General features: G+C 63.5%; 103 protein-coding genes, 3 tRNA genes and 1 pseudogene (1 of these 107 only partly in view). 43 read left to right on the top strand and 64 right to left on the bottom strand.

Going from position 1 to position 115343, the window contains the following annotated elements:
- The 13 genes from SKA58_RS06785 to SKA58_RS06725 form a co-directional block, all read right to left on the bottom strand.
- Window positions 1–50, bottom strand: the 5' end (the start) of a protein-coding gene (locus tag SKA58_RS06785; protein WP_009821648.1) for a tetratricopeptide repeat protein. It extends 481 nt beyond the left edge of the window; only the first 50 of its 531 coding nucleotides appear in the window; the start codon lies at window positions 48–50; the stop codon falls past the left edge of the window.
- Between the two features lie 107 nt (window positions 51–157).
- Complete coding sequence (gene mazG / locus SKA58_RS06780) at window positions 158–910, bottom strand: nucleoside triphosphate pyrophosphohydrolase (protein WP_009821647.1); 753 nt, start codon at window positions 908–910, stop codon at window positions 158–160.
- 198 nt (window positions 911–1108) lie between these two features.
- Entirely contained in the window at window positions 1109–2404 is a 1296-nt protein-coding gene (locus tag SKA58_RS06775) for an MFS transporter (RefSeq protein WP_009821646.1), read from the bottom strand.
- A complete protein-coding gene (locus SKA58_RS20295) occupies window positions 2401–2790 on the bottom strand; it encodes a retropepsin-like aspartic protease family protein (RefSeq protein ID WP_009821645.1) in 390 nt (129 codons plus the stop codon). The genes SKA58_RS06775 and SKA58_RS20295 overlap by 4 nt, the downstream gene beginning before the upstream one ends.
- 26 nt (window positions 2791–2816) lie before the next feature.
- Window positions 2817–3029, bottom strand: a complete 213-nt coding sequence (locus SKA58_RS20290; protein ID WP_009821644.1) for a hypothetical protein — start codon at window positions 3027–3029, stop codon at window positions 2817–2819.
- The gene (locus SKA58_RS06760; protein WP_009821643.1) at window positions 3029–3820 is read right to left on the bottom strand and encodes an MBL fold metallo-hydrolase; all 792 of its coding nucleotides are present in this window, start codon (window positions 3818–3820) and stop codon (window positions 3029–3031) included. Before SKA58_RS06760 ends, SKA58_RS20290 begins: the two co-directional genes overlap by 1 nt.
- Window positions 3817–4590, bottom strand: a complete 774-nt coding sequence (locus tag SKA58_RS06755) for a TatD family hydrolase (RefSeq protein ID WP_009821642.1) — start codon at window positions 4588–4590, stop codon at window positions 3817–3819. Before SKA58_RS06755 ends, SKA58_RS06760 begins: the two co-directional genes overlap by 4 nt.
- A gap of 3 nt (window positions 4591–4593) precedes the next feature.
- Complete coding sequence (metG, locus tag SKA58_RS06750) at window positions 4594–6156, bottom strand: methionine--tRNA ligase (protein ID WP_009821641.1); 1563 nt, start codon at window positions 6154–6156, stop codon at window positions 4594–4596.
- Between the two features lie 43 nt (window positions 6157–6199).
- Complete coding sequence (locus SKA58_RS06745) at window positions 6200–7168, bottom strand: AAA family ATPase (protein WP_009821640.1); 969 nt, start codon at window positions 7166–7168, stop codon at window positions 6200–6202.
- Window positions 7165–7791, bottom strand: a complete 627-nt coding sequence (gene tmk, locus SKA58_RS06740) for a dTMP kinase (protein ID WP_009821639.1) — start codon at window positions 7789–7791, stop codon at window positions 7165–7167. Before tmk ends, SKA58_RS06745 begins: the two co-directional genes overlap by 4 nt.
- Window positions 7788–8951, bottom strand: a complete 1164-nt coding sequence (locus SKA58_RS06735; protein WP_009821638.1) for a D-alanyl-D-alanine carboxypeptidase family protein — start codon at window positions 8949–8951, stop codon at window positions 7788–7790. Before SKA58_RS06735 ends, tmk begins: the two co-directional genes overlap by 4 nt.
- A gap of 48 nt (window positions 8952–8999) precedes the next feature.
- Complete coding sequence (locus SKA58_RS06730) at window positions 9000–9926, bottom strand: SPOR domain-containing protein (protein WP_009821637.1); 927 nt, start codon at window positions 9924–9926, stop codon at window positions 9000–9002.
- Window positions 9910–10959: a lytic murein transglycosylase gene (locus SKA58_RS06725; protein ID WP_037542695.1), complete on the bottom strand. Its 1050-nt coding sequence runs from the start codon at window positions 10957–10959 to the stop codon at window positions 9910–9912. The genes SKA58_RS06730 and SKA58_RS06725 overlap by 17 nt, the downstream gene beginning before the upstream one ends.
- Before the next feature lie 131 nt (window positions 10960–11090).
- Here SKA58_RS06725 and SKA58_RS06720 point away from each other — a divergent pair.
- Window positions 11091–11180 (top strand) — tRNA-Ser (locus SKA58_RS06720).
- A gap of 23 nt (window positions 11181–11203) precedes the next feature.
- Here SKA58_RS06720 and SKA58_RS06715 read toward each other — a convergent pair.
- The 3 genes from SKA58_RS06715 to SKA58_RS06705 form a co-directional block, all read right to left on the bottom strand.
- Window positions 11204–11563, bottom strand: a complete 360-nt coding sequence (locus SKA58_RS06715; protein WP_037542219.1) for a PilZ domain-containing protein — start codon at window positions 11561–11563, stop codon at window positions 11204–11206.
- A 112-nt stretch (window positions 11564–11675) separates the two neighbouring features.
- Window positions 11676–14411, bottom strand: a complete 2736-nt coding sequence (gene secA, locus SKA58_RS06710) for a preprotein translocase subunit SecA (RefSeq protein ID WP_009821634.1) — start codon at window positions 14409–14411, stop codon at window positions 11676–11678.
- A gap of 124 nt (window positions 14412–14535) precedes the next feature.
- Window positions 14536–15597, bottom strand: coding sequence for a hypothetical protein (locus tag SKA58_RS06705; RefSeq protein WP_009821633.1), 1062 nt, complete (start codon window positions 15595–15597; stop codon window positions 14536–14538).
- A 131-nt stretch (window positions 15598–15728) separates the two neighbouring features.
- Here SKA58_RS06705 and argJ point away from each other — a divergent pair, with 131 nt between their 5' ends.
- Both argJ and SKA58_RS06695 read left to right on the top strand, forming a co-directional pair.
- On the top strand, window positions 15729–16952 hold the full coding sequence (gene argJ, locus SKA58_RS06700; RefSeq protein ID WP_009821632.1) for a bifunctional glutamate N-acetyltransferase/amino-acid acetyltransferase ArgJ: 1224 nt from the start codon (window positions 15729–15731) through the stop codon (window positions 16950–16952).
- Window positions 16952–17749, top strand: a complete 798-nt coding sequence (locus SKA58_RS06695; RefSeq protein ID WP_009821631.1) for an inositol monophosphatase family protein — start codon at window positions 16952–16954, stop codon at window positions 17747–17749. Before argJ ends, SKA58_RS06695 begins: the two co-directional genes overlap by 1 nt.
- Before the next feature lie 168 nt (window positions 17750–17917).
- Here SKA58_RS06695 and trxA read toward each other — a convergent pair whose 3' ends face one another.
- From trxA to SKA58_RS06650, 9 genes and pseudogenes are all read right to left on the bottom strand, one after another.
- Window positions 17918–18238 (bottom strand): thioredoxin TrxA, encoded by a 321-nt coding sequence (gene trxA / locus SKA58_RS06690; RefSeq protein WP_009821630.1) that lies wholly within the window; start codon window positions 18236–18238, stop codon window positions 17918–17920.
- A 29-nt stretch (window positions 18239–18267) separates the two neighbouring features.
- Window positions 18268–21702: a double-strand break repair helicase AddA gene (gene addA / locus SKA58_RS06685; RefSeq protein WP_009821629.1), complete on the bottom strand. Its 3435-nt coding sequence runs from the start codon at window positions 21700–21702 to the stop codon at window positions 18268–18270.
- Window positions 21683–24652 carry a double-strand break repair protein AddB gene (addB, locus tag SKA58_RS06680; protein WP_009821628.1) on the bottom strand — a complete coding sequence of 990 codons (2970 nt, stop codon included), beginning with the start codon at window positions 24650–24652 and terminating at the stop codon, window positions 21683–21685. Before addB ends, addA begins: the two co-directional genes overlap by 20 nt.
- Window positions 24645–25355: a nucleotidyltransferase family protein gene (locus tag SKA58_RS06675; RefSeq protein WP_037542216.1), complete on the bottom strand. Its 711-nt coding sequence runs from the start codon at window positions 25353–25355 to the stop codon at window positions 24645–24647. Before SKA58_RS06675 ends, addB begins: the two co-directional genes overlap by 8 nt.
- Before the next feature lie 10 nt (window positions 25356–25365).
- Window positions 25366–26352, bottom strand: a complete 987-nt coding sequence (locus SKA58_RS06670) for an aminoglycoside phosphotransferase family protein (protein WP_198005949.1) — start codon at window positions 26350–26352, stop codon at window positions 25366–25368.
- On the bottom strand, window positions 26349–26807 hold the full coding sequence (gene tsaE / locus SKA58_RS06665) for a tRNA (adenosine(37)-N6)-threonylcarbamoyltransferase complex ATPase subunit type 1 TsaE (RefSeq protein WP_009821625.1): 459 nt from the start codon (window positions 26805–26807) through the stop codon (window positions 26349–26351). Before tsaE ends, SKA58_RS06670 begins: the two co-directional genes overlap by 4 nt.
- A complete protein-coding gene (locus tag SKA58_RS06660) occupies window positions 26800–29148 on the bottom strand; it encodes a sensor histidine kinase (protein WP_009821624.1) in 2349 nt (782 codons plus the stop codon). Before SKA58_RS06660 ends, tsaE begins: the two co-directional genes overlap by 8 nt.
- A gap of 171 nt (window positions 29149–29319) precedes the next feature.
- Window positions 29320–30731, bottom strand: a pseudogene (ahcY, locus tag SKA58_RS06655) (adenosylhomocysteinase).
- 139 nt (window positions 30732–30870) lie between these two features.
- Window positions 30871–31431 carry a YqgE/AlgH family protein gene (locus SKA58_RS06650; protein ID WP_009821620.1) on the bottom strand — a complete coding sequence of 187 codons (561 nt, stop codon included), beginning with the start codon at window positions 31429–31431 and terminating at the stop codon, window positions 30871–30873.
- Between the two features lie 144 nt (window positions 31432–31575).
- Between SKA58_RS06650 and SKA58_RS06645 the strand changes: the two genes are divergently transcribed.
- Together SKA58_RS06645 and SKA58_RS06640 are read left to right on the top strand one after the other, a co-directional pair.
- Window positions 31576–32058 carry a peroxiredoxin gene (locus SKA58_RS06645; protein WP_009821619.1) on the top strand — a complete coding sequence of 161 codons (483 nt, stop codon included), beginning with the start codon at window positions 31576–31578 and terminating at the stop codon, window positions 32056–32058.
- Between the two features lie 79 nt (window positions 32059–32137).
- A complete protein-coding gene (locus SKA58_RS06640) occupies window positions 32138–33592 on the top strand; it encodes an AMP nucleosidase (protein ID WP_009821618.1) in 1455 nt (484 codons plus the stop codon).
- Window positions 33593–33600: 8 nt separating this feature from the next.
- On the opposite strand, the gene SKA58_RS06635 is transcribed toward SKA58_RS06640, so the two are convergent.
- The 5 genes from SKA58_RS06635 to SKA58_RS06615 are packed head-to-tail and all read right to left on the bottom strand — an operon-like array spanning window position 33601 to window position 39128.
- Window positions 33601–34746 carry a GGDEF domain-containing protein gene (locus SKA58_RS06635; RefSeq protein ID WP_037542213.1) on the bottom strand — a complete coding sequence of 382 codons (1146 nt, stop codon included), beginning with the start codon at window positions 34744–34746 and terminating at the stop codon, window positions 33601–33603.
- 31 nt (window positions 34747–34777) lie between these two features.
- Entirely contained in the window at window positions 34778–36598 is a 1821-nt protein-coding gene (locus tag SKA58_RS06630; RefSeq protein ID WP_009821616.1) for a M2 family metallopeptidase, read from the bottom strand.
- 52 nt (window positions 36599–36650) lie between these two features.
- Window positions 36651–37412, bottom strand: a complete 762-nt coding sequence (locus SKA58_RS06625; RefSeq protein ID WP_037542693.1) for an alpha/beta fold hydrolase — start codon at window positions 37410–37412, stop codon at window positions 36651–36653.
- On the bottom strand, window positions 37412–38095 hold the full coding sequence (locus SKA58_RS06620) for a DUF2238 domain-containing protein (RefSeq protein WP_037542211.1): 684 nt from the start codon (window positions 38093–38095) through the stop codon (window positions 37412–37414). The genes SKA58_RS06625 and SKA58_RS06620 overlap by 1 nt, the downstream gene beginning before the upstream one ends.
- 7 nt (window positions 38096–38102) lie before the next feature.
- The gene (locus SKA58_RS06615) at window positions 38103–39128 is read right to left on the bottom strand and encodes an aspartate-semialdehyde dehydrogenase (RefSeq protein WP_009821613.1); all 1026 of its coding nucleotides are present in this window, start codon (window positions 39126–39128) and stop codon (window positions 38103–38105) included.
- A gap of 157 nt (window positions 39129–39285) precedes the next feature.
- Here SKA58_RS06615 and SKA58_RS06610 point away from each other — a divergent pair, with 157 nt between their 5' ends.
- A complete protein-coding gene (locus SKA58_RS06610; protein WP_009821612.1) occupies window positions 39286–39996 on the top strand; it encodes a class I SAM-dependent methyltransferase in 711 nt (236 codons plus the stop codon).
- Between the two features lie 9 nt (window positions 39997–40005).
- On the opposite strand, the gene SKA58_RS06605 is transcribed toward SKA58_RS06610, so the two are convergent.
- From SKA58_RS06605 to SKA58_RS06595, 3 genes are all read right to left on the bottom strand, one after another.
- Window positions 40006–42234: a S9 family peptidase gene (locus SKA58_RS06605; RefSeq protein ID WP_009821611.1), complete on the bottom strand. Its 2229-nt coding sequence runs from the start codon at window positions 42232–42234 to the stop codon at window positions 40006–40008.
- 116 nt (window positions 42235–42350) lie between these two features.
- Window positions 42351–42425: transfer RNA gene (locus SKA58_RS06600), tRNA-Val, on the bottom strand.
- Window positions 42426–42587: 162 nt separating this feature from the next.
- Window positions 42588–42776, bottom strand: coding sequence for a hypothetical protein (locus tag SKA58_RS06595; RefSeq protein ID WP_037542210.1), 189 nt, complete (start codon window positions 42774–42776; stop codon window positions 42588–42590).
- Window positions 42777–42950: 174 nt separating this feature from the next.
- Between SKA58_RS06595 and hslV the strand changes: the two genes are divergently transcribed.
- Both hslV and hslU read left to right on the top strand, forming a co-directional pair.
- A complete protein-coding gene (hslV, locus tag SKA58_RS06590; RefSeq protein ID WP_037542208.1) occupies window positions 42951–43520 on the top strand; it encodes an ATP-dependent protease subunit HslV in 570 nt (189 codons plus the stop codon).
- Window positions 43521–43724: 204 nt separating this feature from the next.
- Window positions 43725–44843, top strand: a complete 1119-nt coding sequence (gene hslU / locus SKA58_RS06585) for an ATP-dependent protease ATPase subunit HslU (protein ID WP_009821607.1) — start codon at window positions 43725–43727, stop codon at window positions 44841–44843.
- A 60-nt stretch (window positions 44844–44903) separates the two neighbouring features.
- Here the strand turns inward: hslU and proS are convergent, their stop codons facing one another.
- Both proS and phaR read right to left on the bottom strand, forming a co-directional pair.
- The gene (gene proS / locus SKA58_RS06580) at window positions 44904–46430 is read right to left on the bottom strand and encodes a proline--tRNA ligase (RefSeq protein ID WP_009821606.1); all 1527 of its coding nucleotides are present in this window, start codon (window positions 46428–46430) and stop codon (window positions 44904–44906) included.
- 84 nt (window positions 46431–46514) lie between these two features.
- Window positions 46515–47102, bottom strand: coding sequence for a polyhydroxyalkanoate synthesis repressor PhaR (gene phaR / locus SKA58_RS06575; RefSeq protein ID WP_009821605.1), 588 nt, complete (start codon window positions 47100–47102; stop codon window positions 46515–46517).
- On the opposite strand from phaR, the gene SKA58_RS06570 reads away from it, so the two are divergent.
- Both SKA58_RS06570 and SKA58_RS06565 read left to right on the top strand, forming a co-directional pair.
- Complete coding sequence (locus SKA58_RS06570; RefSeq protein ID WP_156784146.1) at window positions 47101–48189, top strand: alpha/beta hydrolase; 1089 nt, start codon at window positions 47101–47103, stop codon at window positions 48187–48189. The genes phaR and SKA58_RS06570 overlap by 2 nt on opposite strands.
- 49 nt (window positions 48190–48238) lie before the next feature.
- A complete protein-coding gene (locus SKA58_RS06565) occupies window positions 48239–49411 on the top strand; it encodes an acetyl-CoA C-acetyltransferase (protein ID WP_037542203.1) in 1173 nt (390 codons plus the stop codon).
- 55 nt (window positions 49412–49466) lie between these two features.
- Here the strand turns inward: SKA58_RS06565 and SKA58_RS19385 are convergent, their stop codons facing one another.
- From SKA58_RS19385 to SKA58_RS06530, 8 genes are all read right to left on the bottom strand, one after another.
- Window positions 49467–49613 (bottom strand): DUF2256 domain-containing protein, encoded by a 147-nt coding sequence (locus SKA58_RS19385; RefSeq protein WP_009821602.1) that lies wholly within the window; start codon window positions 49611–49613, stop codon window positions 49467–49469.
- On the bottom strand, window positions 49613–50659 hold the full coding sequence (alr, locus tag SKA58_RS06560; protein WP_009821601.1) for an alanine racemase: 1047 nt from the start codon (window positions 50657–50659) through the stop codon (window positions 49613–49615). Before alr ends, SKA58_RS19385 begins: the two co-directional genes overlap by 1 nt.
- A gap of 103 nt (window positions 50660–50762) precedes the next feature.
- Window positions 50763–52763, bottom strand: a complete 2001-nt coding sequence (locus SKA58_RS06555) for an acetyl-CoA carboxylase biotin carboxylase subunit (RefSeq protein WP_009821600.1) — start codon at window positions 52761–52763, stop codon at window positions 50763–50765.
- 357 nt (window positions 52764–53120) lie between these two features.
- Entirely contained in the window at window positions 53121–54209 is a 1089-nt protein-coding gene (bioB, locus tag SKA58_RS06550) for a biotin synthase BioB (RefSeq protein WP_232209374.1), read from the bottom strand.
- The gene (gene scpA, locus SKA58_RS06545) at window positions 54209–56356 is read right to left on the bottom strand and encodes a methylmalonyl-CoA mutase (protein WP_009821598.1); all 2148 of its coding nucleotides are present in this window, start codon (window positions 56354–56356) and stop codon (window positions 54209–54211) included. The genes bioB and scpA overlap by 1 nt, the downstream gene beginning before the upstream one ends.
- Window positions 56357–56470: 114 nt before the next feature.
- Window positions 56471–56908 (bottom strand): methylmalonyl-CoA epimerase, encoded by a 438-nt coding sequence (gene mce, locus SKA58_RS06540; RefSeq protein WP_009821597.1) that lies wholly within the window; start codon window positions 56906–56908, stop codon window positions 56471–56473.
- A complete protein-coding gene (locus SKA58_RS06535; RefSeq protein WP_009821596.1) occupies window positions 56905–58095 on the bottom strand; it encodes an acetyl-CoA C-acyltransferase family protein in 1191 nt (396 codons plus the stop codon). Before SKA58_RS06535 ends, mce begins: the two co-directional genes overlap by 4 nt.
- Before the next feature lie 29 nt (window positions 58096–58124).
- A complete protein-coding gene (locus SKA58_RS06530) occupies window positions 58125–59657 on the bottom strand; it encodes an acyl-CoA carboxylase subunit beta (RefSeq protein WP_037542684.1) in 1533 nt (510 codons plus the stop codon).
- Window positions 59658–59780: 123 nt separating this feature from the next.
- Here SKA58_RS06530 and SKA58_RS06525 point away from each other — a divergent pair, with 123 nt between their 5' ends.
- Window positions 59781–61196 (top strand): helix-turn-helix domain-containing protein, encoded by a 1416-nt coding sequence (locus SKA58_RS06525; protein WP_009821594.1) that lies wholly within the window; start codon window positions 59781–59783, stop codon window positions 61194–61196.
- A gap of 10 nt (window positions 61197–61206) precedes the next feature.
- On the opposite strand, the gene SKA58_RS06520 is transcribed toward SKA58_RS06525, so the two are convergent.
- On the bottom strand, window positions 61207–61662 hold the full coding sequence (locus tag SKA58_RS06520; protein ID WP_050763015.1) for a DUF983 domain-containing protein: 456 nt from the start codon (window positions 61660–61662) through the stop codon (window positions 61207–61209).
- 118 nt (window positions 61663–61780) lie between these two features.
- Between SKA58_RS06520 and ychF the strand changes: the two genes are divergently transcribed.
- The 5 genes from ychF (at window position 61781) to SKA58_RS06495 (ending at window position 66891) form a co-directional block, all read left to right on the top strand.
- Entirely contained in the window at window positions 61781–62881 is a 1101-nt protein-coding gene (gene ychF / locus SKA58_RS06515; RefSeq protein ID WP_009821592.1) for a redox-regulated ATPase YchF, read from the top strand.
- A 61-nt stretch (window positions 62882–62942) separates the two neighbouring features.
- Window positions 62943–63437 (top strand): DNA-deoxyinosine glycosylase, encoded by a 495-nt coding sequence (locus SKA58_RS06510; RefSeq protein ID WP_009821591.1) that lies wholly within the window; start codon window positions 62943–62945, stop codon window positions 63435–63437.
- A 103-nt stretch (window positions 63438–63540) separates the two neighbouring features.
- Window positions 63541–64806: an alkaline phosphatase family protein gene (locus SKA58_RS06505; RefSeq protein WP_037542200.1), complete on the top strand. Its 1266-nt coding sequence runs from the start codon at window positions 63541–63543 to the stop codon at window positions 64804–64806.
- A 10-nt stretch (window positions 64807–64816) separates the two neighbouring features.
- Window positions 64817–66370 carry an alkaline phosphatase D family protein gene (locus tag SKA58_RS06500; protein WP_009821589.1) on the top strand — a complete coding sequence of 518 codons (1554 nt, stop codon included), beginning with the start codon at window positions 64817–64819 and terminating at the stop codon, window positions 66368–66370.
- 53 nt (window positions 66371–66423) lie between these two features.
- Entirely contained in the window at window positions 66424–66891 is a 468-nt protein-coding gene (locus SKA58_RS06495) for a MaoC family dehydratase (protein ID WP_009821588.1), read from the top strand.
- 8 nt (window positions 66892–66899) lie between these two features.
- Here the strand turns inward: SKA58_RS06495 and mutL are convergent, their stop codons facing one another.
- Window positions 66900–68684: a DNA mismatch repair endonuclease MutL gene (gene mutL, locus SKA58_RS06490; protein ID WP_009821587.1), complete on the bottom strand. Its 1785-nt coding sequence runs from the start codon at window positions 68682–68684 to the stop codon at window positions 66900–66902.
- A 156-nt stretch (window positions 68685–68840) separates the two neighbouring features.
- Between mutL and SKA58_RS06485 the strand changes: the two genes are divergently transcribed.
- The 6 genes from SKA58_RS06485 to SKA58_RS06460 all read left to right on the top strand — a co-directional run bounded on the left by SKA58_RS06485 (window position 68841) and on the right by SKA58_RS06460 (window position 74673).
- Window positions 68841–69887: a rod shape-determining protein gene (locus tag SKA58_RS06485; RefSeq protein ID WP_009821586.1), complete on the top strand. Its 1047-nt coding sequence runs from the start codon at window positions 68841–68843 to the stop codon at window positions 69885–69887.
- Window positions 69888–69903: 16 nt separating this feature from the next.
- Entirely contained in the window at window positions 69904–70815 is a 912-nt protein-coding gene (gene mreC, locus SKA58_RS06480; protein ID WP_009821585.1) for a rod shape-determining protein MreC, read from the top strand.
- Window positions 70812–71339 (top strand): rod shape-determining protein MreD, encoded by a 528-nt coding sequence (gene mreD / locus SKA58_RS06475; RefSeq protein WP_009821584.1) that lies wholly within the window; start codon window positions 70812–70814, stop codon window positions 71337–71339. The genes mreC and mreD overlap by 4 nt, the downstream gene beginning before the upstream one ends.
- Entirely contained in the window at window positions 71336–73375 is a 2040-nt protein-coding gene (mrdA, locus tag SKA58_RS06470; protein ID WP_037542680.1) for a penicillin-binding protein 2, read from the top strand. The genes mreD and mrdA overlap by 4 nt, the downstream gene beginning before the upstream one ends.
- The gene (gene rodA, locus SKA58_RS06465) at window positions 73372–74484 is read left to right on the top strand and encodes a rod shape-determining protein RodA (protein WP_009821582.1); all 1113 of its coding nucleotides are present in this window, start codon (window positions 73372–73374) and stop codon (window positions 74482–74484) included. The genes mrdA and rodA overlap by 4 nt, the downstream gene beginning before the upstream one ends.
- 113 nt (window positions 74485–74597) lie before the next feature.
- Window positions 74598–74673: transfer RNA gene (locus tag SKA58_RS06460), tRNA-Lys, on the top strand.
- A 164-nt stretch (window positions 74674–74837) separates the two neighbouring features.
- Here the strand turns inward: SKA58_RS06460 and uvrC are convergent.
- The 3 genes from uvrC to epsC form a co-directional block, all read right to left on the bottom strand.
- The gene (gene uvrC / locus SKA58_RS06455; RefSeq protein WP_009821581.1) at window positions 74838–76751 is read right to left on the bottom strand and encodes an excinuclease ABC subunit UvrC; all 1914 of its coding nucleotides are present in this window, start codon (window positions 76749–76751) and stop codon (window positions 74838–74840) included.
- Window positions 76752–76823: 72 nt separating this feature from the next.
- Window positions 76824–77162, bottom strand: coding sequence for a DUF2794 domain-containing protein (locus SKA58_RS06450; RefSeq protein WP_009821580.1), 339 nt, complete (start codon window positions 77160–77162; stop codon window positions 76824–76826).
- The gene (gene epsC / locus SKA58_RS06445) at window positions 77162–77875 is read right to left on the bottom strand and encodes a serine O-acetyltransferase EpsC (protein ID WP_009821579.1); all 714 of its coding nucleotides are present in this window, start codon (window positions 77873–77875) and stop codon (window positions 77162–77164) included. The genes SKA58_RS06450 and epsC overlap by 1 nt, the downstream gene beginning before the upstream one ends.
- A 166-nt stretch (window positions 77876–78041) precedes the next feature.
- Between epsC and SKA58_RS06440 the strand changes: the two genes are divergently transcribed.
- The 3 genes from SKA58_RS06440 (at window position 78042) to SKA58_RS20285 (ending at window position 80326) form a co-directional block, all read left to right on the top strand.
- Window positions 78042–78815 carry a sulfite exporter TauE/SafE family protein gene (locus SKA58_RS06440; RefSeq protein WP_009821578.1) on the top strand — a complete coding sequence of 258 codons (774 nt, stop codon included), beginning with the start codon at window positions 78042–78044 and terminating at the stop codon, window positions 78813–78815.
- A gap of 39 nt (window positions 78816–78854) precedes the next feature.
- On the top strand, window positions 78855–79784 hold the full coding sequence (locus SKA58_RS06435) for a hydrogen peroxide-inducible genes activator (protein ID WP_009821577.1): 930 nt from the start codon (window positions 78855–78857) through the stop codon (window positions 79782–79784).
- Window positions 79785–79936: 152 nt separating this feature from the next.
- A complete protein-coding gene (locus SKA58_RS20285; RefSeq protein ID WP_037542199.1) occupies window positions 79937–80326 on the top strand; it encodes a hypothetical protein in 390 nt (129 codons plus the stop codon).
- A gap of 153 nt (window positions 80327–80479) precedes the next feature.
- Here the strand turns inward: SKA58_RS20285 and SKA58_RS06425 are convergent, their stop codons facing one another.
- Genes SKA58_RS06425 through pgsA form a run of 3 tightly spaced genes read right to left on the bottom strand, consistent with a single transcriptional unit; the run spans window position 80480 to window position 81749 of the window.
- On the bottom strand, window positions 80480–80923 hold the full coding sequence (locus SKA58_RS06425; RefSeq protein ID WP_009821575.1) for a molybdenum cofactor biosynthesis protein MoaE: 444 nt from the start codon (window positions 80921–80923) through the stop codon (window positions 80480–80482).
- The gene (gene moaD / locus SKA58_RS06420) at window positions 80920–81180 is read right to left on the bottom strand and encodes a molybdopterin converting factor subunit 1 (RefSeq protein ID WP_037542678.1); all 261 of its coding nucleotides are present in this window, start codon (window positions 81178–81180) and stop codon (window positions 80920–80922) included. Before moaD ends, SKA58_RS06425 begins: the two co-directional genes overlap by 4 nt.
- Before the next feature lie 5 nt (window positions 81181–81185).
- Window positions 81186–81749 (bottom strand): CDP-diacylglycerol--glycerol-3-phosphate 3-phosphatidyltransferase, encoded by a 564-nt coding sequence (gene pgsA / locus SKA58_RS06415; RefSeq protein ID WP_037542676.1) that lies wholly within the window; start codon window positions 81747–81749, stop codon window positions 81186–81188.
- Between the two features lie 156 nt (window positions 81750–81905).
- On the opposite strand from pgsA, the gene SKA58_RS06410 reads away from it, so the two are divergent.
- Window positions 81906–83216, top strand: coding sequence for an MFS transporter (locus SKA58_RS06410; protein WP_009821572.1), 1311 nt, complete (start codon window positions 81906–81908; stop codon window positions 83214–83216).
- A 26-nt stretch (window positions 83217–83242) separates the two neighbouring features.
- On the opposite strand, the gene SKA58_RS06405 is transcribed toward SKA58_RS06410, so the two are convergent.
- Entirely contained in the window at window positions 83243–83440 is a 198-nt protein-coding gene (locus SKA58_RS06405) for a hypothetical protein (protein ID WP_037542674.1), read from the bottom strand.
- Between the two features lie 108 nt (window positions 83441–83548).
- Here SKA58_RS06405 and SKA58_RS06400 point away from each other — a divergent pair, with 108 nt between their 5' ends.
- Window positions 83549–85603 carry a transglycosylase domain-containing protein gene (locus SKA58_RS06400; protein WP_009821570.1) on the top strand — a complete coding sequence of 685 codons (2055 nt, stop codon included), beginning with the start codon at window positions 83549–83551 and terminating at the stop codon, window positions 85601–85603.
- 137 nt (window positions 85604–85740) lie between these two features.
- The gene (locus SKA58_RS06395) at window positions 85741–87438 is read left to right on the top strand and encodes a GAF domain-containing hybrid sensor histidine kinase/response regulator (protein WP_009821569.1); all 1698 of its coding nucleotides are present in this window, start codon (window positions 85741–85743) and stop codon (window positions 87436–87438) included.
- Between the two features lie 20 nt (window positions 87439–87458).
- Here the strand turns inward: SKA58_RS06395 and SKA58_RS06390 are convergent, their stop codons facing one another.
- Window positions 87459–88646: an NAD(P)/FAD-dependent oxidoreductase gene (locus SKA58_RS06390; RefSeq protein ID WP_009821568.1), complete on the bottom strand. Its 1188-nt coding sequence runs from the start codon at window positions 88644–88646 to the stop codon at window positions 87459–87461.
- Entirely contained in the window at window positions 88646–89101 is a 456-nt protein-coding gene (locus tag SKA58_RS06385) for a YaiI/YqxD family protein (protein WP_009821567.1), read from the bottom strand. Before SKA58_RS06385 ends, SKA58_RS06390 begins: the two co-directional genes overlap by 1 nt.
- A 109-nt stretch (window positions 89102–89210) precedes the next feature.
- Here SKA58_RS06385 and SKA58_RS06380 point away from each other — a divergent pair, with 109 nt between their 5' ends.
- The 6 genes from SKA58_RS06380 to SKA58_RS06355 all read left to right on the top strand — a co-directional run bounded on the left by SKA58_RS06380 (window position 89211) and on the right by SKA58_RS06355 (window position 95821).
- Window positions 89211–89633 carry an iron-sulfur cluster assembly scaffold protein gene (locus SKA58_RS06380; RefSeq protein ID WP_037542672.1) on the top strand — a complete coding sequence of 141 codons (423 nt, stop codon included), beginning with the start codon at window positions 89211–89213 and terminating at the stop codon, window positions 89631–89633.
- Window positions 89633–91423 (top strand): cation:proton antiporter domain-containing protein, encoded by a 1791-nt coding sequence (locus SKA58_RS06375; RefSeq protein ID WP_009821565.1) that lies wholly within the window; start codon window positions 89633–89635, stop codon window positions 91421–91423. Before SKA58_RS06380 ends, SKA58_RS06375 begins: the two co-directional genes overlap by 1 nt.
- The gene (locus SKA58_RS06370) at window positions 91420–91746 is read left to right on the top strand and encodes a DUF423 domain-containing protein (RefSeq protein ID WP_009821564.1); all 327 of its coding nucleotides are present in this window, start codon (window positions 91420–91422) and stop codon (window positions 91744–91746) included. Before SKA58_RS06375 ends, SKA58_RS06370 begins: the two co-directional genes overlap by 4 nt.
- A 46-nt stretch (window positions 91747–91792) precedes the next feature.
- Window positions 91793–92257 (top strand): Fur family transcriptional regulator, encoded by a 465-nt coding sequence (locus SKA58_RS06365; protein ID WP_009821563.1) that lies wholly within the window; start codon window positions 91793–91795, stop codon window positions 92255–92257.
- Window positions 92258–92317: 60 nt separating this feature from the next.
- Window positions 92318–94237 (top strand): 1-deoxy-D-xylulose-5-phosphate synthase, encoded by a 1920-nt coding sequence (gene dxs, locus SKA58_RS06360; RefSeq protein WP_009821562.1) that lies wholly within the window; start codon window positions 92318–92320, stop codon window positions 94235–94237.
- 96 nt (window positions 94238–94333) lie between these two features.
- A complete protein-coding gene (locus SKA58_RS06355; RefSeq protein WP_009821561.1) occupies window positions 94334–95821 on the top strand; it encodes a DUF4403 family protein in 1488 nt (495 codons plus the stop codon).
- A 3-nt stretch (window positions 95822–95824) separates the two neighbouring features.
- Here the strand turns inward: SKA58_RS06355 and SKA58_RS06350 are convergent, their stop codons facing one another.
- The 8 genes from SKA58_RS06350 to gpmA form a co-directional block, all read right to left on the bottom strand.
- A complete protein-coding gene (locus SKA58_RS06350) occupies window positions 95825–96238 on the bottom strand; it encodes a DUF3035 domain-containing protein (protein WP_009821560.1) in 414 nt (137 codons plus the stop codon).
- Entirely contained in the window at window positions 96235–96747 is a 513-nt protein-coding gene (gene lspA, locus SKA58_RS06345) for a signal peptidase II (protein WP_009821559.1), read from the bottom strand. The genes SKA58_RS06350 and lspA overlap by 4 nt, the downstream gene beginning before the upstream one ends.
- Complete coding sequence (ileS, locus tag SKA58_RS06340; RefSeq protein WP_009821558.1) at window positions 96744–99710, bottom strand: isoleucine--tRNA ligase; 2967 nt, start codon at window positions 99708–99710, stop codon at window positions 96744–96746. The genes lspA and ileS overlap by 4 nt, the downstream gene beginning before the upstream one ends.
- A gap of 121 nt (window positions 99711–99831) precedes the next feature.
- The gene (gene ribF / locus SKA58_RS06335; RefSeq protein WP_009821557.1) at window positions 99832–100758 is read right to left on the bottom strand and encodes a riboflavin biosynthesis protein RibF; all 927 of its coding nucleotides are present in this window, start codon (window positions 100756–100758) and stop codon (window positions 99832–99834) included.
- Window positions 100759–100828: 70 nt separating this feature from the next.
- Complete coding sequence (locus tag SKA58_RS06330) at window positions 100829–101317, bottom strand: dihydrofolate reductase (protein WP_009821556.1); 489 nt, start codon at window positions 101315–101317, stop codon at window positions 100829–100831.
- Window positions 101314–102384, bottom strand: coding sequence for a 5-(carboxyamino)imidazole ribonucleotide synthase (locus SKA58_RS06325; RefSeq protein WP_009821555.1), 1071 nt, complete (start codon window positions 102382–102384; stop codon window positions 101314–101316). The genes SKA58_RS06330 and SKA58_RS06325 overlap by 4 nt, the downstream gene beginning before the upstream one ends.
- Before the next feature lie 22 nt (window positions 102385–102406).
- A complete protein-coding gene (gene purE, locus SKA58_RS06320; protein ID WP_009821554.1) occupies window positions 102407–102892 on the bottom strand; it encodes a 5-(carboxyamino)imidazole ribonucleotide mutase in 486 nt (161 codons plus the stop codon).
- 90 nt (window positions 102893–102982) lie between these two features.
- Window positions 102983–103669: a 2,3-diphosphoglycerate-dependent phosphoglycerate mutase gene (gene gpmA / locus SKA58_RS06315; RefSeq protein WP_037542670.1), complete on the bottom strand. Its 687-nt coding sequence runs from the start codon at window positions 103667–103669 to the stop codon at window positions 102983–102985.
- A 168-nt stretch (window positions 103670–103837) separates the two neighbouring features.
- Here gpmA and sppA point away from each other — a divergent pair, with 168 nt between their 5' ends.
- The 6 genes from sppA (at window position 103838) to purQ (ending at window position 111116) form a co-directional block, all read left to right on the top strand.
- On the top strand, window positions 103838–105721 hold the full coding sequence (gene sppA, locus SKA58_RS06310; protein WP_037542196.1) for a signal peptide peptidase SppA: 1884 nt from the start codon (window positions 103838–103840) through the stop codon (window positions 105719–105721).
- 109 nt (window positions 105722–105830) lie between these two features.
- Entirely contained in the window at window positions 105831–107126 is a 1296-nt protein-coding gene (gene wecC, locus SKA58_RS06305; protein ID WP_009821551.1) for a UDP-N-acetyl-D-mannosamine dehydrogenase, read from the top strand.
- Window positions 107127–107252: 126 nt separating this feature from the next.
- A complete protein-coding gene (locus tag SKA58_RS06300; protein WP_009821550.1) occupies window positions 107253–107954 on the top strand; it encodes a polysaccharide biosynthesis/export family protein in 702 nt (233 codons plus the stop codon).
- A 2-nt stretch (window positions 107955–107956) separates the two neighbouring features.
- Window positions 107957–110080, top strand: a complete 2124-nt coding sequence (locus tag SKA58_RS06295; protein WP_009821549.1) for a GumC family protein — start codon at window positions 107957–107959, stop codon at window positions 110078–110080.
- Window positions 110081–110204: 124 nt separating this feature from the next.
- Entirely contained in the window at window positions 110205–110438 is a 234-nt protein-coding gene (purS, locus tag SKA58_RS06290) for a phosphoribosylformylglycinamidine synthase subunit PurS (RefSeq protein WP_009821548.1), read from the top strand.
- Between the two features lie 3 nt (window positions 110439–110441).
- Window positions 110442–111116, top strand: coding sequence for a phosphoribosylformylglycinamidine synthase subunit PurQ (purQ, locus tag SKA58_RS06285; protein WP_009821547.1), 675 nt, complete (start codon window positions 110442–110444; stop codon window positions 111114–111116).
- Between the two features lie 38 nt (window positions 111117–111154).
- Here the strand turns inward: purQ and wecB are convergent, their stop codons facing one another.
- Window positions 111155–112267: a non-hydrolyzing UDP-N-acetylglucosamine 2-epimerase gene (gene wecB / locus SKA58_RS06280; RefSeq protein ID WP_009821546.1), complete on the bottom strand. Its 1113-nt coding sequence runs from the start codon at window positions 112265–112267 to the stop codon at window positions 111155–111157.
- Between the two features lie 168 nt (window positions 112268–112435).
- Here wecB and SKA58_RS06275 point away from each other — a divergent pair, with 168 nt between their 5' ends.
- The gene (locus tag SKA58_RS06275) at window positions 112436–113755 is read left to right on the top strand and encodes a UDP-glucose dehydrogenase family protein (RefSeq protein ID WP_009821545.1); all 1320 of its coding nucleotides are present in this window, start codon (window positions 112436–112438) and stop codon (window positions 113753–113755) included.
- Window positions 113755–113877 (top strand): hypothetical protein, encoded by a 123-nt coding sequence (locus SKA58_RS20480; protein WP_009821544.1) that lies wholly within the window; start codon window positions 113755–113757, stop codon window positions 113875–113877. The genes SKA58_RS06275 and SKA58_RS20480 overlap by 1 nt, the downstream gene beginning before the upstream one ends.
- A gap of 3 nt (window positions 113878–113880) precedes the next feature.
- On the opposite strand, the gene SKA58_RS06270 is transcribed toward SKA58_RS20480, so the two are convergent.
- Window positions 113881–114729, bottom strand: a complete 849-nt coding sequence (locus SKA58_RS06270; protein ID WP_009821543.1) for an ABC transporter permease — start codon at window positions 114727–114729, stop codon at window positions 113881–113883.
- Window positions 114730–114847: 118 nt separating this feature from the next.
- Between SKA58_RS06270 and SKA58_RS06265 the strand changes: the two genes are divergently transcribed.
- On the top strand, window positions 114848–115343 hold a 496-nt coding region (locus SKA58_RS06265), incomplete at its 3' end, for a GcrA family cell cycle regulator (protein WP_009821542.1).

Here is a 115343-nt window from a genome sequence, read left to right as displayed (position 1 = left end):
CCGGTGACGGCATGTCCTCCTTGCGCGAAGGCAGGAACGGAAACAGCCATACAGAGCGGCAGAAGGAGTCGTAAGCGCATAGCATTCTCCTTTGATCTGAATAGCTAAGATATGCCTGCCATGGGCGCTCGTCAATATCCGTTGCAACTTACAATGGTTAATCCGTGCGCTCCTGTGATTTGGCGCTTTGCCAAAGCGCTTCCTTGTCTTCAAGCGGCATGGCTGCAAAAGACAATCCGCCTTCTGCTTCCATTGTCCGGAAACGGCGCTCGAACTTGCTATTTGCGCGGCGCAGCGCCGTTTCAGGATCGACCTTCAGGTGACGCGCCAAATTCACGACGGCGAACAGCAGGTCGCCAACTTCTTCCTCATACTCGGCACTAGTCCGCGCTGCGGCAACTTCCTTCAGTTCCTCCTCGATCTTTGCGACCACGCCGTCCGTGTCTGGCCAATCGAACCCCGTGCGCGCCGCGCGTTTCTGGAGCTTTTCCGCGCGCGACAGTGCGGGCAGGGCGGTTGCCACACCCGATAGCGCGCTGGGATCGGGCTCCTTTTCCGCGCGTTCGGCCGCCTTGATCGCCTCCCATTGCGCATGGCCATCCTCGCGCCTGACGCCGTCACCAAAGACGTGCGGATGCCGGCGGATCATCTTGCGGGTTATCCCGTCGATGACATCCTGCATGGAAAAATGGCCAGCTTGCTCGGCCATGCGGCTGTGGAAGGCCACTTGAAGCAACAGGTCACCCAGTTCATCGCGCAATGCCGCCATGTCGTCGCGCTCGATCGCATCTACCACCTCATAGGCTTCTTCGATCGTATAGGGGGCGATCGAGGCAAAATCCTGAGCAATGTCCCAAGGACAGCCGACTTCGGGATCGCGCAGCCGTGCCATGACGGTGGCCAGCGGCATGATATCGGCTGGACTTGGGCTTTGGCTTGGTCGTGTCATACAACGTCCCGCATCATGTTCAGTGTCGTCGATCGGCGCAGATAGGTGAGGTTCACTCCAGCCGCCAGATGATATTCGTGTTCGATAATATATATTATGTAAAGTTTCATAGCGAGGGATGCGTGTGTCGAGCTGTCCCTTTCGGCGTCCGCATACGCACTAATCCTCTAATATTTGGCTGTGCTTTGCCGTGTCGCGCATGCACACATAGACGGCCAGCGATATGGCGATCATGATGCTGACATAGAAGTAGAATGCCTCCTCCATGCCAGCCTGTTTGAACCACAAGGCGACGAATTCGGCCGTGCCGCCGAACAGCGTATTGGCCAAGGCATAAGGCAGCGCCACCCCCAGCGCGCGGATATGCGCGGGAAACAGCTCAGCCTTCACCACGGCGTTAATCGACGTATAGCCGGTAACGATCAGCAGCCCCGCCATGACCAGCAATCCGGCAACCATCGGATCGGTCGTTTGCGCAAGCGTGGAAAAAATCGGATAGGTGCATATCACACCAAGCACGCCAAAGCTGATCATCAGCGGCTTGCGACCGATGCGGTCCGACACTGCCCCCGCGACCGGCTGAAGCAACATGAATAGGAACAACGTCACTGCATTGATCTGAGACGCGGCCTCGCGGGTCAGGCCGCTGGTGTTCACCAGAAATTTCTGCATGTAGATGCTGTAGGCATAAAAGGCGATCGTCCCGCCAGCCGTCAGCATCATCACCGTCATCGTCTCGCGCGGATGGCGTGTGATCAATTCGACGAAGCCAGACTTGGGCGCGCCCTCGGCCTTGGCATTGGCAAAGCTTTGCGTTTCCGACAGGCCCCGTCGCAGCCAGAACACGATAATCGCCAGTGCGCCACCGATGAAAAAGGGTATCCGCCAGCCCCAGGAATCGAGTTGCTCCACCGTCAGGCTGGCCTGTAGGATCAGCAGCACGCAAATCGCCACCAGCTGCCCGGCAATCAACGTCACATATTGGAAGCTGGAAAAGAAACCCCGGCGATTTCGACCGGCCATTTCGGACAGATAGGTCGCGCTTGCGCCATATTCGCCACCGATCGAAAGCCCCTGCATCAACCGGGCAAGCACCAGCAGCATCGGCGCGGCAACGCCGATCGTCTCATAACCTGGCGTCACGCCGATCAGCAGAGACCCGGCGCACATCAGCGCCACGGACAAGGTCAAGCCGCTTTTGCGGCCATGGCGGTCGGCATAGACGCCCATCAGCCAGGCGCCGATCGGCCGCATCAGAAATCCGACCGCGAAAATGCCCGCCGCACTCAGCAATTGCGCCGTGCGATCCTCACTGGGGAAGAAATGCGGCGCGAAATAGAGCGTGAAGGCGGAATAGGCATACCAATCATACCATTCGACCAGATTGCCGGTGGATCCGCCGATAATCGCCTTCAGCCTCTGGCGCTGACTGGGTGCTGCATGGCTCTCCATCATGGCGTCAGCACCATTTCGCCATCCTGCACACCCCAACTTTTGAGGCGCGAAAGCATGTTCATCCCGATGACATTGACATCACCAAATGCGGGCGAGACCACGACTGGCAGATCGCTCGCGTGAACTGGCCCGATAGCAAGGGTCGCGACATTGGATCGCCGCGCCTCCACCCGACCATTGGCGGTCGTCATGATAACGCCCGGCGCGCCTACGTCATAATTCAGCCCGGACGCCTGCGCACTGGATTCCGATAAGGCCGTGATGGTCGCGCCACTGTCGATAAGAAAGCGCGCCGGCGCGCCGTTTATCCGGCCTTCGACCCAATAATGCCCGTCTGGCGCAACCGGGATCCGCAGTCTCTGGCCCTCCGTCAGCGCCTGCGGCATGGCGGCAGGCGCATCGGCTGGAGTAGCTACCCCCCCTCCTCCGCCCAGCGGCCGGTGAGATACCCGCTATCCTGCGCAAATTTGAACAGGCCGAGCAATGCCGCAAAGATTGCGACCCACAGCAACGCCATGCGCCACAAGCTGCTCCACGCGAGCCGCCGTCCAACCAGCGCCGAGCCGACGAGCACCAGCGCCAGCAGATACCAGATGCTCGAAGCCGCCTGACCCGTCCCGTCCATCAGTTCTCCCGCACATTTTTGCCCAAATCTGCCACCAGCCCGTCGTAACCGGGTTCCACGCCCCGGGGCAGTGTATGGCAAAGCGTGGCATAGTCCATGCTTTGGTCCATATGCGTCAGGATCGCCCGTCCCGGCCGCGCCGCCGCGATGCCTTCCAGCGTCATGGCCAGGTGCGGGTGGGTAGGATGCGGCTTTTCGCGCAGCGCATCCACAACCCAGATGTCCACTTGATCATATAAAGCCAGCATTTCGGGTGTTATGACATGAAAATCCGTCGCATAGCCGATGGACTTTCCATCATGACTGAACCGAAAGCCGGTTGAATAGATAGCACCATGGGGCTGATCGACGCAGGAGATGTCGATGTCGCCGATCTGCAATGAATCATGCAGCGGGCACGCGGCGATGGTCGGGTGATAGCCTTGCCGCCCCTCGAACGCATAGGCGAACCGCTGCTTCAGTAATTTCAGCGTCTGCGCGCGGGCATAGCCGGGCACCGGCGTTCCACGATGATGATAAAGCTGCCGCACATCGTCCAGCCCGTGGCAATGATCGGCATGATCATGCGTCCACAGGATCGCGTCGATATGCGCGACATCCGCGCTCAGCAATTGCGCCCGCATGTCAGGCGATGTGTCCACCAGAATGCGCGTCGTCGCGCTTTCCACCAGGATGGATACCCGAGTGCGCCGGTTTTTCGGCTCGCTGGGGTCACAAATGCCCCAGTCATTGCCGATACGCGGCACGCCTGAAGAGGTGCCGCTACCCAGCATGGTCAGCTTCAGGCTCATGCCACCTTCGAGAACAGCGTGCGAAAATTGGCGGACGTCGCCGCCGCCAGTTGCTCCACGCTCTCGCCTCGCAACGCCGCCAGAAAGCGGGCAGTGTCAGCCACATAGGCCGGCTCGCACGGCTTTCCCCGATGTGGCACCGGAGCAAGAAAGGGCGAGTCGGTTTCCACCAGCAATCGGTCTAGCGGCAATCGCGCCGCCGTTTCCTGCAAATCCCTGGCGCTCTTGAACGTCACGATACCCGATATGCTGATATAGAAGCCCAATGCCATCGCGGCGTCGGCAAAGGCCCCGCTCGCCGTGAAACAGTGGATGACGCCGCTATAAGGACCCTGCTCCATTTCGTCTCGCATGATGCGGATCGTATCGTCTTCAGCGTCACGGGTATGAACAATCAACGGCAGGCCGGTCTCGCGACAGGCGGCAATGTGCGCGCGGAAACTATGTTGCTGCCGCTCCCGGTCGCTATGGTCATAATAATAATCGAGTCCCGTTTCCCCAATGCCTACCACGCGCGGGTGCGAAGCGCGCGCCACCAGCTTGGCGGTGTCGACATGGGGATGTTCATCGGCTTCATGCGGGTGAATGCCGACCGTCGCCCAAACGTCGGGTTCGCGCACCGCCGTGCCCAAAACCGCGTCCCATTCGCTCTCGCGGGTCGCGATGTTGAGCATCAGGTCCACGCCGGCCGCCCGCGAACGTTCCAGCACATTCTTCTGATCCTCTATCAAGCCCTTGTAATTGAGATGACAATGGCTGTCGATCAGCACCGCTCAGCCCTCCGTTTCTACAAGCTCAAGGCGCGGGAACAGCGGCTTGGGCGGGCTTAATGCGAAGCCTGAGGCGCGCAGCGCGGCATAGAAATCGGAGCCGATCAGCTCATAGCTGCGCGCATCGGCGTCAATGCCCATCTGGTCCAGCAAAGCGGCCGCGCTTGCAGGAATGACCGGCTGAATCATCACGGCAAGGCTTGCGATGGCCTCATAAAGGGTGGCAAGCACCGCCTCCATCCGGGCCGGATCGGTCTTGCGCAGCGCCCATGGCGCCTGGGCGTCGATATAGGCGTTGCAGGCAAAAACGGCGCGCATCCACGCTTCGATCGCCACCGAGGGCGCCAGATCGTTCATCGCATTCTGGAATATCCGGCAGGCATCGGCAATACCGCTCAACAGCGCGCTATCCACCTCCATAGCCGCTGGTTCAGGCAAGCGCCCGTCCAGATTTTTCGCGATGAAGCTCAACGTGCGCTGCGCCAGATTGCCGAAGCTGTTGGCCAGATCGCTGTTGGACCGGGCAATGATCGCCTCCGCACTATAGCTGCCATCATTGCCGAACGTCACTTCGGAAAGCAGGAAATAGCGAAGCTGGTCCACGCCGAACCGGTCCGCCAATTCCATGGGATCTGCGACATTGCCGAGCGACTTCGACATCTTCTCTCCACGATTGAGGAGGAAGCCATGGCCGAATATCTGCTTCGGCAAGGGCAGCTTCGCGCTCATAAGGAAAGCTGGCCAATAAACGGCATGAAAACGCACGATATCTTTGCCGATGACATGGGTGATATCGCCGCCTTCGGCCCAATAGCGCGCCATTCGTTCGGCGTCGTCGGGATAACCGCAGCCGGTCAGATAATTGGTCAGTGCGTCGACCCAGACATACATGACATGCCCGTCGGCATCGGGCACGCGCACGCCCCAATCGAAACTGGTGCGCGAAATGCTGAGGTCGGACAGCCCGCCTTCGACAAAGCGCATGATCTCGTTGCGGCGGCTTTCGGGCTGGATGAAATCGGGCTGGCTTTCGTACAGCGCCAACAGCTTGTCCTGATAAGCGGACAGGCGGAAGAACCAGCTTTCCTCAACGGTCCATTCGACCGGAGTGTTCTGCGGCGACAGCTTCGCGCCACCCTCCCCCTCGATCAATTCCTTCTCATCGTAAAAGGCTTCGTCCCGAACCGAATACCAGCCTTCGTAACGTCCAAGATACAGGTCGCCATTCGCCTCCATCGCTCGCCAGATCGCCTGGCTGGCGCGATGATGATCGGGTTCGCTCGTGCGAATGAACCGATCATGGCTGATATTCAGCGCCTCGTTCATCACCTTGAAATAGCCCGCCATTTCATCAGCGAGTGCACGCGGTTCAATGCCACGGGCGCGCGCTGTCTGCGCCATTTTCAGCCCATGCTCGTCCGTGCCGGTCTGAAAGAAGACATCGCGTCCCATCATTCGCTGGAACCGCGCGATCGCGTCGGTGGCGATCACTTCATAAGCATGGCCGATATGCGGGCGGCCATTGGGATAGGAAATGGCGGTGGTAATGGTGAAGGGTTTCGACATGGCGCTTCCCTAACCGCTGATCGCGCCCGCGCAAAGCCGCTTTTCAGCGCCGGGGCGCGAGCGCCGCGACATGACCGGCCAGTTCGAACACCACGGCGGCGGGATCGAGAGACAGGATCACCGCGCCCCCGGCCAGATGCCGCGCCTGCTCCCAATGATCGAGCGCTTCCCCCAAGGCCGGTCCCTGCCGCTGGCGCGCAGCCTGCGCGATGAAGGCAGGCGCGCGCTCCAGAAAGGCTTCATAGCGCGCTTTGGCCGATTTGGCCGAAAGCGCCTTGACCAGCGCCAGCCTCTTGCTGTTGCCTTCGTCTGCCCCGGTCGCAAGCTCACCGAGCGCCGTTTCGATTTCAGCAAGATTGAGGCCGGCAAAGCGCATCGCCTGACCTGGCGACCCTTCGCCAGCGTGGACCAGGGCCGTCATTTCAACGTCAGACAGGCCCGGCTGCGCTTCGATCAGCACCCGTCGCATCGCCGCATCGTTCAGCGCGTCGAACCGCAAGGTCCGGCAGCGCGACCGGATCGTCGGCAGCAAGCGCCCCGGCGCATGGCTGACCAACAGGAAAAGCATGTCCGAAGGGGGCTCCTCCAGCGTCTTGAGCAACGCATTGGCCGCCCCGCGCTCCAGGTCGTCAGCGCTGTCGACAACCACGATCCGTCGCGGCGACAGCGACGGTGCCGACTGGATCAACCGTTGCAAACCCCGCACCTGATCGACGCTGATGTTGCGGGCGGTGACGCCATCCTTTTCGATCGGGGCCAACTCGGCATAATCGGGATGCGCCGTCGCTTCGATCAGCCGGCGGATCGGGTGATCCTCCGGCACCGCCAGCCCGTCACCGTCGATAGCAGGGCCAGCCGCGCCCGCAAGCAGCCGCAACGCCAGAGCGCGCGCGAAGCTCGCCTTGCCGATGCCTTTGGGGCCGGCGAAAATCCAGCCATGGTGCATTCGTCCGCTTTGGGCCTGCGCCAACAGCATGCGCGCCTGCGCTTCATGGCCGATGGGCAGAATCACGGTAGCAGGTCGGCCAGAGCGTCTACCAGACGCTGCGTCACTGCCTCCGTCGTGCCGCTTGCGTCGATAGCGCGGACCCGCTCGCTCTCCTGGGCGGCAAAGCGCGCAAAGGCATCCGCAACGGCATGATGAAAGCGGCTGTCGCGACCGCCGATCCGATCGACATGATCGCCATCGCGCGCCCTCGCGCGATCGGCCGCTACGGCATCGGGCAGGGTCAGCACCAACGTGCGGTCCGGCAGAAAATCGGCGCTGCCGATACGATGCAGCGCCACTATGTCGCTGTCGCTCAACTCCCCCTGCCCCTGATAGGCGCGGCTTGAATCCAGGAAGCGGTCGGATAATACCCACGCGCCGCGCGCGAGTGCCGGGCGGATCGTCTTTTCGATATGATCCGCCCGCGCCGCCGCGAACAGCAACGCTTCGGCGCGCGGGCTCCATCGGTCCGCGCCACCGGTCAGCAACAAGGTGCGGATGGCCTCCGCCCCGTCGCTGCCGCCTGGCTCGCGGGTTTCGAGCACATCAAGTCCTCGCTCTCGCAAGGTCCGGGCCAGCGCACGCAGTTGCGTCGACTTGCCCGCGCCCTCCCCGCCTTCCAGCGAAATAAACCGGCCGGTCGTCACCCGAACAGCGACTTCAGGCCGTTCCAGAGCCGACCGAAAACGCCTGCTTCGGCAACGTCCTCGCCTGCGACCAGCGGCATGACCTGCGGCGCGGTATCGTGGGTCTGGACGATAAGCTGCGCTATCTGCTGTCCCTTGGCGATCGGCGCCTTGATCGGACCGGTGTAGACGACCTTGACCTTCACGTCCGCCGACGCGGTGCGCGGCAGCGTGACCGCCAGATTCTGAGGCGCGACCAGGGGAACGCTGGTGGCGCTTCCCAACTGCACTTCGGCGGTTTCGACGGTCTGCCCCTTCTTGAACAGCGGCTGGGCCTTCCACGCCTTGAAGCCCCAATCCATGAAGCGGACGGATTCCTTGATGCGGCCGTTGAAGCTGTTGAGGCCTGCGACCACCATCACCAGTCGGCGGCCATCCTGCTCGGCCGACCCGGTGAAGCCATAGCCGGCTTCTTCGGTATGACCGGTTTTCAGGCCATCGGCGCCCGCGATCTTGCCCAATATGGGATTGCGGTTGGCCTGCTCGATCGCCGAACCGCCCATCGTCTGGCCCCAGGTGAAGGACTTGGTGGCATAGAAACGCTTATAAAGGTCGGGCGTCTCCTCGATCGTCGCCTGGGCGAGCGTGGCCAGATCCTCGGCCGTGACATAGGTCACGCCTTCGTCCGGCCAGCCATTGCTGGTGCCGAAATGGCTGTTCTTGAGGCCCAGGCGCTTGCCCTCCTCATTCATCAGCGCAACGAAGGCCTGCTCGGTCCCGGCAATACCCTCTGCCAGCACGACGCAGGCGTCATTGCCAGACAGGGTGACGATGCCATGCAGCAGATTTTCGACCGACACCTGCTCGCCTGCGGACAGGAACATGGTCGATCCCGCTTTCGGGCCATGCCATTGCTGCCAGGTTTCGGGCCGCACGGTGAATTTCGTGTCGAGCTTGAGGTCGCCTTTCTGGATCAGGCGAAAGGCGACATGCGCGGTCATCATCTTCGCCATCGACGCGGGCGGAATACGCGTCTCCCCGCCCTTGTCGTACAACACCGCGCCCGACGACAGGTCCTTCATATAGGCAATCGGCGCCTCGGTCGTGTAGGGCGGCGCGGCCGCGATCACCGGCTGGGCGACCAAGCCTGCGGCCAGGAGCATTGCGAGGGATTTCTTCATCGGAACAATTGCCTTCGACTGGATGGATTCGCTTGAAGCGGCCTGAAACTATGGCTCGTCCTTAGCCATGATGGGCATATTCGCAAAGCCCTGCGCGGCGGCAGCGCGAACACCGGCCTGCGCCGCCTGCCGGGTGGTGTAGGGACCATAGCGCACGCGCCATAGTCCACCCCCCTGCTCCACCTGCGCGCCGATCCGCTTCGCCAGCCTTTGGGCATTGGCGCGCGAGGAAAAGGCGCCGACCTGTACATAGTAGCGGCCCGGCGCCTTTTCCGGCTTCGTGGCCGCCGGCGTCACCGGGGGGGCGGCCGGCTTGAGATCAGCGGGCGCGGGGTCGAACGTCGCGCCGGGTCTCCCGGGCGCTACAGATTTGGACGCCAGTACCTCTTTTTCCGATTGGGTTACAGGCGAGCGGGACGGCTGTAATTTTTCGCGCAGCACCTTGAGCAATGCTGGCGGACTTTCCAACCGTTCGGCTGCGCGCTGATGGGAGCGCAGCGCGACCTGATCCTGACCGGGTGGATTGACGCGCCGCACGCGGACCGCAGCGGACGGACCGGCAAGCCCCAATTGCGCCATCGCGCCTAGAGACAGGCCAATCAGGCGATCATTGCGCATCGGCCCGCGATCATTCACGCGCGCCAGGATCGTGCGCCCGCTGTCCAGCGCCGTCACTTCGACATAGCTGGGCAGCGGAAGCGTCTTGTGCGCGGCCGTGATCGCGTCAGCCGCGAAGGCCTCGCCATTGGCCGTCTTCGCGCCCTGGCTGCCCTCCGCCATCGCGGCGGCATAGCCTACCTCATCATAGGCGGCAGGATCGGCAGGACGGTAAAGCACACCCGCCACATTATAGGCTTCGCCCAGCAGGACAGGTTGATCCTCGACCATGGCGGCAGGCTGCGCTTCAGCAATGGCGGCCATCGCGCTGAATGCCGCCGCGATCAGGGCGGCCAGCGCCTTATTGTTTGACCGCATCCGCCAGCAATCCCACCGACAAGGCGTAAAAATTCGAACAATTATAATCCAGGATCGCCCGGTAGTTGCTGGTCAACAAATAGGCAGTCTTGCCGGGGCCATCGGGTTCCAGCAAGGTCGCCATCATCGTGTCGGCCGGCCAGCGCCCGCTTTCCGGCACCAGTCCGAGCCGCCGCCACTCACCCATGGTCATCCAGCGACTGTGGCGGTTGAACACGCGGGGACAACGCGGCGGGTTGGTGCGCGCGGCGAGCGACCCGCGATTAAGCCCGAATGGCACGGATACCGCGACGCCCCATGGCTCGCCACGTCGCCAGCCGGACTGCACGAAATAGTTGGCGATCGATGCCAGGGCGTCGGCCTCGCTGGTCCAGATGTCGGCCTTGCCGTCGCCGTCGCCATCCTTGGCCAGCCGCAGATAGACGCTGGGCAGGAATTGCGGATATCCGGTCGCCCCGGCCCAACTGCCCACTAGTCGGCTGCGCGGCACGCCATTGTCCAGCATTTTGAGCGTAGCGAGCAGTTCGGGTTCGAACAGCGTCCGCCTGCGCCCCTCCCAGGCCAGCGTCGCCAGCGACCGGATCAGATCAAAGTCGCCGGTGTAGGAGCCATAATTGGTCTCATGCCCGAAAATGGCGACCATGATTTCCTCGGGCACGCCCGTTTCCGCTTCGATGCGCGCCAGCCGGGCGCGATTGGCCTGATAGGCGGTGCGGCCGCGGCTGATCCGCGCGGCATCGACATGCTTGACGCGATAGGGCTGAAAATTCGGGATCGGCGCATAGGCGCCCCCACCCGGTTGGTTCTGATCGAGTTCAATGACGCGTGGGTTGGGCGTCAGGTCTGAAAAGACGCCGTTGAGCGTCGCGTCGCTGATCCCCATTGCCCGCGCCTGCGGCCGCAGGCTTTCCAGATAGGAACGAAAGTCGCCACTGGTTTGCGCGACCGCGGGTACGGGCGTTGCAGCGCCGACCGAAGCGGTCGCAACCGCGACCCACAATGCCGAAAGAGTTGAGCGCAAAGAATCTCGCATGTGGCTGTTGTTGCACAGGCCATGGCGGCCGCGAAACCCCCTATCGAACCATCGCAGCCAGAAGACGATGAACCGAGCACCATGATTTTTACGCTTGGCAACCGCGCATTCCGCGCTAGGAAGCGCGCCAGGGACAGGTGGCCGAGTGGTTTAAGGCAGCGGTCTTGAAAACCGCCGTGGGTTCACGCCCACCGTGGGTTCGAATCCCACCCTGTCCGCCAGTTTTCAGTCGGCTGCCGTCTTTTCAGGCATAATGGCCGGGTGACACTTCTTGCAAAATGAGGGCCGAGCTTCCCACTGATACTTGGTGGTCGGCTTGGCAGACGATGGCCTGCGGATCGACTGCGTGACTCAAAAGCAGGCCGCACCGATCCGGGCCGTTCCAGATTACCGTGCCGCATACTTCCAGATGATCGGCGATCAATGTCACGCGCTCGCCTACCACTGGCAGCCACGCGCCGCTCACCAGCGCCCCATAAATGGAAATATTCCGGATCTGGACGGGCTGGCTCGTGCCCTCCCAATTGAGCGTAGCCGACACTTCGGTGGCAAAACGCTGCTCACGCCTCCGTTCTGCTCGGGCTCGACACACGGCCTGTTCCATATTCTTCTCCCGGTTCGCCCCCCGGGATAGGCACAGATTCGCTCTCGATCCTTTATGAACGCTTACGCCACGTGGTTAACGGCGCAGCAAATGTGCGCCGTTGTGGAGAATATCAGGCGAGCGCACCGTGACAATGCTTGTATTTCTGCCCCGAACCACAGGGGCAGGGCGCATTGCGGCTGATGTCCATATTGGTGAAGTCTTCGCCCGCCACCGGCGGCGCAGGCGCGCGCGGGATCGTCGTCGTTATGCTGCCCGTCTGCCCAGCATCGATATCGGCGCTATTATCCTCGCCCGAAAACGGGTCGATATGCGTCGTGATGAAATCCGGCAGTACGGGAAGCGCATAATCCTCCATCGGCGGCTGCTCCATCCGGAACTGCACGCGGGCGATCGACCCGGTCACATCCTCGCGGATATTTTCCAGCATCCGCTCAAACAGCGCGAAGGCTTCCTGCTTATATTCGTTGATCGGCGTCTTTTGCGCATAGGCGCGCAAATGGACGACCTGACGCAGCGCATCGAGCGTGGAAAGATGCTCCTTCCAATGATGATCGAGACTTTGGAGCAGGATTGATTTTTCGATCATGTGCCAATCGGCCGCGTCGATCTCCTTGACCTTCTCGGCAACCGCGGCGTCCGCCATCGCGACCAGCCGCTCCTCGATCATTTCGGGATCGACCGCGTCCTCGGCGAGCCACGCGTCAAAGTCTGGCTCCAGCCCCAAAATCTCCGCAGTGCGGGCCTTCAGTCGCTCCATGTCCCATTGTTCGGGATAGGTGCCGGGCGGGCAGGATGCGCCGACCAGGTCGTTGACCGTTTCGTGCCGCATATCAGTGACGACATCGTCCACCGTATCGGCATCCATGATGTCGCTGCGCTGTTCGTAGATGACCTTGCGCTGGTCGTTCATCACGTCATCATATTCGACGACCTGCTTGCGGATGTCGTAATTGCGCGCCTCGACCTTCTTCTGCGCGGTCTCGATCGCCTTGCTGAGCCATTTGGATGGCGGCAGCGCCTCCCCGTCCTCCAGATTGGAACGGATCATCTTGGCGAACATCGTGTCCGGGCCAAAAATGCGCATCAGGTCATCGTCAAGGCTGAGATAGAAGCGCGACAGGCCGGGGTCGCCCTGACGACCCGAACGGCCACGCAGCTGATTGTCGATGCGCCGGCTTTCGTGCCGCTCGGTCGCCAGCACGAACAAGCCGCCAGCATCCAGCACCTCCTGCTTCTCGACTTCGATCTCCGCTTCAATCCGGGCGATGGCCGCGTCGCGGTCTGGACCTTCGGGCATGTCGCGCAGTTCGTCCTCGACGCGCATCTCGAGATTGCCGCCCAGCTTGATGTCGGTGCCACGACCCGCCATGTTGGTCGCAATCGTCACGGCGCCCTTGCGGCCCGCCTGGGCAACGATATGCGCTTCGCTTTCATGGAATCTGGCGTTGAGCACCGCATGCTTGACGCCTTCCTGATTGAGGAATTCGGATAGCATTTCCGATTTCTCGATCGACACGGTGCCGACCAGCACGGGCTGACCCTTTTCGGCATGGACCTTGATGGTCCGGGCGATGCCGCGAAACTTGTCTTCCAGATTCTTGTAGAACGTATCTTCTTCATCCACCCGCTGCACCGGCCGATTGGTCGGGATGGTGACGACGTTCATCTTGTAGATTTCATAAAATTCCGTCGCTTCGGTCGCAGCGGTGCCCGTCATGCCCGAAAGCTTGGGATACATGCGGAAATAATTCTGGAAGGTGATGGAAGCGAGCGTCTGGTTTTCCGGCTCGATATTGACGCCTTCCTTCGCCTCCACCGCCTGGTGCAGGCCATCGGACCAGCGGCGCCCATCCATCATGCGACCGGTGAATTCGTCGATGATGACGACCTTGCCGTCCTTGACGATATAATCGATGTCGCGGCGGAACATGACGTTCGCGCGCAGCGCCTGGTTCACATGATGGACGACGGCGGTATTTTCGAAATCATAGAGGTTGGCGCCCTGCAACAGCCCGGCCTGCTCCAGCAACCGCTCGATCTTTTCCGTGCCGTCTTCGGTCAGCGTGACGCTACGCTGCTTCTCGTCCTTTTCATAATCAGCGTCCGTGACCTGCTTCACGATCGCATCGACCGCGACATAGAGCTCGGACTTGTCGTCCGTCGGCCCGGAGATGATAAGCGGCGTGCGCGCTTCGTCGATCAGGATCGAATCCACCTCGTCGACGATCGCGTAATTGAACGGGCGCTGGACCATCGACCCGCGGTCGAACTTCATGTTGTCGCGCAGATAATCGAAGCCGAGTTCATTATTGGTCGCATAGGTGATGTCGGCCTCATAGGCCGCGCGCCGCTGGTCCTCGGACAGGTTGGGCACGATAACCCCCGTGGTCAACCCAAGGAAGCGATAGACCTGGCCCATCCAATCGCAGTCGCGGCTGGCAAGATAGTCGTTCACCGTGACGACGTGGACGCCCTTGCCCTCCAACGCATTGAGATAGGTGGCCAGCGTTGCCACCAACGTCTTGCCCTCGCCCGTGCGCATTTCGGCGATCTCGCCGCGATGCAGGACGATGCCGCCCACCATCTGCACATCGAAATGCCGCATGCCAAGAACGCGCTTCGACGCTTCGCGCACGGTGGCGAAGGCTTCGGGCAGCAGGTCGTCCAGCGTCTCGCCCGCCGCCAGCCGTTCGCGGAAACGGACCGTTTGCGCAACCAGATCTTCATCGCTCAGCGCTTCGATTGATGGCTCGAAGGAAGCGATCCGCTCGACGATCTTGCCCAGCGACTTGACATAGCGTTCGTTGGACGATCCGAAAATGGATTTGGCGAGTGCGCCGAACATGAGCTCTCCCTGAGCGAAAAGACAAAAGGGCGCAACAAGCCACGCCGCAAACAATTGAGCGGCAAATAGGCATCGGCCGGGCGCGCGTCAATTCGGCGTGGGCCTACGGGATACTAAATGCCTGTCAGCCCTGCATGTTTCGACGCGCTTCAGCCTCGCGCAATACCTCTGCCCAGCGCTGGGCGATCTGCGTCCGCCCATAGTGCGCGTTGAGGTGCGCCTGCCCGGCCGCCAGACGGTCCCGTTCGCCTGCCCAGTCAAGCGCATAGCGGGCAAGCCCCGCCTGCCAGTCGTCCAACACGATGAAAGGCCGCAATTCCTCGTAGGATCCGATCGAATCCGCGATGACGCCGAGCCCCGCCATCATCGCCGTCGCCGGCCGGTTAATGGATTTGCCCGCGGTATAATCATTTTGCGGCACTGGGATGACGGCGACACGATGGCGGCGCAGGGCATGCGGGAAGCTTGCCAGCGCCCATGGGATATAATGATGCGGAATGCCCCAGTGCATCGATGCCCTGCGGTATAGGGCAGGCTTGTTGCTGATGATCGTGAGTGTCACGGGATGCCGCGTCGCGAAGCGCTCAAGCTCCGCAATCCGATCGTGCAATTGGCATAAACCCGCGATCCCGGGCATATTGTTGCCAAACCACACGCAATGCAGCGCATCGCCATGCCGGGCGAGAAAGTCGTCGAGCTGCCCGAGCCGCCACCTGTCGATCACCGACAACCGCACCGCATGCCCGGACATGTCGTCCAGCATGTCCGGGACGATCCGCACGCGATCGCTGATTTCAGGGACCGACTGGATCAGTAGACGCCCCATCCGCTCTGTCGGAACCGTCACCAGGTCCGCGCAGCCCAACAGATGGTTGGTGCGCAGGCTATGGCGCGCGGATTCCTTGCAGCGATTATTGGCGAAACGATTGTCGCAAATGTCGAATACCAGGCTGGATCGCGCGGCAGCCGCTGCCTTCGCGACCTTCATCGCGCCTCGGCCGAAAGCTTTGGAAATGACGACGACGTCATAACCGATCGGTCGACGAAGCAGGGGATAGCGCGCGACGCCCAGACCTGCTTCGCGCAGCGCAGCCAGGGGCTCCAGAACCCGCAGCCTGATACTGGCCTTGCGCGGCGAAAAGCGCTTGGCATAAAAGGCGAACCGGCCCCCGCCGACATGCGTCATATCCAGTGCGACCCTATCATCTATCAACTCTGACAAGCATGACGCCGCCGTTGACGCAAGTCCGCAGTCGCATCGCCATTTAGCGACGGCACGGGCTGGCTTTCGGTCGGTACGCATTCTATGGCGACGCCATGGACAGATCGCCCCTCGCCCCAGCCACCTTTCCCTCCCTTCCAGCCATTACCGGGGTCACGCTGCGCACCGCTCGTGCTGGCTATAAGGCATGGGAGCGCGCTGACCTGACCTATGTCGAACTGGAGGCAGGTACGGCGGTTGCCGGTGTCACGACTCAAAGCAAATGCCCATCGCCGGAAGTCGAATGGTGCCGCGACGCCATCCCATTGGGGGCCGCGCGCGCGCTGGTGGTCAACGCCGGCAACGCCAACGCCTTTACCGGTAGCCGCGGCCGCGCAGCCGTGGAAGCGATCGCCGCCAAGGTCGCCAATCATCTGGATTGCCTGCCGTCGGACGTGTTCATTTCCTCGACGGGCGTCATCGGTGTCCCTCTGCCCGTGGAAAAGGCAGAAGCCGGTCTTGAAGCCGCCTTCGCCGCAGCGCCGTGTGGCTGGGAGCAGGCCGCGATCACCATCGGAACCACGGATACCTATCCAAAGGGCGCGAACACCAGCGCAATGATCGGCGACAGGCGGGTGACTTTGGTCGGGATTATCAAGGGATCGGGCATGATCGCGCCGGACATGGCGACCATGCTGGGCTACATCTTCACCGACGCCGCCATTGAACCGGCGCTGTTGCAGCAAATGCTGACGGCCGCGAACACACGCACATTTTCCTGCATCACGGTCGACAGCGACACCTCGACCAGCGACACGGTGCTGGCCTTCGCCACAGGGAAGGCCGGCCACCCCCCGCTGCGTTCAATGGACGATCCGGGCGCGGATGCCTTTGCCGCGGCGCTGGCCGACCTCTGCCGACAATTGGCGCACCTTGTCGTGCGCGACGGCGAGGGCGCGACCAAATTTATCGAAATCCGCGTCGAAGGCGCCACCAGTGACGACAGCGCCCATCGCATCGGCCTGTCGATCGCCAACTCGCCCCTCGTCAAAACCGCGATTGCGGGCGAGGATGCCAATTGGGGGCGCGTGGTCGCCGCCATCGGCAAGGCCGGCGAACCCGCCGATCGGGACCGGCTTTCCATCCGCTTCGGCGCCACGCAGGTCGCCACCAACGGTTTAGCCGTCGAGGGCTATGACGAAGCACCGGTCGCCGCGCATCTGAAAGGGCAGGAGATCGAAATCGGCGTCGATCTGGGGCTGGGCGAAGGCCGCGCGACCATCTGGACCTGCGATCTGACGCACGGCTATATCTCCATCAACGCGGACTATCGCAGCTGATGCTTTTCGATCTGCACGAACCCGTCGTCGCGCTGATGCGGCAAGTTGCCCGCGACGTGGTCATGCCACGTTTCCGCAACCTGGCTGCCGATGAGATCGCCGAAAAGGCGGCGGATGATTTCGTCACCATCGCCGACAAGGAGAGCGAATTGCGGCTGTCCGAGGGATTGAGCGCGATCCTGCCGGAGGCTGGCATCATCGGTGAGGAAGCCTGCGCGACCGATCCCGCCATATTGGACCGCGCGGGCGAAGGCTTGAACTGGATCATCGATCCGATCGACGGCACCGGCAATTTCGCAGCTGGCAATCCGCCTTTCGGGATCATGGTTGCACTCGCCGACGCGGGCACGACGCTGGCGGGTTGGATCTTAGATCCCCTGACCGGTCGGCTATGCCACGCACTGTTGGGCGGCGGCAGTCATATTGACGGGCAAGCCGTTCGCGCGAAAGAGAGCGGCGGTGACCTGCCGATCGCAGCGCTCGCAGTCTATTTCATGACGGCTGAGGAGCGGGCGGACATTCAAAGACGCGCCGAGGGTGCCTTTGCCGTGGTAGACATTCCCCGCTGCGCCGCCGAACAATATCCCCGGCTGGTGCTTGGCCAGAATGACGTCTCCGTTTTCGCGCGCACCCTGCCCTGGGATCATGCCGCCGGCACATTGTTCGTCAATGAAGCGGGCGGCTGCTGCCAGCGGCTGGACGGCACGCCCTATGTCGTAGGCGATCTGCGCCGGGGCCTGCTGGGTGCATCCTCTCCTCGCCTCTGGGATCAGGCGGCGCGCCAATTGTTCGGCTGAATCACGACAGCAAATGCGACAGCTGCAGCGGCTAGCCGAACAGTTGGCAGTCCGCGCGCAACTGTCGCACTCGCTGTCCACGCCCATGAAAAAAGCCGCGCCGTCAAAGCGTTGACGGCGCGGCTTTCTACTCAGCCGACACGCGGCGGAGCGCCGCGTATCAGAGCATCACAGGACGCTTTCGATCCAGCCCTTGAGCGCGCTCTTGGGGGCAGCGCCAACCTTGGTCGCGCTGACCTCACCATTTTTGAACAGGATCATGGTCGGAATCCCGCGCACGCCATATTTGCCCGGAGCGTCGGGATTTTCGTCGATATTAATCTTGGCGATGGTGACCTTGTCGCCCAGTTCCTCGGAGATTTCCTCCAGGGCCGGGCCGATCATCTTGCACGGGCCGCACCATTCCGCCCAGAAATCGACCAGCACCGGCTTGTCGGCGGCGATCACGTCCTGCTGGAAGCTGACATCGGTAACTGCCTTGGTGGCCATGGGTAAATCTCCTTTGCTTGGCGCAATATCTAGGATGACGGAGCCGCCGGCTCAACGGGCGGGAGCGGCAAAATTCCCTGCGCACCGACAAAGCCCGGCTTGTGCGCTGCGAGCAGCGCTGGCGGCAGGGTGATGAGCCGCGGAACGCTGGTGTAAAGCAATCCGGCCTCGATTTGGCGGCCGGGAAAGATCACGCCAAGCGCGGCGGCATAGGCCGCCATCTGGCAAAGGTGGGAGGTCGGCACGTCCGCCAGCGTCGATGGCGCGACGCGCCCCGTCTTGAAATCGACGAACTGCACCCGATCCGCCCCGACGCACAGGCGGTCCACCGTACCGGCGATGACCGCCTCCCCCACCACCGCCGCAATCGGCGCTTCGGCGAGCGCGCCAGGGCCAAATAGATTAGCGAAGTCCGGCGCGTCGATCACCCGCAATGCCTGGTCGATCAACTGCTGGCGCTCATATGCGTCGATGAGCCCCTGTTGCGCCAGCCAGCGGTCGGCGGCAGATGCACGCTGATTGGCACCAAGGCCAGGCAGTCGTTCGAACAAGGCATGCAACAACCGGCCTTTCTCGGCCGCCGCGCGCATCGCGGGAGTAGGCGGAGGATAGGGAACATCATCCTCCACCTGAGCCGATGGCGCCAGCGGCCGCGGGGGCCTGGCCTCGGCGGGCGCGGCCTGCCGCAGCCAGGACGGCGTGTCGGTAGCCAGATCGGCAGGCGCGTCCTCGACAGCCGCGTCCTTGGAGGGCAATTGCTCCGCCCCGCGCCAGCGCCGGGCGGCGCCCCATAAGGGGTCAGCCTCCCACTGCGCGCCCAGCGATATCATCGCCCCTTCGACAGCGGCAAACCAGCTTTCCGGCTTCACTTCGCCTTTGGCGCGCGGCCCCAGCGATCCTGCAACGACGAGCTTTTCCTCCGCCCGGGTGAGCGCCACATAGAGCAGCCGCCAATGCTCCTCGCGCTCGATTTGAGCCGCCTCCTCTGCCACATCCCCGATGGGCCCTTGCCGCTCCGCCTTGCGCGGCGGCAGGATGGGGAGGCCATTCCACTCCAGCATGTCGGCGCGATTGCCCGCATCGGGGTCCAGGCACGCATCGGCCAGGATGACGATCGGCGCTTGCAATCCCTTCGCGCCATGCACCGTCAGCAGCCGCAGCATATCGCCCTGCCCCGCCGCGTCGCGAACGATCTCCACCTCGCCCCGGTCGAACCAGTCGATGAATCGCTGGAGCGAGGGATGATCGTCCTGTTCGAATGCAAGCGCTGCGTTGAGCAATTCCTCAATCGGGTCGGCGGCTTCCGCGCCGAGCCGCGCGATCAGCTTGCGCCGGCCATCCATCGGCCCCGACACTATCGCTTCCAGATAGCGGTAGGGCGTCGAGAAGTCCGCCACCGCCAGCAGATTCCGCAAAGGCCCTAGCGCCTCATCGTCCAGCGTCTGGTTCAGATGCCGCCACAGCCCCGTTCGGCGCCCAACCAGCCGGTTCATCAACTCGTCCTGGGTCCAGCCGATCAAGGGGGATACAAGCAGGGACGCCAGGTTGAGTTCGTCCTCCGGCTGAACCGCGAACCGCAAGGCCGCCAGCAAGTCGCGCACCGCGAGCGGCGCGTTGAGGCGCAGCCGGTCGATACCCGCAACCGCCACCTGCTCCTCATAAAGCCGCGCGACGATCAGTCGTGCCAGTTCGCTCCGCCGACGCACCAGAATCATGATGTCGCCCGCCCGCACCGGACGGCCCCGGCTTTCCAGCATGACGCCGTTGTCAATCCACTGCTTTATCTGCCGCGCGATCCGCTGTGCCAGCACGCGCTCCTGATCGTCAGCCCAATCCTCCTCGCCGTCCGCATCCTCTGTCATGTTGGCGACAACCGGCTTCCACAACGTCACTTCGCCCGGATGGCGATTGGCGCTGTCATGATGGACCTCGCCCGCCTCCAGGCCGAGCCGCTCGGCACGCAGCGTGGCGATGGTGCGATCCACCACATCCAGGACCGCCGGCGTCGAACGGAAACTACGGTCGAGCGACAGGCTGTGAAAATCGTGACCTGCATCCATCGCATCGCGCTGGAACAACAATTGCGCGGCCGCGAAATTCTGGGGACTGGTCCCCTGAAATCCGAAAATAGCCTGCTTGAAATCGCCGACCGTGAACACGGTCCGAACCTTGTCGCCCTTTGCCCCTGCGCCGCTGAAAAATTCCTCCGCCAGCGTTCGGACGATCCGCCACTGCGCGGCATTGGTGTCCTGCGCTTCATCGACCAATATATGGTCGATCCGCTGGTCCAGCTTGTAACGTATCCATTCGGCGATGCCGGGCTGCTCCAGCAGCGCGGCCGTACGCGCGATCAGGTCATCGAAATCGACCGCGCCGGCCAGGCGTTTGGCGGTCGCATATTCGCGGGCATAGGCGCGCCCGGCATGAAGCGCCTGAGCGAGCAGCGCGGCGTAATCGGCGCGCAGCTTGAGCGCGATCAGCTCGCCGCACCGGCTGTGCAACCGCGCCGCCATCTCGCCATAGCCGTCAATCGGCGGCACCCAGCCCCTGGCATCGATGATGTCGCCATCCGCCTTCGCCCAGGCGCGATGCAATTCGATCAGGCCCGCAGCGCGGCCCGCCGGATCGAGCGCCCGCCAGGCGGCGATGCGGTCGCACCGTTCCAGCCCGCGCCCCTTGCCCCAATCGGCATTGGCGCGCACGATCCAGTCGAGCGCCCGCATATCGAATATGTCGTCGCGGCACTGGTCGGCCAACCATTGGTCCACGTCACCATCCGGCAGCCCCAATTCGGCAGCGATCCATGGCGCAATGTGGGCAGGCAAGCCGCCCAGCGCCTCGCCCCGTGCCGCACAGCGCATCAGAAAAGCTTCCGCGCCGCCTTCGCCCAAGCGCAGGCTGAGCGACTGGAGCGCTGTCATGAGCGGGTCGTCGCCCTCTTCTTGCGCGCGCACCACCACGTCCGCCAGCGTCTGGCGGGCCAGGGCCGATTGCTCGCGCTGATCCAGCGGCCGAAAGCCCGGCGCCAGCTCAGCCTCCAATGGAAAGGCTGTCAGCAGTTGCTGACAAAAGCCATGAATCGTCTGAATGCGCAGGCCACCGGTGGATTCCAGCACCTCGGCGAACAGGCGCCGGGCATGATCCTGCATCTGCGGGCCATGATCCTCGCCCAGCGCCATCAGGTCCGCCGCCAGCGCGGGACCATCCATCTGGACCCACGCCGCCAGCCGATCATGGATGCGATCGGCCATTTCGGCCGCCCCCGCCTTGGTGAAGGTGAGGCAGAGGATATTCTCGGGCCGCACCCCCTGGAGCAGCAGGCGAAATACACGCGCGGTAAGGACATGGGTCTTTCCCGTCCCCGCCGACGCCGACAGCCACACATGAGCGTCAGGTCCGGCAGCCCGTGCCTGATCGCCGAGCAATTTCTGAAGCGCGCGCGCCTTACCCATCGTCGCGGCCATACCATTCCTCCAGCCGCATCAACTGGTCATAATCGCCATAGTTGGCGACTTCGGGATTGAGCTGCGCCACGAAGGGCGCACTGCCCAGCAGATAGTCATTCGCCAGCCCTTCGAAATGGGCGTGGGCATGCGCCGTGAATTCCTGCGTGATGATCTTGTCGCGTTTTCCCAGCGGATCGACCGGCCGTTCCCGATATCCGAACTGGTCCCCCTTTTTGGCGAGCGACCAATATTCAAAGTCGCCGGCCACGGGCGCGGGGCCCAGTCCGTCGAAGCCGCCCATTTCCGCGATCACGCCAAGCAGCCCCAGTTGAAGCGAGAAGCCTGCCTTCACCTGCCGCGCACTGGGCGGCTTGCCCGTCTTGTAATCGATGATGCCGATCCGACCGTCCGCCAGCCGGTCCAGCCTGTCGGCCTTGCCCATCAGCGTGACCCCCGCGACGTCAGCACGGCCTTCCTGTTCGACCGATATGATGGTCCGCCCTTCCGACTTGTCGCGCGCGACCTCCGCCGCGATCCAGCGGATCGATTCGATCAGGCGCGGTTGCCACAGAGCCTTGAGCAGCGGGTGAACTTCCGGCTGATCGAACATGGCGCGCGCGCGCACTTCCAGGTCGGTGGGATCAAGCGTACCGGCCTCCGCCCAGCGTTGCAGAACCTCATGGACGGCGGTGCCGCGCCAGGCCGGGCCGGCGTCGGCGTCTACGGGATCGAGTCGCGCCAGGCGCAGAATGCGGCGCGCATAGAAAGCGAAGGGGTCGGCCTTGAGCCGGTCGACATCGGTCACCGGAATGACATGGGGCCGCACGGCTATCGGCGGGGATGGCGCGGGACGCCTGGTCGGGCCGTAAACCAACGGCGCATCGATGGCCCGCGCCATCGCCGCATAACGATCTGCGGTCTTCCACTGCGGCCCTGCCATCGCTTTCAGGCGCAGCCACAGGCGCGATGCCACGGCCGGCCCGCCGCTGCCGCGCCGCGCGCGGGTGATGAGCACGCGCGGCGCGCCCAACGCGCCCGCAAAATCATGCGCGGCCAGCCCGATCCGCGTTTCCAGTCCCGGCAGGCCCAGGTCACGCCGGATGCGCGGGGCGAGCCAGGGGTCCGGCGCGGGCAAGCCGGGCCAAACGCCTTCGTTAAGCCCACCCAGGATCATGACATCGGCCTGAGTCAGACGCGCCTCTATAAGCCCCAGGATCGAAAGCCGTGGATGCCCGCCTTGCGGAGGGCGCACGGAAAGACCGCTCAGCATATCGTCAAGCAATGCTGGCAGCGCGCGCGCATCGGCCTGACGCGGCCCCTCCGGCGCTGCGGACTCCATGTCCGCGAACAGATCAGCGGCGGCATGACCATGATGACCCGCCCAGATCGCTTCCGCCGACAATAGGCTGGCCGCTTCCCGCAACGCAGCGAGTTGCCCTGCAAGACCGGTGGTGGTGGCGAAAGCCGTTTCCAGCGGCTCCAGCAACGCCCGGGCGGTCGGCCACCAGGCGCGCACCTGATCGCGCAGCGTCCTCTGCCGGTCGTCGTCACGGGCGCGCAGCACAAGGTCTATGCCGTGCAGCCCGGCCTGCGGGCGCGGTCCGCGCAGCAGCAGGTCAAGCCCGCGCACCCCGTCCAGCCAGGCGATCCGCGCATCACCTCGCATCACCAGCGGATGTTTCAGCAACGTCAGCAGCGGCACGGGAGCGAACCGCTCGGCCACCGCTTGGGCCATCGCGATCAGCAGCGTCCCGGGCGGCAGGCGCGACAGGGGCTGCCCGGCGCTGTCATCCGCGTCGATCCCCCAGCGGCGGAGATGCGCCGATACGCGGGTTGCCAACTGCCGATCCGGCGTCACCAGCGCTGCCGTGCGTGCCGGCGTTTCCAGAACTTCGCGCAGGGCGATAGCGATCGCCTGCGCCTCCTCACCCGGCGTCGCGACTTCCAGCGCTTCGACGCCCGCCAGAGATCGGTCGGCGGTCTTGAGGTCGCGCCAGCGACTGGTGAGCCGCGGCGGCAGCATCGCATTGGAGATATTGCGCCCGCGCACGGCGCGCGCATCATGTTCGCTGCCCCAGCGCCACTGCGCGACATCGTCGCGGGTTGCGCTCATGCGGTCGAGCAATTGCTTGAGCGCATATTGCGGATGGCTTTCATGGCCGGGTACGCGCTGCCCGGTTGCAGGGTCGGGGTCGAACGGGCCGATCGCATCCCAGGCATCGGCATCCATATGCTGGTCCAGTCCGGCGAACACCACCATGCCGTTGGGCGTTTCAGCGATGCAGCGGAGCAGGCGGGCAATCGCCGGCGCCGTGGTCGAAATGCCAGCGGCGACTACGGGACCGGAAGGCGGGTGCAGCGCCCATCGGGCCGTAAGCCGATCGAACAAACGGTTGCGCCGGTCGGCAAGGTCGATGCAACCGATCCGCGCCAGTTCGGCGGGCCAGCGCGTGATCAGTATCTCGAACAGGGTCAAAGACACTTGCCAGTGGCGTGACAGGTCTGCGGAAAGGTCAATATCCCGCAGCGCGCGGGGTGAAATGCGCTCCACCTGCATCTGGTCCAGCACGGTGCCGAGGGCCTGGCCCAGCTGGAGCGCCTGCCCCGCATCCACCTCCGGCCGCACGTCCTGCACCATGCGCGCCAGCAGCATCTGACGGCGCATCGGATCAATGGCGGGCGGTATAGGCTCCTCTTCGCCCAGCGGGTCCAACGCGCCGCCGACCTGTTCACCCAGATCGGGATCGCCAATCGCAACCAGGCGGGGGAGCAGCAGCCCGCCGCCCGATTGCCGCACGAAGGCGTCGCGAACTGCACGAATGGCGCGGTTGTTGGGCAACAGGACCATGGCCTGCGCCAGCGCCATCACATCGCCACGATGCTGCGCGAGCAGCCCTGTCACCAAGGCATCGGCAAAGGCGCGATGCGCCGGAATGGTGAACAGGGCCGGACGGCTGCGCTCACCCATAAGCGAGCGTAGATTCCACCACGGGGATCGCCGCGGGCGTGCCGACGTCGAACCACAATCCCTGGTGCGATACGCCATAGAGACGACCCGCCGCGATAGCGCGGTTCCAGAAGATATTCGTGGAAAAGACGTCGCTCGGCGGATCGACCAGCAATGCGGGAGACAGGATCTGGATACCGATATAGACGAAAGGCGCGACATGGCCTTCGCGCCGGCGGGTCAGCCTGCCGTCCGCGTCCATCCTGAAGTCACCCATGCCGCTATGGCAATAGGCGCGGGCCTGCGGCACAAGCAGCAGCAACGCATCCATGCGCGCAGGATCCCACACGCGGCGCATCATGGCGAAGGTTTCCGCCGGGCCATCGACCCAGAAATTGTCGCTGTTGACGCAGAAGAAGGGCTGATCGCCGAGCAATGGCTTTGCCTTCATGAGGCCGCCGCCGGTTTCCAGCAGCTGCGCGCGCTCATCGGAAACGGTGAACTCCATCCCGCAGCGGCGCGCCTTCAGATGGGCTTCGACCGTGTCAGCGAGATAATGGACATTCACCACCACCTTGCGAACGCCCCCGGCTTCCAGCCGATCGAGCGCGTGATCCATCAGAGGCTTGCCGGCCACCTTGACCAAAGGTTTGGGGCGCGTTGCGGTAAGGGGGCGCATCCGCTTGCCCAGCCCCGCCGCCATCAGCATCGCCGTGTCGATCATGGTCGCCGCCTTATGCCAGCGCGTAGGCTTCAAGCGCGCTATGCCGCTTTTCCGCCGGAATATTCTGCGCGAACCATGAAGCGACCGGCGCCAGCGCAGGATGGGCGAGATCGCGCTCCAGCAGGCTCCACATGCGCGGCAGATAGGACAGATAGCGCGGCTTGCCATCCCGCTTCCACAAACGTGTGAAAATGCCGATGATCTTGGCGTTGCGCTGCGCGCCAAGCACGGCATAGGCCGCGTCGAAATCCGCTGGCGGCGACGCGATGGCGCGATAATGATCGAGCATCGCAGCCTCCACCGCCGGCGGGACGTCGCGCCGCGCATCCTGCAACAGGGATACAAGGTCATAGGCAGGGTGGCCGACCAGGGCATCCTGGAAATCCAGCAGCCCAAGGCCATGCGACGTCGGATCGTCGATCAGCATGATATTTTCCGCATGATAGTCGCGCAGGACAGTGACCGGCGCGCTGACCGACCGTTCGATCAGGGGCAGCACCTGGTCCCACACGCCGACATAGGCATCGACATCGACCGAAAGGCCAACAGCGGGGCAGTAATATTCGGTCAAAAGCCCCGTTTCGCGCTGGTATACGGCGCGGTCATAGGGCGGCAGGTCGGCTGGCGGCAGTCGGTGCAGTTCCGCCAGCAGATCGACCGCGCGCGTATAGACGGCCAGTTCATCACCCGGATGCACATCCAGATGCTCCTTGACGCGCAGGTCGCCGAAATCCTCGATCAGTACCAGGCCGCGCTCCAGATCGCGCGCCAGGATGCGCGGTGCGGCAAATCCGTCCTGCCGCAACCGTTCGGCAATCGCAATGAAAGGGCGCGGGTCTTCCTGCGGCGGCGGAGCGTCCATCAACACGGCCTGCCCGCCAGACCTGACAACGCGGAAGTAGCGGCGGAAGGATGCGTCGCATGCCAAAGGCAGGATCGCGGCCTCCCCCCACCCTGCCTCGGCGAGAAAAGCGGGAGCGGCAACGGGCGGGATCAAATCTGGGACCATCGATCCGTCCAAGCGTCCGGCACGTCCGCTGTCAAGCGTCGCGCGCCATCCTCCAATATCTCTATGGTGAGGCGCAGGCTGTGCGGCCAGAGCGAGGTTCCCAGCCGATCGGGCCATTCGATCAACAGCAGGCCGTCCATCAAATAGTCGCCCAGCGCCAACTCGTCGGCTTCCGCCACATCGTCCAGCCGGTAAAGATCGACATGCGTCACCGGCACCCTGACTTCGGGCACGTCATAGGGTTGAACGATCGCGAAACTCGGGCTCGGCGCTTCGCCTTGCAGGCCGAGCGCCTTGAGCAAGCCGCGCGCCAGCGTGGTCTTGCCCGCGCCAAGCCCGCCCTCCAGCGCGATCACATCACCGATGCGTACGTGCCGGGCAAGGTGTCGACCGAAAGCGACCATTGCCGACTCGTCGGGGAGATCGACCGCCAGGTCAGCCACGGGGTAGTTCGATCAGGATCATCGTCCCCTGCCCTTTCTTTGATACAAGCTTCAGCGTCCCGCCATGCGCCTGCACCAATTGGCGGGCCAGGGGCAGACCCATGCCTGCCTTGGCACCGCTACGCGCCTGTTCCGCCCGCACCAGCGGCTCGAAAATAGCCCGCTGACGCTCGGTCGGAATGCCCGGTCCATTATCAGAAATGACGATGCGCGCGCGATCGGCCGTGCCATCGCCATGCAGCAGGATGCGCGCGCCCCGGCTGCAATAGGTCAATGCATTCTCAAGCAGATGGTCGATACATTGGCCGATCCGCCGTTCGTCCCCGCGCACTACGCCCACCGCTGGCGTGAGGTCGAGCGCCAGGTCCATACCCTTCGCCACCGCCTCTGCCCGCAACCGTTCGACGCGCGCGCGGGCCAGATCGCCTAGATCGAGCGGAAGCCGCTCGATCGGCAAGGTGCCTGCTTCGCTTTGCGTCAGGTCCAGCACATTGTCGATCAGCATCGACAGGCGGCCGGTGCTCTGCAGGATCCCCGAGACATAGTCCTTGGCCGGTTCAGAAAGTTCGCCCGCATAGCCCGCGCTCATCATTTCGGCGAAACCCGCGATGGTCGTCAGCGGCGTGCGCAGTTCATAGCTCATATTCGTGACGAAGGCCGTCTTGATCTTGTCCGCCTGTTCCAGCGCCTCATTGCGGTCGCGCAGCACCTGTTCGACCCGGCGGCTGTCCGTCACGTCCAGCATGGTGAACAGGGCGTTGCCATCGGGCAGCGGAATGGCTGCGAATTCGAAAATGCGGCCATCGGCAAAGCCGACATGCCCCATGCGCTGCTTACGTTCCACGGTGGCGGCCCGCACCAGTTCGCGCACCAGATTGCCTTGTTCGGGCTTGGCGAGGCGGGATTGCACGTCGCGCATCAGATCGTCGATGCGCGGATGAGTGGCGAGCAATTCCTCGCTCGCGCCCCAGATCGTGCGGAAACGGCTATTCCACATTTGCAGGCGGCCGTCAGCGGCAAAGACACCAATCGATTCGAACAGATTATCGAAAGTGGCGGTCCGCACCCGCAACAGCGTGTCGCGCGCGCTCGACAATTGGACCTGTTCGGTACGGTCTTCAAAAATCAGGAGCAGCCCACCATCGGGAAGCGGCTGGGCGTAGACGCGCAAATGCGTGCCGTCCTGAAGCAGCCAATTCTCCTCCACCGGTTCAGGCGAGAGGAACCAGTCACGCCGTTCGGATCGCCAAGCCGGAAAATCGCGATGCTCAGGCAAGCGGCGGGCGTCGCGCATCTGGTCGAGGACACGTTCGAAAACCGGCGCATCCGCCAGAGCCTCCTGCCGCAGGCCAAAAAGGCTCATGAAGGGCTGGTTCCAGAAGCGCAGCATACGGTCCGGACCAAAGCGCGCGACGCCCGCAGACAAACGGTCCAGCAGGTCACGCTGCGCGGCTTCAAGCCGCCGCCCCTCGACCCGCGCCTGCTCCAGTTCATGCTGATCGACCGCGTAGCCGGCTATCCCCGCATCGCCCAACGGCACGTCGACGACCCGCATCATCCGGCGCTCGCCGTCGATCGTGGCCGGCACCATGCGTTCGACCAGCTGGTCGCGCGCCATCGCATCGGCCGCAGCCGCTTCCGGCGGGACGCCACCTACGGATTCGACCAGCTCGATGCCTTGGGTGATGACATCGGCAGCGTCCTGGGCATCGACAGCGCGGACATAGGCGCTGTTGACAAGGCTGAGCCGCAGGTCGGGGGTACGATGCCACATGGGAAAGGGCGCCGCTTCGACGAGCCCGGCAAGCGCCTCCAACGCATCACGCAGTTGCGCAACCTGGCTTCGAAGGGACTGAATTTCGGCCTGGCTGTCGGTTGCATCAAAAATCCACAGCAGAACGCCGCCGCTTTCCGCAAGCTCAGGGCCGGCGGGCGCGCCGCGCACAAGCAGCAAGCGAGTCGAATCGATGCCGCGAACGGGCAGAGCGAAGCTTTTGCCGGCGCGTTGGGCGGCAGCGATGACCTGAGCGAGCGCATGCGCATCTTCCGGCTCGATCCCGCCATCTTCGGCGGTCAGTTCCGAAAGGAAATTGGGCGCGCGGGTGCGGCCGAGCCATTTGGCCAGCCTGTCCGCAGCCTCCAGCCGGCCGTCGGGGTGGACAATGACCGGAGCCGCCGGGGCCGACGCGAGCAGCATGGTCAAACGGTCGAGCTTGCCTTGCGACTGCGTTCCTTCCCGGCGCATGCGCTGGCCGCTCATCACCGCCCAGATGGCCGCACCCAGCCATAGGGCCAGCACGATCCCCAAAATCATGGCCGCGACAGGCGAGAGCGTCGTCATAGGCGCTTGCCCACCATGTGCAGAACCTGCCTGTCTCTCATCATAAGTGCCACCGACCTAACGCAGATCGCGCATGGCGGGAAGCGGCTGGCTCAAAGATTCACAGGCAGAATGATGATCGCTGAACGGAAAAGGGGGCGGCGTTTCAGCCTCCCCCTCTCGGTGTCGGTCTTAGTAGCGGTAGTGATCGGGCTTGAACGGGCCTTCGACCGGCACGCCGATATAGTCGGCCTGCTTCTGGCTGAGCGTGGACAGCTTGACGCCCAGCTTTTCGAGGTGAAACGCGGCCACCTTTTCGTCCAGATGCTTGGGCAGGACATAGACTTCGTTCTTATAATCGTCTGCCTTGGTCCACAGTTCGATCTGGGCCAGCACCTGGTTGGTGAAGCTGGACGACATGACGAAGCTGGGATGGCCGGTGGCGCAGCCCAGATTGACCAGACGCCCCTTGGCCAGCACGATGATCTTCTTGCCGTCGGCAAATTCAACCTCGTCGACCTGCGGCTTGATCTCGGTCCACTTCATATTGTTGAGGCCCGCAATCTGAATCTCGCTGTCGAAGTGACCGATGTTGCAGACGATCGCCATATTCTTCATCGCACGCATATGGTCGACGGTGATGACGTCGGCATTGCCGGTCGCGGTGACGAAGATGTCGGCGCGGGGCGCGGCCTCTTCCATCGTTACGACCTCATAGCCCTCCATCGCCGCCTGCAACGCGCAGATGGGATCGACTTCGGTCACGAGCACGCGCGCGCCTCCGTTGCGCAGCGAGGCAGCGCTGCCCTTGCCCACGTCACCAAAGCCCGCGACGACCGCGACCTTGCCCGCCAGCATGACGTCGGTCGCGCGGCGGATCGCGTCGACCAGGCTTTCCTTGCAGCCATAGAGGTTGTCGAACTTGGACTTGGTGACGCTGTCGTTCACGTTGATCGCCGGGAAAGGCAGCTTGCCGTTCTTTGCCAATTCATACAGGCGATGCACCCCCGTGGTGGTCTCTTCCGATACGCCCTGGCTCGCCTGCACGGTCTTGGTGAGATAGCCCGGAAGTTCAGCCAGCAAGCGGTTCAGCGTCGCGACGAAGATTTCCTCTTCCTCGTTATCGGGCGTGAACAGCGCCTAGCCCGCTTCGACGCGGGCGCCCCCAAGGGCGACCATAGCGGGGTCGCCGCCATCGTCCAGAATCATGTTGCAGGTCGGGTCCTGACCCCAGTCGAAAATCTAGACGACATAATCCCAAATTCCTCCAGCGTCTCACCCTTGACGGCGAAAACGGGGAACCGCGATACGCGATGGCGGCAGCGGCGTGGTCCTGGGTCGAAAAGATGTTGCACGACGCCCAGCGCAGTTCAGCGCCGGTCTCGATGAAGCGTCTCGATCAGCACGGCGGTGTGGATGGTCATGTGCAGCGAACCGGAGAGGCGCGCGCCCTTCAGAGGATACGCCGCACCAAATTCCTGACGGAGGGCCATGAGGCCGGGCATTTCGGTTTTGGCGATATCGATTTCCTTCCGGCCGAAACGGGCAAGGCCGATGTCGGCAATCACATAATCCTGGGTCTGGGCAGCGGGGGCGGTGGCCACGGGCGTGTCTCCGTTCTTGAAAAATGTCAGATGCGCGCCGGCGGACAATCCGGCGGCGGGATGATCCGCGCCTTACCAATCGGCGCGGATCAAGGCAACTCGATATAAAGTTTTCTTTATGTAGCGTAGCGATGGCGAATCATGCCAGTCCGGCCCCGCCGACGAGATGCGTGGAATCGACGCCCGATGCAGCAAAGATCGCAGCCCATTTGCGTCGTGCAGGTGTGTTGAACAGCAGGTCGGCATTACCAGGGGCCAAGAACCAGCTTTCGCCGGTCATTTCCTCCTCAAGCTGCCCCGCGCCCCAGCCGGCATAACCCAGCGCCACAAGATAGCGGCTGGGTCCACGCTGTTCGGCGATCGCCTTCAATATGTCCAGCGACCCCGACAGGCCCCATTGGTCATTGACCTGCATCATGTCCTGTCCGGCCCAATCGAGCGAATGGAGCACGAAACCCCGTCGCGGCTCCACCGGGCCGCCGCGCAGCACTGGCGTATCGGGCACCTTGCTGGCGTCAATATCGAAGCTTTCCAGCAATTCGCGGAGGCCCAGCCCCTCCATTTCGTCGCTTACCGCGATCCCGAGCGCACCGTCCGCGTCATGCACGCACAGCGCCAGCACCGAATGATCGAACCGCTGATCCTGCATGCCGGGGAGGGCGAGCAAGAAATTGCCGCCATAAAATTGGGCCTGATCCATGATCTGAATATAGAAGGCTTACCATGCTTGCCAAGGACAGTCGGGCCGGCGCTCGGGGCGCCCTGTCATATTCGTGCATCCGCGCCTTGACATCCCGCTGGTCGCAACCGACCTCCCGGCGCGTAGATAGGCAGGAGACACAGCATGACGATTTCCAAGGGTGAACGCATTCCCAGCACCACCTTCACCAAGATGACGGAAAACGGCCCAGAGCCGGTATCGTCGGATGACTATTTTAGCGGCAAGACCGTCGCCATCTTCTCGGTGCCTGGCGCCTTCACGCCCACATGCTCCGCCAAGCATCTGCCTGGCTTCATCGAAAAGGCCGATGCGCTCAAGGCCAAGGGCGTGGACGAAATCGCCTGCACCGCCGTCAATGACGCTTTTGTCATGGGGGCCTGGGGCAAATCGGCCGGCGCCGATGAAAAGGTGACCATGCTCGCCGACGGCAATGGCGATTTCGCCAAGGCCGTGGGTCTGACCATGGATGGTAGCAAGTTCGGCCTGGGGACGCGGGGCCAGCGCTTCTCGATGATCGTCAAGGACGGCGTCGTCGAAGACCTCAATGTCGAAGAGCCTGGTGATTTCAAGGTATCTTCGGCTGAATATATGCTCGAAAAGCTCTGATCCTCCGCACCGCGCGCCAGCTTTCACAAGACTGGCGCGCGGTCTTCCTTCCGTCATCGAAAGGCGGTAACGGGAGGCGATGACTCAGAGCATCGGCAAAGCCACGGTCGGGCAAATCGACCAGATCTACCAGACCGCCATTGAAACGCTGCGCGAAGCGATGCGCGCTTATGCCCGCGATGGCAGCGTGCCGCCCCCAGAAGCCCGCGACGACCGCCGCTTTTGCTATCCTGAACTGCGCATCACCTATCGGCGCGACAGCGACGTGCCGCCACTTGGTCGATCCTTCGCGCGCCTGTCGAAACCGGGCCGCTATGTGACCACGATCACGCGGCCAACCATGTTTTCGGATTATCTCGCTGAGCAGATCGACCTGCTTGTGCGGGATTATGGGGTAGAGGTCGACGTCGGGCCCAGTAACCAGCAAATCCCCTTCCCCTATGTGCTCGACGGGCTGGACATCAATGCGCTGGATGGAACGCCGCCAACGGAACTGGCGCGACACTTCCCCGCAACCGAACTGGCGGAGATTGGTGACGAAATTGCCGATGGCCTGTTTATGCCGGATGTGGATGGCGACAGGCCCCTCGCCTTGTTCGACGGCCTGCGAACCGACTTTTCACTGGCACGGCTGAAACATTATACCGGCACGCCGGCCGAGCATGTGCAGCGTTACATCCTCTTCACCAACTATCATCGCTATGTCGATGAATTCGTTGCGTGGGCCTGTGGCGAGTTGCAACGCGAAGGCAGCCGTTTCACTGGCCTGTCCGGCGCGGGCGGCGTCTATGTCACGAACGAAACCGCCAACCCCCATGCCGCCATTGCGGAAGGTGCATGGCGCAAGCACCAGATGCCCGCCTATCATCTGATGGCGCCCGATCGCAGCGGCATCACACTGGTGAACATCGGCGTCGGGCCGGCCAATGCCAAGACGATTTGCGACCATCTGGCGGTTGTGCGCCCGGAAGCCTGGCTGATGATCGGCCATTGCGGCGGGCTGCGACCGAGCCAGCGGATCGGCGACTATGTGCTGGCCCACGCCTATCTGCGCGATGACAAGGTGCTGGACGCGATGCTGCCGCCAGAAATTCCCGTGCCCGCCATTGCCGAAGTTCAGGTCGCCATGGCGACTGCGGCCGAAACGGTACTAGGCGGCAACGATCCGGAGGATTTCAAGCGTCGCCTGCGCACCGGGACTGTGGTTACGACCGATGATCGTAACTGGGAATTGCGCTATTCGCATTCGGCGCTGCGGTTCAGCCTGTCGCGCGCTGTTGGAATCGACATGGAATCGGCCACGATCGCCGCTCAAGGCTATCGCTTCCGCGTGCCCTATGGCACGTTGCTGTGCGTTTCGGACAAGCCCATTCACGGCGAACTTAAGCTGCCCGGCCAGGCCAATCGCTTTTATGAGGAAGCGATAGCCGGGCATTTGCGCGTCGGTATCATGACATGCGAATTATTGCGGCAGCAGGGCGCGAAACTGCACAGTCGCAAGCTGCGGGCATTCAACGAACCGCCCTTCCGCTGACAGGTGGATCATGCAGCGCCGGCGATGCTGACTCGGTTCTTGCCCAGCTTCTTCGCGCTATAGAGCGCCTCATCGGCGCGGTGAACCATATCTTCGAGCGTCAAGTCTTCGGGAAGCAAGGCGGCGACGCCGAAACTGGCGCGTAGCGTGCTTTCGGGCACCTTCGGCAGGGAAAGATGCGCAACTTCCAGGCGCACGCGCTCCATCACGTCGGCCGCCGCCTGGGCGTCGCTATCCTGTAGCAGCAGGCCGAACTCGTCGCCGCCCATCCGCCCGACGATATCACCGCGACGCACCGCCAGGATCAGCAACTGCGCAAAGCCCTTGAGCGCGTGATCGCCGGCAATATGGCCGTGATTGTCATTGAGCGCCTTGAAGCCATCAAGATCGCAAATCACGAGTGACAAGGGGCGGCCGTGGCGACGGGCCTGGGCAATGGCCTGCGACGCGGCCTCTTCCAGTCCGCGACGATTGAGCACTTCCGTCAGCGGATCGTGACGCATCTGGCTGCGCAACTGCTGGGCCAGGTCGCCCGCAACCACCAGCACGGCGGAAACCGCCGTGCCGACATATATGGTCGGCATGCCAAGGCTCAGGATGTTGCGATACAGGTCCTTCCCTTCGCTCGCACTGCGAATGAAAGTGGCCGATACAGCCAGCGCCAACTGGCAAAGCGCGAACAGAATGAGAAAGGCGAAAAACGCCTTTTCCGGAGGCGTCATCGCCCGGTCGATCGGCCAGAGCGATGCGGCGCTGACGAGCAGCAACAGCCCGACATATGTTGGTATGATCATGCCCTGAAGGACCTGATTGCCAAAAAAGCCGATCGCCACCGCTATCATTACGCAGACGATTGCCGCTGGTGCGGCAAAAGCCATGATGTTGACGCGTCGGCTGGATCTTTGACGAATGCCGATCGCCAATAGCGAAGCACTGACGACCAGCGCTGTTCCGGTCACGATGAACATCGCGGCGCTTTGCAGGAAAAACCCCGCGGCGTTCGCCAGCCATTGCAGGACGCCGACCGCATAGGACGCGGTCCATGTCAGGACATGCCTCTGCCTGCCGAAATGTGCGAAGGCGATCGCCAAGGCGATCGTCATCACAACGGCAGTTCCGAACAGCAGCGAAAGAAGGATAGCCGGCCCACTCATGAACCGGCCGTTTACCAACTTTTATTGAGCGTTACCAGCCACAAGACCTACCTTTATTCTGTTCGATCAACCACTTCTGCAATGGTGCGAAATAATTGACCAACGCCTTGCCGGACATTTCCCGCTTGCCCGTGAACGCCTGAAGCGCGTCGGGCCATGGCTTTGACGCCCCCATTTCCAGCATGGCATTCAGTTTTTCGCCAACCTGCTTGTTGCCGTAGAAGGAACAGCGGTGCAGCGGGCCTTTCCATCCGGCCTGGCGGCATGCGGCTTCGTAGAACTGGAATTGCAGCACGCGGGCCAAGAAATAACGGGTGTAAGGCGTATTGCCCGGAATGTGATATTTGCCGCCCGGATCGAACTTCGTCTCGTCGCGCGGAACCGGCGGCACAATGCCCTGATATTGCAGGCGCAGGTCGTTCCAGCCCTTTTCATACTGATCCTGCGGAATAGACCCATCGAAAACGCCCCAACGCCATTTGTCGATAAGCAGGCCAAAGGGCAGGAAGGCGACCTTGTCCATCGCCTGGCGTAGCAGCAGCCCCAGATCCTTGTCCGACCCCGGCACCTTGGCGGGATCGAGCAGGCCGATCTTCACCAGATAATCGGGCGTGATCGACAGGGCGATGAAGTCGCCGATCGCTTCATGGAAACCGTCATTGGCGCCGTCGAGGTAGAGCGGTTTCTGAATCTGATAAGCGCGTTGATAATAATTATGCCCCAGTTCGTGATGGATGGTGACGAAATCGTCGCCATTCACCTTGGTGCACATCTTGATGCGGATGTCGTCCTTATTGTCGAGATCCCAGGCCGAGGCATGGCATACGACTTCACGGTCGCGCGGCTTTACGATCTGCGAGCGTTCCCAGAATGTCTGGGGCAGCGGATCGAAGCCGAGGGAACTGTAAAACCCCTCACCCGCCTTGACCATCTTCACCGGGTCATAGCCCTTCGTGGTCAGCAATTCGGTGACGTCGTAACCCAGATCACCGGCGCCCGCGGGCGCGACGATATCATAGATATTCCCCCATTCCTGCGCCCACATATTGCCCAGCAAATCGGCGCGGATCGGACCGGTCGCTGGCTGAACGGCATCACCATATTTTTCGTTGAGCTTGGTGCGGGTATAGCAATGAAGCTCGTCATAGAGCGGCTTGACCTCGGCCCAGATCTTGTCGGTCAGCTTGGCGAAGTCATCGGCTGGCATGTCATATTTGGAACGCCACATGGCGCCTGTATCGGCAAAACCCAGTTCCTTGGACCCTGCATTGGCGATGCCGACGAGTTTGACATAATCGTCGCGCATGGGTGCACCGACATTGTCATGCCAGCTGACCCACATTTCCTTGAGTTCCTGGGGATTGCGGTTGACCCCCATCTGCTCTTCTATGTCGCTGCCGTTGATCGGCTGGCCCTTGAGCGTCCCTTTACCCTTGCCATAAGCCGACTGAAGCTTTGTCGCGAGTTCGTTCAGTTCCTCGGCTGCGCCAGCAGTGGTGGGCGCCGGCAGCGTCAACGCGGTCTGCAGCAGGTTGAGCCGCCGTCTGGTTTCGGCTGACAGGCCCGGCGCTGTGGCATATTTAGCCGCTTCCAAAGCGAAATCGACGCGCTGTTTCGTATCGATTGCGCCGAAATAGGATGCGATCGCGTCAGTGTCGTCGGTGATATAGGTTGCATTGATCCATGCGGCCCGACCGCTGATGATCGACTGGTCGAACAGCGCCTTTTCCGCTTTCCTCAGAAAGGCTTCCGCTTCGGCTGCGGTCGGCGCAGCGGCAGGCGCGGCCTGCGCCATCACCGGCGTGGCAACAAGAGCGGCCGCAAGTGCGGCCAGCGAAATCGCGATTTTCATGGATAGTCCCCTGAACGTTATGCCCGGAGACTGACTTGCTCCACCGACACAGTCAAGCGGTGAGGAAATCCACCATCGCCTGCCCCAGCTCCTTGCGCGTCACAGCGTTCATATGATTGCCGGGCACTTCGAAATAATGCCCGTCGCGCAATATGTCCGCCAATTCATGGGCGCTCCCGTTGCTATCGTCATCCGCTCCGCAGATGACAGCCGCCCGCTGCGGAAAATTGGCGATGACGTCGGCCGGCGTATCGACAAAGGTGTTGAGAATGTGCAGCAGCGCGACCGGATCGCCCTTGGTCGTCTTTAAAAAGGCTTCGGTCATCCACTCTGACGTGCCGCGCGCGAAGGTACCGAGGTTGGTGAGCACATTGGTATAATAGCCGCCATTGTCGAGCGTCTGGGTAAGGCCGCGCAGGCCCATGCCGCTCAGTATCACGCGGCGGGGCGTCGCGCCGCGCGCCAGCATCCGCACAGTCGTCCGCGCGCCCAGCGAATAGCCGCCAAGATCATAGTCGGTCAGGTCCAGTTGCTCGATCAAACCCAGATTGTCGTCCGTCAGTGCGTCTGCGGGATAGGCGGCGGCGTCATGCGGCTTGGCGCTTTCCCCGTGCCCGCGCAGGTCGGGCAGGATCAGGCGAAATCCCGCCTCTACGAGCTTCGCGGCATGGCCATAGCGGATCCAATTGGTCCAGGCGTTGGAGAAATAACCGTGGATCAGCACCAGGTCCCGCCCCTGCCCCACCATATGCACGGCGATCGGCAGGCCATCGAACCCTTTGACATCACGGCGTTCGATCAGCAGGTCGGTCATCATCGCTGTTCCTTATTCGGCAAATCCAACTTGCCGATATGGGGTCGGTGGCCCTGGCGCAACAGCAGGATGAGTGTCAGCGCCGCGCCGGCCTGAGCGATGCCCATGTCTTTTTGCGCATCCCAGGGATCGCCTTGCTGGCCGTTATAATAGTCTGCCGTGTTGCCCGCCACAAACACGGTAAGAAGCCATTCGAAGATTTCGTAGAGCGCGCTGCCAAGCCCGATCGCGGCAAAGGCGAAGGCAAGGCTCCAGCGGTGCGACATCCCACCATGGCGAAGCGCGACTTGCGCCAATGGCATCATCAGCAACGCGCCGAACGCGCAATGCACGAGGCGATCGAACCCATTGCGGCGCAGGCCCATAAAGCTGGAAATGTCATGACCGGTCAGCATCCGCGCCCAGTCATCATAGGGCACATAGCTGTAAATCCAGCGCGCAGCGAAAGTGTGCAGCAACAGGAAGAGCCAGACGCAGCCAACGGCCCGATCAGAAAGGGGCCAGCGACGCACGAGTCCCGGGGCTACGAGCGCGAGAACAAGCGTCGGACCATGCTGGAGCGGAGCAAGTTCGGGAAAGGGCTGCCTTACATTGGCGAGCGCGATGGCCGCCAGCAACAGCAGGATCATCCCGCGTTGCGGGCGCGGCACATCGCGCCACGCCCTGCCAACGCCGGAAACCATAGGGCATTCAGCCCTTTTTGAGGTGACGCCGACCCAGCAGTTCGGCGATCTGCACGGCGTTCAGCGCCGCGCCCTTGCGCAGATTATCGCTGACGCACCAGATGTTCAGGCCGTTTTCGACGGTCGAATCCTCCCGCACGCGGCTGATGAAGGTCGCATAGTCGCCAACGCATTCGACCGGGGTGACGTATCCGCCATCTTCCCGCTTGTCCACGAGCATGATGCCCGGCGCTTCGCGCAGGATATCCTGCGCTTCCTTGGCCGAAATCTCCTTCTCAAACTCGATATTGAGCGCTTCGCTGTGGCCAACGAACACCGGCACGCGCACGCATGTCGCCGTGACCTTGACCTTGGGGTCGAGGATCTTCTTGGTTTCCGCGACCATCTTCCATTCTTCCTTGGTCGACCCATCGTCCAGGAACACGTCGATATGCGGGATCACGTTGAAGGCGATCTGTTTGGTGAACTTCTTGGGCTCGGCGCTATCGCCCACAAAGATGTTGCGGCTCTGCTCGAACAGCTCGTCCATTCCCGCCTTTCCGGCGCCCGATACCGATTGGTAGGTGGCGACGACGACGCGCTTGATCGTCGCGGCGTCATGCAGAGGCTTGAGGGCCACGACCATCTGCGCGGTCGAGCAGTTGGGATTGGCGATGATGTTCTTCTTCGTATAGCCGTCGACCGCTTCCGGGTTCACCTCGGGCACGACCAGGGGCACGTCCGGGTCCATGCGATAGAGTGAGCTATTGTCGATCACGACGCAGCCCGCGGCCGCCGCCTTGGGCGCATATTCGGCCGTTGGACCGGACCCCGCGGCGAACAGGGCGATGTCCCATCCGGTGAAGTCGAAATGTTCGATATTCTTGCATTTGAGCATCTTGCCGGTTTCACCGAATTCGATTTCGGTGCCGTGCGACCTGGGGGATGCGACCGCCGCGATCTCGTCAATCGGGAACTCTCGCTCAGAGAGAATGGTCAGCATTTCGCGGCCCACATTCCCGGTGGCTCCGACGACGACGACCTTGTAACCCATGACTGAAAACTCCACTCCGATGCACATATTGCGGTGGGGGCGGCATAACGATACTGGGGCGTTTGTCCAGAAAGAAGGGCTTTTCGATCCCATAGCGCGCTCCCGCCACGGCATAGTCGGCGGCCCCCTTTCCCCTTTGTCACCGGAATATCAGTTGATGTCGTCCCGTTCGTTGCCGCCTCTGCCCCAGCGCTGGTTCCACAGTTTCGAATTTCCCGATGGAGAGCGGGTCGAAGGCATAAAGCCGCTCGCATCCCTCCGCGAGGAGGCGGACCAGATTTTCAATCAACCGCTTGCAGGTCGGCGCATATTGGACATTGGCGCATGGGACGGATTTTTCTCCTTTGAAGCCGAAAGACGCGGCGCGGCCGAGGTACTGGCCACCGATCATTTCTGCTGGTCCGGCCAGGGCTGGGGCGACAAGCGGGGCTTCGACCACGCCCATGCGCGCTTCGGATCCAGGGTAAGGTCGCTCGACCTCGACGTGGCTCAGCATCGGGTCGAGGAACTGGGCCATTTCGACACCGTGCTGCTGCTCGGTGTGCTCTATCACGTCACCGACCCCTATCGCATCCTGGAAGCCGCCGCCGCGATGAGCCGGGATCATCTGGTGCTGGAAACGGTCACGGCGCTGCGTCATGAACCAGTGCCGGCGATGCGTTTGTTCACCGAACTGGAGCTGGACAGGGACCCCACCAACTTCTGGGCGCCCAACATATTGGCGCTGCGCGAAATGTGCCGCCGCTTTGGCTATACGCGTTTCGCGGTCATGCCCGAAGCGCTCGATAACCGGGGGTGGCGCAAATGGGCCATGCCTTTCCGCCGCAAGGACCGCTATCGCCGGGCGGTGTTTCACGCCTGGCGATAGCGCAATCGCCTATTCGCGTTTCGGGCCGCCGGCATGGTCTGCCAGGAAATTCTCAATCGTGCGCCACAGATGCACGCTGATGCCCGGCCCGCCGACGCGATGCGTCTGCCCTGGATAGGCCATCATCTCGAACGGCACCGCCGCGCCCTGCATCTTCGCCATCAGCGCGGTGGCATTGTCGAACACGACATTGTCATCGGACATGCCGTGGATCAGCAATAGCGGATCGCTGATCTTGACCGACTCTTCGACCGCGCCGGCAGCCGGATAGGCGCTTGGCTTGTCCTGGGGTTTCCCCAGATAGCGCTCGGTATAGTGGGTGTCGTACAACTGCCACTTCGTCACCGGGGCGCCTGCCACAGCGGCGGCAAATATCCCTGGCGCCTTTTCCAGTAATTTGAGCGACATATAGCCGCCATAGGACCAGCCATAGGTGGCGATCCGGTCAGCATCGACGAAGGGCTGACTTTTCAGCCATTCGACGCCCTTCAACTGATCCTCCACCTCGACCGTGCCCATCGCACGATAGAGATGATCCTCGAACGCCTTGCCGCGATCGGGCGTGCCACGATTGTCGATGGCAAAGACAATCCAGCCACGATCGACCAGATACTGGTTGAGCGCGCCCGACCAGCTATTCGTCACCTGCCGGCCAGCACCGGGGCCGCCATAATGGATCATGAAGACCGGATAGCGCTTGCCCGGCTCCAGCGGCGGCGTCAGCATCTTGGTATAGAGCGTCGTGCCATCCTTCGCTTTCACCGTTCCAAAGCGTGTCTTCACGTGACTTGCGACATAGGGCGCGTAGGGGTGATCCCCGGTCAATGCGTTCTGCGACAACCATTGCAATTGCTTTCCGTCGCTATCGGCCAGATAGACCTGCTTGGGCTGATCCGTGTTCTGACGCGACACCACGACCCGGCTTGCCGCATCGTCCATGACGGCGTCATTCCACCATCCTGCGCTGGTCAACAGTCGCGCTGGGCTCGGCGTGGCGAGGGAGGCCACATAGAGCTGCTGCTCAAGCGGAGTTTCGCGGTTGCCCGTGAAGTAGACAAGGCCCTTGTCCTCATCCACGCCGACGACGTCGCGCACTTCCCAATCGCCATTGGTGAGCGCGGTCCATTTTTTCCCGGCAACGCGATACAGATGGCCATGGCCCGAACGTTCCGACCACCACAAAAAGCTGCCGTCACGTAAAGGATGGAAATTATTGGACAGGTTGATCCAGCTTTTCGCCTCTTCGGTCAGCACGATCCGTGCCTTGCCGGTCATCGGGTCCACCGCAAGCAGATCGAGCCGCTTCTGGTCCCGGCTTTCCCTCTGGACAAAGAGCGTGCGGCCGTCCTTGGACCAGTCCACCCGCGCAAGATAAACATCCTTGTTCGGCCCAAGATCGACCTGGACCTGCCCCGAACCGTCAGGCTTCATGACGAACAGGTCCACAATGGCGTTGGGCGTGCCGGCGGCGGGATAGCGTTGTTGATAGACCGTGGTGCCTTCGCCGCCGATCGCCGTGCGAGTGACGATCCCGACCGGGCTTTCATCCACGCGGGCGACCGCGATCATCTTATCGTCGGGGGACCACCAATAGCCGGTGCGGCGATCCATTTCTTCCTGCGCGACGAATTCGGCAACGCCCCAGTTGACCGTTTCACTCGCGCCTTGGGTCACCTGCCGCTCTGCGCCTCCGATAGGCTGGACGAACAGATTGCCGTCACGGACGAACGAGACGAACCCGCCTTTGGGGCTGACCACGCCATTGAGTTCCCCGCCGGGCGTATCGGTCAGCCGCTTCACCTTGCCATCCAGCGCGGCGAGATACAGGTCGCCATCGACGGGAACCAGGATCGTTTTCCCGTCGGGCGACCAGTCATAACTGGTGATGCCGGTGCTTCCCGCAACAGAGCGGTCCCGCTCTTGCTGCATCTTTTCCGCTTCGCTCAAGGCCGCGCCGCTACCGGTCTTCTTGGAATCGACCAGCATTCGCTCCGCCCCGGTACGGGTGTCGATGGCCCAAAGATCGAGCCGCTCCTTTTCGTCCGCGCGCGGCTTCAACAATGTGACCAGCGTGCCATCGGGCGAAAGCTTGAGCGCGCGGGGCTGAGGGCCGGCAAGATCCGGACTGGCGAAAACGCGTTCCAATGTCAGTTTGCGGCTATCGGCCGCATGGGCCGGCGCGCTCTGGATGGCGATCAATGCGCCAAGGACCGCGCCGAATTGCAGATAAGGGGGCATGAGGATCCTTTCCGATTGGCGCGCAAACGCACCGCTTCAAGGCGCTGGCTTAGCGCTTGGGACAAGAAAAGATCAATGCCGGGAAATATCCTGTCCAGCCATCATCGCCGGGATGATGGTGGGCGCGACAGGGATTGAACCTGTGACCCCACCCGTGTGAAGGGTGTGCTCTACCGCTGAGCTACGCGCCCCCTGAAAGGAGGAGGCGGCCTTTGACACCGGCGACGGGCCCTGTCAACCGCTTCGCGCCCATCGGTAGTAAAATGGCTCTGGTGAATGCCAGTTGACCGCCCTGCCGCATCCGTGCCGCCCTTTCGAGCGGCGCCGGAGACATTATCCCGCAAATGCCATATCTATTGCAGGTTGCGATTGATGGCGGCCAAGTGTCTGGTCAATTTGACGCCGTCGCAATTCGCTTCACCACAATCGCACACATCGATCGTGTAGCGTATGCCACACATGACCAGCACATCCTCATCAAAGCTGTAGTTGGATATCCCCGCGCGCTCGACCTTTTCCATGGCCCTGGCCTTGAGAGTCATCCATGTCGCTCCTGTCGAAACCGATAGCTGATCATTTGTTGTGCGCTGCACAATGTCAATTGACCCAGTTTGGTTCCGGCACAGCTTTGAAATATATCTGTCGTATTAATGACACAGCCTACGGCGCAACGCCGTCTCTTGCGCGGTTCTTCCTCGCGTCCCATATCGCGCGGCATGAACGATCAACCTCGCGCATCTTCCATGCCGGTCTGGCACGGCACCACCATCATGTCCGTTCGAAAAAATGGCAAAGTCGTCGTGGCCGGCGACGGTCAGGTGTCCATGGGCCAGACCGTGATGAAACCCAACGCCCGCAAGGTCCGCCGCCTGCATGATGGCAGCGTGATTGGCGGCTTTGCCGGTGCTACCGCCGATGCTTTCACCCTGTTCGAACGGCTGGAGGCGAAGCTGGAGCGCCACAATGGCCAGCTCATGCGCGCCGCCGTTGAACTGGCCAAGGATTGGCGCACCGACAAATATCTGCGCAACCTGGAGGCGATGATGATCGTCGCCGACAAGGATGTAACTCTGATCCTGACAGGGAATGGCGACGTCCTCGAACCATTGAATGGCGTCGCAGCGATCGGGTCGGGGGGTAATTTCGCGCTCGCGGCGGCCCGGGCGCTGATGGACTATGAACAGGACGCTGAAGCACTGGCGCGCAAGGCCATGGCCGTCGCTGCCGACATCTGCGTCTACACCAATGACCAATTGACGATCGAAACGCTCGACAGCGTCGCCTGACCTCCAGTTTCCCAAGAAGAGATTATGAACGACAATCTTACGCCCAAAGCCATCGTCGCTGCGTTGGACGCGCACATCATCGGACAGCAGATGCCAAGCGCGCCGTCGCCGTTGCGCTGCGCAACCGCTGGCGCCGCCAGCATCTGTCCGCCGATCTGCGCGACGAGGTGACGCCCAAAACATCCTGATGATCGGCCCAACGGGGTGCGGCAGACCGAAATTAGCCGCCGTCTGGCAAAACTCGCCGACGCTCCGTTCGTGAAGGTGGAGGCAACCAAGTTTACCGAAGTCGGCTATGTCGGCCGGGACGTAGAGCAGATTGTCCGCGACCTGGTCGAGGAAGCGGTGCGTCTGGAAAAGGATCGCCGCCGTGAGGCCGTGCGCGAAGCGGCGTCCGAAGCCGCGATGGCGCGGCTGCTCGATGCGTTGACCGGCAAGGAAGCAAGTGAGGCTACGCGCCTGTCGTTCCGCCAGAAGATAGAGAATGACCAGATGAACGAGGTCGAGGTGGAGGTGGACGTCGCCGACAGCCCGTCCATGCCCATGGAGATACCCGGTATGGGCGGTCAGGTCGGCATGATCAACCTGTCCGACATGATGTCCAAGGCGTTCGGGCAGACCCAGAAGAAGCGGCGCAAAATGCGTGTTGCCGATGCCTGGGACAAGCTGGTCGAGGAAGAGCAGGACAAAAGGCTGGATCAGGACGACGTCGCCCGCGTCGCCATCAGCAGCGCTGAACAAAATGGCATCGTGTTCCTGGACGAAATCGACAAGATCGCGGTCAGCGATGTGCGAGGCGGATCGGTCAGCCGCGAAGGCGTGCAGCGCGATCTGCTGCCGCTCATCGAAGGGACGACCGTAGCCACCAAATATGGCCCGCTCAAGACCGATCACATCCTCTTCATAGCATCCGGCGCGTTCCACGTTGCCAAGCCCAGCGATCTGCTCCCTGAATTGCAGGGCCGGCTACCGATCCGTGTTGAATTGAAGGCGCTGACCGAAGAGGATTTCGTCGCCATCCTGTCCGACACCAAGGCAAGCCTGGTCGCGCAATATCGCGCGCTGCTGGCAACCGAGGAGGTGACGATCGACCTGACGCCCGAGGGCATTCGCGCCGTCGCGAAGATTGCCGCAGAGGTGAATAGCGAGGTCGAGAATATCGGTGCCCGCCGCCTTCAGACGGTGATGGAAAAGCTGCTGGAAGATGTCAGCTTCGATGCGGAGGATCGGCGCGGCGAAACGCTGGTGATCGACGCCGCCTATGTCGAAAAGCAACTAAGCGCGGTGGCGCGCGACACCGACCTTAGCAAATATGTGCTGTAACGAAGGTCATGCTGGCGAAGTCGAGACGCATGTTTCGATTTCGCCAGCGATCGCTAAACTTTAGTAGGAGCGGCCTACAAGTACGCGCTCGACCGCAGCGCCGCCGGTGAAGATGCACACGCCGTTGGCCGCCGCCGCATCGTTCGGGACATTGCGTAGCGTCAGCTTTTCGCCCTTAAGCCATTGAACGACCTTTTCCAGTTCAGCGCCGGTAGGCTTGGCCCACTGCACCAGCGCCCATCCCGGCTTCTTGCTGGCCGTGAAATAGGCTTTCAACGCATCGATGTCTGCGATCGTCTCATCAATGGCCCCGTCCAGTCGCGCCTTGGCATCTGCAAAGAGAGCGGCCTGAACCTCTTCCAGCATCGACGCCGCGCTCCCGACCAGATCATCCTTGGCGACGATCCGGCTGTCCAGCTTGCCGTCCTCGCGGTACAGGCGGTCGCGGCGGATGACGGATACATTACCGCCCGCCACGTCGCGGCTACCGACCTCGATCACGATCGGCGCCCCCTTCTTGACCCAGCCCCAGCGCTTGGTCGCGGCCTTCGCGGGCCGTTTGTCGAGCAGCGCGCGCACCGGTTCGCGGAATGCGTCCAGCTGGTTCAGACGATGAACCAGATTCGTGCAATATTCGACAATCGCCGCGTCCTCCTCCGTGTCGCGCAGCATCGGCACGATCACGATCTGATAAGGCGCGACGCGCGGCGGGACACGCAGGCCGTCATCATCGCCATGCGTCATGATAAGGCCCCCGATCATACGGGTGGAAACGCCCCAGCTGGTCGTCTGCGCCAGTTCCTGCTGCCCTTCGGCATTCTGGAACTTGATATTCTGCGCCTGGCTGAAGGTCGTGCCCAGAAAATGTGAGGTGCCTGCCTGCAGCGCCTTGCCATCCTGCATCATCGCTTCGATCGAATAGGTGGCGACTGCGCCGGGAAAACGCTCATTCTCCGGCTTTTCGCCGGCGATCACCGGCATCGCCACGCACTCTTCGGCAAAGGCGCGATAGACTTCCAGCATCTTGAGTGTTTCGTCCATGGCTTCACCGACCGTCGCGTGCGCGGTATGCCCTTCCTGCCACAGAAACTCAGCGGTGCGCAGGAACATGCGCGTGCGCATTTCCCAGCGCACGACATTGGCCCATTGGTTGATCAGCACGGGCAGATCGCGCCAGCTCTGCACCCAGCGGCTGAACGCCGCGCCGATGACCGTCTCCGATGTGGGACGCACGACCAGCGGCTCTTCCAGCTTTGCTTCGGGATCCGGCACCAGCTTGCCGTCCTGCTGAATCAGCCGGTGATGGGTGACGACCGCCATTTCCTTGGCAAAGCCGTCGACATGCTCGGCTTCCTTTTCGAAGTAGGACAGCGGGATGAACAGCGGGAAATAGCAATTTTCATGGCCGGTCGCCTTGATCTGCTCATCGAGCAGCTTCTGCATCCGCTCCCAGATGCCATAGCCCCAGGGGCGGATTACCATGCAGCCGCGCACACCGCTTTCCTCCGCCATGTCGGCTTCGGCGATGACAGCCTGGTACCAGGCGGCGAAATCCTGTTCGCGGGAAACGGAAAGAGCGTGCTTCACGATGGCTGGCCTTGGCTGGTCGATTGAGAGAATGGCGCGCCATAGGCCAGACGCGCCATCCCTGTCGACCCTTTGCCGACGCGGTCAGCTCAGCTTGTCGATCTTGGCATTGAGCGCGGAGAGCTGCGCCTTGAGTTCAGCGATCTCGTCGTCCTTCGCGCCTTCCGATACGCTGCCCGGCGTCGGCTGCGCACCCGGCATCGTCCCGGGCATTCCCGGTACGCCGTTGCCAAAAGCGCTGGCGGCTGCTTCGAACATCTGCATGTTGCGTTTGGCGATCTCCGCCAGCGGGCCACCGCCGAACGCGCCCTTCATCGCTTCCTGGAATTGCTGCTGATTCTTGCGGAACGCATCCATCGACGCTTCCAGATATTGCGGAACCATCGACTGCATCGAATCGCCATACATGGCGATCAACTGGCGAAGGAAGTTGACCGGCAGCATGTTCTTGCCGCGTTGTTCCTCTTCCATGATGATCTGTGTCAGCACATTATGCGTGATATCCTCGCCGGTCTTGGCGTCGACCACGACAAATTCCCGCCCTTCCCGCGTCATCTGCGACAACAGGTCCAAGGTGATGTAACTGGATGTTTCGGTGTTATAGAGCCGCCTGTTGGCGTACTTCTTGATGACGACCGGTTCCGAACTATTGGCGGCCTTTGATTTGGACATGGATACCTCTCCCACACCTGCGAATGCCGCAATAGCACAGGGCGTTGCCGCACCGCAACATGGCCCCCGGCCTTTGCCCCTTTTTCTCAATATTTTATGGCGCGAGACAGAGGGTGATCCAGACCTTCGCAAGCGCGCGCTTGCGGGACTGCGCAAATATCAGAACGCCGATCGGCCGCCAGTGCGTAATGCGGGGCGGCCTGTTGCCCACGCCGGATCGGCGCGCTTGCTGCAATATGGCGCACAAAGCGATCGTTTTCCGGTGGTCTTCATTCCTTCGCTGATCAATCCTCCGCATGTGCTCGATCTATCGGAACGCCGATCCTTGCTGCGCCACATGGTCGCAGCAGGGCACGACGCCTATCTGGTCGATTGGGGGGCGCCCGACGGCGCGGATGCCTCGCTTGGCCTCGACGGGCATGTGACGGAACGCCTGCTCCCGCTGCTCGCCGCCCTGCCGCGCCCGCCAATTCTTGTTGGCTACTGCCTGGGTGGCAGCCTGGCATTGGGAGCGGCGGCGCTCGTCCCCACAGCGGCAGTCGCGACCATTGCGGCCCCGTGGCGCTTCAGTCATTTCCCCGCGGCCGATCTGGAATTGATCGCCTCACTATGGAGTGGCGCGAAAGCGATGTGCCAGCGGATCGGTTATGTGCCGATGGAGGTCTTGCAGTCAGGCTTCTGGGCGATGGACCCCGCGCGCACCATCCGCAAGTTCGCCGACTTCGCTGACGCCGAATCGGCTTCGGATGCTGAGCAGGCATTTCTGGCGGTCGAGGATTGGGCGAATGAGGGGCCACCGCTGACCTATGCTGCGGGACGCGACCTGTTCGAATCCTTCTATGCTGGCGATGCGCCGGGACGCGGGCAATGGCGCATAGGACATATGACGGTCGATCCCCAAGCCCTCACCTGTCCCACTTTGTCGATCCGATCCACTACCGACCGCATCGTGCCGGCGGCCGCCAGCCCGCACCTGCGGGAGGCGCGCAGCCTGTCGCTCGGCCATGTGGGGATGGTAGTCGGCAGCCGCGCCCCCGAACTGCTGTGGCAACCTTTGTCCCACTGGCTTTCCAGCCATGGCGGCTGATGCTATTGCGCCTGCGAAAACCCATCCACCATCAAAGAGGATAGAGGCCTTGTCAGACATCGTCATCACCGCCGCGAAGCGCACGCCTGTCGGCAGCTTTCTTGGCGCATTCAGCAGCACGCCGGCGCATGTCCTGGGCCAGACCGCGATTCAGGCCGCGCTGGAACAGGCGGGGGTTTCGGCCGAGGAGGTGGATGAAGTCATTCTGGGCCATGTCCTGACCGCAGGGCTGGGCCAAAATCCCGCCCGTCAGGCAGCGATCGCTGCCGGCATCCCGGTGGACCGTACCGCCTTCGCGATCAATCAGGTCTGCGGGTCAGGCCTGCGTGCCGTCGCGCTCGCAGCGCAGGCGATCGCGCTGGGCGACGCGCGCATCATGGTTGCGGGCGGTCAGGAAAATATGTCGCTCGCCCCGCACGCCCAGTTCCTGCGCGCCGGGCAGAAAATGGGCAATGTCAGCCTGATCGACACCATGATCGTCGATGGCCTGACCGATGCGTTCAACGGCTATCATATGGGCATTACGGCCGAGAATCTGGCCGAGAAATATCAGATCAGCCGCGAAGCGCAGGACGCATTCGCCGTGGCCAGCCAGAACAAGGCGTCGGCCGCGCGGTCCTCCGGTCGCTTCAAGGATGAAATCACGCCCGTGACGGTCAAGGGGCGCAAGGGCGACACGATCGTCGATACCGATGAATATATCCGCGATGGCGCGACGATCGAGGCGATGAGTGGCCTCAAACCCGCTTTCAAGAAGGACGGCTCGGTCACGGCAGGCAATGCCAGCGGCCTGAACGACGGCGCCGCCGCGCTGGTGCTGATGACGGCCGATGAGGCCGCCAAGCGCGGCGCGACGATCCTGGGCCGTATCGCAGGCTTTGCGACCTGCGGCGTCGATCCGTCGATCATGGGCATTGGCCCGGCTCCGGCCAGCCGCAAGGCGTTGTCCAAGGCGGGCTGGTCGGTCGCCGACCTCGACCTCATCGAAGCCAATGAGGCGTTCGCGGCACAGGCCCTGTCCGTCAGCCAGGAACTGGGCTTTGATCCTAACAAGGTCAATGTGAATGGCGGTGCAATCGCGATCGGCCATCCCATCGGCGCATCGGGCGCGCGGGTGCTGACGACCTTGCTCTATGAAATGGGCAAGCGCGACGCGAAAAAGGGCTTGGCCACGCTTTGCATCGGCGGCGGCATGGGCGTTGCCATGTGCATCGAACGCTGATCTGAAGTCGCATGATCGCAAAAGGCCGCCGGGCGAAACCTGGCGGCCTTTTTTTTCAAGATATTTTGGACCGCCGGCACCGCTCCGAACAATAAATGACGCTCTCCCAGTCCCGCGCCCATTTCTGGCGCCAGGCAAAGGGGCGTTGGCAGACCGGGCACGTCTTCGTCGGCAGATGCGCTTTGGCGACGCCCCGCGGCATCAAGCCCACAGCCGGTCATAACGTGCGCCAAGCCCTGTCAGAAGCTCATATTGCGACAGGCCCGACGCGGCCGAAGCGCGCGGCAGATCATAATCGATATCGACCCAGTCTCCTTCGGACAGGCCGGGCACGGCGCTGACATCGATCGCCGCCAGGTCCATCGACACCCGTCCCAGCACTGGCAGGCGAACGCCCGCCACGCTCGCCGCACCCGTGCCGGAAAAACCGCGCAGATACCCATCGGCATAGCCAAGGTTCAAAATGGCCACCTCATGATCCCGTTCTGCGGTGAAGGTCGCATTATAGCCGATGCTGTCCCCCGCGATCAGCCGACGCCGTTGCAATATCTGCGCCTGCGGCTGCACGACTTGGCGGATATGCCCGGCTGCCTTGGCATGAGGCACGCCGCCGTAAAGCGCGATTCCCGGCCGTGTCAGGTCGAACCGATAATCGGCGTTCAGGCAGATGCCTGCACTATTGGCCAGGCTATATCGTTCTGCCGGGACGCCAAGGGCAATCTGCACGAAGCGATCCCGTTGCACCGCGTTGAGCGCCACCTCTTCGTCGGCCGAAGCGAGATGGCTCATGACCGTTTCGATGGTCAGCCCGGCCAACATTCCAGCCGCATCGCCACGCCAGTCCAGTCCGAGCCGGTTCATGCCGGTATCCATCATGACGTCGCAGGACTTTTGTCCCGCATCGCGCCACCGCGCGACCTGCGCGGGAGCGCACAGAACGGGTTTCGCGCGCGACGCAACGGCGATAGCCATATCCTCGTCGCGCACGCCATGCAGCACGGACAGGCGCACCCCATCCGCCATCAATGGCTCAAGCGCCAGGGCCTCCCCCCAATTGGACACGAAAAAGTCGCGACAGCCCGCGCGCGTAAGGCGGCGCATGACCTCCTCCGCACCCAGCCCATAGCCATTGGCCTTGATGGCCGCGCCGCACGCCGCCGGGCCACTCATCCGCGCCAGCCAGCGCCAGTTGGACACCAGCGCGTCGCCATCCAGGCGCAGCCGAAGCGGAGCGATATAGCCATGCATCGCGACGCGGATAGCGGGCTGCGCCTTCGCCGTCGAGGGGGCAGGCCGGGCAATCCATGTCCGCTCAAACGACTCCTGCGTCGAGCCGTTTGCGACGCCTGGCCTATTCCAGTTCCAGGATCACCGCGTCCACCGGCAGGCTTTCGCCTTGCGCGGCCGACACGCTCTTGACCGTACCCGCCTTGCCTGCGCGCAGGATATTTTCCATCTTCATCGCTTCAATGACGGCAAGCGGCTGGCCGACCTCGACCTTGTCGCCTTCCTTGACGTTGAGCGCGACCAGCAGTCCGGGCATCGGGCAAATCAGATATTTTGAAAGATCCGGCGCAACCTTTTCCAGCATGTGCGCAGCATAGGGCGCAGCATGCGCGGGCAGGATGCGCAGGCGATGGCTTGCGCCATGCGCCGTCAGGACGAAACCGGACCGGGCCGATGCGATGCGGACCGCCAGCATCTTGTCGCCGAACTCCGCCTCGATCAATCGGTCGCCCGGCGTATATTCCAGCGCCATGTCGATGCTTTCGGCATCGACGGTGACATGGTCTCCATCGATCACGACATCGTGGACCGCATCGCCGATTTTCACCTGCCAGCCCGTGGGTGGGGACAACCGCTTGCCGAGTTGCCCTTCAATCCGGCGGGCGCGATCAGCCTGCGCCATCGCGGCGAAAGCGCCGATGGCCGACAATTGGCGCAGCAGTTCCGGAGACGCCGGGGCGCCCTTGAAGCCTTCGGGATATTCCTCGGCAATGAAGCCGGTGGTGATGTTGCCAGAACGGAAGCGCTCATGCTGCATCAATGCGGACACGAAATCGATATTATGCCCCGGCCCCTCGATCTCGAAGCGGTCGAGCGCCTCGATCTGCTTGTCGATGGCTTCGAGGCGCGTGGGCGCCCATGTCACCAGCTTGGCGATCATGGGATCGTAGAACATCGAGACTTCACCGCCTTCCGCAACGCCATCGTCGACGCGCACCTTCGCGCCGGTCTCGTCCGTGCCCTGCTCCGGCGGATTGTAACGGATCAGGCGGCCGGTCGAGGGAAGGAAACCGCGATAGGGATCTTCGGCATAGACGCGGTTCTCGATCGCCCAGCCGTTGATCTTCACGTCGGCCTGGCCGAAGGCGAGCTTTTCGCCATTGGCGACCCGGATCATCTGTTCGACAAGGTCGACGCCGGTGATTTCTTCGGTGACAGGGTGTTCGACCTGAAGCCGGGTGTTCATTTCCAGGAAGTAGAAGCCGTCGCCGGTCTTGTCCTCTCCCGACACGATCAGTTCGACCGTGCCCGCGCTGAAATAGCCGACGGCGCGGGCGAGCGCGACGCATTGCTCGCCCATCTTCTTGCGCATTTCGGGCGACACGAAGGGCGATGGCGCTTCCTCGACCACTTTCTGATGGCGGCGCTGGATCGAACATTCGCGCTCGTTCAGATAGACGATATTGCCATGCTGGTCGCCCAGCACCTGGATTTCGATGTGGCGCGGGCTTTCGATGAACTTCTCGATGAAGACGCGATCGTCACCGAAGGACGCCAGCCCTTCGCGCTTGGTCGCCTCGAATCCTTCGCGCACATCCTGCTCGCTATAGGCGAGCCGCATGCCTTTGCCCCCGCCGCCGGCCGAGGCCTTCATCATCACCGGATAGCCGATCTCGTTGGAGATTTTTACGGCATGGTCTGTGTCCTCAATGACGCCGACAAAGCCGGGGACGACGTTGACTCCCGCTTCCTTGGCCAGCTTCTTGGACTCGATCTTGTCGCCCATGGCCGCGATGGCATTGGCGGGAGGCCCGACGAAGATGATACCCTCCGCATCCAGCGCCTTGCGGAAGCTCTCGCGTTCCGAAAGAAAGCCATAGCCGGGATGGACGGCGTCGGCGCCGGTCGCCTTGCACGCTTCGATGATCTTGTCAGCCAGCAGATAGGATTGGGCGGCGGGCGACGGGCCGATATGCACGGCTTCGTCCGCCATCAGCACATGCGGCGCGCGCGCATCGGCATCGGAATAGACCGCGACGGTCGCAATGCCCATCTTCTTGGCCGTGCGCATGACACGGCACGCAATTTCGCCACGGTTCGCGATCAGGATCTTGGTGATTGCCATATCGTTCTAATCCTTGCCCTTATTCCTTAACCGGCGAATTACGAAGACGTACCCCACCGCTCCTAAACATAGCCCACCCCAAAGGATGGGCCCTGAAGTCTCCCAGCAGGCGTCATCACCATAACTTCTGCAATGGAACATTACGGAGATCAGACCCAAAATTGTGAGTGCACACCACCAGTAGGCTAGCGTCACGAGTGCGTAGCCGAGCGGTGTGATCCGCTTCATTTCAAAGTTTCGACATCTTTAGGCTCATCATGCCGGACTTAATCGGGCATCCCGCTTTCTTCCCGCGCGGCGGCGAAGAAGAAGCGGGAACCCGGATTAAATCCGGGGTGACGAGGGTGGGGGCGAATTTCACTCCGCCGCCTCCAGCTCAACCTTGACCTCGGCCTGCATCGGCACGACGCCCAACTTCGTAAACAACGCCGCGTCGGCATTGTCGCCCGCATTCGCCGTTGTCAGCAGCTTGTCCCCGGTGAAGATGCTGTTCGCGCCTGCCATGAAGCAGAGCGCCTGACAGGCCTCGCTCATGCTCTCGCGCCCGGCAGAGAGCCGCACCATGCTTTCCGGCATCACGATCCGTGCGACCGCGACCGTGCGGACGAACTCGATCTCGTCGATCTTCGCGAGCGGCGTGTCGGCCAGCATATTGCCCAGCACCGTGCCCTTGACCGGAACCAGCGCGTTGATCGGCACGCTTTCGGGATGGCGGGGCAAAACGGCCAGCGCGTGCAGGAAGCCGACGCGATCCTCGCGCGTCTCGCCCATGCCCACGATGCCGCCGCTGCACACGTTAATACCTGAATTACGGACATTTTCGAGCGTTACCAGCCGGTCGTCGAAGGTCCGCGTGGTGATGACCTTCTCATAATGTTCGGGCGAAGTGTCGATATTGTGGTTGTAATAATCGAGGCCGGCGTCGGCCAGCATGTCCGCCTGGCTTTCGCTCAGCATCCCCAGCGTCATGCAGGTTTCCATGCCCATCTGGCGCACGCCCTTCACCATCTCGACGATGGCGGGCATGTCCCGATCCTTGGGATTGCGCCAGGCCGCGCCCATGCAAAAGCGCGAGCTGCCCGCATCCTTGGCCTGCGCCGCCGCCTGCATGACCGCCTGCACGCTCATCAGCTTTTCGGCCTTGAGGCCGCTTTCGGCATGGGCGGACTGGTTGCAATAGCCGCAATCCTCCGGGCAGCCGCCGGTCTTGATCGACAGCAAAGTGGACAACTGCACCTGATTGTGCGGGAAGTTGGCGCGATGGATCGACTGCGCATCGAACATCAGGTCGTTGAAAGGCAGGTCGAACAGCGCGGCGATTTCCTCGCGCGTCCAGTCGGTGCGAGGAGTTCCCCCTTCCCGTTCGGTTCGAGCTTGTCCAGAACCCTGTGCAGCCGTTCTCGACAAGCTCGAACCGAACGGAGATGGGGTTTCGGGGCTATTCATCACGCGGCTTCCTCCAGCGGGGGCATGTTGTGGCCAAGGAGGCGCAACACATCGGCGGCGCACTCCACGACATTGGAGCCAGGGCCATAAATGCCCTGGACGCCCGCGTCACGGAGGAAGTCATAATCCTGCGGCGGGATGACGCCGCCCGCAATCACCTTGATATCGCTGCGGCCCTGCTCGCGCAGCTTGGCGATCAGTTCGGGGATCAAGGTCTTGTGCCCGGCGGCCAGGCTGGAGGCGCCAACCACATCGACGCCACTATCCAGCGCCAGCACTACCGTTTCCTCCGGCGTCTGGAACAGTGGCCCGGACACCACGTCAAAGCCCATATCGCCAAAAGCCGATGCAATGATGTTGGCGCCCCGGTCGTGTCCATCCTGGCCCATCTTCGCAACGAGAAGCTTGGGCCTTCGACCGAGGCGCCGTTCGACGGCCTGCACGCCGTCGAGAACCTGTTGCCAGCGGCTGTCATCCTTGTACGGCGCGCCATAGACGCCTTTCACAGGCGTCGGCTGCGTGCCGTAGCGCTGGAAGCTGTCCTCCATGGCGGAGGAGATTTCGCCCAGCGTCGCGCGGGCGCGGGCGGCTTCGACCGCATGAGCGAGCAGATTATTCTCGATATTCTGAGGGCCGGCCGCCGCCGCGCGCAGGGCGTCGAGCGCCGCCTCACAGGCCGCTTCGTCACGGTCTGCCTTGACGCGATTGATGCGGGCGATCTGCGCTTCGCGCACCTTGCTATTGTCGACTTCCAGCGTCTCCAGCAGGTCTTCGTTGGCACGGCGATATTTGTTGACGCCGACGATCACATCCTCACCGCGATCGACGCGGGCCTGCCGCGCAGCCGCTGCCGTCTCGATCATCGCCTTGGGCCAGCCGGCGGCGACCGCCTTGGCCATGCCGCCCTCGTTTTCGACCCGATCAATGATCTCCTGCGCGGCGTCCACCAGCTGCTGGGTCAGCGCCTCGACATAATAGCTGCCGCCCAGCGGATCGACGACATTGCACATGCCGGTTTCTTCCTGAATCACCAACTGGGTATTGCGGGCGATACGGGCGGAAAAGTCGGTTGGCAGGGCGATCGCCTCATCCAGCGCATTGGTGTGCAGGGACTGGGTGCCGCCCAGCATCGCGGCCATCGCCTCAATGGTGGTCCGCATGACGTTGTTATAGGGATCCTGCTCGGTCAGGGACACGCCCGACGTCTGGCAGTGGGTGCGCAGCATCTTGGATCGCTCCTGCTGCGCGCCAAGCTGCGTCATCGCCCGATGCCATAGGACTCGCGCCGCCCGCAGCTTGGCGATTTCCATGAAGAAATTCATGCCGATGGCGAAGAAGAAGGACAGCCGCCCGGCAAACTTGTCGATGTCGAGGCCCGACGCCACGCCATATTTCACATATTCGATGCCGTCGGCGATGGTGAAGGCCAGCTCCTGCACCTGCGTCGCGCCGGCCTCCTGCATATGATAGCCGGAAATGGAGATGCTGTTGAACTTGGGCATCTCGCGCGACGTATAGCCGAAAATGTCGCTGATGATCCGCATCGAGGGTTCGGGCGGGTAGATATAGGTGTTGCGGACCATGAACTCCTTGAGGATGTCGTTCTGGATGGTTCCGTCGAGCAGCGCGCGATCGACGCCCTGCTCTTCGCCCGCGACGATGAAGAACGCCAATATCGGGATCACCGCGCCGTTCATCGTCATGCTGACCGACATCTTGTCGAGCGGAATGCCGTCGAACAGGATCTTCATATCCTCCACGCTGTCGATCGCCACGCCGGCCTTGCCGACGTCGCCCGTCACGCGGGGATGGTCGCTGTCATAGCCCCGGTGCGTCGCCAGGTCGAACGCGACAGACAGCCCTTTCTGACCCGCAGCCAGGTTGCGGCGATAGAAGGCGTTGGATTCTTCGGCGGTCGAAAAACCGGCATATTGGCGGATGGTCCAGGGTCGCCCGGCATACATGGACGCGCGCACGCCCCGCGTGAAAGGCGCGAAGCCGGGCAAACCGGGATCCACGCTGACATCGTCGGCCGTGTAAAGCGGCTTCACTGTGATCCCTTCCGGGGTCTCCCAGTTCAGGTCCTTGCCCTTCACCTCCTTGGCGGCAGCGGCGGCCCATTGATCCAGCGTCGGCTTCTCGGTCATGCAATTTCCGTCCCTGTCACCAACCTCCGTTCGGTTCGAGCTTGTCGAGAACCTTTCTCGACGGACGCTTCTCAACTGTGCTCGAAGCTGCTCGAAACGAACGGGTTTCAGTTTTCAATGCGCCTCTTTGGGCGTCTCCATAATCTCGGTCAGCACCCCGTTCATGTCCTTGGGGTGCACGAAAAAGATGGGCGTGCCATGTGCGCCGATGCGCGGTTCGCCCAGTATCTTCTTGCCCAGCCTTTCAAACCAGGCCTTCGCTTCCATGATGTCGGGCACTTCATAGCACATATGATGCTGCCCGCCGGCCGGGTTCTTGGCCAGAAACCCATGGATCGGGCTGGCCTCACCCAAAGGTTCGATCAGTTCGATCTGCGTGCCCGCAGTGCCATTTTCTCCCGGCGTATCGACGAAACAGACCTTGACGCCCTGCGCCGGCAAATCGAACGGGTCATGCGCCAGTGTTGCCCCCATGACGTCGCGATAATAAGCGAGGCTCGCGTCCAGCGAAGGCGTCGCCACCCCGATATGGTTCAGCCGGCCCAGTTTCACGCCACCGCCTCAATCACCATGGCGATGCCCTGCCCGCCGCCGATGCACATGGTGATCAGCGCATGGCGGCCACCGGTCCGTTTCAGCTCATAGGCGGCCTTGATCGTCAGGATCGCGCCGGTCGCCCCGATCGGATGCCCGAGCGAAATGCCCGACCCATTGGGATTTGTCTTGGCCGGGTCGAAGCCCAGTTCCTTGGCAACGCCGCAGGCCTGCGCAGCGAAGGCCTCGTTGCTTTCAATCACGTCCATCTGGTCGAGCGTCAGGCCGGCGCGGGCGAGCGCGACCGGAACCGCTTTCACCGGGCCAAGTCCCATCACGCTGGGTTCAACGCCCGCGTGGCCCCAGGCGATGATCCGGGCGAGCGGCTTCAGGCCCTTTTCCGCGACGGCCTTCCCGCTGGCCAGCACGACAGCGCCCGCACCGTCATTGATGCCCGATGCGTTGCCCGCCGTTACTGTGCCGTCTTTCTTGAACACGGGCCGAAGGCCGCCCATTCCCTCCAACGATGCGTCCGCGCGGACATGCTCGTCGGTGTCGAAGATGGTGACGCCCTTGCGCGTCTTGATTTCGACCGGAACGATCTGCTCCTTGAAATAGCCTGCCGCAATGGCAGCCGCGGCGCGCTTGTGGCTTTCCACCGCCACGGCATCCTGCTCCTCGCGGCTGATGCCGCAGCGTTCGGCGACATTTTCCGCCGTCACACCCATATGGATATTCTCGAACGGATCGTGCAGCGCGCCAAGCATGGCGTCGACCATCTCGATATTGCCCATCTTCTGCCCATTGCGCGCAGACAGCACCATATGCGGGGCATTGGACATGGACTCGGCCCCGCCAGCTACAGCAACATCATGCTCGCCCAGCGCAATCGCCTGCGCCGCCGACACGATGGCCTGAAGCCCCGAACCACACAGCCGATTGACGTTCATCGCCGGCGCATCGGTCGGTATGCCCGCGTTCACCGCCGCGACGCGGCTGACATAGGCGTCCTTGGGCTGGGTCGGAACCACCGTGCCGATGACGACATTCTGCACATCGGCCCCGGTAATACCCGCCCGGTCGATCGCTTCCCTGATGACGATGGCGCCCAGTTCGGCTGGCCGGAAAGACGCCAGCGCCCCACCGAACGTCCCGATCGCCGTGCGCGCACCAGCGACGATGAAAATATCCTGTCCGTTGCTCATAAAATCCACTCCGCCGGTTACGATACCGCTTACAGCGGGATATTGTCGTGCTTCTTCCAGGGGTTTTCCAACTGCTTGTTCCGCAGCTTGCGCAGCCCCAACGCGATGCGCTTGCGGGTCGAATGCGGCTGAATCACCTCGTCGATGAAGCCCTTGCTCGCCGCCACGAAGGGGTTGGCGAAGCGGTCTTCATATTCCTTCGTCCGCTCGGCAATCTCCTCAGGCGTCTTGCCGCGGAAGATGATCTCCACCGCGCCCTTGGCACCCATCACCGCGATTTCCGCGGTCGGCCAGGCATAGTTGAGGTCGCCGCGCAGATGCTTGGAACTCATGACGTCATAGGCACCGCCATAGGCCTTGCGCGTGATGACCGTGATCTTGGGCACAGTCGCTTCAGCATAGGCGAACAGCAGCTTGGCGCCATGTTTGATGATGCCGTTGAGTTCCTGCGCGGTGCCCGGCAGGAATCCCGGCACGTCCACGAACGTCACGATCGGAATTTCGAACGCATCGCAAAAGCGTACGAAGCGCCCCGCCTTCTTCGCCGAGTTGATGTCGAGCACGCCCGCCAGCACCATCGGCTGGTTGGCGATTATGCCCACCGTCTTCCCCTCGATCCGGCCGAAGCCGCACAGGATATTGCCCGCATGGGCCGGCTGAACTTCAAAGAAGTCACCCTCGTCCACCACTTTGCGGATCAGTTCATGCATGTCGTAGGGCTGGTTGGCGTTGGCCGGGATCAGCGTGTCGAGGCTGTGTTCGATCCGGTCCCACGGGTCCGCGCTGGGTCGTTCAGGCACAGGATCGCGGTTCGACGCAGGCAGGAAATCGACGAAGTCTCGGACCGCCAGCAGCGCTTCGATATCATTTTCGAACGCCACGTCCGCCACGCCTGACTTGGTCGTATGCGTCACCGCGCCGCCCAGTTCTTCCTGCGTGACCACTTCGTTGGTGACGGTCTTGACCACATCGGGGCCGGTCACGAACATGAAGCTGCTATCCTTCACCATGAAGATGAAGTCCGTCATAGCAGGCGAATAGACCGCGCCGCCCGCGCACGGTCCCATGATGACGCTGATCTGCGGGACCACGCCCGACGCCAGCACATTGCGCTGGAAAATCTCTGCATAGCCGCCCAGCGATGCCACGCCCTCCTGGATGCGCGCGCCACCGCTGTCGTTCAGGCCGATCACGGGCGCGCCGACCTTCATCGCCATATCCATGATCTTGCAGATTTTCATCGCGTGCCGTTCCGACACCGCGCCGCCATAGACGGTGAAATCCTGGCTGAAGAGGAAGACCAGCCGCCCGTTTACGGTACCTGAGCCGGTAACGACGCCGTCGCCCGGCACATGCGCTTCGTCCATGCCGAAATCGACGCAATTATGCTCGACATACATGTCGATCTCTTCAAAGCTGCCTTCATCCAGAAGCACTTCGATCCGCTCCCGCGCGGTCAGCTTGCCCTTGGCGTGCTGCGCGTCGATGCGGCGCTGACCGCCGCCCAGCCGAGCGGCGTCGCGCTTGGCTTCCAACTGTTCAATGATGGCGAGCTTCGACATGGTGGGCATCTCTCCGAAAGCGGCTCAGACAGGTTGGCGTCCCTCCTAGACAGCGCGGCCGCGTCTTCGCAAATGCGAATTTGCCAATTTGCAAATCACGACTTCGCAAATTAAGGCAGTCAGATGGCACGCGGCAACCGTATCTTCGCAGGTCCTCGCCTGCGCCAGCTTCGCCTGGACCATCGCATGGACCAGGCGACGATGGCGCAGGCGCTGGGCATATCCGTATCCTATCTCAGTCAGCTTGAGAATGACGACCGGCCGCTGACGGCAAAGGTCAAGGCCGCGGTCGCCAGCGCCTTCCCGACGGACTGGGCGAGCTTCGACAGCCGGGAGGAGGAGCAATTGCTGGGCGCCTTCACCTATGCGCTCGCCCACCCAGAACTGCCCGGCACGCTGATGGAGCCCGAACGCATCGAGAAGCTGCACTTGCAATTTCCCGAATTCGCAGCTCGCTATGTCGATCTTTATAACGCCCATATGCGCGCCAATGAACGGATCAACATGATCGAGGAGGCGATCGCCAACGATCATGAGATCCAGGCGCGCCTCCCCTGGGAAGCGGCGCGCGACTGGTTTCACGAATCCGGCAATTACGTCCATGTACTCGACTGCCTGGCGGAGGATATGGCCGACAGCTTCTCGGCGGGCCAGGTGCTGGACGAAGGGATGCTGGTCGAAGCGCTGGCCCGCCGCCACGGCATCGAAACATTGATCGCCGAAACGCCCGACAGCGCCCTGCGCGCCTATCGCGCCGCCGATCGCCGGCTGTTCATCAACGCCGCGCTGCCGACCGAAAGCCGCAAGTTCATGCTGGGGCATCAGTTGATGATGCTGGAGGGTCAGGCGGTGATCGCCGATGTCGTGGAAAAGGCAGCTTTGCCCGTGCCGGGTGCTGACCGGCTGCTGGCGATCGGCCTTGGCAATTACGCCGCTGGCGCGCTGCTGATGCCCTATGCCGCTTTCCGGGAAGCCGCGCGGACGATGCGGCATGATATCGACCGGCTCGCCCGCACCTTCGGCGTCAGTTTCGAACAGGCCTGCCACCGCTTGTCGACGCTACAACGGCCGGGGCTGCGCGGCATCCCTTTCTTCTTCTGCCGGGTCGACATGGCCGGCAACATCACCAAGCGGCATAGCGCCACCCGGCTGCAATTCGCCCGCTTTGGCGGCGCCTGTCCGCTCTGGAACGTCCATGAGGCCGTAGCGGTGCCCGACCGGATCAACGTCCAGCTTGGCGAAACGCCCGACGGCGTCCGCTACGTGTCCATGGCAAAAGGCCTGGTAAAGCCATCGGGCAGCTACAAGCGGACGCCGCGCCGCTACGCCGTGGTGCTGGGATGCGAAGTGACGCATGCCGCGAATTTCGTCTACGCCGACGGCCTGCATTTGCAGGAGGAAGGCGCTGCGACCCCGATCGGCATCACCTGCCGCCTGTGCCCGCGCCAGAGCTGCGACCAGCGTGCCTTCCCGCCGGCCGACCGGCCGATCCATGTCGATCCAGACAATCGTCAGATCGTGCCTTACTGGATCGGTTGACGCGCCCGGTTCAGCCGCCGCGTCCATCCTTGTGCAACTTCGCCCACAGGTCGGCCGTCCCTGCCTCCTGCGCGCGCGTCGTAAATTGCGCGGCGACGAGCCATCCCTTGATCGGACGCAGCGGCAGGACGGTTGTCAGGATTACCACCGGCAGGCCGACGGCCAGATGCACCCACCATGGCGGCCGCGCCATGATCTCCAGCATCAGGATGAAGATGACGCCGGGGACGCAGGCAAACAGCTGGACAAAGACCGCCGGCCCATCTGCCGGGTCGGCGAAGCTATAATCCAGCCCGCACACCTCGCAATGGTCGCGGATCGTCAGGAAACCGCGAAAAATATGTCCTTCTCCGCAGCGCGGGCAACGGCCGAGCGCACCGGTCTCATAGGCCGGTCGCTTCTTCCAGCGCCCGCCATGCGCGTCGGTCCAGAACGCCTCGTCCGGTTCGATATCCTGCTGTGCCATGATCTTTCTATCGCCTACGCCAGCGTTCCTGTCGATGGCGCCATTTGTCCAAGGCTGGCCTTTGTCCGCGCAAGGCGCTATCGGCGCGTCCATCACCCCGATCTAATAAGGCAGTCAAATGGGTTTTCGTTGCGGTATCGTCGGTCTTCCCAATGTGGGCAAGTCCACCCTGTTCAATGCGCTCACGGAAACGCAGGCGGCGCAGGCGGCGAACTATCCCTTTTGCACCATCGAACCCAATGAAGGCCGCGTCGCGGTGCCCGACGATCGGCTTCAAACCATCGCCAAGATCGGCGGCAGCGCCAAGATCATCGAGACGCAGCTCAGCTTCGTCGATATCGCGGGATTGGTGCGCGGCGCGTCCAAGGGCGAAGGCCTTGGCAACCAGTTCCTCGCCAATATCCGCGAAGTCGATGCCATCGTCCACGTCCTGCGCTGTTTTGAAGATGACGACATTACCCATGTCGAGGGCAAGGTCGATCCGATTGCCGACGCCGACACGGTCGAAACCGAACTGATGCTCGCCGACCTTGAAAGCCTGGAAAAGCGCGTGCCCAATCTCGCCAAGAAGGCGGCGCAGGGCGACAAGGAAGCGAAAGCCGCAGCTTCGGTGCTGGGCCAGGCGCTCGAACTGCTGCGCGACGGCAAGCCCGCGCGGCTGACGGTGCCGCGCGACCCGGAGGAAGAACGTCTGTTCGCGCAGGCGCAATTGCTGACATCCAAGCCCGTCCTCTATGTCTGCAATGTCGAGGAAGAAAGCGCGGCTACCGGCAACGTCCATTCGGCCCGCGTGTTTGAAAAGGCAGCAGCTGAAAATGCCAAGGCGGTGATCGTGTCGGCCGCGATCGAGGCCGAACTCGTGACCATGCCGGTCGAAGAACGCGCCGAATATCTCGAAGCGCTCGGTCTCACCGAAGCCGGCCTCGCCCGCATCATCCGCGCCGGCTACGAGCTGCTCGGCCTCATCACCTTCTTCACCGTGGGTCCCAAGGAAGCACGCGCCTGGACGGTCGCCAAGGGCAGCAAGGCGCCCCAGGCTGCCGGCGCGATTCACACCGATTTCGAAAAAGGCTTCATCCGCGCCGAAACCATGGCCTATGCCGACTATGTCCAATATAAGGGCGAGGCGGGCGCCAAGGAAGCGGGCAAGTGGCGCTCCGAAGGCAAGGATTATGTCACCCAGGACGGCGATATCATGCTGTTCCGCTTCAACGTGTGATCTATCCGCCGCCGCGAAGTTGGATATCCCGGTTTCAGCGGAACATGCGTTTAACGAAACGATGCCGCTGAAATTCGCCTTCCCGCCCAGCGTCGATGCCGCGACCCGCGTGCTGGTCCTTGGCAGTTTGCCGGGTGATGCGTCGATCCGGCAGGGCGAATATTATGCCCATCGCGGCAACGCCTTCTGGCACCTGATCGGCGATGTCGTTGGTGAAAATCTACGTGCGCAACCCTATGCCATGCGCCTGAAGCGCCTGCGCGCCCATCATGTGGGCCTGTGGGACGTGATGGAAAGCGCGCAGCGCGAAGGCAGTCTCGACAGCCGGATTCGCCAGGCCGATCTGCGCAACCTCGCCGATTTCGTTGAGCATCTGCCCGACCTTCGCGCCATCGCCTTCAACGGCAAAACCGCTGCCCTGCACGGCCGCAGGCAATTGACGGATCGCCCCGGCATTACGCTCCTCGATCTCCCCTCTACATCGGGCGCCTATGCCAGTCTTTCACGGGAAGCGAAGCGGGAGCGGTGGATGGCCCTGCGCGATCATCTGGTCTGATAGGATTTGCTGATCTGACCGGGCTGGGACAATCGGTCACTTTACCGTCATATCCTTGCTGCTAAGCGCGACGCACAATTCTCGATAATCAAATAGAGTCGCCATGCTTCGTCTTTCCCTCCTTGCCCCTGCCCTCTTTTGCCTCGGCGCATGCGCCACGGTTCCCGCGCAGCCTGGCGCTACTGTGGCGGCAGCGGAACAGCGCGCACCCGTCACCATATTGGTGTCGATCGACGGCTTCCGTTCCGACTATCTTGCGCGTGGAGTCACGCCGCATCTTGCCGCGCTCGCCGCTGATGGCGTCCAGGCGTCCATGCGCCCCTCTTTCCCGACAAAGACCTTCCCCAATCATTGGGCGATCGTGACGGGAGACAGGCCCGACCGAAACGGCATCGTCGCCAACAGCATGGAGGACGCGAGCCGCCCGGACGAAAAATTCACCATGGCGAGCGATGATCCCTATTGGTGGAATGAGGCAGAGCCGATCTGGGTAACGGCGGAAAAGGCAGGAGTGCGCACCGCCACCATGTTCTGGCCCGGCTCCAACGTTCCCTGGGGCGGCACGAAGGAGCAGGGCTGGCCCTACACCATCACCGGTGGCACGCGCCCCAGCGACTGGGCGCAGTTCAACCAGGCGATCAATGGCGGGCAGCGGGTCAACATGGTGCTCGACGTGCTGCGCCGTCCAGTCGCTATCCGCCCCAATTTCGTGACACTCTACTTCGATACCGTGGATACCGCCGGGCATATCTATGGCCCCGATGCGCCGGAAACGACGAGCGCGCTGACAGAGGTAGACGCCCGCGTCGGCGATCTGATCGAGGGACTGAAGGCGATGGGCCAGCCAGCGAACCTCGTCATCGTGGCGGACCATGGCATGGCGGCCAATTCCAGCGATCGCGTGGTGGCGCTCGACAGGGTGGCCAATCCCGCGGATTATCGCGTCGTCGAAAGCGGCCCCTATGCGACCCTGGCGGCGCTGCCCGGCCATGAAAAAGCGCTGGAGGCTGCGTTATTGAAGCCCCATCCCCATATGCAATGCTGGCGCAAAAGCGAGATTCCCGCCCGTTTCCATTATGGCACGCACCGCCGCATTCCGCCCTATTTCTGCCTCGGGCAGACCGGCTGGGAAGTGCAGGCTACCGCGCCGAAAAAGGCCGTGACGGGCGGCAACCATGGCTGGGACGATCAGGCGCCTGACATGCAGGCGCTGTTTATCGCCAACGGCCCCGCCTTCGTGAAAGGCGCGAAGCCCGCTCCCGGTTTCACCAATGTCGATGTCTATCCAATGCTCGCGCGGCTGATCGGGGTTACGCCCCGACCCTCCGACGGCAATCCCGCCGCCCTTTCGGGCATCGTTGCGCAATAAAGGAGCAATCATGTTCACCCGCCGCCAGCTTCTGACCGCCGCCTCCGCCACGCCGCTGATCGGCGCCCCCGCCATCGTCCGGGCGCAAAGCTGGTTTGCCGGCTATCCTTTCGCGCTGGGGGTTACGTCCGGCGACCCTGCCCCCGATGGCTTCGTCATCTGGACCAAATTGGCGCCCAAGCCGTTCGAAGCGCATGGCGGCATGCCGATGGTGGCGCTGCCGGTCGCATGGGAAGTGGCGAGCGACGATCGCTTCAAGACCATCGTCGCAAAAGGCGAAGCGACTGCGCGGCCGGAACTGGGCCACAGCGTCCATGTCGAAGTCACCGGGCTTCAGCCCGACCGGCCCTATTGGTATCGCTTCACGCTGGGGAGCGACCGGTCGATGCGCGGCCGCGCGCGGACGTTGCCGCTAGCGTCTGCTAGCCCCCCGCGCCTGAAATTCGGCGTTGCTGGATGCCAGAATTACGAGGATGGGTATTTCACCGCCTTCCGTCACTTGGCGAAGGAGGATGATCTCGCCTTCGTCTATCATTATGGCGATTTCATCTATGAATATAAGCAGCGCGGGCCGGATTATGACAAGGATGGCTTGCCCGTCGACCAGGTACGCCACCATGTCGGGCAGGATTGTTTCGATCTGGCCGACTATCGACTGCGCTACGCCCAGTATCTGAGTGATTATGATCTTCAGGCCGCGCGCGCCCAGCATAGCTGGTTTCCGACCTTCGATGATCATGAAATCCAGAATAACTGGGTCGGTGACATTGACGGCCGCGACCAGTCGCCCGCAGAGATATTCCGTTTGCGCCGTCAGGCCGGGCTTCAGGCTTGGTATGAATATATGCCTGTCCGCGCTGCAATGCTGCCGCGCAACGGCATCATCACCGACATGTATCGGGAGGCGCGCTTTGGCGACCTTCTTGCCGTCGATTTTCTCGACACCCGCTCCTTCCGCAGCGACCAGCCCTGCGGCGACGGCTTCAAACCCTATTGCGCAGCCATGGATGACGCGAAGGCTCAGATTCTCTCGCCCGAGGAGGAAGGCTGGCTGACGCGCAACCTGACCCGCGGCAAGACGCAATGGAATTGCCTGGCGCAGCAAGTGATGATGATGTCGCTCGATCGTCGGCGCTATGCCGATGAAAAGGAGCCCATCTACAATATGGACACATGGGCGGCCTATCGCGTGCCACGCGACCGGCTGCTCGCAAAAATGCGCGGTCTCGACAATGTCGTGGTGCTGACTGGGGACGAGCATCAAAATTATGCCGGTGTGCTGGAAAGCGGCGACAAGCCAGTGGCGGTGGAATTTGTATCAACGTCCATTTCCTCGGGCGGTGACGGATCGGACCTGCGCGCTGGCAGCGACATGCTGCTGCGGGATAATTCGCAGCTCAAATTCATCAATGACCAACGCGGCTATCTTGTCTGTGATGTGACGCCCGATGCATGGACCACGCAATTCCGCGTGATGGATCGGGTTTCCTCAGCAGGCGGCAGCATCGCCACCCGCGCCAGCATCACGGTGCCGCACGGACAACCCTCGCTGACAATCGCCTGACATTGACGTAAACGGAAACTGGTCTTACGCCATTGTCAACAAGGAGACGGACGATGGCGCAGGACCTGCATTATTTCGAAGACCTGGAAATTGGCGACAGTTTCGAATTTGGCCCGCTTACCATTTCCCGCGAGGAAGTGATCGCCTTCGCGTCGGAATTCGACCCGCAGCCCTTTCACCTGTCCGACGAGGCAGCGGCACAAACCCATTTCGGCACCCTGTCCGCCAGCGGCTGGCACACCACCGCCCTGTTCATGAAGATGTTCGTTGCTGACATGCAGGCCAATCCCGCGCGCCAGGCGGCAAGCCTTGGCGCGATGGGCGTCGATGAACTACGCTGGCTTCGTCCTGTCCGCCCGGGCGATACGCTGCGCGGCATAACAGAGGTGATCGACAAAAAGGCATCGCTCACACGTCCGGAGATGGGCATCGTCCGCAACAAGGTGACGATCTTCAACCAGCATGACGAACCGGTGATGACGATGATCCCCATCGCCATGTGGCGCACCCGCCCGACCTGAACCGGCTGCTATTTTCGTCCGAACAGTTTTTCGATGTCGCCATGGCCCAGCTTGACCCAGGTGGGGCGGCCGTGATTGCACTGACCTGACCGGGGCGTGACCTCCATCTCGCGCAGCAGGGCGTTCATTTCGGCGACGCTCAGCACCCTGCCGGCGCGCACCGATCCGTGGCACGCCATCGTCGCGGCCACCAGATCAAGCCGTTCTTTCAGCGACAGGGCGCTGTCATAGGCCGCCAGATCATCGGCCAGATCCGTGACCAACCCCTGCACATCGGATTGGCCCAGCATCGCCGGCGCGGCACGCACCAGCATCGCTGACGGGCCAAAGCGCTCCAGTTCCAACCCAAATTCGCGCAATTCGCCAGCGCGCGCCTCCAGCCGGTCGCAGGCCGGTTCGTCCAGTTCAACCACCTCGGGCAGCAGCAGCGCTTGCGAGGCCACACCCTGCCCCTCCATCGCCCGCCGCATCCGCTCCAGCGTCAGCCGTTCATGCGCGGCATGTTGATCGACAATGACAAGCCCATCCTCCGCCTCGGCAACGATATAGGTCCGCGCCACCTGCCCCCGCGCCACCCCCAGGGGAAAACTCGCGCCTTCGGGCGCGGGCGCGGCGGCCGGTTCCGCGCGCGCCTGCGGCGGCGGTGCCTGAAAGGAGGCGCGGCGATCGGCGACAGTCTGGAACGACGGGTTGTAGCTGACAGGCTGTCCGGCCGCCTCGAATATCGGCATCGCCCCGATCGGCGTAGGAGACACCGGTTCCGGGCGCCAGGCCGAAAGCCCGGCCGGATCCGCATGCTGCACCGCACGAAACCCCTCCGCATCCAGAGCGCGCCGCAAGCCGGACACAATCATGCCCCGGATCAGCGCAGGATCGCGAAAGCGCACTTCGGTCTTGGCCGGATGCACATTCACGTCCACCTCGTGCGCGGGCACATCGAGAAACAAGGCGACAACCGGATGCCGGTCGCGCGCCAGCATGTCGGCATAAGCCCCCCGCAGCGCGCCGATCAGCAGCCGGTCCTTCACCGGCCGGCCGTTGACGAACAGATATTGATGATCGCCCACGCCACGATTGCACGTGGGCAATGAGGCGACCCCGGACAGACGAATGCCCTCCCGCTCCAGGCTGACGATGACATGATTGTCGGCCAGTTGGCGATCGGTCAGGGCCGCCACCCTCTCCTCGCGCGCCTCGCCCTCCTGCACGCCCAGCACCCGCCGACCGTCATGCTCGACGGAAAAGGCCACGGCGGGATGCGCCATCGCGAGCCGCCGGATGCAGTTGAGGCAGGCGGCATATTCGGCCTTGGGCGACCGCAGGAACTTGCGACGCGCAGGCACCTTGGCGAAAAGCTGCTCCACGGTGATGCGCGTGCCGGGCGGCAGTGCTGCCGGGCCTTCCGCCACCAATTGGCCGTTGTCCACCGTGCGGTTCCATCCATCCGCGCCGCGCGGGCGGCTATCGATCGACAGCCGCGCTACGCTGGCGATCGAGGGCAGCGCTTCGCCACGGAAGCCCAGCGTCGCTACATTCTCGATCGCATCGTCGGGCAGCTTCGATGTCGCATGGCGCTCCAGGGCCAGCGCCATTTCACCCGAATCCATGCCGCAGCCATCGTCGATCACTTCGATGCGGTCCAAGCCGCCATTGGACAATCGCACCGCAATGCGATGCGCGCCCGCATCCAGCGCATTTTCGACGATTTCCTTCAGCGCGCTAGCGGGTCTTTCGACCACTTCACCGGCAGCGATACGATTGACCAGATGTTCAGGCAGACGGCGTATTGACATTGATTAGTGACTAGCCCAAGCGAGCGCTCTCCGCGAGCCGCGAACCCAAATTTTTTGCACCGCAAGGGGCAAGGACGACGGGCAAGCGGCCGAGCGAACCGTAATCCGACCGGTCCCTTTTGCCTCGCGGGGACGGCGGGCGAAACAGGATAAGGCATGTCGATCTTTTCGCGTCTCTTGAAATTCTCCTCTCAGGATATGGCCATCGACCTCGGCACCGCGAACACGGTCGTCTATGTGCGCGGCCGCGGCATCGTGCTTAACGAACCCTCGGTTGTCGCGGTCGAAACGCTGAACGGCGTCAAACGCGTCAAGGCTGTGGGCGAAGACGCCAAGCTGATGATGGGCAAGACCCCGGATTCGATCGAGGCCATCCGTCCGCTGCGCGACGGCGTCATTGCCGACATCGACGTCGCCGAACAGATGATCAAGCATTTCATCACCAAGGTGCATGGCGGCAAGCACAGCCCCTGGCGCGCGCCGGAAATCGTGATCTGCGTGCCATCGGGTTCGACCAGCGTCGAACGTCGCGCGATCCGCGACGCCGCCAGCAACGCCGGCGCGAGCCAGGTTTTCCTGATCGAAGAGCCGATGGCCGCCGCGATCGGCGCCGACATGCCCGTCACCGAACCGATCGGTTCGATGGTAGTCGATATTGGCGGCGGCACGACCGAAGTCGCCGTTCTGTCGCTCCGCGGCCTTGCCTACACCACGTCGGTCCGCGTCGGCGGCGACAAGATGGACGAAGCGATCGTGTCGTTCGTGCGCCGTCACCATAATCTGCTGATCGGCGAAGCCACGGCGGAGCGGATCAAGAAGCAGTTCGGCGTCGCGCAGCCGCCCGAAGACGGCGTCGGTGAAACGATCCACATCAAGGGTCGCGACCTCGTCAACGGCGTGCCCAAGGAAATCTCGATCAACCAGGGCCAGATTGCCGACGCGCTCGCAGAACCGATCAGCACCATCGTCGAAGGCGTGCGGATCGCTTTGGAAAACACTGCGCCTGAACTGGCGGCCGATATCGTTGATCAGGGCATCGTCCTGACCGGCGGCGGTGCCTTGCTCAAGGGGCTGGACGATGAACTGCGCGACGAAACGGGCCTGCCCGTCACCATCGCGGAAGATCCGCTGACCTGCGTTGCGATCGGCACTGGCCGTGCGATGGAGGATCCGATCTTCCGGGGCGTGCTCCAGACCGCCTGATTGAAGGGGACCGCACATGGCGCGGCCACCCAGCCGCCGCCCCGGCATCAACCGGAAGGCGCAATATAGCCTGTTTGCAAGCTATGTCGTCGCGGTTGTCGGCGCGGTCGCGGGCCTGCTGCTGGTCGTGATCGCGATTTTCGATCCGACTGGCTTTGCCGGCCTGCGCACGGTGACAGCAGAAGTCACGCGGCCCATCTCGGTTGGGCTCAAGAATATGGTAAGCGGCATCAGCTCGGTTGATGAAGTGCTCGCCGCCTATTGGCGCGCGGGCTCTCAAAATGTCTCCCTGCGCCGCCAGGTCGAAGCCGATCGCAACCGCATCATCGAAGCGCGCGCCATCGCGCAGGAAAATGCGCGGCTCAAACGACTGTTGAAGCTGGTGGATGAGGATCAGAGCGATCTGCTGACTGCCCGCCTCATCAGTTCCAGTTCGGGCAGCACCCGTCGCTTCGCCCGCCTCAATGCCGGGCGCTGGCAGGGGGTCCGCCCCGGCATGCCCGTGCGCGCGGCTGAAGGGCTGGTTGGCAGGATCGACAGCACGACGCCCAACACATCGGAAGTTTTACTGCTGACCGACACGGGGAACATCGTTCCCGTTCGCCGCGCCAACGACAGCGTTCCCGCCATTTCTACCGGGGGCGGTGACGGGTCGCTGGAAATTCGTGCTTTGTCGGCCGGTCGCAACCCGTTCAAGCCCGGCGACCTGCTGGTGACGTCCGGCATCGGCGGCATTTATCAACCCAATATTCCTGTCGCGGTCGTTGTCCGGGTTCAGGGCGAAATCGCCTGGGGCTTTCCGCTCGCCAACCCCTCGCGCATCGACGCGGTCGTCGTCGAACGCGCCTTCGAAGAGGTCGTCACGCGGCAGGATCCGGCCGTCACACCAGCCGAGGAAACGCCTTCCGGCAACGCGAGCGCGCCGTGATCGACCCGCATCTCCACCACGTCCCCCGGCTGGGACGCCATCCGGGCCGGTTTCGCCTGGCCGGCACGCCCGTCATCGTGGTCATGCTGGGCTCCTCTCTTACCGCGCTCCCGTTCGTCGCCCAGTCGCCGGTCCTGCCGCCCTTTGGTCTGCTGCTGCTGCTCGCCTGGCGTTTGCTCCGCCCCGAATTGTGGCGGGCATGGATTGGGCTGCCGCTCGGCTTGTTCGACGATCTGATGAGCGGGCAGCCCATCGGATCGGCCATGTTCCTGTGGACCATCACGCTGATCGGTGTCGATGCGTTCGAACATCGGCTGGTCTGGCGCAGTTACCGGCAGGACTGGCTAATTGCCTGTCTTGCCATTATCTTCTGTCTCATTGGTGGATGGTTCTTCGCCCGGGTCACGGGCGGGGGTCGCATAGAATTGCTTTTGGTCGCGCCGCAGATGCTCTGGTCGATGCTGCTTTTTCCCTTCATAGTCCGGCAGTGCGCACGGATCGATCGCTGGCGCGTCATGGCATGACGTTTCTCAAGTCCAAGCGCAAATCCGTTACCGAAGCCAGCCAGACCTTCACCTTTACCCGCCGCGCGATGGTGGTGGGTGGTCTGCAAGGCGCGATCGGCGCGATGCTGATCGGCCGGATGGCCTGGATCAGCGTCGCGGAAAATGAGCATTATACCGCGCTTTCCGAAAGCAACCGCGTCAACCTGACGCTCATCCCGCCCAGGCGGGGCTGGATCCTGGACCGGCATGGCAAGCCGCTGGCGAACAATCGTACGGATTTCCGCGTAGACCTCATCCCCCAGCGGATGGTCGATGCAGACGGCACGATCCGCCATCTCGCGCAACTCCTCAGCTTGGAATCGGATGAGGTCGATCGCATCCGCGACGAACTGGAAAAGTCGGCCGGCTTTCGCCCGGTGCAGGTCGCCGACAAGCTGACCTATGATCAGTTCGCCGCCGTCAGTGTGCGCCTGCCCGACCTGCCCGGTGTCGCGCCCAGCCAGGGCTTTTCGCGCTATTACCCAGCCGGAGCGACGGTCGGTCATCTGCTGGGCTATGTCGGTGCCGCCACGGCCGAAGAATATAAGGAGCGCAAGGACCCGCTCCTCATCACCCCCGGCTTCAAGGTCGGCAAGGACGGGCTGGAAAAAGCGTTCGACCGGCATCTGACGGGCAAGCCCGGCGCAAAGCGGGTCGAAGTTACCGCGCGCGGCAAGATCGTGCGCGAACTCACCACCCGACCCGACACGCCGGGCCGCTCGATCAAGCTCACCATTGACGCTGGCCTTCAGGAATATGCCGGCCGCCGCCTGGCGACGCAGAGCGGCGCCGTCGTCGTGCTGGATTGTCAGAATGGCGACGTGCTGGCCATGGCGTCCATGCCCAGTTTCGATCCCAACAGCTTTTCCGACGGCATCAGCCACCTCGAATGGAATATGCTTTCGCAAGACGATCATGTTCCATTGCGCAACAAGACCTTGCAGGGCCTCTATCCGCCCGGCTCCACCGTCAAGCCGATGGTGGCGCTGGCGCTGCTGGAAGCAGGCGTGGGGCCGCAGGAGACGATCAGTTGCGGCGGGGCGATCCGGGTCGGCAACACGCTTTTCCACTGTCACAAAAGGCGCGGCCATGGCCCGCTCAACATGCGCGGGGCGATCGCACAGAGCTGCGACATTTATTTCTACCAGATGGCCCAGCGGATCGGGATGGACCGCATTGCCAACATGGCCCATCGCGTCGGCATGGGGCAGCGCTTCGACCTTCCTTTTCCCAGCCAGAGTTACGGCACGGTGCCAGACCCCGCGTGGAAGGAACGGAAATATAATCAGAAATGGCAGGTTTATGACACGGTGAATGCCACCATCGGTCAGGGCTACATGCTGATCAACCCGCTGCAAATGGCGGTGATGGCGGCGCGGCTGGCGACCGGTCGGCAACTGATGCCCAATTTCCTTTACGATGCGCCGCGCCCGGACCCCGCGCTGGTCGGCGCTAGCGAAGAGCATCTGGTCATCATTCGCGATGCGATGAGCGCGGTCGTCAATGGCGGGGGAACCGGGGGCGCGGCGCGCATGAACATCCCGAATGTCCTCATCGCGGGCAAGACCGGCACGGCGCAGGTGCGGCGCATCACCATGGCGGAACGGGCCGGCGGCGTTCGCGGCAACAGTTCGCTCGCGTTCAAGCTGCGCGATCATGCCCTGTTCCAGGGTTTTGCGCCCTTCGACAAGCCGCGCTATGCGGTGGGATGCATCATCGAACATGGCGGCCACCTGATCCGCAATGAGGACGCGCCCATGATCGCCAGCGATACACTGTCCTATCTTTTCGATCCCGAGCGGGCGATGGAAAAGCTGGTCACTCTGGAAAAGGGCTGGGGCGGAACACCGGCCGAACGGCAAAATCGTCAGATGGCCGCCTTTCGCATGGCCGAAGCGATCCGCAAGGGCGAAGTGCCGCCACCCGAAGCCGCCAACGCGTCCAATGCGTCCGATACCGCCAATGCCTCTGCTCCCGCGCCCGACAATGGCAGCGACGCGGCCGACGCCCCATGAGCATCATTCCGCAATCCTTGACGCAGTTTCCTTGGCGCGTGCTGGCGTTATTGCTGGCAATCGCCGGCTTCGGCACTCTCGTTCTCTATAGTTCCGCGGGCGGCAGCATTTTCCCCTGGGCCGCCAATCAGGCGGTTCGCTTCTGCATCTTCACCGTCATGGCGCTGGTGCTCAGCCGCATCCCGGTTGAGGTCTTTGCTCGCTACACCTTTCCCGCCTATGGGGCGATTCTGGTCGCTCTGGTGCTGGTCGAACTGATCGGGGGCGTCAGGGGCGGCAGTCAGCGATGGATCAACCTTGGGTTCATGCAGCTACAGCCGTCCGAATTCATGAAGCCGGTCATTGTCCTGACAGTCGCGCGTTTCTATGCGCTGCTGCCTGTCGGCGAAATCCGACGATGGAACGCGATCTGGCCCGCACTGGTGCTGATCGGCTTGCCCTGGGCGCTGGTGCTGGTGCAGCCTGACCTTGGCACCGCAACGATGATCGCGGCGGGCGGCGTCACCGTCATGTTTCTTGCCGGGCTGCCGCTGCGACTGTTCATCGGTTCGGGCCTGACCGTCGCTGCGGCCATCCCTATCGCCTTCAGCTTTCTGCACGATTATCAGCAAAAGCGGGTGCTGATCTTCCTCGATCCCGAAAGCGATCCGCTGGGCGCAGGTTATCATATCAGCCAGTCGAAAATCGCGATCGGGTCAGGCGGCATCTGGGGCAAGGGATTCCTGCAAGGCACGCAAAGTCACCTCGATTATCTGCCCGAAGGCCATACCGATTTCGTGTTCGCCACCATGGCCGAAGAATGGGGATTGTTGGGGGGCGTGCTGATGATCGGCGCGTTCTTGCTCCTGTTCCGCTGGGGCCTGCGCGTCTCCATGCGGACACAGGACAAATTCGCGCGGATGGCGGCGGCCGGCCTTACCACCACCATCTTCTTCTATGTGGCGATCAATCTCATGATGGTGATGGGCTTGGCGCCAGTGGTCGGCATTCCCCTCCCCTTCATGTCCTACGGCGGATCATCGATGCTGACCGTGATGCTGTGCATCGGCATCATCATGGCCATTGACCGGTCGGGCAAACGGCAGCGGCGGCCCGGCGACTGGGCCTGATCGCGACTTCGGCAAAAAATCGCGACAAGCTGCAAATAGGGGTTTGCAAAACGAGCCGCCGCTGCTAGCAGTCCGCCCACTTCGGAACGCTGGCCCGATCGGCCGCCCCGGATGGACGCATAGCTCAGTTGGTAGAGCAGCTGACTCTTAATCAGCGGGTCCTAGGTTCGAGCCCTAGTGCGTCCACCATTCTTTTCATCTCACTGGCTATCGATCTCGCCCGATGCGGTTGCGGATGCTTCTCCTTACAACGGCATCTGATAGCGCGCAGTGAGCCCCCCTGTCTGCATTTGCCATGATGATGGGCGCGAATGTGGATTCGATTAGCCCATGCCCGACGGCGTTGTCACACGTCACCCATGGAAAAAATCATAAACCTGCTGCGCCACGGCCTTCGACACGCCGGGGGCCTTGGCCAAATCTTCCAGGGCGGCGTCGCGGACGGCGCGGGCGGTGCCGAAGTGCATCAACAGGGCCTTCTTGCGCGCGGGACCGATGCCGGGGACCTCGTCCAGCGAGCTGACGGTGATCGCCTTGCTGCGCTTGGCGCGGTGGGCGCCGATGGCGAAGCGGTGGGCTTCGTCGCGCAGGCGCTGAAGGTAGAACAGCACAGGGTGGTTCAGGGGAAAGGTGATTTCACGGCCGTCCATCAGGTGGAACACCTCGCGCCCTTCGCGGCCATGATGCGGCCCCTTGGCAACGCCGATCATGCACACATCCTCGATCCCCAGATCCTCCAATATGCCGCGCGCAGCAGATAGCTGCCCCTTGCCGCCGTCGATCAGCACCAGGTCGGGCCATTCGCCGCTGTCGCGATCCGGATCCTCGCGCGCGGCGCGACCGAACCGCCGCTCGAACATTTCGCGCATCATCGCAAAATCGTCGTTGCTGATCTCCGGATTCTTCATGTTGAACTTGCGATAGGCGTTCTTGCGGAATCCCTCCGGTCCGGCAACGACCATCGCGCCCAACGCATGCGCGCCCTGAATATGGCTGTTGTCGTAGATTTCGATGCGGTCCGGCACACCCTCCAGCCCGAAGGTTTCGACCATCTCGTCAAGAATGCGGCCCTGGCTGGTGGTTTCCGCCAGCCGCCTGTCGAGCGCCTCCACCGCATTGCGTTGCGCCTGCTTGATAAGACGGGTGCGCTCACCCCGCTGCGGCACTTCGATGCGCACCTTGCCGCCCGCGCGCTCCGACAACGCCAGCGCCATCAGTTCGCATTCGGCAGGCTGCCGGTCGGCCAGGATCAGGCGGGGCGGCGGCACTTCCTCATAAAATTGCGCCATGAAGCTTTCGAGCACCTCCTCCGTCGCGACATCGGCGGTATGGACAGGGAAGAAGCTGCGATGGCCCCAATTCTGGCCGCCGCGAATGAAAAAGGCCTGGATGCACATCGCCCCGCCCTTTTCCGCCAGCGCGAAAATGTCGGCGTCGCCCAGCCCTTCCGCATTGATCGCCTGGCTGCCCTGGATGAAGGTCAGCGCCTTCAGCCGATCCCGGATCACCGCTGCCTGTTCGAAATCCATAGCGTCCGACGCCTGCTGCATCGCCGCGCCCAGCTTCTTCTGGACGGCCGTAGACTTGCCGCCCAGGAAATCCTGCGCATCGCGTACCAATTCGGCATAGCCCGCCTCGTCGATCCGGTCGACGCAGGGGGCCGAACAACGCTTGATCTGATAGAGCAGGCAGGGGCGCGAGCGATTGGCGAAGAAACTATCGGTGCAGGACCGCAGCAGGAACAGCTTTTGCAACGCGTTGATCGTGCGCGTCACCGACCCGGCGCTGGCGAAGGGGCCATAATAGCGCCCCTGATATTTGCGCGCGCCACGATGCTTCTGCACGCGGGGAAAGGCATGATCGTCGCGCAGCAGAATGAATGGGAAGCTTTTGTCGTCGCGCAGCAGGACATTATAGGGCGGGCGATATCGCTTGATGAGCTGCGCCTCCAGCAACAGCGCCTCGGCCTCGCTGTTGGTGGTGACGATGGTCATGCTGCGGGTCTGGGCGACCATGCGTTGCAGCCGCTTGGGCAGGCGATCGACCTGCGTATAGTTGGCGACACGGTTTTTCAGCGCGCGCGCCTTGCCGACATAGAGCACATCCCCGCGCGCGTCGTGCATGCGATAAACGCCAGGCCGGATCGGCAGCGTCTTGAGGACGGTGCGGATCGCCTCCACCCCCGCGTCGATATCCGGCTGGCTGCCGGTGACGGTGTAGGTGGCCTTGTCTTCGTGGAAACGATCGGGGGATTGGGGACCGGACATCAGGGGACAGATAGCGTTCCCGTCCTGTTTCGCAATGGCGGGCGTGACGATCGCCCGGCCTGCTGCCTTATCTCAGTCCTCGACGATCCGCAGCAACTTGCGTTCGACGGGCGCCAGCACATTATGCAGGTCGGACCCGCGTTTCAGAATCGCGCCGCCTTCCCCCACCAGCGCCCACATGCCCTGGCGGTTGCGCAGCGCCGGCCGCTTTTCGATACGATATTCCGGGCGTTCCGCGGAGCGGCGAAAGGCGCTGAAAATCGCGGCATCGCGCCCCATGTCCATCGCATAGTCGCGCCAATGGCCAGCCGCGACCATCCGGCCATACAGGTCCATGATCCGTTGCAGTTCCGGCCGCTCAAAACCGACCTGGCCGGAAGTCGCGGCGGGAAACGGCGTCACATTGGTCATCAGGCGCGGTCACGGTCCTTGAACAGCGTATCGGCGTCGGGCAACTGCGGGGTCTGCCGCTCGGCCATCAATTGCGCCAACCGTTTCTGCAATTGCTCGACCTCGCACTGGAGCATTTCCAGCTTCTGCTTTTCCGGGTCGAAACAGTCGGAACAGGGCGTGCCATAGGGCACGAAGTCGCGCTGATAGGCGGTAACGTCAACCAGCATCTGCCGCGCCGGGATGCCCACCATGGTCGCGCCGTCGGGCACATTCTTGGTCACGACGGCGTTGGCACCGACCCGCGCCCGCGCGCCGACCTGCACTGGCCCGAGCACCTGCGCGCCCGATCCGACGATGACGCCGTCTTGCAGCGTCGGATGCCGCTTACCCGCAATGCCGTTGGCCGGATCGGTCCCGCCCAGCGTGACATTCTGATAGAGCGTGACATCGTCGCCAATCTCCGCCGTCTCGCCGATCACGGTAAAGCCATGGTCGATGAAGAAGCGCTTGCCGATCCGCGCGCCGGGATGAATGTCGTTGCCTGTCAGGAAACGGGCGATGTGATTGACCAAGCGCGCCAGAAAGAACAGCCGCGCGCGATACAGCCGGTGGGCCACCCGGTGAAAGGCAAGCGACCAGACGCCCGGATATAGCAGTATTTCGGCGCGGGATCGAGGCGCGGGATCGCGCGCCTTCACCGAATCGATATAGCTAATAAGATTGCGCAGCATCCCGCGTCCCTGAAATCCTGAACCCAATGACGGCCAACATAGGCCTCCCGCAGCGCTTTTTCCAGACCAACCCCATGGCCGGACATTCCCGCCGAAAAGAGGTGCTTGCTTTGATTTGGGAGATATGCCTATCAATGTAGTAGACAATCAAACCCAAGGACGACGGATGATTGACGCATTGCTGGCCAATTCTGGCGAAATCCTGCCTTTCATCCTCATCGGTTTCGGCGCCCAGATGATCGACGGAGCCCTGGGCATGGCCTATGGGGTCATTTCCAGCACCTTGTTGCTGGCCATGGGCGTGCCGCCCAGCCGCGCTTCGGCAAGTGTCCATGCCGCCGAAACCTTCACCACCGGCGTATCTGCGATCAGCCATATCCTGCACGGCAATGTCGACTGGCGGCTGTTCGCGCGGCTGATCATCCCCGGTGTCGTCGGCGGTGTGGCGGGCGCCTATCTGCTCTCGAACATCGACGGATCGGTCATCAAGCCGTTCGTCCAGATCTATCTGGCGGCGATCGGCCTCTATCTTATCTGGCGCGGCTTCCATCTGCCGCCCAAGCCGCGCGATCCCAAATGGGTGACGCCGCTGGGGCTGGCCGGCGGCTTCATGGATGCGACCGGCGGTGGCGGCTGGGGGCCGATTGTGACGTCCAACCTGCTGCTGCAAGGGTCCAGCCCGCGCCACACCATCGGCACGGTCAACAGCGTCGAATTCATCCTGACGCTGTCAATCAGCCTCACCTTTCTGTTCCATCTGGGGTGGGAGACATTCACGACCTACACCGTGGGCCTGCTGATCGGCGGCGTGGTGGCCGCGCCGTTCGGCGCGATGCTGGCGCGGCGGATCGCCCCGCGCTTCCTGTTCTCGGCCGTGGGCGTGATCCTGACCATCACATCGGCGTTCGGCATCGGCAAATGGCTTGGATTTATCGGGTAGGCCGCTTATATTCGGCCTTCTGATCGAGGAAGGCGATAAATGTCCAGTTACCTGCCGACGCTTAAACAGCTGCAATATCTGGTGGCGCTGAAGGAACAGGGGCATTTCGGCAAGGCGGCCGAAGCCTGTTTCGTGACGCAATCCACACTGTCCGCCGGCATCCGTGAGTTGGAATCGCTGATCGGCGTCACTCTGGTCGAGCGGACGCGCCGCGTGGTCCGGTTCACCGCGCTGGGCGACCGTATCGTGGAAAAGGCGCATCGCGTGCTGCGGGAGGCGGAGGAACTGGCCGCCATCGCTGAAGCGTCGGGCAAGCCGCTGACCGGCGAGTTGCGCATGAGCGTCATCCCGACTATCGCGCCCTTCCTGCTGCCACGCCTTTTGCCCCGGCTGCGTGCCGATCGGCCTGAACTCAAACTCTATCTGCGGGAAGAAACCAGCCAGGCCGCGATCGAATCGCTGCGCCACGGCAATGTCGACTGCGTGCTGCTGGCCTTGCCCTTCCCCACCGGCGAACTGGACAGCGAAATCCTGTTCGAGGACCGGCTCTATGTCGCCTTCCCGCAGGATGATCCGACCAATCCACCCGAATGGATCAAGCCCGGCATGATCGACGAGAGCAAGCTGCTGCTGCTGGAGGACGGCCATTGCCTCAAGGACCATGCGCTCGCCGCCTGCAACCGCCCCGACCTGCGCGCCAGCGCGACGATGATGGGCACGTCGCTGCATACGCTCATTCAGATGGTCGATAATGGCCTAGGCGTCACCATGATCCCGGAAATGGCGATCGCCGGCGGCATATTGGATCATACCCGCATCACCGCGCGCCCACTCAAATCGGACCGCTCGGCCCGCGACATCGCGCTGGTATGGCGGCGCAACAGCCCGCGCGAAAAGGAATTCCACATGCTCGCGGACATATTACGCGACGCCGCCGCGAAGAGCTGCCGCTTGCCTGAAGCTGCGTGAGGGGCGGCGCACTGTTTGAAGGTGAGATTTAGGAGCTGAAGGTTGGATTTGCGACGGTCCGGTTTGGAGGAGGTAACCAACCATAGATGACGCTGCGCTGAAAAAATCCTTCGGTAACAATCGCTCGGTTGCGGACATTCGCGTCATCTGAGATGCTGACGTTGATGATGGATGCGGACCAAGAATGGAGTTTATCCAATCCAGGACCGGACGCGTTTCTCGTTTGGCTCGAGCCGTGGTGTGACGAATTCGAGGTTCCTGTCCGATCTGTCATTACCCTGAAAACGTCAGGCGACCTTGAGATTGAATGGACCCCGCAAAATCTCGTTGTGTGGGCAAGCGGCCCTACGGTGTCTGTTTTTATCGATGATGAGCCGCAAGAGGCCGGCGCTGATAGCATACCGATACCTGACGGTTTAACCAAGGGAATGCTTAACATCCTATTTGCCGATCAACCCACCGCACGCCTAGGCGGCAGGCCTTCGCAATCCATCGACCCGATCTCTTGGTGGTGTCGAGTAAAAGGCCTTTTTAATAGGTAGTTCGCGTTCTGTGGACTTGATGGCCTGAATGAATGGCATATTTCAAGGGGCAGGATTATCAGGCGGAACGACAAAAAATGGTCATATTCGGGCATCCTCCCCTGCCAGGAGAGACTGAGTTCCTCTAACTCCGCCTTTGGCCAGACCCGGCCCTCAGCCGCCCCATTCCTTCGCCTTCGCCTCATCTTCCGCGCGTGCTTCCACCCATTCCGTCGCGCCGCCTTCAAAATGCTCCTTCTTCCAGAAAGGCGCGTGGGATTTCAGCCAGTCGATGAGGAAGGCGCAGCTTTCCAGCGCAGCGGTGCGATGGCGGGAGGCCGTGCCGACGAAGACGATCCGCGCGCCCGGCTCCAGCCGGCCGACCCGATGGATGACGCTGACCCCAAGCAGCGGCCAGCGCGCCATCGCATCCTCGGCGATTCGCGCCACCTGCGCCTGCGTCATGGCCGAATAATGTTCCAGTTCCAGCGCCAGCAGGCCATCGCCCCCGCGCACCACGCCGGTGAAACTGGCGACCCCGCCGCCGCCCAGCGCCTCCAGCGCGGCCAGTTCACCCGCGACGTCGAAATCCTGCACCTGGATCACGACCCGGTTCATCCGCCCGTCACCGGCGGAAACAGCGCAATCTCCCGTGCGTCGCCGATCGGGGTTTCGAGCGGCGCAAACCGCTGGTCGATCGCCGCGCGCAGCCGGGCGGGATCGCCCAGCGCCTGCGCATAGCCGCCGCCGCGCGCCGCCAGCATCGCGACCAAATCCGCGACGGTGGCGCCGGCCTGCGCCCGCTCCACCTGCTCCTCGTCGCGGCCAATGGCTTCGCGCACCCAGGCGAAATAGACGATGGTGAGCGTCGCCATGGCCATCAATCCATATGGCTGATGCCGACGCGCAGATAATCCCAGCCGGTGATCAGCGTCAGGATCGCGGCGGCCCACAGGGTCGCGATCCCGACCATCTGCACGAAGGGAAATTGCGGCACCGCCCCCGCCAGGATCAGCGCGCCGAGCGCAATCAGCTGGAAGGTCGTCTTCCACTTGGCGAGCCTGGACACCGGCACCGACACTTGCAATCCGGCGAGAAATTCGCGCAGGCCCGACACGGCGATTTCGCGCAGCAATATGATCATCGCGGCGACGATGTGCAGGCCCGCAATGTCGCGCGTCGCCGCCAGCATCAAAATCACCGCGCCGACCATGATCTTGTCCGCGATCGGGTCCAGAAACACGCCCAGTTTCGACACCGTGCCCTGCGCGCGCGCCAGATAGCCGTCGAAATAATCGGTAATGCCCATGAGGCAGTATAGCGCGAAGGCGAGCGTATAGCCGGTCGTCCAGCGCGCACCCATTTCCGCTGGCCACAGCAGCGCGACGAGCAACGGAACGGTCAGGATGCGCGAAAGCGTCAGCAGGTTGGGCAGCGTCAGCATGGGCGCGGACTGCCACAGTCCGGCGCTGCGCACAAGCAGGCGAAAATCGCTCGCGCATGCCGGCCGCCCTGCCCGCATGCCGCAACCATTGGACATGGACGCCGCCAACCGCTAGACCCCGCCCCGGTCGCTCACGGGAAAGAAGATCCCCCATACATGCAAGCCTCGCTCAGGCTCCTGAACAAGCGCCGTTTCCTGCCGCTTTTCGTCACTCAATTGCTTGGCGCGTTCAACGACAATCTGTTCAAGAACGCGATGGTGCTGTTCGTCGTGTACCAGGTGTATAACGACGAAAAGTCCGAAACCTGGTTCAGCGCGCTGGCGACGGGCCTGTTCATCCTGCCCTTCTTCCTGTTGTCCGCGCTATCCGGACAATTGGCCGACCAGCGCGACAAGGCGGTCATCATCCGCTGGGTGAAGGGGGCGGAAATCGCGATCATGACGGTGGGCGCGGTCGGGCTGGCGCTAATCTGGAGCGGCATCACCGTCCATACGCTGGCGATCCCGCTCTTGCTGGCGGCGCTGTTCGCCATGGGCATCCATTCCACCTTCTTCGGCCCGATCAAATATGCGATCCTGCCGCAGCATCTGCATGAGGACGAAGTGCTGGGCGGCACCGGACTGGTGGAGGCCGGCACCTATATCGCAATTCTGGCGGGCACCATCCTGGCCGGCCTCATCCCGGTCGAAATCGCCGCTGTCTGCATCATCGCGACCGCGCTGGTGGGTTATGTCGCAGGGCGCAAGGTGCCGCCGGCACCATCTATGCTGGACGCGCAGCCAATCGACTTTCACATCATCCGGTCGTCCATCGCGCTGGTGCGCGGCACCATGCATATCCGCCGCCTGTTCCTTGCGATCATGGCGATCAGCCTGTTCTGGGCGGTCGGATCGATCCTGTTCATCCAGTTTCCCCCGCTGGTCAAGAATGTGCTGACCGCAGACAAGCCGGTCGCCAGCCTGTTCCTCGCCATTTTTTCCATCGGCATCGCCATCGGATCGGTTGCGATCAACCGACTGTTGCAGGGTCATGTATCCGCCAAATATGCGCCCGCGTCGGTGATCGGCATGGGCCTGTGCATCGTCGCTTTCCATGTCGTGTGCGACCTGTGGGCGCCCGCGCCAAACGGACAGATGCTCTCGCTGTCCGAATTCATGGCGCACCCGCTGGCCTTGCCGCTGTCGCTCTGCCTGCTGGGCGTGGCGACGTTCGGCGGCATGTTCGTCGTGCCGCTCTACGCCTTCCTCACCACCACGGTCGAAAAATGCGAGGCGGCACGCACTGTTGCCGCCAACAATATCGTCAACAGCGGGGCGATGGTGATCGGGTCGCTCTGCGCCATCAGCCTCAGCGTCGCGGGCGTGTCGGTCGTGATGCAATTGCTGCTGGTGGCCGTCCTGTCACTGCCCTGCGCAGCGATGGCGTGGAAACTGCACAAGGCATGCGACGGCCCGATTTGTCACTGACGCGGCCAGTGACGCCGCGCCGGGCTTCAGAAAATGAAGCTGTAGAAGGCCGTGAAGAAAGCGCAGAAGCTCAGCGCGAACAATTTCCAGTCCTTGTCTTCATCCGCCAGCTTGCGTGCCTGGGGCGTACCCTCGTCGCGCACGCGCAGGACATGGGCGGGCAGGCTCTGCCGGAAGGGGTGGCGGGCCGATTCGGTCGTGAGGACAAGAGGACGGATTCGCATCATGCGTTGTTAACGAATAATTTATCATTTGTGCCATGCCTTCGTAATGCCAATTTGCCGATGTCCCGTGACGGGACAGGCTTGACTGTATGATGTGAATAACACAGCATGAGCGAACCGATGAACGACACACGCCCCGTCGAGCCGGCTCCGCTGCCGTCGCGCACATTTGGCGCTGGTCCGCCAAGCGCCTTCGCGCCGCCCTCACCTTGGCGGCGCAGGGTGCAGATTTTCGGCTGGATGCTGGCGGTCCTTCTCGCGCTGCTAATGATCCTAGTCGCCTGGCTGGCTATCACCGCACCGCTGTCCCGCTCGCTAAAGCCGATCGTCCCGCCCAGCATCAGCCTGATGTCGGCGGACGGTCATCTGATCGCACGGCGTGGGGCCGTCATCGATACGCCGGTGACGATGACCGAATTGCCGCCTCATGTGCCGCAAGCGTTCATGGCTATCGAGGACCGGCGCTTCCCCACCCATTGGGGCATCGATCCGCGCGGCGTTGCGCGGGCGATGTGGCATAACCTTTGGTCCGATGGTGCGTCGCAGGGGGGCAGCACCATCACCCAGCAACTGGCCAAGGGCGTGTTCCTTTCAAGCGACCGGACGCTTGGCCGCAAGGCGCGCGAGGCGCTGATCGCGCTCTGGCTGGAGGTCTGGCTGACCAAGGATCAGATCATGGAGCGCTACCTCTCCAACGTCTATTTCGGTGACAATGTCTATGGCCTGCGCGCGGCGGCTCGCCATTATTTTAATCGCGTGCCCGCGCGCCTCACCGTGCCGCAGGCGGCGATGCTGGCCGGCCTGCTCAAGGCGCCGTCCCGCCTTGCACCCACCGGGAATTTGTCCGGCGCGCGCGCGCGCGCCGCGCTGGTGACGCAGGCGATGGTCGATGCGGGCTATCTGACCCAGGAAGAACGCAACCGGCTGCGCCCGGCGCGGCTCGACGTGCATGAGGATCCGGACGCCACCAGCGGCACCTATTTTGCCGATTGGGTGCTGCCCATCGCCCGCGATCGCGCGGGCGCGGTCTATGGCGAACAGCAAATCGAAACCACGCTCGACTGGCGCATCCAGCGCCTTGCCGAAGCCGCCGTGCGGCGTGCGCCGCTCGGGAAGGCGCAAGCCGCGCTGGTGGCGATGAAGCCGGACGGCAGCGTCGTCGCCATGGTGGGTGGCAAAAATTATGCGAAGAGCAGCTTCAACCGCGCGGTGCAGGCAAAACGCCAGCCCGGATCAACCTTCAAGCTGTTCGTCTACCTCGCCGCCTTTCGCGCCGGCATGACGCCCGACGACATGGTGGACGACACGCCCTTCACCTCCGGCAGCTATCGACCCGCCAATCATGGCGGCAAATATCGCGGCCGCATCACCCTGCGTCAGGCGTTCGCCGCCTCCAGCAATGTCGCGGCGGTGCGACTGACGCAGCAGGTCGGCGTTGATGCCGTCATCAAGGTGGCGCGCGACCTGGGCGTCACCGCCCCGCTGACCGAGGATCTCAGTCTTGCGCTTGGCACATCGGAAATTCCGCTCATCGAACTGGCCGAAGCCTATGCAGCGGTCGCGGCTGGCAGCTATCCGGTCGTGGCCCACGGCCTCCCGCCCGAGAACGAAGGCTGGTTCGCGCGGCTGATGCAGCGTCAGCGGCGGTTCAGCGAAAATCACCTGGCCATGATCCGCGACTTGCTCTCCTCCGCCGCCAATCGCGGCACGGGCAGTGCCGCTGCGCTGCGCACCAGCACCTTCGGCAAGACCGGCACGACGCAGGACAGCCGCGACGCCATTTTCGTCGGCTATGCCGGCGGGCTGGTGACAGCGGTATGGATCGGCAATGACGACAATAGCCCGCTGCCCGGCGGCGCGGCGGGCGGCGGCGTGCCCGCGCGCATCTGGCGCAATTTCATGAGCGGCGCGATCAACGAACCGGTCGAGGATGCGCCCGAAGACACGCAGGACGCCGATCTGGTCAACGCGATCGCCAACATCACGGTCGAAACCGGCATAGGCAATCTGGAACTGGGGGTGGATGAAGACGGCATGACGGTCAATCTAGGCCCGAATCAGCTGCGCCTCCCGTCCGATCCGCCTGCGCCCGTTCCGCCCGCCAATGCGCCCCCACCACCGATCGCGCGCACGCAGCCTGCCGGCGAGGATGACGGCCCCTGAAGCGCAGGTTCGTGAAGCTTTGCATGGTTAATCGCCGATAGAGGGGTGGCGGGCAGGCGCGCCACGGCGCATCCGATTTCACATTCAAGCGATTCCAATGATATAAGGGCCGCCGACTCTTTGGAAGAGGGCAGCCAATGACCAGGGAACTGATGAGCGTGCGCAGTTCGGAGCAAAAGGCGCTGGCTGCGCGATGGACAATCGCGGCCGAAGCGATGGAAGCGCTTGCTGGCGCACGGTCGCTCGATGCGATCGTCAATGTGCTGCGTGCCTTTGCCCGCCGCGCGGTGGGCGCGGACGGCATTGCGGTGATCCTGCGCGAAGGCGGCCTGTGCCATTATGTTGCTGAGGATGCGATGGCGCCCCTCTGGTCGGGGCAGCGTTTTCCCGCCGGCAATTGCGTGTCGGGATGGGCCATGCGCCATGGCGAAACCGCCATCATTCCCGACATATTCAACGATGCGCGCGTGCCGGTGGCGGCCTATGAACAGACCTTCGTGCGCTCTCTGGTCATGGTGCCGATCGGCCGCAGCGAAGCGACGGCGGCGGTCGGCGCCTATTGGTCCGAACAGGGCGAGCCGACCGACAATGAAATTGCCCTGTTGGAAGCGCTGGCCCGCGCTGCCGCCACTGCGCTGGAAAATGGGCGGCTGTTCGCTGCGCTCGAATCGCTCAATGACCAGCTTGACCAGAGGGTGCAGGAACGAACGCAGGAACTGGAACAGTCGCAGGACATGCTGCGCCAGCTTCAGAAGATGGAGGTGATGGGACAACTGACCGGCCATGTCGCCCATGACTTCAATAATCTGCTGACCCCGATCATCGCCGGCCTGGATCTCATCCTGTCGCCACGGCGCACCCCCGAATCGATTGACCGTCATGCCGGCATGGCGCTGCAGGCGGCCGAGTCCGCGCAGATCCTGGTGCAGCGGCTGCTGACCTTCGCCCGTCGCCAGCCCCTTTCGCCCACCGCGGTCCACTTGCCCGATCTCCTTGCGGGGATGGAGGCGCTGCTTGCCAGCACGCTCGGCCCGCGCATCACGCTGTCGACTGACCTGCCTGCCGACCTTCCCCCGGTTCATGCCGATGCCAACCAGCTCGAGCTGGCGATCCTGAACCTGGCGATCAACAGCCGCGATGCGATGCCGGATGGCGGCACGCTTACCATCGAAGCCGAGCGGCTTTCGCCACCCCAAGGCCTCGCGCCGGGCGACTATGTCCGCATCACCATCCGGGACACTGGCACCGGCATGACGCCAGATGTGCGCAAGGCTGCCATAGAGCCATTTTTTACGACCAAGACGGGGGGTCATGGCCTGGGCCTGTCGATGGCGCACGGCCTGGCTGGCCAGCTTGGCGGCACGCTCCAGATCGACAGTGAAGAAGGCGCGGGCGCCGCCATCCTGCTATGGCTGCCGGTGGAACAGAATATTGCACAAACCGGCGATCCCGACCAGCCGCAACCGGGCGAACGCCGCCAGACCGGGAAGCTGCTCCTCGTCGACGACAATGCGCTGGTTCGCGCCAGCACGCGCGATATGCTGGCCGAGATGGGCTATGATGTCGTCGACGTCGATCATGCCGAACTGGCGCTGAGCATGATCGACGCGGGCTATCGCCCCGACATCGTCGTCACCGACCATGTGATGCCAGGCATGACCGGCGCCGAACTGGCGATCCGGCTGCGCTGCGACCATCCGGACATCGCCTTGCTCATCATTTCGGGCTATCAGGGCATAGACCTGATCGCGCCCGACATCGTGCGCCTGTCCAAGCCCTTCCGCCCGTCGCACCTGCAAGCCAGCATCTCAGCCGCGCGCGCCCAGCGCGCCTGACATCACCCGCCGCCATAGGCTCAGAGCGTCTGCCCCGCCGCCCAGCCGCTCGCCCAGGCCCATTGGAAATTATAGCCGCCCAGCCATCCGGTCACGTCCACCGCCTCACCGATGGCATAAAGGCCGGGCACCCGCGCTGCTTCCATCGTGCGGGAAGACAGGCCGGCTGTAGCAATGCCCCCTACCGTGACTTCGGCCTTGGCATAGCCCTCCGTCCCCGACGGCGTGAAGGGCCAGTCCGCCAGTCGCGCGGTCAATTGCCGCAACGCCTTGTCGCTCAGCGCGCCCAGCTCCCCCTGCACCCCGGCCCGTTCCAGCAGAGCGTCGGCCAACCGTTCGGGCAACGCCTGGCCCAGCAGCTTGCGTATCTGCGTGCGCGGTCGCGCCCGCTTTTCCTCCAGCAGCCAGTCCGCACCGCGATCCGGCAGAAAATCGACCTGGATCGGCGTGCGATGCTGCCAATAGGAACTGATCTGCAACATCGCCGGCCCCGACAGGCCGCGATGCGTGAACAGCGCGGCCTCGCGAAAGCGGGTTTTGCCCCATCGCACGCCCACATCCGCCGACACGCCCGACAGCGCCTGGAACAGCGCATCGTCCGGTCCCAGCGTAAACGGCACCAGCGCCGGGCGCGGTTGCACCACCGACAGGCCAAAGTGCCGCGCCACATCATAGGCAAAGCCGCTCGCGCCCAGCTTGGGAATGGATGGACCGCCGGTCGCCAGCACCAGCGCAGGCGCGCGATGCTCCTGCTCGCCCACGTGAACGCGATACTGGCCGTCGCCATGGTCGATGTTCGTCACGGCCGCGCCCAGAATCATGGTGACGCCACCCGCATCGCATTCGGCCTGCAACATCGCCACGATCTGCCGCGCCGAACCGTCGCAGAATAATTGCCCCAGCGTTTTCTCATGCCAGGCAACGCCATGACGCTCGACCAGCGCCAGAAAATCCTGCGCGCTGTAACGTCCCAGCGCGGACTTGGCGAAATGCGGATTGGCCGATAGATAGCGGTCGGGGGCGGTATGGATATTGGTGAAATTGCACCGACCGCCGCCCGAAATCAGAATTTTCTTGCCTGGTGCATCGGCATGATCGACCAGCAGCACGCGCCGTCCCCGCTGCCCCGCAACCGCCGCGCACATCATGCCCGCCGCGCCCGCGCCCAGGATGATCGCGTCCCATGACTGCTCGACTGGCCTCACCATCAGCGCCCCCGTTTCAGGCGCACCAGCGCCTCATCCAGCGCCGAGAGGAATCGCGACCGGTCCGTTTTGGAAAAGGGCGGCGGCCCGCCGATCGCATCGCCGACCGCCCCCGCGCGCAAATCCGCCATGATCGCCCGCGTCGCGACCGCCGCGCCGATCGAACTGGTGGTGAAGGGTTTGCCATTGGGCGCGATCACCTGCGCCCCCGCCTTCAGGCACCGGTCCGCCAGCAGGATGTCGGCGGTAATGCAAATGGCTTGCCCGCTTGCCCGCTCGGCGATCCAGTCGTCGGCCGCATCGAACCCGTCGCTCACCACCACCCGCTCCACCAGCGGATGCGCCGGCACGCGGATGATGCTGTTGCTGACGATGGTGACAGGCACCTCATGCCGCCAGGCGACCTTGTAGATTTCGTCCTTGACGGGGCAGGCATCGGCATCGACCAGGATATTCATGCCGCCCGCGATAGGCCGCGCGGCCCGGCGAAACAATGGCGGCGGCTTATTTCATCCCAGCATCCTTCCCTGCCTTCCGCAAATCGCATTCCTGTCCTACATCGGCGGTATGAGCGCCCCCCTCTACAATACAGACATATTGCGGCTCGCCGCCAGCATCCCGCATCATCAGCGCCTTGCCGACCCGCAGGCCAGTGTGGAGAAGCGCTCGGCGACCTGCGGATCGCGGGTGACGGCGGACGTGCGCATGACCGATGGCCGGCTCGCGCAACTCGGCCTTGACGTAAAGGCCTGCGCCTTGGGGCAGGCGTCGGCCGCGCTGATGGCCGCGCAGGCGATCGGCCTCACCGCAGATGAACTAACGGACGCGCGCGATCGCCTGACCGCCTATCTGGCGGGCGAAAGCGAGGATCTGGATTTCTGGCCCGGCTTGGCGGTGCTGGCGCCGGCGCGCGGCTATCCCGCGCGCCACGCCTCCATTCGCCTGGGCTTTGAAGCCATTGCGGAAGCCGCGCGGATGGCGGACGCTTGATGGAAACGACCAGCGCCACCGACATGCTGCTAAGCGAAGGCGTCATCCTGCTCGGCGCGGCCGTCGCCTTCGTCATGCTGTTCCGCCGCTTTGGCCTTGGCGCGGTGCTCGGCTATCTCGTCGCGGGTGCGCTCGTGGGGCCGCAGGGGCTTGGCCTGGTCGGCGGCGGCGAATCGAAACTCGCCATCGCGGAAATCGGCATCGTGCTGCTGCTGTTCCTCGTCGGGCTGGAACTCCACCCCGCGCGGCTCTGGCGATTGAAGCGCGACATTTTCGCGCTCGGCCTTGCGCAGGTCGTGACCTGCGGCTGCGTGCTGACCGCGATCATCTTCTACTCGACCGGCTTCAGCTGGGGCGCGGCCATCGCGCTCGGATTGCCCCTCGCCCTATCCTCCACCGCGCAGGTGCTGCCGGGCCTCAAATCCAGCGGCCGGATCAACTCGCCCTTCGGGGAAAAGGTCTTTTCGATCCTGCTGTTCCAGGATCTTTCGATCGTCCCGCTCATCACCATCATCGCGGCCCTGTCGCGCAACCCGGCCGATGCCGGTGGTCCGCCCGGCTGGGTGATGGCGGGCTACACCGTCGCGGCGATCGCCGGGCTGGTCCTGGCCGGCCGCTTCATCCTGCGTCCGCTCCTCTCGCTGGTCGGGCGTATGGGCGAGCGCGAACTGTTCGTCGCGGTTGGCCTCTTCACCGTGCTGGCTGCCGCCGCGCTGATGCACGCGCTGCATCTTTCCACCGCGCTCGGCGCCTTCGTCGCCGGCGTCATGCTGGCCGATTCACCCTATCGCCATGAGATAGAAGCCGACGTCGAACCCTTCCGCTCGATCCTCCTTGGTCTCTTCTTCCTCGCGGTCGGAATGGTTCTGGACCTTGGCGCCGTCATCGCCAATCCGCTGTTCGTTCTGTCCATGGCCGCGATCCTGGTCGCGACGAAGGCAGCGATTATCACCGGCCTTGGCCGCCTGTTCGGCATGAACTGGCAACAGGCGCTGGGCGCGGGCCTGTTGCTGAGCCAGGGCGGCGAATTCGGCTTCGTCCTCTTCACCCAGGCGCAAAATGCACTGCTGATCGCGCCCCAGGCCGCCAGCCTGTTCAGCGCCATCGTCACTTTTTCCATGGCGACCACGCCGTTCCTGATGCTGTTTGCCCGCCGCTTTGAATTTGCCAGGGACAAGGAACGCTATGACCTGCCGGGACCGGAGGATGCGCCGCGCGGATCGGCGATCATCGTGGGCTATGGCCGCTTTGGCCAGACCGTCGCGCAGATGCTGATGGGCCACGGCTTTGGCGTCGTGCTGATCGACAAGAAGCCCGCCCAGATCGAAGTGTCGAGCCGCTTCGACATGAAGGTCTATTATGGCGATGGCACGCGCATCGATCTGCTGCGCCGTTCGGGCGCGGATGAAGCGCGGCTGATCGCCTTCTGCATCGACGATCCCAGCCTTGATTCGCGCGCGCTCCAGCCCATCGCGGAGGCCTTCCCGCAGGCCGCGATCATGGTGCGCGCCTTCGACCGGCGGCAGGTGCTGGCGCTCAAGGATATCGACCTCGCCGGCGTCGTGCGCGAAGTCTATGAATCGGCCATCTGCATGGGCGTGCAAGCGATGGAGACGCTGGGCGTCCCGCCCAAGGAGGTGGAGGAAGTGGAGCGCCAATATCGCGAAAATGACGACCAGCGCATGGCGCTCCAGATCGAGCATGGTACGCTGCTCGCGGCCAAGGACCTGATGTACCGCCCTGGCAATGGCATGCGGCTGCTCAGCCGCGGGGATGGAGACGGCGCATGATCGCGATACTGGCCTGCCTCTCTGCGGCACTTGCCATCGGCGCAGGCGCATTTGGCGCGCATGGCGTCGCCGATCCCAAAGCCGCCGAATGGCTGCGCACCGGCGGCTTGTATCAGCTTGTCCACGCCGTCGCGGCGCTCGCGGTCGTGGGCACAGCGCGTGGCGCGGCCGCGCTGATGCTTGCGGGCGCGACGATTTTCGCCGTCTCGCTCTACATCATGGCGCTAGGCGGTCCACGCTGGCTGGGCGCAGTGACGCCGATCGGCGGCGCGCTGATGATCGCAGCCTGGCTGTGGGCCGCCTGGACCTTCGGGCAGCGCTGACGCGCCGCCCTTGCCCGATCCGGCGACTGCGCATAGATTGGATCTTATGGCCAACCACCACCATCATCACGAACCGACCGGCGCGAAGCTGGCCGATGCCGCCCGCGCGACGCTGGAGGCGAAGAACGAGCAATGGACGCCGATGCGCGCCGCCATATTCGATGCGCTGGCGTCCGAAGATCGTCCCGCGTCGGCCTATGACATCGCCGACACCGTGTCGAAAGCGCGCGGCAAGCGCGTCGCGCCCAACAGCGTCTATCGCATCCTCGACCTGTTCGTGACCAATAATGTCGCGATGCGTGTCGAAAGCGCCAATGCCTATATCGCCAACGCCCATCCGGGCTGTCACCATGACTGCATCTTCATGGTCTGCCGCAATTGCAAGCAGGCGACCCATGTCGATGACGACACAGTGACAGGCCAGGTTCGCGCCATTGCGCAACAGGATGGCTTCCACCCCGAACGCCCCGTCATCGAGATACTGGGCCTGTGCGCCAAGTGCGCGGCCTGATGACGATAAGGACGCCCGGCCCGCGCAAGGCCGGACGCGCAGCGGAGACTATGCCTCATCATGACTGATCGCCCCGAAACCCCGCTGCTCGACCAGGTCGTCTGGCCGGCCGACCTGCGCAAGCTGCAGCCCGAACAGCTGCGCCAACTGGCCGACGAACTGCGCGCCGAAACCATCGCTGCCGTGGGCGTCACCGGTGGCCATCTGGGGTCGGGCCTGGGCGTGGTGGAGCTGACCGCGGCGATCCATTATGTGTTCGATACGCCCGATGACAAACTCATCTGGGATGTTGGCCATCAATGCTATCCTCACAAGATCCTGACCGGGCGGCGCGACCGCATCCGCACCCTGCGCCAGGGCGGCGGCCTGTCCGGCTTCACGAGGCGCGCGGAAAGCGACTATGATCCCTTCGGCGCGGCGCACAGCTCCACCTCCATCAGCGCGGCGCTGGGCTTTGCCATCGCCAACAAGATGCAGGACAAGCCGGGCAAGGCGATCGCGGTGATCGGCGATGGCGCCATGTCGGCGGGCATGGCCTATGAGGCGATGAACAACGCCCGCGACGCGGGCAACCGCCTGGTCGTCATCCTCAACGACAATGACATGTCGATCGCCCCACCGGTCGGCGGCCTGTCCGCCTATCTTGCCCGCCTCGTCTCCAGCCGCGAATTCCTTGGCCTGCGCGATCTCGCCAGGAAACTGGCGCGCAAGCTGCCCCGCCCGCTCCACAATGCGGCGCGCAAGACCGACGAGTTTGCGCGCGGCATGGCGATGGGCGGCACCTTGTTCGAGGAACTGGGCTTCTATTATGTCGGCCCCATCGACGGCCATAATCTCGACCAGCTGATCCCGGTGCTGGAAAATGTGCGCGACGCGGCCCAAGGGCCATGCCTGGTCCATGTCGTCACGCAAAAGGGCAAGGGCTATGCCCCGGCAGAGGCTGCGGCGGACAAATATCATGGCGTCCAGAAATTCGACGTCATTACCGGCACGCAGGACAAGGCGCCGCCCGGACCGCCCAGCTACACCAATGTCTTTGCGAAGGCGCTGATCGCCGAGGCGCAGCGCGATCCCGCTGTCTGCGCCATCACCGCGGCCATGCCGTCGGGCACGGGACTGGACAAGTTCCAGGCCGCCTTCCCCGATCGGATCTTTGACGTCGGCATCGCCGAACAACATGCCGTCACCTTTGCGGCAGGCTTGGCGGCGCAGGGCATGCGCCCCTTCTGCGCCATCTATTCGACCTTCCTGCAACGCGCTTATGATCAGGTCGTGCATGACGTGGCGATCCAGAACCTGCCCGTCCGCTTCGCCATCGATCGCGCGGGCCTCGTTGGCGCGGACGGATCGACCCATGCCGGCAGCTTCGACGTCACCTATCTCGCCACCCTGCCCAACATGGTCGTGATGGCCGCGGCCGATGAGGCGGAGCTGGTCCATATGGTCCGCACCTGCGCCATCCATGACAGCGGCCCCATCGCCGTGCGCTATCCTCGTGGCAACGGCACCGGTATCCCATTGCCAGAACAGCCGCAGGCGCTGGAAATCGGCAAGGGCCGCATCGTGCGCGAAGGGCGTCAGGTCGCGATCCTCTCGCTCGGCACCCGACTGGAGGAAGCAATGAAGGCTGCGGACGCGCTCGAGGCCAAGGGCCTCTCCACCACCGTCGCCGACCTGCGCTTCGCCAAGCCTCTGGACGAAGCGCTGATCCGCAAGCTGCTGACCACCCATGACGTCGCCGTCACCATAGAGGAAGGCGCGGTCGGCGGCCTTGGCGCGCATGTCCTGACGCTGGCGAGCGACCTTGGCCTCATCGACAATGGCCTGAAACTGCGCACGCTGCGCCTGCCCGACCTGTTTCAGGATCAGGACAAGCCGGAAAAACAATATGCGATGGCCCGTCTGGACGCCGACGGCATCATCGACACGGTACTGACCGCGCTACGCCACAACAGCGTGGGGGCCGGTGCGCGCGCCTGAATGACGCTGGCGCGGAACCATTTCGCCCGTTGACTGTCTTCCTTTCACCGCGGCGGCCCTGCGCCGCCGCGGACCAGAGAATAGGAGAAGGGGCAGTTGCACAGCGGTCTGCGGGCGGTTTGGCCGTCCTTTCGTCGTGGAACGCCGCTTGCCCTGCTGCTGCTCGCCGCCTGCCAGCAAAAGCCGACTGATCTCGCCCCGCAACGCGCGTCTGATCCCGTTCCCGTTCCCCGCGAAACATCCGTCATCGCCGTGCCGATCGACGCCGACGCCGACGCCCTGCGCGCGGCGATTGAAAAGGCCGTGCCGCGCACCTTATGGACGATCAACCGCCCGGAGCCTCGCTGCATACCTCCGCAAAAACTGCGCGTCTTTGGCGAGGAACTGAACGTCACGCCGCCCATCGGCTGCACCATCATCGGGGAGGTTACGCGCGGCCCGGTGACCTTGCACGGCGAAGGGCGCACGATCATCGCAGACCTTCCCGTCCATGCTCGCATCAGCGCCCGCGACGTGGCGGGTGTGCTGAAAGGGGAAACCGCCACCGGCACGGCGCGGGTGCAGGCGCGAATCCGGCTCGACATCGGGCGGGACTGGACGCCCACCGGCAAAATCGACCTCCATTATGACTGGACGACGCCGCCGGGCATCGATTTTCTGGGTCAGCGCATCCGCTTCACCGATGAGGCCGACGAAAGGCTGCGCCCGATCGTCGCGCGCCTCGAACGCGACCTGCCGCGCGAACTGGCGCAACTCAACCTTCGCGCCAAGGCGGAGGCAGCATGGCGCGGCGCATTCGCGACGCTGGAACTCAACCAGCGCAATCCCGCGGTCTGGATGCGCGTGGCGCCCAAACGCATCTTCTATAATGGCTATCGCATGGACGGGCGCACGTTGCGGCTCGACCTGGGGCTGGAGGCGGTGACGCAGACGCTGGTGGGCGTTGCCCGTCCAGATCCGCCGCGGCCGACGCCGCTTCCCCCGCTCGACCGAACGGACATCAACGACGGCCTGCGCTTTTTCCTGCCCGTCACGTCGGACTATCGCACGCTGGAACCCGTGATCCAGCGCGCACTCCACAAACGTGCGGCACGTCCCTTCACCCTGCCTGCGCTCGGTACGGTGCGCGCGCGCTTTTCCAATGTGACCTGCTATGGCGCAACCGGCGGCCGCATCGCCGTGGGCGTGGATATCGCCGCCCGTGTTGAGGGAAAGGACACCCATGGGCGCATCTGGCTGGCGGCGCGGCCCGTCAACGCACCCAATTCCCCGAAGGTGGATTTCGTCGATCCGGTCATCACCGGCGACACCGATGGGGCGGGCGGCGATACCGCGCTCGCCATCGCGCAGGCGCCGGGCTTCTCCAACCTAATCGCCGCAGCGTTGAGTCAGAATTTCGCCAAGGATATCGCGGAGCTCAAGGGCAAGATTGCCCGCGCCATCGCCGACAAACAGATCGGCGATTTCGTTATCCGCGCAAGGGCCGACCGCTATGAGATCGGCCAGATCCACGCCTATGGCCAGGGACTGCACCTGCCGGTCCGCGCGACCGGCAAGGCACAAATTCGCTACCAGCCGCGCTGACGATTATTGCGGAACCGCGGCGCGCGCGTCCTGCCCATCGCCTTCGGGCGCGGCAATGATGTCGCGGGTGGTGTTGCCCTTGTTCACGACCTGCGTATCGGGGTCGCCCGCCTGCGAGCGGATACCGGCGGCGGCATCGGCACGCCCGGCTTGGGTCAGCGTACCGCTCTCCGCGGCGCTGCGCTGGGCGGGACCACCGAACATCGCCTGCATCGCTTCCTGGCTGGCATCCACTGACGCAGCAGCCGGCGTGCCGGGCGCGGGCGGGACCAGCGCGAAATCGGGCGGCACGACCAGCGGCGCCTGACGCGATACGGCGAATTCATCGGGACGGTCGCGCCCCGCTAGGCCACGGCCGCCGCCGCAGGCCGACAGGGTTGCAATCAGGCCGGCAGCGAGGATCAGTTTACGCTTCACTTCAAAGTCTCCGTCTTTGCGCCCTTGTCGCGCAGCAGCAGCGCCCGCGCAAGCAGGATCAGCACGCCAATGGTGATGGCGGCATCCGCCAGATTGAAAATCAGGAAGGGCCGCCATTCGCCGAAATGCAGATCGGCATAATCGACGACATAGCCCAGCCGCACGCGATCGACGATATTGCCGATCGCCCCGCCCAGCACCAGGCCCAGCGCCGCAACGTCCTGCCGCGCCTTTTCCCGCCACATCCACACCGCGACGAAGGTGGCGATCAGAAAGGTCATGCCCACCAGCGCCCACCGCATCGCGTCGGTATCCGCGTGGAAAAAGCCCATCGACACGCCCCTATTCTCCAGCCAGCGCAGGCGGAATATCGGCAGCAGGTCTATCCCCTCATCCGCCCGGCTTTGCAGCGCCAGCGGATAGGTCACGATATATTTGATCAGCTGGTCGAGCGCGAGCGTCACGATCGCCACCGTCAGGCCCAGCGGGCGGTGATTGACGCCGCTCATGCTCCCAGCACCGTCGCGCAACGGTCGCACAGCGCGCCGTCCTGCGTCACTTCGGGCAGCTTGCGCCAGCATCGCCCGCATTTATGCCATTCGCTCGGCCGCACGATGATGCCGTCGCCCTCGCCCATGGTCACGCGCGCGACGATCGCCACTTCAGCGAAATCGACATCGCCCACCGGCAGCAATTCGCCCATGCTCACGTCGGCGTCCAGGCTGGACCGGACGATCTTGTCCCGCCGCAGCGGCTCGATTGCCTCGTTCACCTGTTCGCGCTGGTCGCGAAGCTCAGCCCATTTGTCCGCCAGATCGCCGTCGATCCAGCGCGCATCGACCTCGGGCCATTCCAGGAAATGGACGCTGTCGTCGGCACTTGGGAAGCGGCTCTGCCATACTTCCTCGGCCGTGAAGGGGATGATCGGCGCGACATAGCGGACCAGCGCGTGGAACAGCGTGTCGAGCAGGGTGCGATAGGCGCGGCGCTTGGGGTCCGACTTCGCATCGCAATAGAGGCAATCCTTGCGGATATCGAAGAAGAAGGCAGAAAGGTCACTATTGGCGAAATCGAAGATCGCCCGGCTGTAGCGGCTGAATTCCAGCCAGTTCTCGCTGCCCTTGCTCTTGTCCACCACCGCGCGCAGTTCCGCGTCCAACGCCGCCAGCCGATGGAGCATATACCGCTCCAACTCCGGCATTTCGGCATAGCTGACCGCTTCCGTCTCTTCATCATAATCGGACAGAGCGCCCAGCATGTAGCGGAACGTATTGCGCAATTTGCGATAGGCGTCCGACGCGCCAGCCAGCACTTCCTTGCCGATGCGCACGTCATCGAAATAGTCGGTGCTCGCGACCCAGACGCGCAAAATGTCCGCGCCGCTCTCGCTCATGATCTTGAGCGGATCTACGACATTACCAAGGCTCTTGGACATTTTCTTGCCCGTGCCGTCGAGCGCGAAGCCGTGGGTCAGTACCGCCTTGTAGGGCGCCCGGCCCCGCGTGCCGCAGCTTTCCAGCAGCGACGACTGGAACCAGCCGCGATGCTGGTCCGACCCCTCGATATAGAGGTCCGCGCGCGCGCCCTCGCCATAGCGGCCCTCGACCACAAAACTGTGCGTCGATCCGCTGTCGAACCAGACGTCCAGAATGTCGTTCACGACCTCATAGTCGGCCAGATCATAGTCGGGGCCAAGCAGCGCCTGATGATCCGCGCCGAACCACGCATCCGCGCCGCCAGCCTTGAAGGCTTCGACAATGCGGGCATTGACCGCTGGATCAACCAGATAGTCCCCACTCTTGCGATGCACATAGAGCGCGATCGGCACGCCCCAGGCGCGCTGGCGGGAGATCACCCAGTCGGGGCGGCCCTCCACCATCGACCGGATACGGTTGGTCGATCGCTCCGGCACCCAGCGGGTATGCGCGATCGCGTCGAGCGCGATTTCGCGTAGGGTTGCGCCGTTCGACGAGTTCTCGACGGACGCTTCTCGGCTTCGCTCGACGCTGTTCGAACCAAACGGAGTATTATGGACCTCGCTCCCACCGCCGTTCGGTTCGAGCTTGTCGAGAACGCCGCGCTTACCCTGCGGCTGGTCCATAGGAATGAACCATTGCGGGGTGCAGCGATAGATGATCTTCGCCTTCGACCGCCAGCTGTGCGGGTAGCTGTGCCGGAAATCGTCCGACGCCGCGAGCAGCCCCCCGGCTTGCGCCAAGTCGGTGCAAATCGGCCCGTCCTTGCTCACGAACTTGGGGTTGATGACGCTCCCCTGCCCGCCGAGCCATGCCCAGTCGGCGCGATATTTCCCGTCGCCCTCGACCGCAAAAACGGGGTTGATCCCGTGCGCCTTGCACAGCGCAAAGTCGTCCTCGCCATGGTCCGGCGACATATGAACCAGACCCGTGCCGGCGTCGGTGGTAACGAAATCGCCGGGCAGGAACGGACGCGGCTTGGCGAAGAAGCCGCCGAGATGGTGCATCGGGTGGCGGGCCACGGCACCGACGAGGTCGGAGCCTTTGACGGTCCCTTTCACATGGAATGTTCGATCTAACCGTTCCTCAAACGCAGGAATTAGGGCCGTCGCTATGAGATAAAGTCCTCGTTCTTTAATGACCGGCATTGGCTGGCCGGGTTGGACGTAGCCAGCCTCGCCCTCGAACAAGAGGCCAACAGAATACTCAACCTCCGGCCCATAGGCCAAAGCCTGGTTCACGGGGATCGTCCAGGGCGTCGTCGTCCAGATCACCGCATGCGCGCCAACCAGTTCCGGCGCATTGGGCGCTTCCACAATCTCGAACGCCACGTCGATCTGCGTCGACGTCACATCCTCATATTCGACCTCCGCCTCGGCCAGCGCGGTCTTTTCGACCGGGGACCACATGACGGGCTTCGCGCCGCGATAGAGTTGGCCGCTCTCCGCGAACTTGAGCAACTCGCCCACGATGGTGGCCTCGGCGTCGAACTTCATGGTGAGGTAGGGGTCTTCCCAATCGCCCATGATGCCCAGCCGCTTGAACTGCTCGCGCTGCACGCCGACCCATTTGTCGGCATAGGCGCGGCACTGGGCGCGGAACTCGGCGGCGGGCACCTCGTCCTTGTTCAGCTTCTTCTTGCGATATTCCTCCTCGATCTTCCATTCGATGGGAAGACCGTGGCAGTCCCAGCCGGGCACATAGGGCGCATCCTTGCCCAGCAGGGATTGCGAGCGAACGATGATGTCCTTCAGCACCTTGTTCATCGCATGGCCCATATGGATGTCGCCATTGGCGTAGGGCGGGCCGTCATGCAGGATGAAGCGTTCGCGCCCCGCGCGCTTCTCGCGCAGCTTGCCATAGAGGTCCATCGCCTCCCACCGCGCGGCAATCGCCGGCTCTTTCGCGCTCAGGCCCGCCTTCATCGGAAAGTCGGTCTGGGGCAGGAAGACGGTGGACTTATAGTCTTCGGTTTTCTGGGCAGGCTGGTCGGTCATGGGCGCGCTTATTCTGGCCCGTTCGGTTCGAGCAGCTTCGAGCGAAGCCGAGAAGCGTTCGTCGAGAATAGGTCTCGACACGCTCGAACCGAACGGAGGTTGAGCAAATCAGGGCCGTGCCCTACGCGAGCATGGGCGTTCCCGCAAGGATTTGCCGCGCATCGGCGCAGTCCTGGGCAATGCCGGCGGTCAGCGCGTCCAGCCCGTCATATTTGCGCTCGCCATGCAGATAGCGGATCAACTGCACCTCCACCTCCTGCGCATACAGGCTTTCGGCAAAGTCGAAGAAATGCGGCTCCAGCAACTCCTTGGGCGGATCGAAACTGGGGCGGATGCCCAAATTCGCCGCGCCGTTAAGCACTCGCCCATCGGGCAGGATGCCGCGCACCGCATAAATGCCATAGGCCGGCCGCAGATATGGCCCCATATCGATATTGGCGGTGGGAAAGCCGATCGTGCGGCCCAGCTTGTCGCCATGCTGCACCACGCCCCGGATCGCGAAGGGGCGCGTCAGCAGCCGGCACGCCGTCTCGCAGTCGCCCGCGCGCAGCGCCTCACGCACGCGGGTGGAGGAAATGATGCCCTGCGCATCGCTGACCGGCCCCACCGCTTGCGCCGACAGTCCCAGCGCCGCGAAGCTGTCGACCGTGCCGCTGCGCGCGCGGCCGAAGGTGAAATCCTCGCCCGTCACGACGGCCGCGACGCCCATATCCTCGATCAGCACGCGGACATAATCCGCCGGCTCCAGCGCCGCGAGCGCCGGCGTGAAATCGAACACCATCATCGCGTCCGCCCCCGCACGGGCGAATAATGCCTCCTGCTGATCCAGCGTGGTCAGACGAAAGCTGGGCGTATCGGGCCGGAACAGCCGCATGGGATGCGGATCGAAAGTCGCGACGATCGCCGGCCGTCCCTCGGCCTTCGCGCGCGCGATCGCGCGTCCGACCACCGCCTGATGCCCGGCATGAAAGCCATCGAAATTGCCGAGCGCCATGACGCTCCCGCGCAAATGCGGCGGGACCGGGGCGCTGCTGGAAAGCCGCTCCATGCGCCGCGCTATAGGGACAGGACGAAAAACTGGCAATGGAGGCGGATTACCCACCCATTCGCCCCCGCCATCAGTGCGCGCGCCGCTCGAACGTCACGAAGCTGTAGGCGGGGCGGCCATCCACAGCGGCGTGATCGGCCCGCGCCGTTTCGCGCCAATCCGCCGCATCGGGATAGGCGATGCTCGTGTCGCCGTCCGCGTCCAGATGCACTTCGGTCAGTTCGATCCGGTCCGCGATTGGCAGGACCTGGCGATATATCTCCGCGCCGCCAATGACCATCAGGCTCGCCGCCTGCGCCAGTGCGATCGCCCCATCCACATCATGGGCTACCTCCGCTCCCTCGGCCCGCCACGTTCGGTCGCGGGTCAGCACGATATGACGGCGGCCCGGCAGCAATCCGGGCAGGCTGTCGAACGTCTTGCGCCCCATCAGCATCGGGTGGCCCGCCGTGATCGCCTTGAAATGCTTCAAATCCGCCGGCAACCGCCAGGGCAGGTCGCCGTCCCGGCCAATCACGCCGTTGTCGGCACGGGCGAGGACAAGGATGATCTTGCTCACAGCGCCAGCCGCGTCACATGCCCCATCTTGCGGCCAGGGCGCGCCTCATGCTTGCCATAAAGATGCAGATGGTTGGCCGGATCGCGTAGAATATCAGCCCACGCCGCCACATCGTCACCGATCAGGTTGCGCATCTCGACACGCGGCGCGGCCAGACCCGTTTCGCCCAGCGGCAGGCCGCAAATGGCGCGCACATGATTTTCAAACTGGCTCGTCACCGCGCCTTCGATGGTCCAGTGGCCGCTATTGTGGACGCGCGGGGCCATTTCGTTGAAGACCGGCCCGTCGGCGCTGGCGAAAAATTCCAGCGTCAGCACGCCGACATAGTCCAGCGCATCGGCCACCTGCTTGGCCAGCGCCCGTGCCTGTTCGACCTGCCCCTCGATCAGCGGCCCGGCCGGCGCAGTCGATGTCGACAATATGCCATCGACATGAACATTGGCCGGCGAATCCCAGAATCGCACTGCGCCGTCCGCGCCGCGCACCAAAATCACCGAAAATTCCTCGGCAAAGGTCACGAACCCTTCCAGGATCGCGCTCTGCCGGCCGATCGCGTTCCACGCGCCCACCGCATCGCCCGGCTCGGCCAGGCGCGCCTGCCCCTTGCCGTCATAGCCCATGCGATTGGTCTTCAGGATCGCGCGGCTGCCGATCGTCTCGACCGCCGATTCCAGATCGTCCAGGCTTTCCACGGGCGCGAAGGGCGCGGTCAGCCCGCCAAGGTCGCAGACGAACCGCTTTTCCGCCAGCCGGTCCTGCGCCACGCGCAGCGCCTGCGCGCCCGGTCGCACCAGCCCATGCCGCGCCAGCGTGTCGACGGCGGACGGGTCGATATTCTCGAACTCATAGGTGACGACATCGACGCTGTCGGCGAAGGCGGACAGGGCGGCGGCATCCTCATAGGCGCCGTGCGTCCAGTTGGGCGATACGTCGGCGGCCGGCCCGCTATCTTCGGGCGCGAAAATATGGGTGCGATAGCCCAGCTGCGCCGCAGCGACGGCGATCATCCGGCCCAGCTGGCCGCCGCCAAGGATGCCGATGGTGGAACCGGGCGGGATGATCGTCATGGCGGTCCTGTTCTGATTCGTGTCAGTCTTCGACGGTATCGGCGACGGATTGCGTCTGCCGCGCGCGCCAATCGTCCAGCCGCTGCGCCAGCGCAGCGTCGCCCGTCGCCAGGATCGCCGCCGCCAGCAGGCCCGCATTGATCGCGCCGGGCTTGCCGATCGCCAGCGTGCCCACCGGAATGCCGCCGGGCATCTGGACGATCGACAGCAGCGAGTCCATGCCTTTGAGCGCCTTGGATTCGACCGGCACGCCCAACACCGGCAGGCGTGTCATCGCCGCGGCCATGCCCGGCAGATGCGCCGCCCCGCCCGCGCCCGCGATGATGACCTTCAGCCCCCGCGCCGCCGCGCCGCTGGCATAATCATACAGCCGCTGCGGCGTGCGGTGCGCCGACACCACCTTGCATTCATGCGCGACGCCCAGCGCCTCCAGCGTCTCGGCCGCATGCCGCATCGTGTCCCAATCGGAACGGGACCCCATGATGATGCCGACGTCGATAGCGCTCATGACCGTGCTGACTTCCCCTGATGGCGCGGAAAGCAAAGCCCCTTAGCGGCCGTACCGTCAGGGGGCAATGCGCTTTGCAGGCCGCGCGGATCAGCGCTCCGACAGATAATAGCGGTCGGTGGCGGTCAGGTCGTCTGCCAGCTCATAGACGATCGGCTGCCCGGTCGGGATTTCCAGGCCCGTAATCTCGTCGTCGGAAATGCCCGACAGATGCTTGACCAGCGCCCGCAGCGAATTGCCATGGGCGGAAATCAGCACCCGCTTGCCGGCTTTCAGGTCCGGCGCGATCACCGATTCCCAATAGGGCAGGACGCGCGCGATCGTGTCCTTCAAGGATTCGGTCGACGGAATCGCGATGCCCGCGTAGCGGCGGTCGCCCGACAGGTCGAACGCGCTGCCCGCTTCCATCACCGGGGGCGGAATATCGAAGCTGCGGCGCCAGATCTTCACCTGCTCATCGCCATGCTTCTCCGCCGTCTCCGCCTTGTTAAGGCCGGTCAGACCGCCATAATGGCGTTCATTGAGCCGCCAGTCCTTCTCGACCGGCAGCCACAGTCGCCCCATTTCCTCCAGCGCCAGGTTCAGCGTCTTGATCGCGCGGGTCTGGAGCGAGGTGTAGCACTGGTCAAAGTCCAGCCCCTTTTCCGCCATCAACCTTCCGGCCGCGCGCGCTTCCTCAACCCCCTTTTCGGTCACGTCCACGTCCCACCAGCCAGTGAAGCGGTTTTCCAGGTTCCAGGCGGACTGACCATGGCGGATAAGGACGAGGGTGGGCATGGGACGCATCTCCTGCACGACAGCGGCGAATGATGCGCCTTCCCATAACGGGCAAAATCGTGCGCGCAAGCTTGTCGCGGGCGACACATGCCCCACATTGCAGCGCAAGCGTTGATGCGATAGCGCCAGAAGCACAGATCGCGGGTTTAGACATGAGGAGCAGCCGACTTGGCATTTGTGAAGGGCGCATGGCGCATAGTGGTCGCGATCAAGGACGGTCTCGTCCTCCTGTTCCTGCTGCTCTTCTTCGGCGCGCTCTATACCGCCCTGTCCTATTCGCCCAAGCCGGCAAAGTCGGTGAACACCGGCGCGCTGCTGCTGGAACTTAACGGCACGGTCGTTGAACAGCCCGCCGAAATCAGCCCGACCGCGCTGTTGAGCGGCGGCGCGCCTGAGGCCAGGGAATATCGCCTGTCCGACATCGTCACCGCGCTGGAAGCGGCCAAAGGCGATGCGAAGGTCAAGGCGGTGGTCCTCAACCTCGACGGGTTTCTGGGCGGCGGTCAGGTCGCGCTCGGCCGTATCGGCGCGGCGCTCGATGCTGTGCGCGCGGCGAAGAAGCCTGTGCTCGCCTACGCTACGCTTTACAGCGACGACAGCTATCAACTCGCCGCCCATGCCAGCGAAGTGTGGACCGATCCGCTCGGCGGCGTGGCGATCATGGGCCGGGGTGGCTCCAACCTCTATTATAAGGGGCTGATCGACAAGCTGGGGGTCAACACCCATGTCTATCGCGTCGGCACGTACAAGAGCTTCGTCGAACCCTTCATCCGTACCGAACAATCGCCCGAAGCGCGCCAGGCCAATCAGGCGCTGGCCGAGGCGCTGTGGCAGCAATGGCAGGATGATGTAGCCAAGGCGCGCCCCCGCGCGAGGATCGCGGCCTATGCCGGCGATCCCGCCGCTGCCGCCCGTGCCGCCAATGGCGATATTGCCAAGGCCGCGCTCTCCGCTGGCCTGGTGGACAAGCTGGGCGACGCCACCACTTTTGCCGATCATGTCGCGGACATTGCCGGGGATTCGGCGGCCGGTGATGCCACCGGCTTTGCGGCCATCGACCTGCGCTCCTATGTGAAGGCCCGCGCACCCGCTAATAACGGGCAGATCGGCGTGCTGACGGTTGCGGGGGACATCGTCGATGGCGAAGCCGGCCCCGGCACCGCTGCGGGCGACACGATTTCCGACCTGCTGCTGAGCGCGCTCGATAAGGGCAATCTCAAGGCACTGGTCGTCCGCGTCGATTCGCCGGGCGGGTCGGTCATGGCGTCGGAAAAGATCCGCAGCGCCATCATGCAGGCGAAGGAGGATGGCCTGCCCGTCGTCGTGTCGATGGCCAATGTCGCGGCCAGCGGCGGCTATTGGGTCTCCACGCCTGGCGATGTCATCTTTGCCGAACCCGACACCATCACCGGATCGATCGGCGTCTTTGGCATATTGCCCAGCTTTGAAGGGACGCTGGCGAAAATGGGCATCACCACGGATGGCGTGCGCACCACGCCCCTGTCGGGTCAGCCCGACTTGGCCGGCGGCACCACGCCCGAATTCGACCAGATCATGCAATTGGGCGTTGAGGATATCTATCGCCGCTTCGTCGGCCTTGTCGCTCAATCGCGCAAAAAGAAGCCGGAACAGATCGACCGCATCGCGCAGGGTCGCGTCTGGGACGGCGGCACCGCGCGCCAGCTTGGCCTTGTCGATCGGTTCGGCGGGCTGGAGGATGCGATTGCCGAAGCGGCTCGCCGCGCAAAGATCGATCCGGCAAAGGCACGCGCCTTCCGCATCGAAAAGCAGCCCGACAAATGGGCCGAATGGTTGCAGGAATTCGCTGAACGGGAAAGCGACGACGCCACCGCCCCGCGCGACATGCTGGCGCGTCAGGCCTGGCTCCAGCGCGGCTGGGCGTTGCAGGCGGTCAGCGACGTGCGCGGGCTCGTGTCGGGCGCGGGGGTGCGCGCGGACTGCCTGGAATGTCGCGGCTATGGCGCGCCCCGTCCGCGCCAGGCGGCGGACGACCATGGCATGATGGCGATGCTGGCGACGCTCTGGCGCTGATGGCCGTGGTAGGGCGCGTCTCCGCCCTGCACTTGCCATTACCGAATTCTTCAGCAATTTCGGCCAAAAGCCGCTAATCATTGCCGTTGAACAGGGGATTTGCCGCTCCATGCCCGTCGATACCAAGCAAAAGGTTTCCGTTATCGGCCTTGGCTATATCGGCCTGCCGACCGCAGCGCTGATCGCGCGCGGCGGGTGCCAGGTGGTGGGCATCGACGTCTCGCCCCATGTCGTGGAAACCGTCAATTCCGGCCGCGTCCATATCGAGGAAGTCGATCTTGACGGGCTGGTGCAGGGCGTCGTCGCACGCGGCAATCTGCGCGCCAGCCTGACGGTGGAGGAAAGCGACGTCTTCATCATCGCCGTGCCGACCCCGGTGGCAGAGGATCGCGCACCTGACATTTCCTATGTGCTCAAGGCCGCCCGCACGGTCGCCCCGGTGCTCAAGGCCGGCGATACGGTGATCCTCGAATCCACCTCGCCCGTCGGCACGACCGAAGCGATGCGCGACATTTTCGCGCAGCTGCGTCCCGACCTCAAAATGCCGGGCATGGGCGCGCAGGGCGACGTCGCCATCGCCTATTGTCCCGAACGCGTGCTGCCCGGCCGCATCCTGGTGGAGCTGATCGACAATGATCGCTGCATCGGCGGCATCACGCCGCGCTGCGCCCGCAAGGCGCTGGGCTTCTACCGCCAGTTCGTGCGCGGCGCCTGCATCACGACGACCGCCCGCGCGGCCGAAATGGTCAAGCTGGTCGAGAACAGCTTTCGGGACGTCAACATCGCCTTCGCCAATGAATTGTCCGTCATTGCCGACAATATGGACATCGACGTGTGGGAGGTGATCCGCCTCGCCAACCGGCATCCGCGCGTCAATATCCTCAATCCCGGCCCGGGCGTCGGTGGTCACTGCATCGCGGTCGATCCGTGGTTCATCGTCCATGGCGACCCGGAAAATGCCCGCATCATCCGCACCGCACGCGAAGTAAATGACGGCAAGACCGATCATGTCGTAGCGAAGGCATCCGACCTGATCGACGATTTCGCTGGCGAGGACATCGCCTGCCTCGGCCTCGCCTTCAAGGCGAACATCGACGATTTCCGCGAAAGCCCGGCCGTGAAGGTCGCCGCGCGACTCGCCCGCCGCTATGGCCGCCGCATCAAGCTGGTCGAACCCTATGCCCGGGAACTGCCGATGGACTTCGCCGGCACGGGTGCAGAACTTATCGATCTCGATACGGCTCTGGAACAATGTGGCGTGTTCGTCATTCTGGTCGATCATGACATGTTCAAATCCGTCCCCGTCGACGAACGCGCCGACAAGGCTGTCTATGATACGCGGGGAATCTGGCCCGATCAGCCCCGCCGAGCGGCAGCGTCGACATCGGGGCGCATTGCGGTCTGACGGGGGCCGCCACGGCGCAGCCCGTCTCGCACGCGGTTGCCATTGCCCCGCCCCGCCGCTAACCCCCGCAAGGCACGATGTTTTTTTTGCGCGTGCGAAAGCAACGGCCGATGGGGGACATGAGGCATGATGCGACAGCCTGCGCCGCGCGCGATCATGGCCGCCTTGTTGCTGGGCAGCGTCGCGGCCTGCGCCACCGTCGAGGATGCGCCGCGCGGGGATCAGGCTTATGCGGTCATTCCTCCGCCGCCTGCCGTCGGCATGGACTATCGCCTCTCCCCCGACGATGTGCTGCGCATCCGGGTCTATCATGAACCCGACCTGTCGCTGGAAGACGCACAGGTCGATGCGCAGGGCATGGTGCGGATGCCCCTGATTGGCGCGGTTCCGGTCGCGGGCCTGTCCGCCAGCGAAGCCGCCGACGTCATCGCCGGGCGTCTGGGCGAACGCTATCTCGTCTCGCCGCAGGTCAGCCTGTTCGTCAAGAAGGCGGTGGGCCGTCGCATTACGCTGGACGGCGAAATTCGCGAACCCGGCCTCTATCCGATTGATGGCCGCCTGACCCTGTCGCAGGCGCTTGCCCTAGGCAAAGGTCCGACCCGCCTGGCCGACACGCGCCAGGTCGTGGTGATCCGCCGGCTCGATGGTCAGCGGCAGGCGGCGATGTTCGACCTGGGCGCTATCCGAAAGGGCGAAGCGGCCGACCCTGAAATCCTGCCGGGCGATCAGGTGATCGTCGGCCTGTCGCGCGCCAAGGCGATCCTTGGCGGCGCGCTCATTGCCGCGCCTGCGCTTGCCGCCGGCTTCATCGCGCTGGACGGAGACTGACCATGGCCGCCACCACGCCCCCTCTGCACGATCGCCCGGAACGCCTTGGCCTAGGCGCGCGGCTGACGCGCGGTCTGCGGGACTATGGGCTGCTGCTGCGCCGCCACCGGGTGATCCTGTTCGTCACCATGGCGCTCTGCCTGCTCGTGGCGCTGCTCTATATTCTCTTGTCCACCCCCGATTATCGCGCCACCGCCTCGGTCGAGGTGCAGGATGTGCCCGCAGGCGCGGCCGGCTCCGGCGTGCCACCGCGCCCCAGCACCGACGGCATCGAAACAGTGATGCAGACGCAGCTGGAAGTGCTGCGCAGCCGCGCCCTGGCGCAGGATGTCGCGCGCAGCCTTTCGCTGGTGGGCACCCCCACCTTCTTCCAGGGCATGGGCGTCAGCCGCCCGAAAGCCGGAGCCGGCGGCCAGAGCCAGCGCCAGGCCGAGCAGGAGCGCGTCATTGCCCTGCTGCGCGATCATCTGGAGGTCGAGCTGCCGGGCAAGTCGCGGGTCATCCGCATCCATTTCGTCAGCGCCGATCCGGCGCTCTCGGCGAGGATCGCCAACGGCTATGCCGACAGCCTGATCCGCTCGGACCTGAAACGCGGCTTCCAATCGGGTGTTCAGGCGCGGCGCTTCCTGCTGGGTGAGCTGGACGGCGCGCGGCGCGATCTGGAACGGGCGGAGCGCGAACTGGCGGTCTATGCCGCGCGCAACGGCGCACCGATCCCGCCTGGCGCGGACATGGACAGCGCATCCTCTGCAAATAGCCCCGCCGGACCATCGGGATCGGAAATCGACAGCCGGCTGGCGCAGTTGAACAGCCTGCGCGCCCAGGCGCTGGCCGATCGGATCGCGGCGCAGAAACGGTGGGAAAGCGCCCGCGCCGCCTCCACCGAAACCCTCCCCGAAGTGCTCGGCAACGGCGCGATGCAGGACTTGATGGCGCAACGAGCGCAGGCGCGGGCCGAACTGGTCGAGGAACGGCAATTCCGCAAGGACGCGCATCCGCAAATGCGCGAAACGCGCGCCCGGCTCGCCGCACTCGACGATCAGGCGCAGCAGATGGCTAATCGCATCCGCGCCTCGCTGCGACAGGACTATGACATCGCCCGGCGCGGCGAAAAGCAGATTGCCGACGAGATCGCCGATGTCGAACAGGATGCGCAGGCCGCGCGTGGCCGCAGCGTCCAGATGGGCATGTACGAACGCTCGGTCGAAACCTATCGCATGCTGCACGACAGCCTGCTCCAGCGCTATCGCGACATGGCCTCGCAAGCCGGCTTTCAGGCGGGCCGCATCCAGCCCCTTGACCGCGCGTCCCCGCCCGACAGCCCCTTTTCACCCAAAGTCGGGGAAACAATGCTGTTCGCCGCGCTCGGCGGGTTGGCGCTCGGCCTGCTGCTGGTGGGCGCGCGTCACGCCTTTGACGATGCGGTGACGTCGGCCGAAACGCTGGCGGAGCGGGTCGATCTGCCGCTGCTGGGCGCCGTGCCGGTCACGGGCGACAATCCCCAGCCGTCCGAAGTCTTCGCTCCCATCGCCCGCTCGCTGCTACTTGCCTCCACCGGGGGCCTGCCGCGCTCCATCCTCGTCACCAGCGCGCAGGAAGGGGAAGGCAAGTCGCTCACCCTCAACGCCCTCGCACGCGCGCTCGCCGCCCTCGACAAGACGGTGCTGGTGCTCGACGGCGACATGCGCCGTCCGGTCCAGCACGCCCTCTTCCGCGTCGCGCCCGGCAAGGGGATCAGCGAAGTGCTGACGGGTCAGGCAAACGCGGTCGACGCCGTCATCGCGACGGGCGTACCCGGCGTTTCGCTGCTGCCCTGCGGCGCGGTGCCACCCAACCCCACCGAGTTGCTGGCCACCCCCGCGCTCGACGATCTGCTGGCATCGGTGCGCGATCATTATGATACGATCCTGATCGACGCGCCGCCGATCCTGGGCCTCGGCGACACGCCGCTGCTCGCCACGCGTACGCAGGCGACCTTGATGGTCGTCGAATGGGGCCGCAACCATCATGGCGGGCTGCGCACGGCGGTCGATCGCCTCCGCCGCGCCGGCGGCGTCATCATCGGCGCGATCCTGACCAAGCAGCAGGGCCGCGCCTTCGACTATGATTATCATCGCGGCGACTAGGTCCGCGTCCCTTCGTCCCCCGACTCATAATGGCTTGCCTCGCGCGCGCGCCGGGCCTAGGGGGTGCCGCATTATTGCCGCCGCCCGCCGCGCGGCCCAGGTTGATCCCAAGGAGCAGCACGCCATGAAAGCCCGCATCTTCGTCACCCTCAAGGGCGGTGTCCTCGATCCCCAGGGCAAGGCGATCCATCACGCGCTCGAAGGCCTCGGCTTTGGCGGCGTCAATGATGTGCGCGCCGGCAAGCTCATTGAGCTCGATCTGGCCGATGGCACCAGCGACGACGATATCGATGCCATGTGCCGCAAGCTGCTCGCCAACACGGTGATCGAAAATTATCGCATCGAAAAGGTGGCCTGAGCCATGAAAAGCGCCGTCATCGTCTTTCCCGGCAGCAATTGCGACCGCGACCTGGCGGTGGCGTTCGAAGCGGCCACCGGGGTCAAGCCCGCTATGATCTGGCACCGGGACACGGATCTGCCAGCCGACATCGACCTGATCGGCGTGCCCGGCGGCTTTTCCTATGGCGATTATCTGCGGTCCGGCGCCATGGCCGCGCGTTCGCCCGTCATGCAGGCGGTTGCGCAGGCGGCATCGCGCGGGGCCTTCGTGCTGGGCGTCTGCAACGGCTTTCAGGTGCTGACCGAAAGCGGCCTGCTGCCCGGCGCGCTGCTGCGCAATGCAGGCGGTCATTTCGTCTGCCGCGACGTGCCGCTGACCGTCGAAAATGCACAAAGCGCCTTCACCAGCCGCTATGCCGCCGGTGAAACCATCCGCTATCCCGTCGCCCATCATGACGGCAATTATTTCGCCGATGACGCCACGCTCGACCGGCTGGAGGGCGAAGGCCGCATCGCGCTGCGCTATGCCGAAAATATCAACGGGTCGGCCCGCAACATCGCTGGCATCCTCAACGATACGGGCAATGTGCTGGGCATGATGCCGCACCCCGAACGCGTCATCGAGCCCGCCCATGGCTCGACCGATGGCAAGCGCCTATTCGACGGCCTGGTCGAAGGACTGCTGGCCCGCGCCTGAGGTGCATTTCGCGACCGGGCATCAACCCGGCCGCCACATCACGCCCCGCTGATCACGGCCGCGATCCGCTCGGCCGCCCCGCCGTCGCCGAACGGGTTATGTGCCCGCGCCATCGCCTGATAGGCCGCGTCATCGTCCAGCAGCGCCAGCACCTCGTGCACGATCCGCTCGCGATCCGCACCCACCAACAGCGCCGTGCCCGCGTCCACGCCCTCGGGCCGCTCGGTCGTTTCGCGCATGACCAGCACCGGCTTGCCGAGCGACGGCGCTTCCTCCTGCACCCCGCCGCTGTCGGTCAGCACCAGATGGCTTATGTCCAGCAACCGCACGAAATGCGGATAATCCAGCGGTTCGATCATCGCGACATTGGGCAGGTCGCCCAGCACGGCATCCATGATCGGGCGGACATTGGGATTGGGATGAACCGGAAAGATCACCGCCACATCCGGCCGCGCGGCGATGTCGGCGATCGCGCGTGCGATCGATTCCATGCCGCCGCCGAAATTCTCGCGCCGGTGCGTCGTCACCGCCACGATCCGCCTGCCCGCAAAGCGCGCCGCCAGATCGTCCAGCCCCCGCGCCATGGCGGGCGTATCACGTACCCGGTCGCGCGTCGCCAGCAAAGCGTCGATCACCGTATTGCCGGTGACGTGGATGGAGGCAGGATCGCGGCTTTCCTTCATCAACGCATCGGCCGCTGCCTGCGTCGGGGCGAAATTCATGTCAGCGATGCAGGCGACCACCCGCCGGTTCACCTCTTCGGGCCAGGGATGGTGAATGTCGCCGCTGCGCAACCCTGCTTCGACATGGGCGACCGGGATTTTGCGATAATAGGCCGCCAGGCTCGCCACCATCGTCGTCAGCGTGTCGCCATGCACCACCACGCGATCGGGCTTTTCCGCATCAAAGGCCCTGCCCAGTTCGACGATCAGCTTCGCCGTCAGCCCGTCCAGCGTCTGGTTGGGCACCATCACGTCCAGGTCGATGTCCGGCACGATCCCGGCAATTTCCAGCACCTGATCCAGCAGCCCGCGATGCTGCGCGGTCACGATCACCCGCGTATCGACCCCCTGTCGCCTTTGCAGCGCATGGACGACCGGGAACATCTTGATCGCTTCGGGCCGCGTCCCGAACACAATGGCCACCTTCACATCTCGCTCCCTCATCATTCCCTGCACCGCCTGTCGCAGAAATTGGTATACAGCCGCTGAACATCTTGTGTATTTCCGCGCTGCAATGCAGCAAGCGGCACGCGCGAAAAGCTATGGGACTGTCGCGCCGCATGGGCTTATTCTCAAGGGTGGAGCGGGGAAGATCGCATGAAAATCACGATGATCGGCACGGGTTATGTAGGCCTTGTGTCGGGGGCCTGTTTTGCGGATTTCGGGCATGACGTTGTGTGCGTCGACAAGGATGCGGGCAAGATCGCAGCGATCGAATCCGGCCGCATGCCGATCTTCGAGCCGGGCCTTGACCAGCTTGTGGGCAATAATGCCGCGGCCGGCCGCCTCACCTTCACCACGGATCTTGCCGCCGGGGTCAAGGGCGCGGACGCCATCTTCATCGCGGTCGGCACGCCTTCGCGCCGGGGCGATGGCCATGCCGATCTCTCCTATGTCTATGCTGCGGCGCGGGAAATCGTCGGCGCGCTCGATGGCCCTGCCGTCATCGTCACCAAGTCGACCGTGCCCGTGGGCACCGGTGACGAGGTCGAGCGGATCGCCCGCGAACTGCGCCCGGACCTTGACATCCAGTGCGTCTCCAACCCCGAATTCCTGCGCGAAGGCGCGGCGATCGGCGACTTCAAGCGGCCCGACCGCGTCGTCGTGGGCACCACCGGCTCTGAGCGCGCGATCGCGGTGATGAGCCAGGTCTACCGACCGCTCAACCTCAACCAGGCGCCGCTGATGTTCACCGGCCGCCGCACCGCCGAACTCATCAAATATGCCGCCAACGCCTTCCTCGCGACCAAGATCACCTTCATCAACGAGATGGCGGACCTGTGCGAGGCGGTGGGCGCGGAAGTGCAGGACGTGTCGCGCGGCATCGGCCTCGACAATCGCATCGGCGGCAAGTTCCTGCACGCTGGCCCCGGCTATGGCGGCTCCTGCTTCCCCAAGGATACGCTCGCGCTGGTCAAGACGGGCCAGGATCATGACGCGCCGATCCGCATCGTGGAAACGGTGGTGCAGGTCAACGACCTGCGCAAGCGCGCCATGGGCCGCAAGATCGTCAAGGCCCTGGGCGGCGACGCGCGCGGCAAGAAAGTCGCGCTGCTGGGCCTCACCTTCAAACCCAATACCGACGACATGCGCGACGCCCCCAGCCTCGCCATCGTCCAGGCGTTGGAGGATGCCGGCGCGACCATCGTCGCCTATGATCCCGAAGGCATGGAGGTCGCCGCGCCGATGATGCCATCCGTCACGATGGCGAGCGACGCCTATGAGGCAGCCGACGGCGCCGACGCGCTGGTGCTCGTCACCGAATGGGACATTTTCCGCGCGCTGGACCTGAAACGCATCGCCGCCGCCATGGCCGGCAAGGCGCTCATCGACCTGCGCAACATCTACCCCCTCGCCGAAGCCCAGGACGCCGGCTTCACCCTCACCCGCGTCGGCGCAAGCGGGGCGACGGCCTGATGCGCCTGCCGCAGGATGGGGAGAGGCGCGATCGCTCTCCCCGCCTGCATCACTGGCTGCTGGCGGGGGCTATGCTCTTCGTCATGATGCTCGCGGTGCCGCTGTTCGCCGCCTTCATCTGACGATCAGGCCTTGATCTTCCAGCCGCGCCGCAACAGCGTATAGCACAGCCCGCCGAACAGCAGGTTCAGCCCCAGCAGCACCGCGCTGCCCACCACCACATTGGTGTCGGCCGCCGCGACGAAGCCATAGCGGAAGCCGGAGATGATGTAGAAAAACGGATTGGCATGGCTGACGCCCTGGAAAAAGGCGGGCAGCCGGTCGATCGAATAGAAGGTGCCCGACAGCAGCGCCAGCGGCCCGATCACGAAATTGGTGATCGCAGCGCCATGGTCGAACTTCTCCGCCCAGATGGATGTCAGCACCCCCAGAAACGCGATGAAACTGGTGCCGAGCAAGCCGAACCACAGTACCGCCCACAGATGCGCGGGCGTCACATGCACGCCCGGCCACGCTGCCATCGCCAGCCATAGGGCGCAGCCCACGAACACCGCGCGCGTCACTGAAGACGCCGCCAACGCGAACAGCAATTCGCCCACCGAAATCGGCGGCATCAGATAGTCGACCAGCGTTCCCTGCACCTTGCCGACCATCAACGAAAAGCTGGCATTGGCGAAACAGGCATTGATCATGCCCATGATGATGAGGCCGGGCGCGATGAAATCGGCAAAGGCCACCGCCTCGCCGCGCAGCGAAACCGTCCGTCCGCTTCCCCCCAGCGCAACAATGAAGATGATGAGGAACATCAAGGTCGTGATCGCAGGCGCCCACACCGTCTGCAACTGCACCTTCAGGAACCGGCGCACCTCCTTGCGGTAGAGCGCCCAGGTCCCGGCCCAGTTCACGTTGCGGATCTGCGGCACGCCCGGCTCGGCAAAGGGCGAGTCGGCGACAATTTTGGGCTGGTCGTTCATGGTGGGATCGACTATCGGCTGGTCCGTTGTGCTGCAAGGGTTCAGGTCCAAAGGATTTGAACCTGATGCGCGGGCTTCCCATATGGGGAGTGATCCCAAATCTGTAAGGAGTTTTTCATTGTCCTGGACTGACGAGCGCATCGACCAGCTCAAGGCGATGTGGGAACGCGGCCTGACCGCCAGCCAGATTGCCGAGGAACTGGGCGGCGTCAGCCGCAACGCGGTGATCGGCAAGGCGCATCGCCTCGGCCTGCAATCCCGCCCGTCCCCGGTAAAGGCGAATGAAACGCCCAAGCGCGCCGCCGCGCCTGTCCGCAAGCCTGCACCCGCAGCGCCGGAAGCCGAAACGCCCCGCGCCGCCGCGCCGGTTTCCGCCCCGCCACCGCCGCCACGCCCGGCGGCCGCACCTGCTGCGCCCGCCGCCGCGCCTGCTGCGCCGGCAGCCGATGCCGCATCGGACGCGCCCACGCCCGCGCCGCAGCCGCGCATCATCTCCGTCGGCCCTGGCGGCTTCCTGCGTCAGGGTCCGGGCGATCAGCAGGCGCCGATCCCGCCCGCGCCGCCACGCCGCCTGGTGCCTGCCAAGCCCAGCCCGGAAATCGCCGACAAGACCA

Source organism: Sphingomonas sp. SKA58 (assembly GCF_000153545.1).
In the GTDB taxonomy this organism is placed as follows: domain Bacteria; phylum Pseudomonadota; class Alphaproteobacteria; order Sphingomonadales; family Sphingomonadaceae; genus Sphingobium; species Sphingobium soli.
This window is presented reverse-complemented; position numbering and strand designations above follow the sequence as displayed.

What these genes read in the sequence shown, in the direction of transcription:
- secA (WP_009821634.1), bottom strand. Translation starts at nt 14,411, where the DNA reads ATGTTCGGCGCACTCGCCAAATCCATTTTCGGATCGTCCAACGAACGC.
- SKA58_RS06650 (WP_009821620.1), bottom strand. Translation starts at nt 31,431, where the DNA reads ATGGATCAGGCCCAATTTTATGGCGGCAATTTCTTGCTCGCCCTCCCC.
- SKA58_RS06535 (WP_009821596.1), bottom strand. Translation starts at nt 58,095, where the DNA reads ATGAGCAACGGACAGGATATTTTCATCGTCGCTGGTGCGCGCACGGCG.
- SKA58_RS06385 (WP_009821567.1), bottom strand. Translation starts at nt 89,101, where the DNA reads ATGAATATCCTGGTCGATGCCGATGCCTGCCCCGTCAAGGACGAAATC.
- ileS (WP_009821558.1), bottom strand. Translation starts at nt 99,710, where the DNA reads ATGACCGACCAGCCTGCCCAGAAAACCGAAGACTATAAGTCCACCGTC.
- SKA58_RS20285 (WP_037542199.1), top strand. Translation starts at nt 79,937, where the DNA reads ATGCTGACGTTGATGATGGATGCGGACCAAGAATGGAGTTTATCCAAT.
- SKA58_RS06570 (WP_156784146.1), top strand. Translation starts at nt 47,101, where the DNA reads ATGGATACCTCTCCCACACCTGCGAATGCCGCAATAGCACAGGGCGTT.
- SKA58_RS06620 (WP_037542211.1), bottom strand. Translation starts at nt 38,095, where the DNA reads ATGGTTTCCGGCGTTGGCAGGGCGTGGCGCGATGTGCCGCGCCCGCAA.
- SKA58_RS06705 (WP_009821633.1), bottom strand. Translation starts at nt 15,597, where the DNA reads ATGACGCATGTCGGCGGGGGCCGGTTCGCCTTTTATGCCAAGCGCTTT.
- SKA58_RS20295 (WP_009821645.1), bottom strand. Translation starts at nt 2,790, where the DNA reads ATGCCGCAGGCGCTGACGGAGGGCCAGAGACTGCGGATCCCGGTTGCG.
- SKA58_RS06435 (WP_009821577.1), top strand. Translation starts at nt 78,855, where the DNA reads ATGTCCAGTTACCTGCCGACGCTTAAACAGCTGCAATATCTGGTGGCG.
- SKA58_RS06500 (WP_009821589.1), top strand. Translation starts at nt 64,817, where the DNA reads ATGTTCACCCGCCGCCAGCTTCTGACCGCCGCCTCCGCCACGCCGCTG.
- SKA58_RS06325 (WP_009821555.1), bottom strand. Translation starts at nt 102,384, where the DNA reads ATGACGATCATCCCGCCCGGTTCCACCATCGGCATCCTTGGCGGCGGC.
- mreC (WP_009821585.1), top strand. Translation starts at nt 69,904, where the DNA reads ATGGCGCGGCCACCCAGCCGCCGCCCCGGCATCAACCGGAAGGCGCAA.
- alr (WP_009821601.1), bottom strand. Translation starts at nt 50,659, where the DNA reads ATGCATGGCTATATCGCTCCGCTTCGGCTGCGCCTGGATGGCGACGCG.
- SKA58_RS06640 (WP_009821618.1), top strand. Translation starts at nt 32,138, where the DNA reads ATGACTCAGAGCATCGGCAAAGCCACGGTCGGGCAAATCGACCAGATC.
- SKA58_RS06370 (WP_009821564.1), top strand. Translation starts at nt 91,420, where the DNA reads ATGATCGCGATACTGGCCTGCCTCTCTGCGGCACTTGCCATCGGCGCA.
- SKA58_RS06730 (WP_009821637.1), bottom strand. Translation starts at nt 9,926, where the DNA reads ATGCGGTCAAACAATAAGGCGCTGGCCGCCCTGATCGCGGCGGCATTC.
- SKA58_RS06450 (WP_009821580.1), bottom strand. Translation starts at nt 77,162, where the DNA reads ATGACCAATGTGACGCCGTTTCCCGCCGCGACTTCCGGCCAGGTCGGT.
- SKA58_RS06530 (WP_037542684.1), bottom strand. Translation starts at nt 59,657, where the DNA reads ATGTCGAAGCTCGCCATCATTGAACAGTTGGAAGCCAAGCGCGACGCC.
- epsC (WP_009821579.1), bottom strand. Translation starts at nt 77,875, where the DNA reads ATGCTGCGCAATCTTATTAGCTATATCGATTCGGTGAAGGCGCGCGAT.
- metG (WP_009821641.1), bottom strand. Translation starts at nt 6,156, where the DNA reads ATGTCGAAACCCTTCACCATTACCACCGCCATTTCCTATCCCAATGGC.
- SKA58_RS06270 (WP_009821543.1), bottom strand. Translation starts at nt 114,729, where the DNA reads ATGAACGACCAGCCCAAAATTGTCGCCGACTCGCCCTTTGCCGAGCCG.
- wecC (WP_009821551.1), top strand. Translation starts at nt 105,831, where the DNA reads ATGCCCGTCGATACCAAGCAAAAGGTTTCCGTTATCGGCCTTGGCTAT.
- SKA58_RS06630 (WP_009821616.1), bottom strand. Translation starts at nt 36,598, where the DNA reads ATGAAAATCGCGATTTCGCTGGCCGCACTTGCGGCCGCTCTTGTTGCC.
- lspA (WP_009821559.1), bottom strand. Translation starts at nt 96,747, where the DNA reads ATGAGCGGCGTCAATCACCGCCCGCTGGGCCTGACGGTGGCGATCGTG.
- SKA58_RS06400 (WP_009821570.1), top strand. Translation starts at nt 83,549, where the DNA reads ATGAGCGAACCGATGAACGACACACGCCCCGTCGAGCCGGCTCCGCTG.
- trxA (WP_009821630.1), bottom strand. Translation starts at nt 18,238, where the DNA reads ATGGCCACCAAGGCAGTTACCGATGTCAGCTTCCAGCAGGACGTGATC.
- SKA58_RS06495 (WP_009821588.1), top strand. Translation starts at nt 66,424, where the DNA reads ATGGCGCAGGACCTGCATTATTTCGAAGACCTGGAAATTGGCGACAGT.
- SKA58_RS06695 (WP_009821631.1), top strand. Translation starts at nt 16,952, where the DNA reads ATGCTTTTCGATCTGCACGAACCCGTCGTCGCGCTGATGCGGCAAGTT.
- purQ (WP_009821547.1), top strand. Translation starts at nt 110,442, where the DNA reads ATGAAAAGCGCCGTCATCGTCTTTCCCGGCAGCAATTGCGACCGCGAC.
- SKA58_RS06380 (WP_037542672.1), top strand. Translation starts at nt 89,211, where the DNA reads ATGAGCGCCCCCCTCTACAATACAGACATATTGCGGCTCGCCGCCAGC.
- mutL (WP_009821587.1), bottom strand. Translation starts at nt 68,684, where the DNA reads ATGTCAATACGCCGTCTGCCTGAACATCTGGTCAATCGTATCGCTGCC.
- purE (WP_009821554.1), bottom strand. Translation starts at nt 102,892, where the DNA reads ATGAGCGCTATCGACGTCGGCATCATCATGGGGTCCCGTTCCGATTGG.
- SKA58_RS06295 (WP_009821549.1), top strand. Translation starts at nt 107,957, where the DNA reads ATGGCCGCCACCACGCCCCCTCTGCACGATCGCCCGGAACGCCTTGGC.
- SKA58_RS06660 (WP_009821624.1), bottom strand. Translation starts at nt 29,148, where the DNA reads ATGACGACGCTCTCGCCTGTCGCGGCCATGATTTTGGGGATCGTGCTG.
- SKA58_RS06625 (WP_037542693.1), bottom strand. Translation starts at nt 37,412, where the DNA reads ATGACCGACCTGCTGATCGAACGCCGTGATGTCAAAGGGTTCGATGGC.
- pgsA (WP_037542676.1), bottom strand. Translation starts at nt 81,749, where the DNA reads ATGCTGACGCTGCCCAACCTGCTGACGCTTTCGCGCATCCTGACCGTT.
- SKA58_RS06605 (WP_009821611.1), bottom strand. Translation starts at nt 42,234, where the DNA reads ATGCCCCCTTATCTGCAATTCGGCGCGGTCCTTGGCGCATTGATCGCC.
- dxs (WP_009821562.1), top strand. Translation starts at nt 92,318, where the DNA reads ATGACTGATCGCCCCGAAACCCCGCTGCTCGACCAGGTCGTCTGGCCG.
- SKA58_RS06675 (WP_037542216.1), bottom strand. Translation starts at nt 25,355, where the DNA reads ATGATCGACACGGCGATGCTGATGGCGGCGGGGCTGGGCAAGCGGATG.
- SKA58_RS06555 (WP_009821600.1), bottom strand. Translation starts at nt 52,763, where the DNA reads ATGGCAATCACCAAGATCCTGATCGCGAACCGTGGCGAAATTGCGTGC.
- SKA58_RS06610 (WP_009821612.1), top strand. Translation starts at nt 39,286, where the DNA reads ATGTCGTCCCGTTCGTTGCCGCCTCTGCCCCAGCGCTGGTTCCACAGT.
- purS (WP_009821548.1), top strand. Translation starts at nt 110,205, where the DNA reads ATGAAAGCCCGCATCTTCGTCACCCTCAAGGGCGGTGTCCTCGATCCC.
- SKA58_RS20480 (WP_009821544.1), top strand. Translation starts at nt 113,755, where the DNA reads ATGCGCCTGCCGCAGGATGGGGAGAGGCGCGATCGCTCTCCCCGCCTG.
- SKA58_RS06425 (WP_009821575.1), bottom strand. Translation starts at nt 80,923, where the DNA reads ATGAACCGGGTCGTGATCCAGGTGCAGGATTTCGACGTCGCGGGTGAA.
- SKA58_RS06390 (WP_009821568.1), bottom strand. Translation starts at nt 88,646, where the DNA reads ATGGTGAGGCCAGTCGAGCAGTCATGGGACGCGATCATCCTGGGCGCG.
- SKA58_RS06375 (WP_009821565.1), top strand. Translation starts at nt 89,633, where the DNA reads ATGGAAACGACCAGCGCCACCGACATGCTGCTAAGCGAAGGCGTCATC.
- SKA58_RS06505 (WP_037542200.1), top strand. Translation starts at nt 63,541, where the DNA reads ATGCTTCGTCTTTCCCTCCTTGCCCCTGCCCTCTTTTGCCTCGGCGCA.
- SKA58_RS06485 (WP_009821586.1), top strand. Translation starts at nt 68,841, where the DNA reads ATGTCGATCTTTTCGCGTCTCTTGAAATTCTCCTCTCAGGATATGGCC.
- SKA58_RS06725 (WP_037542695.1), bottom strand. Translation starts at nt 10,959, where the DNA reads ATGCGAGATTCTTTGCGCTCAACTCTTTCGGCATTGTGGGTCGCGGTT.
- gpmA (WP_037542670.1), bottom strand. Translation starts at nt 103,669, where the DNA reads ATGCCCACCCTCGTCCTTATCCGCCATGGTCAGTCCGCCTGGAACCTG.
- SKA58_RS06735 (WP_009821638.1), bottom strand. Translation starts at nt 8,951, where the DNA reads ATGAAGAAATCCCTCGCAATGCTCCTGGCCGCAGGCTTGGTCGCCCAG.
- SKA58_RS06635 (WP_037542213.1), bottom strand. Translation starts at nt 34,746, where the DNA reads ATGAGTGGGCCGGCTATCCTTCTTTCGCTGCTGTTCGGAACTGCCGTT.
- SKA58_RS06300 (WP_009821550.1), top strand. Translation starts at nt 107,253, where the DNA reads ATGATGCGACAGCCTGCGCCGCGCGCGATCATGGCCGCCTTGTTGCTG.
- scpA (WP_009821598.1), bottom strand. Translation starts at nt 56,356, where the DNA reads ATGACCGAGAAGCCGACGCTGGATCAATGGGCCGCCGCTGCCGCCAAG.
- mrdA (WP_037542680.1), top strand. Translation starts at nt 71,336, where the DNA reads ATGACGTTTCTCAAGTCCAAGCGCAAATCCGTTACCGAAGCCAGCCAG.
- addA (WP_009821629.1), bottom strand. Translation starts at nt 21,702, where the DNA reads ATGGCCGCGACGATGGGTAAGGCGCGCGCGCTTCAGAAATTGCTCGGC.
- ychF (WP_009821592.1), top strand. Translation starts at nt 61,781, where the DNA reads ATGGGTTTTCGTTGCGGTATCGTCGGTCTTCCCAATGTGGGCAAGTCC.
- SKA58_RS06775 (WP_009821646.1), bottom strand. Translation starts at nt 2,404, where the DNA reads ATGATGGAGAGCCATGCAGCACCCAGTCAGCGCCAGAGGCTGAAGGCG.
- SKA58_RS06365 (WP_009821563.1), top strand. Translation starts at nt 91,793, where the DNA reads ATGGCCAACCACCACCATCATCACGAACCGACCGGCGCGAAGCTGGCC.
- SKA58_RS06595 (WP_037542210.1), bottom strand. Translation starts at nt 42,776, where the DNA reads ATGACTCTCAAGGCCAGGGCCATGGAAAAGGTCGAGCGCGCGGGGATA.
- SKA58_RS06510 (WP_009821591.1), top strand. Translation starts at nt 62,943, where the DNA reads ATGCCGCTGAAATTCGCCTTCCCGCCCAGCGTCGATGCCGCGACCCGC.
- moaD (WP_037542678.1), bottom strand. Translation starts at nt 81,180, where the DNA reads ATGGCGACGCTCACCATCGTCTATTTCGCCTGGGTGCGCGAAGCCATT.
- argJ (WP_009821632.1), top strand. Translation starts at nt 15,729, where the DNA reads ATGGACAGATCGCCCCTCGCCCCAGCCACCTTTCCCTCCCTTCCAGCC.
- uvrC (WP_009821581.1), bottom strand. Translation starts at nt 76,751, where the DNA reads ATGTCCGGTCCCCAATCCCCCGATCGTTTCCACGAAGACAAGGCCACC.
- SKA58_RS06520 (WP_050763015.1), bottom strand. Translation starts at nt 61,662, where the DNA reads ATGGCACAGCAGGATATCGAACCGGACGAGGCGTTCTGGACCGACGCG.
- SKA58_RS06440 (WP_009821578.1), top strand. Translation starts at nt 78,042, where the DNA reads ATGATTGACGCATTGCTGGCCAATTCTGGCGAAATCCTGCCTTTCATC.
- SKA58_RS20290 (WP_009821644.1), bottom strand. Translation starts at nt 3,029, where the DNA reads ATGGACGGGACGGGTCAGGCGGCTTCGAGCATCTGGTATCTGCTGGCG.
- mazG (WP_009821647.1), bottom strand. Translation starts at nt 910, where the DNA reads ATGCCGCTGGCCACCGTCATGGCACGGCTGCGCGATCCCGAAGTCGGC.
- SKA58_RS06525 (WP_009821594.1), top strand. Translation starts at nt 59,781, where the DNA reads ATGGCACGCGGCAACCGTATCTTCGCAGGTCCTCGCCTGCGCCAGCTT.
- SKA58_RS06410 (WP_009821572.1), top strand. Translation starts at nt 81,906, where the DNA reads ATGCAAGCCTCGCTCAGGCTCCTGAACAAGCGCCGTTTCCTGCCGCTT.
- SKA58_RS06275 (WP_009821545.1), top strand. Translation starts at nt 112,436, where the DNA reads ATGAAAATCACGATGATCGGCACGGGTTATGTAGGCCTTGTGTCGGGG.
- SKA58_RS06645 (WP_009821619.1), top strand. Translation starts at nt 31,576, where the DNA reads ATGACGATTTCCAAGGGTGAACGCATTCCCAGCACCACCTTCACCAAG.
- SKA58_RS06405 (WP_037542674.1), bottom strand. Translation starts at nt 83,440, where the DNA reads ATGCGAATCCGTCCTCTTGTCCTCACGACCGAATCGGCCCGCCACCCC.
- rodA (WP_009821582.1), top strand. Translation starts at nt 73,372, where the DNA reads ATGAGCATCATTCCGCAATCCTTGACGCAGTTTCCTTGGCGCGTGCTG.
- phaR (WP_009821605.1), bottom strand. Translation starts at nt 47,102, where the DNA reads ATGTCCAAATCAAAGGCCGCCAATAGTTCGGAACCGGTCGTCATCAAG.
- SKA58_RS19385 (WP_009821602.1), bottom strand. Translation starts at nt 49,613, where the DNA reads ATGCCGCGGGGCGTCGCCAAAGCGCATCTGCCGACGAAGACGTGCCCG.
- bioB (WP_232209374.1), bottom strand. Translation starts at nt 54,209, where the DNA reads ATGAATAGCCCCGAAACCCCATCTCCGTTCGGTTCGAGCTTGTCGAGA.
- SKA58_RS06395 (WP_009821569.1), top strand. Translation starts at nt 85,741, where the DNA reads ATGACCAGGGAACTGATGAGCGTGCGCAGTTCGGAGCAAAAGGCGCTG.
- ribF (WP_009821557.1), bottom strand. Translation starts at nt 100,758, where the DNA reads ATGGAGCGGCTTTCCAGCAGCGCCCCGGTCCCGCCGCATTTGCGCGGG.
- SKA58_RS06715 (WP_037542219.1), bottom strand. Translation starts at nt 11,563, where the DNA reads ATGGAACAGGCCGTGTGTCGAGCCCGAGCAGAACGGAGGCGTGAGCAG.
- addB (WP_009821628.1), bottom strand. Translation starts at nt 24,652, where the DNA reads ATGGGTGAGCGCAGCCGTCCGGCCCTGTTCACCATTCCGGCGCATCGC.
- SKA58_RS06615 (WP_009821613.1), bottom strand. Translation starts at nt 39,128, where the DNA reads ATGGGTTACAAGGTCGTCGTCGTCGGAGCCACCGGGAATGTGGGCCGC.
- hslV (WP_037542208.1), top strand. Translation starts at nt 42,951, where the DNA reads ATGAACGATCAACCTCGCGCATCTTCCATGCCGGTCTGGCACGGCACC.
- SKA58_RS06760 (WP_009821643.1), bottom strand. Translation starts at nt 3,820, where the DNA reads ATGAGCCTGAAGCTGACCATGCTGGGTAGCGGCACCTCTTCAGGCGTG.